This window comes from Aquirufa sp., assembly GCF_964796385.1.
The window spans coordinates 1-81,368 of sequence record NZ_CBAUBA010000008.1; the positions used below are offsets into that span (position 1 = coordinate 1).

The window sequence follows — 81,368 nt, forward strand, 5'->3', positions numbered from 1 at the left end:
CATCCCATTGCGTATCTGGGCGTAAATTGTCCCCTTCAAATAATAATTCTCCCCAACGGTTAAATATTTTCACATTTAGAATTCTTGTCCGAGCCGCATTTAACGGCTGTGGTACAAAACGATCATTCACTCCATCGCCATTGGGCGTGAAAATATTGGGTGCCAAAACGACGGGTAGGCATTTATCTTTAACCTCATATGGTTTATCGTAAATACAACCGTAACTATCACGCACACGCAAATCGTATGTTGTCGCATAGGTGACGTTCAAGGAAGGATTTGTTCCTAAGGGGAATCCTTTTTCTGTCCATAAAAATTCTAAGCTTGCGGGATTTGCAATGGGCCTAAGTTCTAGCAAACGCGTCGGATTATCCATACAAACGCTTGGATCAACTTTAGGAATAAAATTCTCTTTTGTGTAATAACGTAGGTCAATATCGCCTTTAACTTCACAACCCGTCGCATCATCACTAATTTTGACAGCATACGTTCCTTCTGTATTTACTGTGATGGTAGACGTATTTGCCCCAGTACTCCATTCATAGGTAAGGCCAGACAAACCGGGGACCTTATCTAGGATAGCATCCGGAAAGGTAATGTTTCGATTAACGCAAGAAGGTGTTGCGGATGTAGATATAAATAATTTATCCACCCGGCTGCGTAAGGAGAATGGCTTTAAATTTCGAATGTCAAATTCCTCAGCATCGAGAAAATAGCTTCCACAAAGTGTGAGTACTTCGACAACGATAACATACTTTTTAGGGTTTGGTGACTTATCGGGGTAGGAATAATTGATCGATTTTCGGTTTGAAAAATAGGCCTCACGAACAAGCGTTGGGTCTTGCTTGGTAATTCCTAAAATCGGATCGTATACCAAATTCGGCGAGGTTCTTCCCGAATAGGCATTACCAACATAAATAGACCAGTTGGCCCCCGTAATCTCCTTGTCCTTATCCTTGCACTTAGGGGGCTCAGGTAATTTGTAACTATAGGTTGTACCAGAGCAAGATTGCTGTAGTCCGCCACCTCCCGATGGCGTGGGTAGTTGAACAGTAGTAAAACCTCGACCCAAATTTCCCGAACCTGTAAATGTGGTGATATCAAAATTACTAGTAGGCCCAGGAATCGCCAGGCTGGTAAACAACACATTTGGCCGACGAATAAATGCAAACTTAGTCGTGTTTTCAATCGCGATGTAAAGTCGGGCTGAGTTATCAGGGTCCAATTTCAAATCCCCGAGGAGGTCAGTCGTTTCGTAGACAACGAATTTAGTTGCTTCAACATTCGCTGCAGTTAGGTCAAATTGCAAAATTTGGGATTTGATGGTTGATCCATCTCCACGTGTCGTAACATAGAGCACTTTACCGTCAGGTGAAAACGCAACACCATATACTTTTGCAGGCAGCGCACCCAGTTGGATTCGTTTTATAATCCGATTATCAAATTCTCCCGTTAACGTATCAAAGGGCATAATTAAGATTTGGCTTAAACCAAGGGAATCGTTTGCAATGGCCAGCCGATCATTTTTAGGCGAAAAAATAAGTGTTGAATTTGAAGAAAATGAAACATTGTAGGTTAGATTAAATTTGTTTGGCTTAGACAAACCTAAACTATCCAACTTATATCGGTAGATATTTTTGGTGCCTTCTTCGAAGGCATTGATCCAAAAGGCTTTCTCTCCAGCGCTTGTGATTACCAACTTATCCGTTGCCCCGAATGAGCTGATAGGAGTTGCCATTGAAGCTGAGGTAAATGGTACAACTACTGATCCCAAACCGCCGTTTCCAGAGATATCAAAAACACTGTAAAACAGTTGGTTTTTACCACCTACCCGTTTCATCCCAAAAATATAGTATTCAGAATCACATCCAGAGCAAGATTGCTTGGGCAAAATGGCCGTTGCTTGACTCAAATTTGTATCCCCACCTAAATTAGTAATTACGTTTCCGGAAAAAGACTTAACCATATCACCATTGGTATAAATCCCGCCTAAGGAATTATTTGCAGCTTTGATGGGAGCAAATATTAAAGAGGATGATCCTGCGGGGGCATTAAAACCAGGGTCAGGACTAACTGTGGGTGTACCACTCGTAAAGTTAATTTTGTTCCCACTTCCCATACTCCAAAAAGGGCTTCCGGAACCAGAGGAAGGACCGTTGTTTGTTTGGCAATACATCACGCGCAAGCGAGCTTCAGAATAACAGCCGGAAACAATATCTTTAATTTTAACTGAATAGCAACCTTCTTTGTCGACGGTCAATTGGTCTGTAGTTTCGCCATTCGGAAACCAGGTCACACTCAGATTCGATGGATTTGGAAAGCTAGACCTAGGTAAATTTTTGAATGCATTAATCACCGTAGTACCAGAACAAAGCTCTAAGGTGTCTTTGCAGCTGTCATTTCCTAAAAATGTACGAGGCATCTGAGTTATATAAACTTGCTTCGTATGTGGAATGGGAGACCCGACCGTGGGTCTAATCGTCACGCGCACCGTCCGCACACCGGGTCCTGTATAGGTATGAACTGCTGTGGGGGTAGAATACCTCGCACCATCACCCATATCCCAATCAAAAACAGTTCCTGTGGGGTAAATTCCTTCGACATCGCAGACCGTTTCGAGACCTTCTTGTTTTCCTTTACAATCTTGGCATGTCTTTAGGCAGGTATTTCTACATTGAATTTGTCCAAAGGCTGAGCTGAGGCTAGCCAAACAAAAGACAAGAAACAGGTAAAAACGAAACATGGTAAGGCGAAGTATAACGCGAAACAATCACAAAATAAGCCTTTAAATTGGTTTTTGAAAAACGAATCCACTAAATTGCGGGGCTACGCGGTAGACAATGAACAAAAAGAGGCATTTTGCGATCGTATTCTTCATCTGGTTGACTCAAGTTTTCTTGGTTCGAGCGCAGGATCCGCAATTGTCTCAAATGTACGCCGCGCCTTTATTGATCAATCCGGCATTCGCGGGAATTGATAATCAATCGAATGTACATTTTACGCATCGGAATCAGTGGCCTGGGTTAAATGCCAACTATCAATTTTCGGCTATTAGTGCCAATATTGCCTTGGGTAACCAAAAGAGTGGATTGGGGATTATCATGACATCGGATAAGCAATTCATGAATTTGCAAACCACGCAATTGGGGCTTCAATATGGCCACCACATTGACTTAGGAGAAGATATAAGGTTGTCGGCCGGCATCCAAACCGACCTATATATGCGGAGTTTAGATGCTTCCCAATTAGTGTTTGCGGATCAATTTCGATCCATCAATTATGGATTCATGCCCTCCTCGAACGACCCTATACAAACGCAGTTTCGTTCAAAGCATCAGTTTATTGATTTCTCATCTGGCGCCTTATTAAATCTCCGTAATTCGTGGATTAGTTTGACGGCGCATCACATTAATCGGCCGGACAAATCTATTTTTAATGGTACAGATGATCCGTTAAATACCAAATTTGGTATACAGATGGGAACGAAAATTATTTTTGAAGATCCATATTTGAACCGAACGACAAGTAATCCGTGGGCGAATAAAGAGGTGAGTATCAGTCCGGTGGTTCATTATAAAAAACAAGGAAAATTTGACCAGTTGGACATGGGAGCCTATTTAACTGTGTCGCCGTTGGTGGCAGGAGTTTGGTACCGAGGTATTCCTATTTCAAAAACAAATTACAATCGGGAATCCTTAATTTTTCTCTTAGGCTATAGGTTAGATTCTTTTTCGGTTGGTTATTCATTTGACATGACGATTTCGAAATTAGGGTCATCTGCGGGTGGCGCACATGAATTATCAATTGCGTATTTGTTGGATTTAGATTTATCGCGAAGTAAACGAACGAAACTATTAAACAGTAAATTGGCTTGTCCGAAATTTTAGCGAATAACTGACCATTCCCTAAACGAAGCGGTTTGAGACCAAAAAAATTAATAAATTGCATAAATTTTACGTTGACCATATGAAGTTTTTCCAAAAGGCAAACAAATCCCTTTTCCTTGTACTCAGTTTAGTATGCTTGTTGGCCGCTCACCTAGCCACTGCCCAGCAGGTAACTCAGCCCAAACGTAGTGTAGATGAATTATCTGATGAGGAGATTGCCTTGTTTATGGAGCGGGCACAGGCGAGTGGAATGTCTGAATTGCAGATTGAGCAAATGGCAAAGACACAGGGATATACGGCTTCTGATATTTCTAAAATGCGGGAAAGAATGGCCACGGTTGAATCTTCATCAACAGTCACCCCTACTTCAAAATCATCTATGCTTGATCCAATGAATGGGTCTTCTATGCAAGGAATGCAGGGTCTCAACTCGATGTATCAAAACAGTGCATTTGATTTGGATAACCAGCGCATGGCTCCTACAAACTTAAATCGAAAGCGGAGTACGATTGTTCAACCTTCAAAAACCTATTTAGAAAATCCGCTAACTATAGAAGAGCGGAAATTATTAGCCAAGCCATTGGATATCTATAACGATAGTTTAGTAGCGAGCTACAAGAATGTTCAAAAGAAATTGAGTAACGTACTTGATAAAAAAGTATTTGGGGCGACTTTATTTCAAACTGAATTACTAACCTTCGAACCGGACATGCGCATTGCAACGCCCAAAAACTATCAATTGGGTCCAGATGATGAATTAAATATTGCCATTTTTGGAGATGTGTTAGATAACTTTAAAGTCAAAGTAAGCCCAGAAGGAACGGTCAAAATATTAAATATTGCACCCATCTACGTAAATGGATTAACCATTGAGGTAGCTTCTGAAAGAATTATCAGTCGGCTTAGACAATTATACCAAGGCCTCAACAAACCGGGTAGCGGCTCTTCTGCTCAAGTGACATTGGGGAATGTACGCAGTATCAAAGTTACCCTTACGGGAGAGGTTACCTATCCAGGAACGTATACTGTATCTTCTTTAGCCACGGTATTTAATGCTCTTTACGTTGCAGGAGGACCAAGTAAAAATGGATCTTTCCGTAGCATTCGTGTTGTACGGGGAAACAAAGTTGTTCGCACCTTAGACTTATATGACTTTTTATTACGTGCCGATCAGACTAACAATATCCACTTGAATGATCAGGATGTCATCCGTGTAGGAGATTATGAAAATCGGGTTGAGTTAACCGGTGAGGTAAAAAGGCCGATGATTTATGAAATGGTCAAAGGAGAAACATTTAAGGATTTATTACGTTTTGCGGGTGGGTTTACAGAAAAAGCATATACCTATACAATCAATGTACGCAGAAACACCTCGCGCGAGATTCGTTTAATGAATATTACACAAGATAAAGTAGACTCATTTTTGCCAAATAACGGAGACATTTACACGATTGGAACTATTATCGAGCGCTTTGAAAATAAAGTGGAAGTGGAAGGTGCTATTTTCCGACCGGGAATTTATGCCATCGAACCTGGGCTGACAACTGTGAAAGATTTAGTCAAAAAATCGGAAGGCCTACGCGAAGATGCTTTTTTAAGTCGGGCTACCTTAGTACGACGCAAAGAGAATTACGATCCAGAAATTATGTCGATTGATTTAGGGAAAATTTTACGTGGTGAAGCAGCCGACATCCAATTACAGCGCGAAGATGTGTTGAAGGTTTATTCTATTACAAATTTACGTGAGAAGCGGTATGTCAACATTCTTGGTGAAGTGAATCAGCCGGGTGAATTTGAGTACAAAGAAGGAATGCGCGTGGGAGATTTAATTTTGATGTCGAAAGGCTTAAAAGAATCTGCAAGTTTTGCGAATTTAGAAGTGGCTCGTCGGATTATTAATCATGGCGATTCAAACAAAAATGCTGAAAAAATCGAAATCATCAGTTTAACTATTGATGGTAGTTTACAAGTTTCGAATGAAGGAAGCCAAATGGTTTTACAGCCATTTGACATTGTTTCTATTCGTAAAGCTCCAAACTATGAAGAGCAGCGTTCAGTACTCGTTGTTGGTATGGTCAATTATCCAGGAAGCTATGCCATTCAAAATAACAAACAGAAAATTTCAGATATCATCACGCGAGCTGGAGGACTACGTCCCGAAGGCTATTTGGAGGGGGCGAAATTAGTTCGTGGAACAATAACCGTGGGTGTCAACTTAAAAGAGATTTTATCAAATCCTGCCTCTCAAGAAAATCTTCAATTAATGGCTGGAGATGAATTGATGATACCACGCTTATTACAAACTGTTAAACTAAATGGAGCCGTGCAAAACCCATTAGCTGTATCATACAAAGAGAGTTTTACCCTAAAAGATTACGTAGCAGAGGCTGGAGGATATTCCATATTGGCAAACAAAAAACAAATTTATGTTACTTATGCAAATGGAGTTTCGAATCAGATTCGTAAGTTCTTAATTTTCAAAAAGAATCCGAGAATTGAGCCAGGTGCAGAAATCACAATCCCCGCTCTTCCTGAGAGTTCTAAGAAGGGATTGACAGCTGCTGAAGCAATTGGTTTAACTTCAAGTTTTATCTCAGTTGCACTAACCTTGATTACGTTAATTAATAATTTACCTAAATAATCGTATGTCTACAGAAAATAATATCCAAGAAACTGGAGAGATTTCGATCAATTTTGGTGAAATCTTTAAGTCTTTAAAAAATAATAGCCTATTAATTTTATTGATATCAGTCATATTTACAAGTATTGGAGGTCTCTATTCATTTACTCTTGATAACGAGTATGAATCAGTAGCAAAAGTACTCCCTGAAAGTACAGCAAATTCAGGATTATCAGGAAATCTTGGTGGATTATCATCACTTGCTGGACTAGCAGGAATTAGTCTAGGGAATGGACAAAGTAATGGAGATCTATTAACTCCAGGCCTTTATCCGAATATTATACAAAGTAGCCCATTTTTAAGAGAGTTAATCGTACAAAAATTATACAATCCAAAGACGAAATCTTGGGGTACAGTAAAAGATTATTTAAACCAAGACAATTCCAATGCTCCTATACTTTTCTTTAAAGAGAAAAAATCAACAAAGGTGTTGGATAAAGTAATACCATTGCGCGGAATGTCATCTGATTTATTGGCATTAAGTCCAGCAGAAACTAACGCTATGGGAATATTAAAAACTGCTATAAAAATTGAAACTGATAAAAAATCTCCGGCAATTTTAATCTCGGCTAAATTCAATGACCCATTAGTAGCAGCTAATATGACAAGTTTGATTCAGAATCAATTAACAAAATACATAATTAGCTATCGTACGGAAAAGTCGCGTAAAGAGATGCAATTTCTTCAAGCAAGACAAAACGACGCGAGAAAACGGTATGATTTAGCGCTATTTTCACTATCAAATTACAAAGACCAAAATAGAAATGTGTTTAAATTTGTAGCCAGGGACCAAGAAAAGAAACTACAATATGAAGTTGACCTGGCATTTAATATTTATTCAACACTCTCAAGCCAACTAACTGAAGCTAAAATAAAGATTCAAAAAGATACTCCATTGTTTAAAATATTAGAACCTGCCCAAGTTAATCCATCAAAAGTAAGCCCAAACCGAACATTGATAACACTAGGAGCCATGTTCTTTGGATTATTCATTTCACTCATTATCGTATTCTTCAAATCCGTAAACCTCAAAGAACTTCTAAGCTAATCCCTTCCGGAAAGCCCATAAAAAAAGCCGAATCTCTCGATTCGGCTTTTTTGTTATTTCAAGGTTCGTTTCACCTCTTTCATTTCGTAGCATTCTAAAAGGTCACCCACCTCAAGGTCATTAAACCCTTTGATCGACATACCACATTCATACCCAAATTTAACTTCCGCTACATCATCTTTGAAACGCTTCAAAGCTGAAATCTCCCCATCGTGAATCACGACAAAGTCACGAATCACACGAATCTTATGCGCACGTTTAACGGTACCATCTAACACGTAGCAACCCGCCACCGTACCAATCTTCGTAATTTTAAACACATCACGAACCTCAATATTGGCTGTATTAACCTCCTCAAATGCTGGGGCCAACATACCCTCCATCGCGGCCTTTATCTCATCAATCGCCTGATAGATAATCGAGTAATTGCGAATTTCAATTTGCTCGGTTTCTGCCAACTTACGCGCATTTTGGGACGGACGAACCTGGAACGCAATAATTACCGCATCGGAAGTTGACGCAAGCGCCACATCCGACTCAGAAACCTGACCCACACCTTTGTGAATAATTCGAACCTGAACTTCTTCCGTAGATAACTTTAATAAGGAATCCGAAAGCGCTTCCACAGAACCATCCACGTCACCTTTGACAATCACATTCAACTCGCGGAAGGTACCTATCGCCTTCCGACGACCAATCTCCTCCAAGGTAATGTGCTTGCGGGTACGCAACGATTGCTCCCGTATAATTTGCTCACGCTTATTCGCGATTTCGCGCGCTTCACGCTCATTCTCCAAACAAATCAACTTATCCCCCGCCTGTGGCGCGCCATTTAATCCCAATACTTGTACCGGAGATGATGGGCCTGCCTTTTTGATTTTATTTCCATGGTGATCAAACATTGCCTTCACACGACCATAATTGTCGCCGGCCAACATCATATCGCCCACATGTAACGTACCGTCTTGAACCATCATCGTCGTTACATACCCACGACCCTTATCCAATTCAGCCTCAATAACGGAACCAATTGCTTTCTTGTTTGGATTAGCGGTTAATTCAAGCATTTCTGCTTCTAATAAGACCTTCTCCAACAAGTCATTGATACCTAAACCGGATTTAGATGAGATTTCTTGGCATTGGTATTTACCACCCCAATCCTCCACTAACATATTCATGGCAGCTAACTCCTCACGTACTTTGTCGGTGTTCGCCCCATCCTTATCCACTTTCGAGAACGCAAAGACGATCGGCGCACCGGCAACCATCGCGTGATTGATAGCCTCCTTTGTTTGTGGCATGACCGAATCATCCGCCGCAATTACAATAATAACAATATCCGTCACCTTCGCACCACGCGCACGCATCGCCGTAAAGGCTTCGTGACCCGGTGTATCTAAAAACGTAACTTTCTTTCCAGATTCAGTCTCAACCGAATAAGCACCTATGTGCTGCGTAATTCCTCCCGCTTCACCCGCAGTAACCTTCGACTTACGGATATAATCCAATAAGGAAGTCTTACCATGGTCAACGTGTCCCATAATCGTGACGATCGGAGCACGCGGCAATAAATCGGCTGGATCATCAGGAATATCCAATTCAACCGCATCAATTTCTTCCTCAGCTGAAATAAATTGAACCTCATATGCAAACTCATCCGCAATAATCGTAATCGCTTCAGCATCCAAACGCTGGTTAATCGAAACGAACATACCCAAACTCATACATGTTGAGATAACCTCATTCACTGAAACATCCATCAAGGATGCCAAGTCACTCGCAGAAACGAATTCCGTAACACGCAAAACTTTTGCCTCCTCATCCTCAGCCATTTGACGTGCTTCCTCCGCATCCGCACGCTCACGACGCTTCACGCGACGCTTATCAGCACCAAAACTTTGCTTATTCGTTGCTCCTTGCAAACGAGCCATCGTAGCCTTAATCTGCTCTTGAATATCTTTATCCGATAACTCTTCCTTTACACCCGGTTTTGCCCCCGGCGCTGGCTTCTTACCAAAATCTTTACGGGCATTATTATTGTTGGCATTATTTTGAGCCCCCGGTGCAGGACGTGTTTGATCATTCGCTACTGGCTTCTTCTCTTCCTTAATGATACGCTTACGCTTATGCTTACTTCCTCCGCGGTCATTGTCAACCGGCAACTCAATCTTACCTAAAACAGTTAAACCCTTTAATGTTTCCCCTCTAGCTTCAATCAACTCAATTACCTCAGGTGGAAGGGATGCTAAATCCATTTCAGCCAATAGTTCTGCCGGAATAACCATTTCCTCCACCACTTTTGGTGCCTCTACGATCGGCTCAGGAGCCTTCTCCTTAGGGACAGGCTTAGCAACTGGTTTCACGGCAACAGGATTTCCTTTCTTATCTAAATCAATTTTACCTACTACCTTTAAACCAAATGGCTTTTCTTCAGCAACAGGCTCAAGCTTAGGCACTTCAACCACCACTTCCTTAACAGGTTCTGGTGCAGGCGCCTCCGCGACTGGTGCCGGTACTTCTTCAACCACTGGCGTAGGCTTCACCTCAATAGGAGCAGCAACCACAACAACCTCCTCCTCCATTTTTTTGGGCGCTTCCGTCTGCTCTAAAATTTGGCTGACGCCATATTCCTTCGCCACTAAAGTCAATTGCTCAAAATTTAGCTTCGCATTTGGATTATTGTCGACCTTATGACCTTTAGCAGAAAGAAACTGAAGGATCGTAGACGTTCCAACGTTTATTTGTTTTGCTACAAGGCTCAATCGCATTGTTTTCTCTTCTGCCATATAAATAATTACAAAATACTAATTCGTCAATGTTACATCTTACTCAAACTCTGAACGCAATACAGCCAACACATCCTCAATCGTTCCCTCTTCCAATTCCGTTCTACGCTCCAATTCCTCTTTTGATAAAGCCAAAACTTGTTTCGCCGTATCCAATCCAATCTTATGAAGTTCAGCTAATATCCAAGCCTCAATCTCATTAGAGAATTCTGTTAATTCTACATCCTCATCATCCAACTCATCCTTAGGGACATCACGGAAAACATCAATTTCATAACCCACTAACTTACCAGCTAACTTAATGTTTTGACCCCCACGACCGATCGCCATCGACACTTGATCCGAATTCAAATAAACCGAAATACGGCGACGCTCCTTGTCTATCGCCATCGAATTTAACTTCGCTGGACTCAACGTACGTGCCACCAATAACTCCAAATTATCCGTGAAGTTAATCACGTCAATATTTTCATTTTGTAATTCACGCACAATGCCGTGAATACGAGACCCCTTCATTCCCACACATGCTCCTACTGGATCAATGCGGTCATCAAACGACTCAACAGCCACCTTCGCACGTTCACCTGGTTCACGAACAATCTTGCGAATCGATATCGTTCCATCATAAATTTCCGGAATCTCCTGCTCAAATAATCGCTCTAAAAATACCGGGGAAATACGTGACAAAACGATGCGCGGTGTTCCATTCGACATCTCTACCTTGTGAATAATCGCACGAATCGTCTCACCTTTCTTAAAGCGGTCCTTCGAAATCATTTCTGATTTTGGCAAAATCAATTCATTGTCCTCATTGTCCAATAAAATCAACTCACGACCTAAAATTTGATATACTTCAGACGTGACTAATTCGCCAACTAAATCTTTATACTTATCAAAAAGACCTTCTTTCTCAATGTCTTTGATACGTTGGATCAATGTCTGACGCGCAGTTTGTACGACACGCCGACCGAAGTCCTCCAACTTAATCAATTCAGCCACCTCTTCACCAATCTCAAAATCTGGCTCAATCAACTTGGCATCCGCCAAAGGTATTTTATCAAAATCCCAAATATCCTCGGAATTGTCATCTACGATCTCGCGCGTACGCCACATCTCTAGGTCACCACTTTCGGGGTTAATAATGACATTAAAATTCTCATCAGAACCGAATTTCTTACGAATCATCGTACGAAATACTTCTTCCAATACCGCGATCATGGTCGGCTTATCAATGTTCTTTTCCCGAGCAAAATCTGAAAATGACGAAATTAATTCAACACTATTCATTGCTATCCTTACGTTTTTTTATTGAAATGATACTTGAACTCTTATTTTATCAACTGCCTGCAACGGAAACCATGTAGGCTCTTTTGCCACAACAGCACGATGTTTAACTGTTTTTTCGGTCAAAACCTGAATCGCATCAGCCGTATGCCCTTGCAACTCGCCCACCACCGGATCTCCCTCCTTCAACCAAACTTTCACTTTACGACCCGCATTTTTCTCAAACTGCCAGCCCTGTGTCAACGGAAAATCCAATCCCGGCGATGATACCTCTAAATTATACGCTTCCTCAATCCACGCTTCCTCCTCAATATGATGACCCAATTTCCGACTCAATAAAGCACATGCTTCAATCGTCACCCCCTCCATCGTATCCACCAAAATGGTCACCAAAGAACGCCTAGCACCAATCGTAACTTGTAGGTCCACCAAAAAAATGGGGCCCGCTCCGATATACTCCTGAATCCACGCGTTAATCTTTGTCTTTAAGTCTACCATCAATGCATTGAAAACAAAAAGAGGGATTAAAAACCCCTCTTCTTTCTTAAATTTCCGATGCAAAGATAAATAAATATTTCAATAAACCAAGAAATAGATCTGTTTCGCACATAAAACAGCCTTATCTAGGGCAAGTATCTTTACTAAAATTCGTTACTTGCGTTCCCATTTTATTTGATTACTAGTGTCAAAAAGTCTTTTCCTTTATTTCTTATTTTTCACTTGCACAGCTTATGCCCGCTCTGACCGCTTTCCCATACCCCCCAATTCAAGCATAAGACTCTTTTACATCCAACGAAGCTCCAATGCAAATACCGTTATTTATGATGCAAATCTACTCCCAAACAAAACACTAAATCCCAAAGATCCCGTATATACTTACTGGATTCGCTATGCTGAAAAGGGCCAAAAAGAAGAATTAAGCACCATTCAACGCACGTTAGCCTACGGCCTATACACTAACCCAATCTCCACCGAATCCAACACCTACGAAGGATATTTTCTAGCTTACCGAAAACGTAAATTTGTTGTCAAACTAGATACCAAAGGAAGTCCCATCGCACTGTTTCCAATCAACAATAAACTTCAAATCCTTAAACGCGTTTATGTGCACGTCAATGAATCTAATTTGATGCCAAGCGTGAACTACATTGAACTTTTTGGCAAAGATCCCGTTACAGGAAAAGACGTCTACGAACGCTTTATCCCTTAAAATCGAAAAATCAAACTCGACTGCACATTCGTGGGCTGACCAGCATATCCCACTAACTCTACGATTCGCTGGTTTAACACATTCTTCGCCATGACTTGTACCTTCCACCGACTAGAAAACGCGTACGAAGCCTGTAATTCCATCCATACATAACTAGGCAAATCCACCCCACGCGTGGTGTAGGTTTCATCATCAAAATAATAATCACGGCGTTCGCCAACGTATTGCGCGAATAAACTAACATTCAACTTAGTTGAAATTTGATAAGCTAAACGTGTGGAAAACTGGTGTTTGGGCCGACGAATCAACGAGGAATAGGTCGAATCTGTGGTTCCTACGATACTTTGAATATTACCACGGAGATAGGTATACGATCCTGTGGCAGAAAATTTAGCAGACGTATATTTAAATTCGGCTTCGATGCCTCGTGTTTGTTGTTTGGCAAAATTCGCATAGCGACCATAAGGCTCTACCGTCAATGATCGGAAAACGATCCCATCGCGAACGTTATTTTGAAAGGCCACAATACGACCTGACCATTGGCCCGCCGACTGCTCTAAACCCAACTCCCAAGTTTCGCCATACTCAGGCTTTAATGATTTGTTTCCATATGGGGAATACAATTGATACAAGGAGGGAGCTTTAAAACTCGTGGCATAATTGGCAAAAACCTTTGATTTAGAATTTGGAAGCCAATACGGGTTTACATTATAAGTAAGCGATTGGCCAAATAACGAATGCGAATTCCAACGAAAACCTGCCTCAAACCCAGCTTTTTCGCTCTGCTTTTGTAACGTAAAATAACTACCCCAAAGTTGGATTTTGGCTAAATTCGATTGGATCTCAGGCGAATCATACCGACCATAAGCACTGATTGAAAAATCGGCCTGATCTGTGGACTGTTGGCGCAACTCCGAACCAACCAGCCCAATCAACCCATAAGGCAAACGCCATTTGGCATATATTTCAGCCCCCTGATTCGTGCCCGAGTAGGTCGATTCATTGTAATTAGAATAGGCGTTCTCGGGGATATACAAGGAATCATTCCGAAAATTACGTCGGGTGATATCATGAAAAACACGTAAAAATATATCCCCAGTCGTAAACTGCGTATGCCATTGACCTCGGACGGCGTGATTTGAAGCAGTGGAGGTATAGTCCAAATCATCGCTAAATGGACCGGCATCTAAATTTCCTTTGTATTTTTCACCTTGGTAACTAAGGTCCCAATCACTTCGTTTACGCACCATACTACTTAATCGAACCCGTACATTTTGCTGATTAAAACCATCTTTTTCGGCTTGATCCGCAGCGGCCGAAAACCCATTGGTTGATGTATTTTGAGCGCTTACACCTACCTGTACTTGACCTACTTTTCGTTGCAATTGCACGGACTGAGCATGCGTACCAAGTCCACCACCTTGCAATGTAATGGCATTGCTCGATCGATCTGTGACTAAATTAATGACGGCTGCCATCGCATCCGAGCCATATAATGTCGACTGCCCACCTTTCATGATTTCAATACGTTCCAGATTTGCCAAATTAATTAAATTCCAATCCATCACCGATGAAATATGGGAAGGGTCATTTGCTGGAAATCCATCAATTAATAATAAAACATGGCCCGTATTTGCCCCACGAACATAAATTTCTTGATTTGTACCTGGAGCACTTCGTGAACCCACAACTGAAATACCTACCGTCTCTTGTAAAAGTTCCCCCAACCCTTTTCCTAGGCTTGCCTGGATTTGCTGACGCGAAATGATGGACACGACTTTCCCTGTCTGCGCAAGTTTTGCTGGGAATTTACTGGCTGATACTTGAACTTCGGCTAATGTGGAATCAGTGAAGTATTTTGTTTGCCCATGCATGGAATGATACCCACACAGGAATAGCGTAGCGATTGCAATCGCTGATTGTAATTTTAACATGTTTTTGCCCAAAGGGCGTGAAAATAAAAAGGTAATCGAACGCTCGACCCCAGCTCATCCACCGTAAAACAGGGTCAAGGATCATTTAAGGCAGGTCTCCTGACTCACTTTCGATTCTTTTCCGTCTTCCCAGCCGAAGCCAGTGACATGAGGTAGAAAAGCATTTTGAAAGTTTACAGTTGCGGGGACAGTTCCAGCATTTCACTGAATTCCCTATTAAGCAGCAAATCACGGATGATTTGGTACACCTTAAACTGATGCAAACTTAGTATATTTTATCTAGAAATTGATTTTTATTCCAACTTATCAACTTTGTACTCTGTCAATTCCCAAATAATTAACTTCTTTGTACCCTAAACCTACCCACATGGAAACAGTGACCCGATGCCTTTGGCCCGGAAATGACCCGCTTTACCAATCCTATCATGACCAAGAATGGGGAAAGCCATTGCATGATGACTATGCACTTTTTGAATTACTCATTTTAGAGGGTTTTCAATCCGGCTTATCTTGGATCACCATTCTGCGCAAAAGAGAATACTTTCGAGAGGCATTTGAAAATTTTGATTTTCAAACCTTGGCTAACTGGTCTGAAGAAGCACTCGAAAAGCAAATGCAAAATCCATTGATTATCCGAAACCGACAAAAAATCTGGTCTGTCCGGACGAATGCGCAAGCATATATTCGAATTCAGGAAAAATTTGGTAGCTTTGACCGATTTATATGGGCTTTCGTGAACGACAATCCCATTCAAAATCATTTCACTATACATGAGGCTTTGCCAGCAAGCACCGAATTATCGGAGCGATTAAGCAAAGAGTTGAAGAAATTGGGATTCAAGTTTGTGGGGCCCACCATCTGCTACGCATTTATGCAAGCGGCCGGTTTAGTGAATGACCATGTAAAAAGCTGTTTCTGTTACTCGAATAGATAATATGAATTCAAGGATCGTTATCATACCGACCTACAATGAGATCGAAAACATCCAAGCCATCATCGAAAAGGTGTTGAGCCTGAAGCCTGTTTTTGATTTATTGATCGTAGATGATGGATCCCCCGATGGAACTGCTGCAGAAGTCAAGCGATTACAAGCATTGCACCCGGACCGCATACATTTAGTGGCACGTAAAGGAAAACTAGGATTAGGTACCGCCTATATTGCCGGATTTAAATATGCATTGGATCAGGGTTATGCATATATTTTTGAGATGGATGCCGACTTCTCGCATAATCCAGATGATTTGGTTCGTTTACATCATGCTTGTCACGAAGAAGGAGCATATATGTCAATAGGATCACGGTATATCAAAGGCGTAAATGTGGTCAATTGGCCTATGGGACGCGTTCTGATGTCATATTTTGCAGGTTATTACGTACGATTCATTACCGGCATGCCTATTCAAGATGCTACAGCGGGGTTTGTTTGTTACCGCAGAAACGTATTAGAGACAATCCCGTTAGACCAAATCAAATTCATTGGGTATGCATTTCAAGTTGAAATGAAATTCACGACCTGGAAATATGGATTTAAAATGATTGAGGTTCCCATCATTTTCACCGACCGGACAAAGGGTACGAGTAAGATGTCGGCGAATATATTCAAAGAGGCAATTTTTGGGGTTATTCAGTTAAAAATTAGCAGTTTGTTTAAGCGTTACCAAGCATCGTAATGGACTACTCAATCTTAAAATCACTGCATATTATATTTGTTGTCAGCTGGTTTGCTGGCCTATTTTACCTTCCCCGCTTACTCGTTTATCATGCGGAGGCTCAAAGCAAAGAGCCAAACGAGAAAGCTATTTTATCAGCTCAGTTTTCCAAAATGGAGAAACTGCTATTTAACGCCATCATGATTCCGGCGATGTTTTTGACTTGGATAACGGGATTGATTTTAATTTACCTAGCATGGTGGGATTCATTCGCCTCGCACACCTGGTTACATCTCAAATTGAGTTTCGTTGTGGGCATTACAATCTTCCACTTTGTTTGTCGGCATTTCATTCGCCAATTCCAACAAGGAAATTTTATCATTTCTGGGCCTCAATTGCGAATGTTCAATGAAATTGCAACGATACTTCTTGTGGCCGTGGTGTTTCTTGTGGTCGCGAAAAATACCTTGGATATGATTTATGGGTTGGTGGGGTTTGTCATTTTTGCCATTGTAATTATGGCGGCCGTAAAAATCGTTCGGAAATATCGGACTAACGCATAGCGCGATCCATATCTCGTTTCACATCCTTCTCTTTAATATCATCTCGTTTATCGAATGTTTTCTTTCCTTTGGCTAAGGCAATATTCAATTTGGCATAACCCTTATCTGATATAAATAGGCGTGTAGGAATAATCGTCAAACCTACATTTTTCAGTTCCTTTTGCAGCTTGGCTAATTCGCGTTTGGACAATAAAAGTTTGCGATCACGTAAAGGATCATGGTTGTAATGTGTCCCTTCATCGTAGGCTGAAATATGCATATTGCGCACAAACAATTCCTCTTGAAAGAAAACACAATAGCCATCGGTTAGATTCGCTTTGCCTTGTCGGATCGATTTAATCTCTGTGCCAGTCAATACCAAGCCTGCCGTAAACGTATCCAAGAATGCATATTCGAAGGATGCGCGTCGGTTTTTAATTTCGACTTGTTTTTGAATTTTTTCTTTGGCCATGTTAAAACAAAAAGGCCACACAGCACAAACTGCGTGGCCTTCAAAACAAATAATTGATTACTTATTCCCTTTCTTAGCTGCGTATTCTTTGTTAAGACCGTCTACTAATTTTTGGGTTACATCTACTGAGGCATCAGCGAATAAAATACCGCCACCTACTTTCGAATAGCCCAAAACGAATTCATATTTATTTTCCTTGTTAACTTTTAAGACATATTCACGAATGTTGTTGTATAACTCTTCGTTTTTCTTCGCTTGCTCTTGTCCTAATTCCGCTTGCTTTTCTTGTGAATATTGCTGCAATTCTGCTCCTTTCTTCTTCAAGGTCATATCAGCAGCTTGTAATTGTGCTTGTGTCATTGCCGAAGCACGCTGTTGGATCGCTTGCAATTCAGCTTGCAGCGCACGCTCTTTTTGACCTAGGTCAACTTGCAAACGGTAGCCCTTATTTTCAAATTCTTTTTGTGCGTCTTTGTAAAACTGATAATTCGTTAATAACGAGTCGGAGTTAACAAACACGATGCGCTTTCCATCTGCTGTCGTTGCGCTAGCACTTCCACTTGTGCTTGGCTTAAATAATGAATAGCCTACTGCTATTGTCAAAATGGCTAACCAAACGTAAGCGATACTTGGATTTTTCACGAGATTAAATTTTTATTTTAAAAGAATGGTAAATATACAATGTCAAAATTGATTGTCCTAAAATTTTATTATTTCTGTCTTAAACGAGCGCCTGCCCAAACCCACAGTCCGGTTGTTAAACCACCTATGATTCCGGTCACCACATATAAAAGAGAAACTTGGCCCTTCAATGGTAGCAACTCCGCCATGCGCCCAGGTAGGGTACTCGGATGTCCCAATACCGTATAATAGGCCGTAATTACCCACAAAATAAACCCTGCCAAGAAGCCAACGATAAAAGAACCTTTTGTTTTCATGCCAACGATATACGCGATAACAGCCGCAGAAATACCCATGGCATACCAAGGTAAATACATACCAATTAAGGCACCCACAACAACAAAGACTAGAATTAATCCAAGCGAATATTTCATACTATTGAACAGATAAAGTTAATTTTTTACGAATTCTATTTGTTGGCTCTGTTGGCTTATCTAAATAAAGCAACGGCTTTAATTCCCCTTTGGCCCATGTATCTATTAAGTCATCATAATGCGCACTACCTGGATTCCCAGATTGTCCACCTGGGTAAATTCCAAAGGCCTTTGGGGTGCCTTTCTTTGACAATTCAACAATAAAACGCCATGATGGCCCTGTTTTGGTCGTTGTAGCATTGACCATTGTACCTCCACCTCCCACTGGAATATGTAGGCGACTTAGCGCATCCATTCCTGGTATTAAATGCCGCACACCTGTTTCTTTGTGTTTATTCCAAGCCCACTCATTACCCATGGGACCGTGGTGTTTAGTTAAGGAATCCAATGCTGCTTGAAATGAACTTGAGATAATATCCTGCATTGTTTCTTTTTTGCCCTTTGTCAAAACATTATCCCACCAGCGGGCCGTTCCTTCTTGTTCAATCAAATGAATCGTGCGATCCATATCAGGCCGATTCATTGGCGCTTTTTCATTTGAAGCAAATTCATCATCCCAAAGGAATGATTGCAAAGTGATTACCCAGGTTTCAAAAATAGTAGCTCCAATCGACTCAGCAGAATTTTGCAAATTCCATCGCTTTAATTCATCGATAGCTTTGCTATTGGAGCTAACCTGTGCAAGCAAAAGTGGCAATAGTTTTCTTGCCCGAATGTTAAAGTTGTCATTTTGTAAACCGCGCAATGAGTCAATGGTGATTTTACTCATGGCCGTAAGACGCTCATTGATGCGCCTTCCGCGCTCAGAAGGGGCATATTGCCAACCCATGTAATAGGGATAAGAGGCATCTGTAGAAAATTGATTTGCTGAACTTACGAAACCGCGTGCAGGATTTTTAACATGTGGATTGTGCGCATGCGGGATGAATCCTTGCCAGTCGGCAGCGGGATCAGTTCCATCCATCAAATATTTTCCATGCAACTTCGACTTCAACGGAAACTTCCCGTTTACCCACAGCGCGATATCACCTTCATTACTCGCAAAAACAAAGTTTTGTGCGGGGGCTGAATAATAACTGAGGGCCTGGGTGTAATCGGTGTAATTTTTAGCCCGATTAAGTTGATAGAAAGTAGTTAATTCTTGAGATTTTTCATGTGCAATCCAGCGTAAGGCATGGCCAACAGGGATGTTGGATTTGAACGCTTTTTCATGACTCAAGTAAACGACTGGGCCGTGGTGTGTAAAGAAAACCGTGTCCACAAAATCCTTTTTGCCTTTAATCTTGAATGTTTCAATCCGAAGTTTTGTTTTTTTCCATTGACCGCCGTGCCAGTACTCGAGTTTGGAAGCGTCTTTGAATTTAACTTGATACCAATCAAGCACATCTGAGCCTACATTGGTTACGCCCCATGCGATGTCCTTGTTGAAACCTGTAATCACATTCGGTGTTCCGGGCATAGTCGATCCATATACATTCACACCTGGGGCAACTAATTGAACTTGATACCAAATCGAAGGAAGTGATAAAGTTAGATGTGGATCATTAGCCAAAATTGGCATACCAGAAACCGTTTTATTTCCGGAAACAGCCCAGTTATTCGAGCCAATGTTCGGGTCTTTTTCGGGTGTTTGCATAGCACTTGCTAAACCCATAAAATCTTTGGGAGCTGCTGGAACGGGAACGGGTTTGAAATCAAGCGGGGTGCCGCTCGGAATAATCGGACTTTCTTCAAAGGGATAATTTGGGAATAAATTCTCTGCAACTTCACGACCGTATTGGCGTAAAATCTTAGTCATTTTTAAGTCATCCGTACCAGATGCTAATACAAAAGACATATTCTTTAGAAACAAAGCACTTTTAATGGGGGTCCAAGGTTCTGGTTGGTAGTTTAACAACTTGTATTCAAGGGGGAAATCTCGCTCCGATAAGCTCGAAATATAGGCATTGATTCCATCCGAATAAGCTTCTAAAGCGACCTTTGAAAGTGGATCTGCTTTCATTCCCTCAAAAGATTGCTCGGCACCATAAACGGAACCCATGCGGCGCTGAAATTGGTCAGACGCTAAACCTTTTTCTCCTACAATTTCAGAAATACGTCCCCCCGCAAAATGCGTTTGAAATTCCATTTGCCACAAACGGTCTTTGGCGGTCAAATAACCTTGAGCTAAAAATAAATCGTGATCATTTTCGGCAAAAATATGCGGGATTCCCATTTCATCGTAGACCACCTTAACAGGTTTTTGCAAACCCGGAATTTGCAAATTTTCTTCTGTTGGCTCCCCCGACTCAGGCGCTTCCGCATTGACCCAAAAACCATGAAATGGACTGAGAAATTTACCGAATGGCGGGATGGTACCCCAAGAATTTGACAAAACGTATGTTACACAAAGGGTGATCAGCAACGGGAATACCTTTTTAACTAAGTTCATAGAAACGATTGATGATGAACGATAAATTTTCTAAGATTTTTTTTACTTTTAGAAAGGCAATTTTACGCAATTGTCGAACAACCAACAAATAAATTACTTTTAATTACATTTCGCCAACAACGTTACTACATGAAAAGAAGACAATTTCTGCAATCAGCGGGCCTTATGGGGGCTGCTAGTACAATTTCCACGGGTCAAAGCTTAGAACCAATCATCATTGCAACCTGGAAAAATGAGGCAGGAACAAAAGCTGGTTGGGACAAAATTATGCAAACTGGAAAGGCGTTAGATGGCGTTGAAGCAGGTGCGTGGGTACCTGAGGCGAATCCGGAGGAGACAACGGTTGGTTACGGGGGTTATCCAGACCGAGATGGGCATGTGACTTTAGATGCGTGCATTATGGATCACTTGGGAAATGCGGGATCAGTTACCTTTTTGGAAGGAATCATGCACCCGATTTCGGTTGCAAGGGCTGTCATGGAAAAAACTCCGCACGTTATGCTTTCGGGTGCAGGTGCTTTGCAATTCGCCTTATCACAGGGATTTAAGCAACAAAACTTATTGACCGAAAAATCTAAAAAAGCGTGGGAGGCGTGGAAAAAAGAATCAAAATACGAAACGAAAGTAAATATTGAGCGACATGATACGATAGGCTTATTAGCCCTCGGAAAATCAGGCGAAATCGCGGGGGCTTGTTCTACGAGTGGCATGGCATTTAAAATGCATGGTCGCGTGGGTGATTCGCCGATTATTGGTGGAGCGGTTTTTTGCGATGATGAAGTTGGTGGTGCTTGTGCCACAGGATTAGGAGAATTTGTGATGAAGACGCTAGGTTCCTTTTTGATTGTGGAGTTTATGCGGCAAGGTATGTCGCCCCAACAAGCCTGCGAGGCGGCTATTATGCGGATTGTGAAGCGTTATAAATATCAAGAATTCCAGGTGGGCTATCTTGCCCTAAACAAAAAAGGGGAATATGGCGCTTATTCTATTCAAAAAGGGTTTAATTTCACAATTACGAAAAATAACGTCACGCAAGTAATTGAAAGTGGCTATTACATGTCCTAGACTTATGGAAAAAAAAGCGACCAATAAGAAAAAGTTTTTGGTAGAAGTTGCCTGGGAAACGTGTAATCAAGTAGGTGGAATTTATACCGTCATTCGTACCAAAGTACCTGCCATGGTGGAGAAATGGGAACAAGACTATTTGCTTTTGGGACCCTATTTTACGCAAACTGCTGCAGCAGAATTTGAGCCCTTAGCCATCGACGAAGAAACTGCGGTTGGCCAAACCATTAGCTGGATGCGCAACTTAGGGTTGGAGGTTCATTATGGCAATTGGCTCATCACCGGTAAACCGAAAATTGTGCTTTTTGACATTGCTTCGCTCATGAAAGACGTGGACGAAATCAAAGGACGCATTTGGGAAAATCATAAAATTTCGACCTTGGGTGTTGAGGACTTGGTCAATCAAACAGTTGTTTTTGGTGAGATGATTCGACTTTTCTTAAGTCAATTAGCGACTGAAAATAAGGCCAAAAAAGACATTATCGTTCATTTTCATGAATGGATGGCCTCCACGTGTATTCCTGATTTACGTAAAGAAAAAGTAAAAATAGCGACGGTTTTTACCACCCACGCGACCATGTTGGGGCGCTACCTGGCCGGAAACGTTCCCAATTTCTACGATGTTTTGGACAAGTTTGATTGGCTTAAAGAGGCCAAACATTATGGAATTGAGGCGCAAGCTTCCTTCGAACGTGCAGCGGCTCAAAAAGCGGATGTATTGACGACCGTTTCGGATATTACTGCGAAAGAATGTGTTGCATTCTTGGGTAGAATTCCTGAATTAATTTTGCCAAACGGCTTAAACATTCAGCGTTTTGCGGCGCTCCACGAGCACCAAAACCTGCATTCCCTTTACAAAAAACGTATTTCGGATTTTGTTATGGGCCACTTCTTTCAAAACCAACCATTTGATTTAGAACAAACCTTGTATTTGTTTACTTCGGGGCGCTTTGAATATTCGAATAAAGGATATGATTTGACACTGGATGCGTTAGAGATTTTGAATCGGAAAATGAAAGAATCTGGTTCTCGTAAGACGGTGATTATGTTTTTTATCACCAAACAACCTTACCATTCGATCGACCCAGAAGTTTTGCATTCCCGAGCGGTCTTAGACGAAATTCGCGAAAACTGCCAGGCTATTGAAAAGGAAGTTGGCGAGAAATTATTCCAAGCCTCCGCTGCCTCTAAAGATTTATCATTACCTGATTTAAATGATTTTGTAAACGAATACTGGCGATTACGTTTACGAAGGACCGTTCAAACATGGAAAACAAATGCGCGGCCCAAAGTGGTCACGCATTTACTCAAGCAAGAGGACGATATTATTCGAAATTTGCATCGGACAAATTTGTTGAATAATGAAGAGGATAAAGTGAAAGTGGTTTACCATCCCGATTTCATTGTCTCGACCAATCCGTTGTTTGGTCTTGATTATGGCCAATTTGTACGTGGTTGCCATTTGGGTGTTTTCCCTTCCTATTATGAACCTTGGGGCTATACGCCGCTCGAATGTATGGCACGCGGTGTGCCTACGGTTACGTCTGACTTATCGGGTTTCGGGGATTACATGATGCAAATTATGCGCGATTATGAACAATGGGGTGTGAGTGTGGTGAATCGAAAAACGCAGAACTACCAAGAATCTGCAGAGCAATTGGCGAATTTACTTTTCAAATTCGTCCAACAAAGTCAGCGGGATCGCATCACGCAGCGTAATCGAGTAGAGAGTATTGCGGACACATTTGATTGGTCAAATCTGCGGGGTTATTACGACACAGCACATGAACTTGCGGTATTGAAAAAGCGCAAATAAATTATCAGTTTTTGAGGTTCAAAAATCCTCAGATCCCCTTACCTTTGGCAATCCTCCAAGGTTTGCCAAAGGTAGGTGGGAAATGTGCTTCAGGGCCTCGCGTTTCGACAAAGGCATCAACTCATTTTCTTCGACAAATTCGTGCACCCAGTCGGCATCTGTCCGCGCATATTGCCGTAAAATCCAACCAATTGCTTTTTGAATAAAAAATTCTTTAGAAGAATTCAAGGCTAGAATCACCTGAGCTAAAAGCACCAAATCAGTTTTTGATTTATAGCCCAACTGAAATAAAATACAGAGTCGTTGGTGCCAAAAAACGGGCGAAGCCATCCAACGCGCAATCCAAGCATCTCGCTCTCCAGGAAAATGCAAAAAATAATCACCCAGCACTTTGGGACCCAAAATATCCACCACGTCCCACCACGATTGGGCATCTACCCAACGATCAATCAAATCGGGCAAGCGCTTGTCCCAACATTTTTGAGACATCATTAAATAGTCCATCGCGGCATATTGAAATTCGCGCTCCGGCATAGCAAATAATTCAGAACAGACCTCAAACCAATCTTCACACTGGCCATGTGCTTTATAAATAGCCTTAAATACGACTGTTCGTTCCGGTTTTTTAATCCCAATAAACGGATATTGATCCCGCATATACCCACGCATCCAATAGGCATTTTCCGGATGATCCAATGCGTAAAATGCAGCCGTTAACTCCTTGACAAAACTCATCGATTTGAAAAATACAAATTACCCTGTAACCCACTTTCAGTTACATCCCAACTGGATGCATCGAAAGGCTTGTATTGAATATCAACGAAATTGATCTCATAGAAATTCTTCCAATTTACCCGTTCGCGGTCGAGCTTACGGATGCGATTTGCAGATACATTCGTTACTGTTAATTCGATATGATTTGACGTCTTTAATACACCAGCCGGAACTTGAATCTGATACGGAAGTGACCAACTAATTCCCAAATCAACCCCATTAATTTTCACGCGTACCCAATCCCTTACCTGATCCAAATGCAAAATTTTCGCCTGTGGCAATTGTTCCGCAGTCAATTCAAAATCAAAGGCATACGTCCCTTTCCCCCAATAATCGTGCGTCAATGAATCACGAGTCCAATAATCCAAGTCGTCCAAAACCAACGATTTTAACTGCTTATCCGGAAAACTGACTGAGACTTGACCCAACGGCTCAATCGGACTAATTACCTTATCCCCAATCACCTGAACCTTTGACTTCAAGGGCACCTGACTGACCAAAAGACTTTGGCCAGGCGCCAAATTCAAGAAAAATTCCTTGTCTTTATTTGCGTGAACCACCGATTTTACCCCAGTCATCGGATCGAGCAATTCCATATCCATCGTTCCCTTCGCGAGACGAACCATCCCTTCCGAAAAACGATTGGACAAATTCGTAATGAAATACCGAGCTCCCTGAGGCGAACGCTTACGAATAAATGAAATTCCTTGGTCGGCAATCGATTCCCGACTAATCCGATAGCGTTCCAGGATGTTGGTGGGGTCAGAAACCCACCGCATCACCATGGTTTCACGAGCAGCGTGCCAACGGTCCTTTTGTTCATCCGTTAGGCCAAACGAATTTGGCTGAAGAGGCATGTGTTCCAAAAAGTAAACAGGTAAACCTTGTTTCACCCATTTGGCCCACAATTCCATCGTTTCAAGTGAAACAAAATGTGGGGCAGGAATCAACAACATCTTATACTCGGCGCCAGAAGCCGTTCTAAATGTCCTTTTAGCGGTTGGTTGCAAGCCTTTCATGAGCAAATCAGACACATAATCAACTTGGTAACCCTTGGTTTGCATGTGCTCCGACCAGTGTCCAAAAGACGTATTTTTCATCCAATCCCGACTATTGGCATGTAAATCAAGCGGATGTGTTTTCCCCTTACCATTTCGTTCATGCCAAATATCCTCCATCGGGAAATACATCAGCACATCCGCATCTGTGGGATGCGCCTGCAACATTTTTTGGCAATTATCCACATACCGATTTAACTCAGGCAAGGCTTCCCAAAAATGACTTTGCGGATTGAAGTTGGTGCTCGCATAAAACAACCAACCGGGCCAAGCGACCTCTGGGGGCGAATAGGTTGCCCCATGGTAAAAAATATGATTCACTCCGCCGATAAAAACCTGATCGACGACAGGCTTCACCTGAGCCAATGAAACTTTAAAGTGATTTCCTAGCCAAGTTGTTGTCTCGGAGGAGACCAATTTCTTCCCGGTCAGGTTAGCTGCCGATGAAGCTAATTTCAAGTTTCGCACATCCGGAATACCAAAGCGAACCGAATCATAATCCGGATCGACGCGGTACCCCGGAATATCGAACGGTTTACTGCCAAAAAACTCCGTTTCTGGAATATCAACCGCAGCATATAAATCCAATAAGTTGCCGGGAGAACCATGCGCCTGATCCCGACTCACAAAGCCCATTTGCTTAATCCATGAGGCGAAAGGTTGCGTAAACTCGGTTAATAATAAATGAGCTAAGGTTCGATGATAATCTGCCCAAATAGCGTTTTCAGCATCAGATTCAGCTTTTGATTTGGCCATAACATCCAGATAGACGCGCAAATCATAGCCATTCATTCGTTGGAATTCTGCAAATAAATCAGGCGTGTAATTCGCCCCATAAGCCTCATACGAATCATTATATAAAGCCCTTAATGGCGCATTCGATTTCTTTAACAAGGGGACAAATAATTCCCGGTACTGGGTAAATGCAGCTTTACTAAAGTGATCCATCACCAATCCTTCCGCCCCTGGAGCTGCCCGCTTGACTTGTTGGTTCGTCAGACTCTCCTTAAACACATACACCTGCGCTCCCTCCAACCCCGCTTGAAAACTTGCTTTTTTCAAGGACACTAAATCCTCCACAAATACCTTGTTCACATAAACTGAAGCAGCTTTTATGTCGGGAGTTGGCACCCAATTTTGACCTGGTGCTAACGAAATGAGCTCTATTTTATACGATTTGGCGGCGTCTTGTTTTCGAATTTGTGGGCCACCTAAAGGCCAACCGGTTCCAAGCGTCATGTCAATACCCAAATGTAACCGCTTGGCCTCCTTTAGTACAAAAGCAAACTTCTGATTCCAGCCGTCACTTAGATAAGGCTGAAATTTTGACTCATAACCTTTGGCGCCATAAATGGGGATAATGTGCAAACCACCAAAACCGGCTTTGGAAAAAGCCTCCAGGTTATGGGTAATTCCATTTTCGGTCACCGCACTTCCCGGCCACCACCAATACGCCCAAGGTTTAGACGTAGAAAAAGCAGCAGGTATTTGAGCTCCCACTGCTTTTGCTATTAGTATGAAAAATAAAAGGTATCTGAATTTGATCATACCCCGAATGTCGTTTTTTTAGACAAAACGACCTAACAAATTCTCCAAAAATTCTTGCTTCCCAGAGATCATAGCTGGCTCGCCAATCTCTACCGCAATTTGGTACAAATCTTCTAATTTAAGCTTTCCAGCCTCAAAATCTGCACCTTTACCCGAATTGAAACTAGCATAGCGCGCTGCTTTCAAGCGATCCATTTCGCCATGAGAAGCTAATTTATCGGCAATAATTAAAGAACGTGCAATCGTGTCCATGCCACCAATGTGCGCATAGAATAAATCTGCAGCATCTGTTGAATTACGGCGACGCTTGGCATCAAAATTGATACCGCCACCCGCTAATCCACCTTGCTTTAAGATGATTGACATAGCTTCAGCCCATTCGTAAATATCGGTTGGGAACTGATCCGTATCCCATCCATTTTGATTATCACCGCGATTTGCATCGATCGAGGCCAACATCCCCGCATCGGAAGCAACTTGGCACTCATGCGCAAATGTATGACCCGCTAAAGTCGCGTGGTTCACTTCTAAGTTTAATCCAAATTCCGACAACAAGTCAAACTCGCGCAAGAAACCGATAACCGTTGCCGCATCGTAATCGTACTGATGCTTAGTAGGCTCACATGGTTTTGGCTCAATAAAGAACTTTCCTTTAAATCCATTCCGTCGTGCATACTCCACGCATGTATGCAACATGCGCGCAAAATGTTCCCGCTCACGCTTCATGTCAGTGTTCAATAAGGTCATGTAGCCTTCGCGACCTCCCCAGAATACGTATCCGCCGCCACCTAATTTGATCGTTGCGTCAATCGCTCCTTTTAGTTGGGCCCCTGCATGAGCGACTACCTCAAAATTCGGATTCGTGGACGCACCGTTCATGTAACGCTCATTCGAAAACAAGTTGGCCGTACCCCACAATAACTTAACCCCACTTTCCGCTTGTTTTTTCTCGAAAATATCCGTGATGAATTTCACTCGATCTGTGAATTCTTTCGGATCATTATGTCCTTCAATCGCATCCACATCATGAAAACAATAAAATGGCGCACCGATTTTAGTTATAAATTCAAACGCCGCATCTGCTTTATCGGCAGCACGCTGACGCGCATCAGACGCAACATCCCAAGGGTAATGATGCGTACCTGGACCAAAAGGATCAGCACCATCGCCGCAGAAAGAATGCCAATAAGCAATGGCGAAGCGCAAATGCTCCTTCATGGATTTACCAGCAATAATTCGATTTTCATCGTAATAGCGAAATGCTAAGGGATTATCAGATTCGGGACCTTCAAATTTAATTTGATTAATTCCTTTGAAATATTCTTTTTGTCCAATTAATACGCTCATGTGTGTAGTTGAAAAATACGTTGATTTGCTTCTAAAGCATCAAAAATACAAATTATACGCTTGAAACCAAATGGGTACTGTGATAATTTTAGCATAGTGTAGCACAGATGTGTTTGTATATTAACATTATGTTTTCAATAAGTTTTTTCTATTTTTGAAAAATACTATTTCATCATATGAACAAATTATACAAGTTCGGAATTCTATTCCTGATCACATTTCCCACTTTCGCGCAAACGAAATACAATGCCAACGGTCGTTTTGAGCAACTTGAGTCTACACTTCCTACGCCCAATACCTATCGAACGGCGAGTGGATCTCCTGGAAAAGATTATTGGCAGCAACGTGCTGACTACGACATCAAGGTGGAATTGGACGATATCAATCGAAAAATTACAGGGACTGAAACGATTACCTATTTCAATAATTCACCGGATGAATTGTCTTATTTATGGATTCAATTAGACCAAAATTTGTTTGAGAAAAATTCGGCAAGCAAAACAACGGAGACTGGCGAAATAAAAAATGGTATTCCTGCGTCTGCTTTCAAAGATTTGACAAACCCCAAGGATTTTGGGTATAAAATTACAGCTGTAAAAGATGCCAAAGGTAATCCTTTGCGCCATACCATTAATCAAACAATGATGCGCATTGATTTGCCAACTGCGGTGAAGTCGGGGGGCTCAGTGATTTTTAATATCGATTGGAATTATCTGATTACAGAATATTATGGCCGTTCAGGGTATGAATTATTTACCAAAGATGGTAATTCAAACTATTTCATTGCACACTGGTTCCCACGAATGGCTGTTTATAACGACGTATACGGCTGGCAGCATAAGCAGTTTTTGGGCCAAGGTGAGTTTACCTTAAATTTTGGCAACTATAAAGTAGCAATCACGGCACCAAACGACTTGGTTGTTGGCGCCGGCGGAGAACTTCTTAACCCGAATCAAGTCATGACGGCAACGCAACTGAAGCGTTGGGAAAAAGCAAAAACAGCCACACGTCCGGTGGAAATCGTGACGCAAGCTGAAGCGGAAGTTGCAGAAAAAGGTAAGCCAACAGGCAAAAAAACATGGTTGTTTAAGGCTGATAATGTACGTGATTTTGCATTTACGGCATCGCGTAAATTTATTTGGGATGCTTTGCAGGTGGACGTGGAAGGGAAAAAAGTTTGGGCGATGTCGTATTATTCGAAAGAAGCGAATCCACTTTGGGGAAAATATTCGACGATGGTCGTAGCGCATACCTTGCGATCGTATTCAAAAAGAACGATTGCTTATCCGTATCCAGTCGCAATTTCATGTCATGCGACGTTAGGTGGTGGTATGGAATATCCAATGATTTCGTTTAATGGCGGTCGGCCTGAGGCGGATGGTACCTATACAGAAAATGTCAAAAACGGTATGATTGGTGTAATCATTCACGAGGTAGGTCATAACTTCTTTCCGATGATTGTAAACTCAGATGAGCGTCAGTGGTCCTGGATGGATGAAGGCTTAAATACGTTTTGCCAATATTTAGCGGAACAAGAATGGGATCGCAATTTCCCAGCGCGTCGTGGGGAACCACAAAGCATTGTGCCTTACATGCGGTTGGATTCGAAGAATCAAGTACCAATTATGGCCAATTCGGAAAACATTATGGACTTCGGAAACAATGCATACGCTAAACCAGCTGCTGCTTTAAATATCTTGCGCGAAACGGTTATGGGGCGCGAATTATTTGATTATGCATTTAAAGAATATGCGCGCCGTTGGGCCTTTAAACAACCTTATCCGGCCGATTTCTTCCGTACGTTGGAGGATGCATCGGGTGTTGATTTAGATTGGTTTTGGCGTGGATGGTTCTACGGAACGGAGCCCGTAAATCAGTCCATTGAGACGGTTGAATGGTTTGGCGTGGACAATATGGATCCAGTAGCTAAAAAGTCATCAGAAAAAGCCAAAGCTGACGCGAAGCGCCAAACAATGTCGAATATTCGTAACAAAACGGATATTAAATCTACGGTGGTTGAAGAAAATCCGGACTTAACGGATTTTTACAATACCTATGATCGCTTTGCAACATCAGATGCAGAGAAGAAAAAATACCAAGATTACTTGGGAGGTTTGTCGGAGGAGGAACGCAAATTGGTTTCAGAGGGTAAAAACTTCTACGTCGTTAATTTCAAAAATAAGGGGGGATTACCAATGCCGGTAATTATCAAGTTGAATTATGAGGATGGAACGGATGAGATTTTACGCTTCCCTGCCGAGGTGTGGCGTTTGAACGATGTCGAGGCGAAGAAAATCATACCAACGTCGAAAAAAGTCGTTAAATGGACGCTAGACCCATTTTTTGAAATTGCGGATATCGATACAGATGACAATGCATTTCCACGTGAGCCCGCTCAGCCGACCCGCGTGCAACTATTTAAAGCGCAACCGCGCAGCTATGGTGGAGGCCTAAATCCTATGCAGGAGGCTCAAAACGCCAAAAAAGCAGGGGCCGTAACTGGCTCGAAAAACTAAGGAGGGTAAACGCTGCCGGGGTTGAAGACCCCGGCAGCGTTAGCAAAAAACCGGTTTTAGATGCAACTCACCTAGAAAAAAACTGATAATTTACGCCTAGAAACTGATAAAATATCGAATGGACAACTATTCGATTTATACAAACCAAAGTTTCACTGATGCAATAATAAGCACCAAAGCTAATACCCATTTTACGTTCGAATTTGATGCTACACCAGCACCCCACCTCGCACCTAAAAAACCCCCGATTAATGAGGCCGCCAACCAATAGATAAGCGAGGTGTTATCTAAGGGAATCCATGTTTTTAATCCAGCTAAACCTGCAATCGAATTAACAAAAATAAACAGCGCGGAAACCGCCGCCGCCTCTTTTAAATTTGCCCATCGAAACAATAATAAGACCGGACTCAAAATAATTCCACCCCCGATTCCAATCATACCCGAAAGCAAACCGATCAAGGACCCAGCAGTTAAACCTGCCCACAAAGGAAGTGGCTTAGCCGACGATTCGCGTAAGCTAACTAGCATACGAAGTACTGCAATCAATAAGCAAACGCCCAAAATTTGTTTATAGCTTGAATCACTCAGTGGAACGCGCGCACCTAAAAAAGCAGCCGGAATAGATCCCAAGGCAAAAGGCCAAAACAAACGCCACTTAAAAAACCCTTGTTGGTAAAATGCGATAAAAGACATCAACGAAACACCCAAGTTCAACAAAAGAGCCGATTGCTTCATCACCACAGGTGCCACACTAAATAGAGCTAAAACGGCTAGATAGCCAGATGCTCCACCATGTCCTACTGAGGCATATAAAAATGCCATGGTGCCTAGTAAAACAAGGAGAAGCCAAAAATCCATATTACACGCGGAGGTAAATCAACAATTTTTCCCAATCTGGCACTCGAATACGCTCTTCCTTAACTCGAGATGCAGGAAGTGCCTTGATCTTTTCAAACAATCGAATGTAATATTCGTATGCGAGTAGGACACCTTTTCGAGCAGGTTTTGGCAAATTCTTAATACCCCGCAAACCAGCATCAAAATCCAATTGAATATCAGCCTCAATCTCCTTCTTCTCCTTATCTGAGAACGTTTCAAAATTAACTCCCGGAAAATACACACGTCCACGCTCATCAAAATCTGAACGTATATCCCGTAAAAAATTAATTTTTTGAAAAGCTGAACCCAAAGCACAAGCATCCGCACGTAAAAAATCATATTCCTCCGAATTCCCTAAACAGAAAACACGTAAACACATAAGGCCAACAACCTCTGCGGAACCATATATATACGTTTTGTACGTCGCAACATCATAAACCCGATCCGTCAAATCCATTTCCATGGAAACTAGAAAAGCATCAATCAAATCATGCCCAATTTGAAATGTATTCACCACCCATTGAAATGAATGCAAAATAGGATTCAAGCTAATTTTTTCTTCAATTGCCTGAAAGGTGGCAGCGCGGAATCGCGCTAAAAGCGCTTGCTTATCCTGGTCGTGAAACGTATCTACAATTTCATCCGCCAAACGCACAAAACCATAAATCGCATAAATCGCTTCATGATATTGTTTATCCAAAGTACGAATCCCAGATGAAAAAGAGGTTGAATAAGCTTGTGTCAACAACTTACTCGAATCGAGCGATACCTTTAAATATAAATCCATTTGACTAGTTAAATGATTTGTCAACTTCCTTAGCAACGACTAAACCTGATATAAGTGAAGGAGGAACACCCGGTCCCGGAACGGTTAGTTGGCCCGTGTAAAACAAATTAGCCACCCGTTTATTTTTTAAACTAGGCTTCAAAATAGCCGTTTGCATCAATGTGTTCGCTAACCCATACGCGTTCCCCTTGAACGCATGATAGTCTCCGATGAAATCTCGGTGCGCAAACGAACGCTTATAAACAATCGAATCCCGAATCGAAACACCACAATATGCCTCCAAACGATCCATCAATTGCGCAAAATATTTTTCGCGTACCTCCTCGGTATCAACCAAATTTGGCGCCACCGGAATCAGTAAAAATACATTTTCACAACCTTCAGGAGCCACAGATGGATCCGTCACAGAAGGTGCTGAAGCATAAAAAAGCGGGTCAGTTGGCCAAGAAGCCTCCGTATAAATTTCATGCGAATGCACGGAGAAATCACGATCAAAAAATAAATTATGATGCTTCAAGCGCGGCAAACGCTTATTTATGCCTAAATAAAATAATAACGAAGACGGAGCCATGACACGTTTATCCCAATACGACTCATCGTAATTTCGATAGGCATCTCCTAAAAGCTCTTCTACATGGTGGTAATCTGCACTGGCAACTACCGCATCAGCCTCCCACGTTCCAGAAGTTGTTTTGACAGATTGCACACGGCCATTCGTTATGCCAAAACCCGTAACCTCCATGTTGGTCCGAATCTTAACACCCTTTTCCTCCGCTAGGGCAACCATCCCTTTGACAATATTGTGCATACCGCCCATCGGATACCAAGTGCCCAATTTAATTTCTGCATAATTCATTAAACTATACATGGCAGGCGTATTTTGCGAAATAGCTCCCAAAAATAAAATGGGAAATTCCATTAATTTCAAGAGCGTTGGCGATTTAAAATACTTCCGAACATGGCTATAAAAAGATTGAAAAACATCCATGCGGAGTGCATCAATCAAAACGCGAAGACTTAAAAATTCGGTGATTTTAGTGGATGGTTTCCAAACAAATTCTTGAATCCCCACCTTGTATTTATAGGCCGCTTGTTCCAAAAATCGATCTAATGCATTTCCAGCACCCGGCTCAATGGAATCAAACAAGTTTTTTAGTGCAGTGTAATTTGCAGGCATATCGATGATTTGCTGCTCATCCAAGATAACTGTGTACGACGGGTCTAAACGAACTAAATTGTAATAATCCGATGGCTTTTTACCAAACCTGCCGAAGTAATCTTCAAAAATATCAGGCATCCAATACCAACTAGGGCCCATGTCAAAGACAAATCCCTTTTCCGAGAACACACGTGCGCGACCACCCGCTTGGTCATTTTTTTCAAAAATTTCAACCTCATATCCTTGATCAGCAAGCGCTGTCGCAGTTGACAAGCCTGAAAATCCTGCACCAATTACAATTATCTTCTTCATATTCGAAACAAATATAGGAATTCTATGCGTTATCCGGACAAAGAAAAAGTCAGATAAAATCTGACTTTTTACTTCCTCCTCTGTTAACCAAAAAACGTATTATATGTTATGCATACATTTGCAAATGCTGCTTTAATGACTTCCGAGCGATATGAATTCGGTTTTTAACTGTGCCAATTGGCAAGTCTAGCTCGTCTGCTATTTCATGATATTTGAATCCCTCAAAATACATGAGAAAAGGAACTCGGTACATCTCTTCTGTATGACTTAATGCCAAATTTATATCTTCACGCATGAAAGTAGATTCAGCGGAATTGATTTGAACAGTTTCTGATGAATTGATAAAATGTAAATTTTCTGTCGTGTCAATGAATGTGTTCCTACGAACCATCCGTTGGTACTGAGTAATGAACGTATTCTTCATGATGGTAAATAACCATGCCTTCAAGTTCGTTCCATCCATATACTTATCGCGATTTGTATATGCCTTAACTAAAGTGTCTTGTACCAAATCGTTTGCATCGTCTCCATCACGCGTTAAGCGTAACGCAAATGGCTTCAAAAATTTGGAAAAATTGCCTACTTGATAAGAAAATTCTAACGCCGTCATCTTTTTTCTGTTGATTTTGTTTAACAAATTTATAAAAAGAATAAACAAAACAAATATTTGTTTAACAAATTTCAAAATAAATTAAACAAAATTTTATCGACAAGATATTGGTGTTCATCGGCGAGTTAGTTGAAATAATCAATTAGTAGGCTTTTCAGCCTATTTTACCGTATATTTACCACCCCTTTTAAGCATTCATGTTTCGTAAAATATTTTTTCTCTTATTGCTTCTTGCACCAGCAAGCATGCTATTCGGGCAGGCCAATTGTTCATGTACCTTAGAAGGAAATGTGACTTCAAAAGAAACCAAAGAGACCATTTCTGGGGCCTATATTTACATAAAAGGAACAAATAAAATCGCTCTATCCGACCGAAATGGTCATTTCAAAATCCAATCCCTTTGTCCTGGCGACTATACATTGATCTGCAAAATGAGCAGTTTTGATGCGATAGAAATTCCAATATCCATCCAAGATGAGGCAAATCACAACGAAAATTTCACGCTAGAAAGCCATGACGAGCACCTCCAAGAAGTTGTAGTAAGCGGGAAAAAAAGTGAGAGTAGTGCCCAACTTCGCGGCAAATTAAGCGAAACCGAACGAGCCGAACGAGACGGTTTAAGTTTAGGAGAAATGTTACGTGGAATCAGCGGCGTACAAAGTTTACAAACAGGTAGCACCATCTCAAAACCCGTCATTCACGGAATGCACTCAGCCCGAGTAATCATTTTAAACCATGGTATCCGACAAGAAGGTCAGCAATGGGGCAGCGAACACGCACCAGAGGTTGACCCATTTGTCTCCAAAAATATTCAAGTAATCAAAGGCCCCGGCGGGTTACGGTATGGAGGAGATGCCATCGGTGGTATGGTCATGATGGAACCCGATGCTCTACCAGATAGCGCTGGATTGAAAGGAGAAATGCAATCGATTTATTTTACGAATGGCCGACAAGCCGTTTTGGCCGGCATGCTGGAAGGTGGATTTAACCGCGCAAATGGATGGGGCTGGCGTTTGCAAGGAACGCTGAAAAATGGGGGGAATATACGTACGGCCGACTATTTTTTGGCAAATACAGGTGTTCGAGAAGAGAATTTTTCAGCAGCCATTGGCTACAAAAAAAATAACTGGTCTAATGATTTATTTTACAGTCACTTTCACTCAGATATAGGTATCTATTTAGGCTCACACATTGGCAATGTAAATGATCTTGAAAAATCGATTGCCCGTTCAAGACCTTTTGAGGCATTTACTCCCCTTGAATTTAGTAGAGAAATATCTCGTCCATATCAAGATATAAACCATCGCCTCGGTAAATTTAAATCTCAATTTAAATTCGCATCAGGTCAAACCCTACGCGGAACTATCGCATTACAAAATAATGAAAGGCTCGAACTCGACGTATTGCGCGCCGGTAGAGGCATAAATAATTTGCGCTTTTTACTAAATACCCTCACAACAGAACTAATTTGGGATGAGTCCAACACAGCTAAAAAGTGGAAAGGGCAATTTGGCTTTAACTTACAAATGCAAGGAAATTTAACCTCGGGCAAAAATGTAACCATACCCACATTAACATCTAGCCTACTCCCCAATTACCTCCAAAATTCCTTAGGTGTTTTTGCGATTGAGCGCCTGGTAAAAGAAAAATTTGAAGTTGAAGTTGGCCTACGTGTCGACCAAAAAACAATCGACGTATATCGGCCAAAAATCAATTATTCAACCATAATTAACCGTAGTAAGAACGATTTCATGGGCCTTTCAGGAAGCGTCGGCCTTAAATACCATTGGTCAGAAAAATGGACAAATCACCTGATCCTAGCTCGTGCATTCCGTGCGCCTGGCGTGAATGAATTATTCTCATATGGCGTCCATCATGGTGCCGCTGCATTTGAAATTGGAGATCCTAATTTGACAGGGGAAACGGCCTACAATGCCAGCTTAAACACCTTAATTGATGCCAATAAATTACAAATTGAACTTGGCGTCTTCCACAATTACATTCAAAACTTTATCTATTTAAAGCCCATGGTTACGCGTGGCGTGGCCGAATACTTCACCACCGTACGTGGCGCGTTTCCGGTTTTTACCTACGAACAAATCAATGCCATTTTTAGCGGTATCGATGCGCAAGCCACCTACCAGTTGACACCCAATCTCGCGCTCCAACACAAAACAAGTATCGTCCAAGCAGTTGACAACTCGTCGGCCAACAAACGTTACCTCGTTAATATTCCAGCAAATCGCTTTGAGTATACCTTGACCTACCGTTGGATGCAGGAAAAGCAATATGTAAGTGTTGGCCTCATTCAAGTAAGCCGACAAACACGCGTGGAACCAGGATCTGATTACTCGGAACCACCTAAAGGCTACCAATTAGTACAAGCGAATTGGGGAATCAACCTCAAGAAAATAGATGTGGGTATTCGCATTAATAACGCCCTGAATACATCGTACCGCGATTATCTTAATCGCTTCCGATATTTTACAGACGACCAAGGTCGAAACATCAGCCTACGCATCTTGTATAAAATTTAACGACGCAACCAGACTTCAGGGTTTTGGCGAACCGTATTTTTCCAAACCTGGAAATTAATCTCCGACGTACCATCCTCATCCGAAGCAACCGATCCGATTCGTTGGCCCGTTTTCACTTTTTGACCCGTACTGACAGATACGCCGGCCAACTTACTATATACGGTAAAATAATCTCCGTGCTGGATCGCTACCACCATATTGATTCCCGGTATGTTCACCACCGACTGCACAACGCCGTCATATACGGTATGCACAGGGGAGCCCGGTGAAGTTTGAATATCAATTCCATTATTATTGATCATCACTCCCTTCAAAATAGGGTGTTTATGTACACCAAAGTGATCCGAGATAAATCCAGAGGGAACCGGGAACGGCATCCGTCCGCGCAAGGCGCTAAATGAACTAGCTAATTTCGCCTCCTCCGCATTCATATAATACGTATTTGAATTCAACGCTGGCTCGGCAACTTTTTCAGCCACAACAGCTTTCACTTTCACAACTTCTTTCTTCTCAGCCTTCGCTTCTAGTTTAGTTTCGGCCTTTGGCTGTTCCTCTACGCCCAATTTCTCCGATCTCTTCACCACTCCTTCTTCCAATTTTACTTTCGGTAAAGTTGGCTTACTTACTTCTAATTTACGCGCTTGGGCTGCTTCACGTAACTTACGTTCCCGCTCCATCGACTTTTGAATTTCGCGCTGTACGATTCCTGCAATTAAATTATCCAACTTCCGAATGGCTAATTTCTTACGCTCCAATTCCGTGCGCAACTTTTTTTCCTGCTGCGTTAAGACCGTAACCACCTTATTTTCCTTGGTCTTTAATACCTCAAGCGTTTTGGTTTCTTTTTCCTTTTCGACAATCACCTTCTTCTCTTCATTCTTCTTGAAAATAACTTGCTGCTTCTTGGTCATTAAATCCTGACGCGTCTCAAAAATTTTATTCGCCTGATCTTTTCGATTCTTCGTAAACTGACGTAAAAAATCCATGCGTCGCGTGAATTGACCAAAATCATTCGATAAAATCAAGAAACTGATTTTATTGGAAACTGTTGAAACCTTCTGTGACTCAAACAACATCAGCGCGTAATTCTTTTTTAAGCGCTCTAATTTGGCCGCAAGGATGTCACTTTCGCGGGCCAACTTCGTTGCTTCTGCCGCTAAGAGTTGTTGGTTTTCATTCAATATAGTAATCTGCTTTTTCTGCACCCCGATCTGCTGCTTCAACACATTCAGTTTACCTATGGATGCCTTCTTCTTTTTAGAGGTCCTAGAAATAATGGAATTCAACTCCTTGATTTTAGCCAAATTGTCCTTTTTCTGTTGTTCCAATTGCGTCTTCTTATCTACCTGCGCACTGGTTGAAAAACTCCAAATCAAACTAACTAAAACAAAAATATATCTCATGGTTTTGAATTCAATAATTTAACCGGAACACGAAACGGAAATTCCAATGGTGTGTCCAATAATTCTACTTTGGAATATTTGATGCTAATCACCGTCGACACTTGCTTGTTCTCCTTATTCTTAACATCCAACGTAATCAAACTCGAAAACGGAAAAACAACCTGATTTAAACTAGTGAATTCCTCAAAATCCATCGTCAATTTGTTTGCCGTAGGCTCATCGTTCACTAATAATTTTTTTAATTTTCGGTTTGGGCCAACCATATTATCGATCTTAATCCGCCCCGAATCTTGCTTGATAATAATATTTTCATTCTCCCGGATAACCCGTGAATTTTTACGCTTGAACGGCTGGTTACCTACAACCAAAGACTGTAACATCCGAAAGTCAATTCGAAAACCCATCATGACACTTAAACTGTCATAAGACATGTCAAAATATTGACCACTGATTTTTTGATAAAAACGCAAATGCTGTTGGTCAAAAATACCCGTCGCCCCCGTAATGCCCGTCTGACCAACATTCACCCAGATGATACTGTCACGCTTCATGCGTATGTCAACGGTATAATTGTCTTGATTATTGCCTGACTTCCAAACAACACGTGATTTTGCTTTTAGGTAGTTGAACCGTAAATCCTCCACCGCCTCACGTCGATCCGCCTCCGGAAGGAGCGGAACTTCTACTTTCTTAACCTCCGCCACCACCGCATCACGAACTAATGTATCCTGATGTATAGCTTGCACGATGACTACCGACTGCTTTCGCTGGCACGCGCCCACAACCACAAAGCAAAGGAGTATAATTACGTAGCGCATAGTTACCGGTAGGCATTAAAAAGTATACAAAAATATCTCAATTTTCGATAATTCGTAACATCTCAATCTTTTTATCAAGTAATTGATTTTCGCCAACTAATTTTTTGGCCTGTTTCCAGGCAACCACTGCATCATCTAAACGTCGCAATCGATAATAGGTGTCACCTAAATGCTCCCAAACAGTGGCACTCGTGGATTCCTTATCTGCAACCGCCAATTCTAAAAAAACCAGCGCCTCCGTAAACAAACCCTGCTGATATAATACCCACGCATGCGTATCCAAATAGGTCCCGTTCGTGGGAAATTTTTGAACTAATTTTTGTGACATCGTAGCCGCCTCCACCAATCGCTCCTTCCGCATAGACAAATAATAACTATAATTATTCAGCACATGCTCATCTTCTGGTTGCTTACGTAACACATAATCAAAAGCCTTCTCCGAATCCCGATACCTTTTTTGGGCCTGATACACATCGCCCAAAATTGAGTATAATTGAACATCCCATCCATCCTCTGGCTGTAAATGGGTCTTTGCTAATTCCAATGAAATCAAAGAACCGGCCACATTGCCTTTGATGTATTGCCCAAAACCCTTTTGAAAATGGAAAAAACCATGCGTAGGCCACAGCACCAAAGCCTCCTGCGCATGCACAATCGCACTATCAATCGCGCTTAACTCAAAGTCCAATTGGATGATACGCGCCCAAACTTCAATCTTACTTTTACCCAAGCGAGCAGCTTGTAAATAAAGCGCCAATCCCGATGCAAAGTCCTGAGAACTCACATACAAATCGCCTTGAATCGCTAAAAATCGAGGTTCCTGGGGATACATTTGAATAAAATGTTGCGTGACATCCAGTGCTGCAGCCCACTTTTCCTTCGTATCTATCAGCTCAAAAACCTTCAACGCAACCTGTGAAATCATTTCCGGATTTAACGAACGATCTTCCGAAGCCGCATGTAATCGACCTAAAGCAGCGCCAAAATCCTTTTCCTGAACATACACATGTGTGAGTAAAAGCGGAATCTGACCCTCTGTAGGAAATTGCTCCGCCAAACGCATGTATGCATTGCGCACGGAATCCCCCTTGCTTAACTCCCAAGCCACATCCATCTGATCCCAGGCAACTAAATTTTCACCTTCCTCCTGCGCAACTAATTGCGCTCCTAGCGCCAAAGCATCTAATAAACGTTGCTTTTTCAATAAAATAAATTGCTTCGTCCGAATGATTTCAGGATACTCCCCGATCCAACGGTTTGCCTTTTCCAAGGCCTCTAAAGCCAAATCGCCCTGCTCACTCCATAAATAAGCCTGCGCTAAAAGTAAATTTACATCTGGCTGCGATTCATCGTATTGAGATAAATGACGCAAACACACAATCATTTCATCAAATCGCCGCTCGCGCAATAGTAATTCACTATAAAACAAACCATAATCCAACGAGTAGGGCGACAGTTCATGCGCTTTTTTTGCGGCCATTAGCGCAAGCGCCGGTTTTGCCAGCGCCGCATACGATTTAGCAGCATAAAAATATAAAGCAGGCTCCTCTTTCATATGAGGAAGCATGCTTTCCCAAACTAAAATCGCCTCCTCGTAATCTCCTTTCGTATAATAACGCATTCCCTCCGCCATCAACTCTTCTTCCTTAGCCGGAGACAATACCCCTTTTTTTTGCGCATCCACGAAAGGTATGTTGGCCAAAAAACAGAAAAGAATCAAATAGACTGCGCGCATATTATTTTTGAACACTTCGAAGTACCTCATTCAATTGATCTAGCCAAACACGCGCCCCGCGTTGATTCCAATGAGAATCAGACTGATAAAAATAATGACTTGCATTTAACTTTAATCGTTCGGATGGATCAATAATCATTAATTTCCCAGCCCCAGCAACCTGAATACGGGACAAAAACTCATTGCCTTTTTCCGCTTCTAACAAGGAAACCGGATTCGGCATAAAGGAGAATAAGACCAAATCAAATCCTTTCGAAAGATAAAACGCTTGAATCTCCTCCATTTTTCGTAAGGTACCCACCACCTCATCATCCGAAATTTCACGGTACGAACTACCTTTTTCGTGCACATCCACCGTTTCATGCATATATAAATGATCCCCCGATTTAGAGCGGTGGACCTCGTGCGCAAGCCGACCGAATACGCGGTCATTCCAAGTGGCTTTCAGTTCTTTAATTGGCGAAAAGAGTGCCAGGTTAAATAGCGTAAATTCCAAATTCGCCTCTAAGTTTGGATGATATAATGCCGACTTGATTGTCTCATTCCATTGCTCCCACCACGGCAAAACCGGAGGGGGTGTCGGCTCAAAAACGGCCCTAATACGCTCTAAAAGAATCACATTAGCTATATTTCGCTCCACAGACTCAATCAACAACACCTTTTTTCGCCCCGAAGTAAATCCCTCTGCTCGGACTGGTACATGTTCCCAACGTCTAAAATCTAGCTTATTAACGCGAGCATAATAATCCGGTACCGTGTCCAAATAACTATACAAATAACTATCGCCTACGACATACAAATCAAGATCCTTTTCGGCTGGAAGCCCAGCAGGAACTTCAGTAAATTTCTCTTGTTTCGCAATCCGAAACTCCGGCAAATAAGATAACCCATACAAATCTCCAAAGGCATATTTATCCGAATGCAGAATTCCAGTGCCGGCATAACGCTCTTTGGTCAACTTCCGCATACCCTCATCCGAACTACTTAGGACGAGCGCCAGCAGACAGATGATAAACACGAAAAGGGCAACTATTTTTTTCATGCTAGAATTGGAAATAGATAAACTGTTTCAAACTGAAAACACCAAAGAAATAAATGCACGCGATGAATAAAGGCATGAGCCACATAAAGTATTTTGAGCGTAGCTTACCGTGAACATCATAAATCAACAATCCGATAATTAATAGCGCACTAAAGCCTATTTCGGCAGGTTTTAAACCGAGCGTACCTACACCCACAGGCTCCGATAACCCTCGGAAAAACAAACGGATATCTGAAAAATGAGGCAAACGGAAAAATACCCACGCCAGCGTCACCAAACTAAAAGTCCACAAACGATACATCCATAAGCTGATACCCGATTGTGCATCAGCTGCCAACGAAGGAAATAGGCGATTTATGGTTAAGCCGGCCAATTGAAATCCGCCATGCAAGGCACCCCAGATGACAAAATTCCAACTAGCCCCATGCCAAAATCCTGACAACACAAACACAATCATGATGTTCAGATACCAGCGGGGAACAGAAACACGATTACCACCCAATGAAAAATATACGTAATCCTTGAACCAGGTTGAAAGTGAAATATGCCAGCGACGCCAGAATTCAGGGATGGATTTGGCGCTGTATGGTGCATTGAAATTCTCCATTAAGTTGAACCCCATCACACGCGCCGCACCGATGGCGATATCAGAATACCCCGAGAAATCGCAATAAATCTGAAACGAATAAAAGATCGCAGCTAAAATTAGTGAGCCCCCAGATTGCGAACCTAAATCTCCATAAATCGTGTCAACTAACAGCGCCAAGCGATCTGCGATGACCACTTTCTTGAAAAATCCTTGAGCCATCTGCAGCAAACCGAGCTTCACCCGATCGGTATCCCAGGTGTGTTTCTCGTAAAATTGATGAATCAAATTTTGGGGACGTTCAATCGGCCCAGCTACCAGCTGCGGATAAAACATCACATATAAGGAGTAAATCCCAAAATTCCGTTCGGCTTTTTGATGCCCTCGATACACCTCGATCGTATAACTCATCGCCTGAAACGTGTGAAACGAAAGTCCGATGGGAAGTAAAATTTTCAACGCAGGAAAATTGAATTCCATCCCAAACAAATGCCCCACCCCAGTCAGATTATCGGTGAGAAAACCATAATATTTAAAGATGGCCAGCACGCCCACATTGGCTACAAGACTTAAAGCGAGACACCATTTTTTAGTAGCGCCCTCAAAACGTTCCAGGTAAATCCCAGCGAAATAATCGACGACAATCGTGAACCCCAAAATACCCAAATAGATGGGCATAAACGCCATGTAAAAATAGCAGGAAGCAAAAAGTAAAAGGGCCCACCGAAAACGGTGAGCCACTAAATAATAGGCACTGGTCACAATCCCAAAAAACACCAAAAATTGCAGGGAATTGAAAACCATGATAGATTTAGTTGAAAATCGCCACGTGAACGTGTAAGCTAGAATCATCAAAAGTCAATTCAGACGAAGTTCCTGGCAAAGTTGGCACAATCTCCAACGTCACCGCCTGAACTTCCTGCTGAATATAGCTCGCAAAATCCGTGATACTCGCATTCCATTCCGCCGAACTTGACTGCACTAAAATACTGATCTTGTCCACGACATCAAAACCCGAATCCTTCCGCAAATTCTGAATCCGATTCACAAATTCACGCGCCATTCCTTCGCGGACTAATTCCGGTGTCAAGGTATTATCCAAGGCAATCGTCATCCCAGCTTCCGAAGCTGTCAAATAACCTGGCATATCTTCCGTCAGGATTTCGATATCAGCTATCGCAATCTCAAATCCCTGAAGATTTGCCGCACCCGCCGCTTCAATTGTTGCTAAATCCGATGCCGACATACCCGTGATTACATCAGCTACCGCCTTCATATCTTTCCCGAATTTTGGCCCTAAAGCCTTGAAATTTGGCTTTACTTTTTTGCTTAAAACACCCGAGGCGTCATCTAGGTAATTGACCATTTTGACATTCACCTCCGACTTGATTAAATCTTCCACGCGGCGAATTTGCTCACGCACAGATTCTTGCAAAACAGGAACTAAAACTTGCGCCAAAGGCTGACGCACTTTCAATTTATGCACCTTCCGCAACGAGTGTACGAGCGAACAAATGCGTTGCGCCATGTCCATCGAAGCTTCCAAATCTGGATTTCTCCACGAGTCATTGACGGTGGTAAAGTTGGTCAAATGCACCGACTCTTCTCCCGTCAAATTCTTGTATAACCAATCCCCGTAAAACGGCGCGATCGGCGACATGAGTTGGGCTGCAGTCGCTAAACACGTATATAACGTTTGATAAGCTGCTGCCTTATCCGGCGAAATTCCTTGGTTGGTATCCTCCGGATTCCAGAAGCGACGTCTCGATAAACGCACATACCAGTTGGACAAATGATCACACACAAAATCCTGCACCGCACGACCTGCTTTCGTAGGCTCGTAAGCGGCAAAAGCTTCGTCAACTTCAGCCACTAAACTGCTCAATTTCGATAAAATCCAGCGGTCTAACTCGGTCAAATTAGGAGACGTTACCCCGTGAACTTTTGGAGAAAAACCATCCAAATTCGCATAGAGTGCAAAGAAATTATAGGTATTGGTTAACGTTCCAAAGAACTTGTTACGAACCTCTGTAATCCCAGCTAAGTCAAATTTCAAGTTGTCCCATGGCTGCGCATTGGTAATCATATACCAGCGCGTCGGGTCCGCTCCATATTTCGAAAGCGTATCAAAAGGATCAATGGCGTTGCCCAAACGTTTGGACATTTTGTTGCCATTTTTATCTAGCACTAATCCAGTAGAAACGACATTTTTAAATGCTACTGACTCTTCCACCATGGCCGAAATAGCGTGCAAGGTGAAGAACCAACCGCGCGTTTGGTCCACCCCTTCCGAGATGAAATCCGCTGGATAAGACTGCTTAAATATATCTTGATTTTCAAATGGATAATGCCATTGTGCAAAAGGCATCGCACCTGAATCAAACCACACATCGATCAAATCTAATTCCCGCCCCATCACGATTCCAGAGGCACTTAACACAAAAATAGTATCCACATAGGGACGATGTAAATCCGCTTCTCCCGCCTTCGCAGCGGCGATAAATGCTTCGTTTCCTGTGATTTGTTCCGCGTTTAATTTTCCTGAATTCAGCGCTGCTTGTAAGGCCTGAACTAAATCTTCAACCGAACCAAAACATAGTTCTTCCGAACCATCTTCCGTCCGCCAGATCGGCAAAGGCGTTCCCCAATAGCGAGAGCGAGACAAATTCCAATCCACTAAATTTTCCAACCAGTTTCCGAAACGACCCGTTCCGGTTGATTCAGGTTTCCAATTGATGGTATTATTCAATTCAATCAATTTGTCTTTTACCGCGGTCGTTTTGATGAACCAGGAATCTAATGGGTAGTAAAGGACGGGCTTGTCGGTGCGCCAACAATGCGGATAGGGGTGATCAAATTTCTGTACGTTGAACGCTTTATTTTCGGTTTTTAATTGGATCGCGATGCGCTCATCCACCGATAAATATTTATCTCTTCCTTGTTTGATTTTAGCCGCTTCTCTCTCCTCTTCCGTCAAATATGCCTCTTTTACAGGCTCAAGGGCATAATCTGTTACTTCTTGCACAAAACATCCTTGTCGGTTCACCAGCGGGACATCCTTCCCATTTTCATCCGTCACCATAATGGCCGGAATATTGTTTTGTTGGGACACCCGAAAGTCATCCGCACCAAACGTTGGCGCTGTATGCACAATTCCCGTTCCATCTTCCGTCGTCACAAAATCACCTAGTATGACACGAAAAGCAGGTGTTTTCGGCTGTACGTAGGGCATTAATTGCAGGTATTCCACTCCGTCTATATCAGCGCCCTTGAAAGTATCTACAATGCTGTAAGGTATAGTGGCTGGTTTTTTTTCAGCGGCTTGATAAGCCTCAAAATCTCCATTTTCAGCCGCAGCTTGGAAATAGTTCTTTACCAAATCCTTCGCTAATACAACATGAACAGGCAGGTAAGTATATGGATTAAATGTCTTGACTAAAACGTAAGCAATATTTTTTCCAGCAGTCAGTGCAGCGTTGGAAGGCAAAGTCCACGGAGTCGTCGTCCAGGCTAAAATATAAACGGGAGCACCCGCTGATTTTTCGAAAAGGAATGTGGATTTCGCTGTTTTTGAAACCTCAAATTGAGCGGTCAACGACGTGTCTTTCACATCCCGATAACAGCCCGGTTGGTTTAATTCATGCGACGACAAACCGGTTCCGGCTGCCGGTGAATAGGGCTGAATTGTATATCCTTTATAGAGTAATCCTTTGTCGTAAAGTCGCTTTAACAAGTTCCAAACACTCTCGATGTAGGGAGTTTGGTAGGTGACATAGGGATTATCGAGATCCACCCAATAGCCCATTTTTTGCGTCAAATCATTCCACTGATCTGTGAATTTCATGACCGTTTCGCGGCATTTTTGGTTGTATTCTTCGACGGAAATTGACTTTCCGATGTCTTCTTTGGTGATGCCTAATTCTTTTTCAACTTGTAGTTCGACAGGAAGGCCGTGGGTATCCCAACCGCCTTTTCGTTTTACTTGTTTTCCTTTGAGGGTTTGGTAACGGCAAAAAATATCTTTGATGGTACGCGCCATCACGTGGTGAATCCCGGGTGTACCGTTTGCAGAAGGTGGACCTTCGAAAAAGGTAAACGTAGGCTTCCCCTCGCGAGAAGAAATAGACTTCTCAAAAATATCATTCTCATTCCAGAAATTTAGAACCTCGTCTGCCACGGCAGCATAATCCAAATTTTTGTATTCCTTAAAGGCCACAGTCTTGTTGTTTTTTATGAAATAATCGGCAAAATTGAGGCAAAAATAAGAAAAAATAACCAATAGTTAAGGCTCTATCTATGAACAAATCACGCCTCCGTCAACTTGCATTAGCCCGACGCAAAAATGTGTCGGAGCATGTGTTTGGTTTGTTGAATGAGTCGCTCCAACAAGAGTTTATGGATTTCATTACGAGCTTTCAGCTGCCGCATCGCATCATGAGTTTCCAGCCGATTGTGGAGCGCCGGGAAGTTCACATGTCATTTATCCATGAAACATTGGAGTCATTGGGGCATCAGCTTTGTTTTCCGAGAGTCGAAAATGAACATGATATGGTTGCTTATCAGGTGCAATCAAACGATTCTTTGCTGACTTCAGCTTTGGGAATTCAGGAACCTGATCCGGAATTATGCCAAAAAGTTAACATGGCAGACATTGACCTCGTGATTATTCCCCTATTGGCCTTTGATGCTAACGGAAATCGCGTCGGGTACGGCAAAGGATTTTACGACCGATTTTTGCAGGATTGTCGGCCTGACACCCTAAAAATTGGCGTCTGTTTAGATGAACCTGTGCAGCGTATTGATGATGTAGAGGCGCATGATATCCCGTTAGACTTGTGTATTTCGCCTACGGGCCTACATCTTTTCGACGGATTTTATCGCAAAAATCCTTTTGATTCAACGAGATAAGCCCTAATTTTGCAGGCTACAAAAACGCGTTGGTTAGTGAAAATTAGGCATTTATTTATCGTTCTTTTCGTGCTCATGTCGGTCCAAGTGATTGCGCAGGGGGAAGGAAATGAACGTTTGTACTCAATTGAGCCGATCCAACAAGGTTTTAGGAAAAAGTATGTCTACAAGCGTCAGGTAATTGATAATCCGTTGGCCTTGCAAATTCCCTTACTTGAATCGAAAGACCCCGAGGTGAGTTTAGAGTTTTACCGGTTTAAATCGAAGCGAAATCTAATGAATTGGATTTCAAGCGCGGGGGCTGGTATATCCATTTATTCCTGGCTTTATCCGGGAAAAGTATCCAACGGATTTTCGTTGTCGACCGTGGGAGCGGCGGCCTTAATTAATTTTTATTTAGGAACAGTAAGTATGCGGCATTTAAATAAGGCTTTATCTCGATATAACTCGTTGGCTAAAACAAGTCCGCAATTGAGTTTGGAATTTACGCCGACTACCCCGACCTCCGGGTCGTCGTTGGCATTACAATGGAAGTATAATTTTTAATAAAATAAACATGAAAGTTGCTGTTGTAGGCGCCACGGGATTGGTTGGCGGCGAAATCTTAAAAGTATTAGCAGAGCGTAATTTCCCAGTCTCTGAAATCATTCCAGTTGCCTCTGAGCGCTCGATTGGTAAAAAGATTTCCTTTAAGGGAAAAGAGTACGCGGTTGTAGGCTATGAGACAGCGATTGCCATGAAACCCAATGTAGCGATTTTTTCTGCAGGGGGGAGCTCTTCCTTGGAAATGGCCCCTAAATTTGCGGCAGCAGGCATTACTGTGGTGGATAATTCATCGGCGTGGCGGATGGACCCAACGAAGAAATTAGTGGTTCCAGAAATCAACGCGAATACCTTAACGCCAGCAGATAAGATTATTGCTAACCCGAATTGTTCGACGATTCAAATGGTGGTGGTGTTAAATCCATTGCACAAAAAATATAAAATTAAGCGCGTGGTTGTGTCGACATATCAGTCGGTGACCGGCACCGGAAAAGCGGCGGTTGACCAGCTGTTCGATGAGCGGGCGGGCAAAGAAGGTCCAAAAGTATATCCCCATAAAATTGACTTGAACGTATTACCACATATCGACGTGTTTTTGGAGAATGGCTATACGAAGGAGGAGATGAAGATGATTTTGGAAACGAAAAAAATCATGATGGATGAGTCGATTCAGGTAACGGCGACGACGGTGCGTATCCCTACGATTGGGGGACACTCGGAGGCGGTGAACATTGAATTTGAGAATGATTTTGATTTAGCGGAGGTGCGTGCGATTTTGGAAAAAGAGGAAGGCATTATCGTTCAAGATGATCCAAAGAATTTCGTGTATCCGATGCCGATTACCGCACATGGAAAAGATGAAGTATTTGTGGGACGTATTCGTCGGGATGAGTCGCAGAAAAATACGTTGAACGTCTGGATTGTCGCCGACAATCTACGTAAGGGTGCGGCGACGAATGCCGTACAGATTGCGGAGTATTTAGCGGCACACAACTTGATTTAAACAGAAAGGCCGGTTACATCGGCCTTTTTTTAGCTATGACTAGACTTAGTGTAAATATCAATAAGATTGCGACGCTGCGCAATGCGCGGGGGGGCAATAACCCGGATGTCATTCAGGTGGCCTTGGATTGTGAGCGCTTTGGGGCGGAGGGCATTACGGTGCATCCGCGTCCGGATGAACGCCACATTCGCTATGCGGATGTTCGTGCGCTAAAGGAAGTTGTGACAACTGAATTCAATATAGAGGGCAACCCGATGGAACAGTCATTTATTGACTTAGTTTTAGAGGTCAGACCTGAACAAGTCACTTTAGTTCCGGACGTGTTAGGCCAAATCACCTCGAATCATGGTTGGGACACTATTCAGCACCAAAGCTTGTTGCAGTCATTAATCGCGAAATTTAAGTCGGCAGGCATTCGAACCTCGATTTTTGTGGATCCGGTGATAGAGATGATAGAAGCGGCGGCGACTACTGGTACGGATCGCATTGAATTGTACACGGAACCGTATGCGGAAATGTTTGGTGAGAATCCGACACAAGCTGTTTCGGCTTATCGAAAAGCTGCTTTTCGCGCGGCGCAGTTGGGCCTAGGAATTAATGCGGGACACGATTTGAGTTTGGAGAATTTGGCCTTTTTTAAAGCCAATGTGACACCTTTAGATGAGGTTTCAATTGGGCATGCGTTGATTTGCGATGCCTTGTACTTTGGATTGGAAAATACGATTCAGTTGTATAAACGATCGTTAAAATAAAATCCAGGCGCGGGATGACCCGGCGCCTGGATTGAAAAATAATTACTCACGATCGCCTGTTAGAACAACTTGACCGCCAGCAACGGATAATTTGATGTTAGCTACTTTTCCAGATGCCCGTGAAAAGATGATATCTGCATCGTATCCCTGAATTGTAGTCGTAAATACATCGGCTGTTTTCCCTGCTTTTAATACGGCTCCCTCGGTTGGATTTGCATCCGAGCTCAACTGCAAAGAACCATCTTTAATCTCAATAATAATTTTCTTCACATATTCATTATCGGCCATTTTAAACGTAGCTGCATAATCAGCTAAACTCGCTCCACCTTCTTTTTTTCCAGCAAGTACTTGACCTTGCGCTTCGATTTTGATCCCTTTTACAACACCTGCATCGCGGACAAAAGTAATTGTAGCGTTCATGCTAGCTAAATCATATTGATCTGCTTGCTTGCCTGGAGTCAATTCTGCTTCGGGATATCCTTCGGCTGCCAACATAACTTTTCCTTCTTTAATTGAAATGGCAAATGATTTTACGTACGGATTTTCGTCTAATTTAAAAACTCCGGTATAATCTGCGGAAGTTCCTGTTTGAGCCAAACCTGCGAATGAACCCGCTAGCATTAGGCCTAGGAAGAATAATTTTTTCATATGTTATTTTAAGTTAAATTTTGACAAAAATAATGATTTATTGGAAATTGTGATACGCCACTTGGCATAAAATCATTTTCAAAATTTTGTTTTACAAAAGATTTATCTACTTTTGGCGGGCCCAAGAGGTAACAATCAAAAAATTCGTTCAAATAATCAATAGGAGATACAATATGAGATAAAGTTCTACGTTAACAATTTTGAAATTTTATGATTAAAATTCAGGTTAGCGATGCGGCTTTATTATCAGCTTACATCCAAGGGGACGATAAAGCGTTTGAGACATTAGTGAAACGTAGTAAATCCAAAGTGTACACAACTATTTACCTGATCGTCAAGGACCGCTATGTAGCGGAAGACCTAATGCAGGAAGCCTATATTAAGGCCATCGACGTGATGAAGTCTGGGCGATACAATGAAGAAGGGAAATTTTTACCTTGGATTCTGCGTATTGCGCACAACATGGCGATCGATTATTTCCGGAAGGAGAAACGTTATCCAACAATTGTGCTGGAGGACGGGTCGAAATTGTTTAACAGTTTTCAATTTGCAGAGGACTCGGTTGAGGACATACAATTGAAGGCAGATCAAGTCGCAAATGTGCGGGAATTGATCAAAAAATTACCTGATGAACAACGCGAAGTGTTGATCATGCGGCATTATGAAGACTTAAGTTTTCAAGAAATCGCGGATCAAACGGGTGTGAGCATCAATACGGCCTTGGGAAGAATGCGCTATGCGCTTATCAACTTGAGGAAAATGCTAACAAAACAAGAGATTGCCTATGACGCAAAGCTTTACCCCAAATGACCTCATTAAAAATTTGTATGAGCCTGAATCGGGCTTCACCCAAAATTTATCTGCCAAAGAACGCTCGGAGTTAGCGTCCTTTAACCAGGTCAAAAACGCATTAGATCAAGCGGCTTACGAGCCCGCTGATCGTGTCGTCGATCGAATCCTCGCGTATTCAAAACACAAAGAGTCGATTAAATCCTAATCTTGAAATTGTTTCTTAATTTGCATGAAATTCAACACATGCAGAAGAAGGAACGATTTCAAGCTTTTATCGCGCATTTTTCCACCTCTTTTCCCGAGGCGGAGACGGAATTGCATTATCGTAATCCTTTTGAGTTGTTGGTGGCCGTGGTACTTTCCGCACAGTGCACCGATAAACGTATCAACCAGATCACGCCGGCTCTTTTTAATCGATTTCCGGATCCACAAGCGCTTGCGGATTCCAGCGTGGATGAAATTTTTTCGTATATCCGTTCGGTTTCCTATCCGAATAATAAAGCAAAACATTTGTTGGGCCTAGGCCAAAAATTAGTTGACCAATTTCAGGGTTCCATTCCCGTGACAATTGATGATTTACAAACTTTACCGGGCGTGGGGCGTAAAACGGCTAATGTGATTGCATCGGTTGTGTATAACCAACCGGCCATGGCGGTAGACACGCATGTGTATCGTGTTTCTCGCCGATTGGGCTTAGTTCCACAGACGGCAAAAACACCCTTATTGGTTGAAAAAGCACTGATTCGGCATTTGCCAAACGACATAATTCCTCGGGCGCATCATTGGCTCATATTACATGGGCGCTATGTTTGTGTGGCGCGCAAGCCACATTGTTTGGCTTGTGACATCAGTCATTTTTGTTCCTATTTTGCTAAAAATACCCCCAAATGATTGAGTTAATAGGTGTGTCAACGGCCCTACTGGGCGTATTTTTTTCCATGCGCCGCCATTGGATAGCTTGGGTGTGGAACATCATTTCTTCCGGGGTATATCTCTATGTCTTTTATACTAATCAGCTTTATGCGGATATGGAGTTGCAGGGATTGTTTATCGTTTTAGGATGTATCGGTTTATTTACATGGAATCGATCGGAACAAAACTGGCGTGCGGAGCGATCTGGTGTTACGCATATATGCATAGGCGTTATTTTTTCGTTGGCCATGGGACTTGGATTAGGCTATTTACATGCTAGGTATTTACCGGATGCATCTTATCCATTTTTGGATGGGGCGCTGGCCGGGTTTAGTGTCTGGGCAACTTGGTTAGCGACACAGAAAAAAATAGTGAATTGGATTATCTGGATTGGGGTGGACGTACTGTATGTAGGCCTATACATTCAGAAAGAAATGTGGGGGACAGCATGTTTGTACGCGGTGTTTATTGCACTGGCTATTCAAGGCTACCGAGATTGGTCAAATACCTTAAAATCAATTGATTAAAAAATAATAGACGGAACCTGTCGATTTCAATTATATAAATTTATCTTTGCATAAGCGAACAAATTTGTATTTGCAAGTGCTTGACTATTAGTCACTTACACCTTAATTTAATTTTTTTTATTATGGCGAACGAAGAAAAACTACGTTATTCAGCTGACGAATTAAAAGAGTTCGAAGCGATCATTCAAGGGAAATTGGCCGAGACCAATGCCGAGCTTAAGTATTTACGCGAAACGTTGCGAAAAAAGAATGATCCAGGTACAGATGATACATCGGGAAACTCGAAGGTCATGGAAGATGGTGCTAATACGCAAGAGAAAGAAAGTTTAAATCAGTTGGCGGTACGTCAACAAAAATTTGCGACTAGCCTTGAAAATGCCATGATGCGTATCAAAAACGGCACATATGGTGTTTGCATTGAGTCGGGCAAATTAATTTCAAAAGAACGTTTACGTTTAGTTCCGCACACACAGCATTCAATTGAGGCAAAGTTAAAACAACGGTAAATGGGATTTTTCGAAAACAATAGGCTGGTCGAACTAGTAACAAACTACTTGAAGACGCAGTTTGAGATCATCAAACTGGATATTCAGGAGCGTTTGGAAGCCTTATTGGAACGAATTTTCAAGTTCATTGTTATTGCTTTTGCCTTTGGCATCGCGGGAATATTTGCCTTGATGGGCCTCGCGAATGCAATCAACCAATGGCTTTCTAGCGCATTTTGGGGCTATTTAATCGTAGCTGGAATAAGTTTAGTGGTGGGACTTTTATTAGTCGCTAGCTTTCGGGCTCCCCAACCAGAAAAAATTAGTGAAGAAGTAATCGAAGATGAGTCAGATAACTGAACAAAAAGCGGTGTTAGAAGCGCAGGCTTCTGCATACCAGCAGGAATTAGTAGAAGAAATTGCTGATATCAAGCAAATTGCGAAAGAGCGTGGCGGCCAAATCCTCATTGCAGGTGGCGTTCTTGCCGGAGCGTACTTATTATATTCCTTGTTTTCCGATTCTTCAAAAAAATCGGATAAAAACGAATCTTCTTTTATTGGGAATGCATTAACCTCGTATGCGGTAGGTATCGCGCTTTCGTTAGCGAAAGATCAGTTAGTTGATTATTTGAAAAAGCTCGAATCAGAGTCCTCCAAATAACCTACCTTTGGCAATCCTCCAAGGTTTGCCAAAGGTAAGGGGGTATTAATTTTCCATTAAATACGCCTTAATAAAATCATTTATTTCACCGTCAAGTACGGCATCCGTGTTGGACGTCTGATGGTTTGTTCGGTGGTCTTTTACACGGCGATCATCTAATACATACGACCGGATCTGCGACCCCCATTCAATTTTCTTTTTACCTGCTTCCACTTCCGCTCGTGCTGCATTGCGCTTGTCGATTTCGATTTGGTATAATTTAGATTTCAAGAGACGTAGAGCTACTTCTTTATTCATCAACTGCGAACGTTCTTGTTGGCACGCAATAATAATCCCCGAAGGCTTATGCGTCAAGCGCACTGCAGTCTCAACTTTATTGACATTCTGTCCTCCAGCACCACCTGAACGGAACGTATCCCAATCAATGTCGGCCGGATTAATTTCAATTTCAATCGTATCATCTGCTAGCGGGCAAATGTAGACGGAGGCGAAAGATGTGTGCCGACGGGCATTCGAGTCAAACGGCGAGATACGCACTAAGCGGTGAACGCCGTTCTCCGACTTTAAATTACCATAGGCAAATTCGCCATCGACTTCGATGGTGACAGATTTAATTCCGGCCACGTCGCCTTGGTTTTCGTCTACTAAACGCACTTTAAAGCCATTTTTCTCGGCCCACATGTGGTACATGCGTAGCAGCATGGCGGCCCAATCTTGTGATTCGGTACCACCGGCGCCGGCGTTGATTTCAAGTACAGCGCTCATGTTGTCGCCTTCTTCCGACATCATTTTTCGGAATTCGAGGGATTCGAGTAAGGCTTCGAGTTTGGCACCTTCCGAATCTACTTCGGGTTCTGAGGCCTCCCCCATTTCATAAAATTCCCAAATAGTCTCTAGATCGTCTTGTGCGCGGGATAATTGGTCAAATCCATCTGTCCAAAATTTCAGCCCACGCATTTCGCGCATGGTACTTTCCGCTTTGTCGGGATTATTCCAAAATTCGGGATCTAACGTAACCGTCTCCAGTTCGGAGATTAAATATTTCTTGTGATCGTAGTCAAAGATACCTCCTTAAAGCCTCTATTCTGGCTTTCAGGTCATTGAACCTGTCTCTAGTCATGTGTTTTTCTTCTTTATAAAGTGCAAATATACCCGATTTTGTGCTAAATTGCGGCCTCATTCATTTAAATCAAGCAATAAAATGGCGCAACAATACGATTTGATCGTGGTAGGCACAGGCCCTGGAGGTTATGTAGCAGCTATCCGAGCTTCTCAATTAGGTTTAAAATGTGCAGTCGTGGAGAAAGAATCTTTGGGGGGCATTTGCCTGAACTGGGGATGTATTCCTACTAAAGCCTTATTAAAATCTGCCAGTGTCTTTGAATACATCAAACATGCAGCTGATTACGGAATTAAAGTAAAAGGAGCCGAGGCCGACTTCCCAGCGGTGATTGCGCGTTCACGTGGTGTGGCGGATAGCATGAGCAAGGGGGTTCAGTTTTTGATGAAGAAAAACAAGATCGACGTGATCATGGGATTCGGAAAAATCCAACCGGGCAAAAAGGTGGAGGTAACGGATGCAGATGGTAAAGCGACGATTTACGAAGGAAAAAATATCATGATTGCGACGGGAACTCGGGCGCGTGCATTACCGAATATCCCAATTGACGGTGAAAAAGTGATTGAATACCGGAAGGCGATGACTTTGGAAAAGCGACCGGATTCGATGGTGATCATCGGTTCAGGTGCGATCGGTGTAGAATTTGCATATGTATATGCAGCGATGGGAACTAAAGTAACGATCGTAGAATTTATGCCAAACATCGTTCCCGTAGAGGATGAAGATGTATCCAAAGAATTGGCGAAGCAGTACAAGAAAATGGGTATCGACATTTTGACATCGTCAAGTGTTGAGTCTGTGGATAGCAAAGGAAAAGGTTGCAAAGTGAGTGTTAAAACGCCAACCGGCAATCAAGATATCGTATGTGATATCGTGTTATCTGCGGCGGGTGTGATTTGCAATTTGGAAAATATTGGTTTGGAGGAAGTGGGTATCATTGTGGACAAGGGACGTATTCCTGTAAACTCTTGGTATGAAACGAATATCCCTGGTTACTATGCGATTGGGGATATAACTCCGGGTCCAGCTTTGGCACACGTGGCATCGGCAGAAGCCATTATTTGTGTGGAAAAAATGGCTGGTCACAAGACGGAGGCATTGGATTATACAAACATTCCAGGCTGTACGTATTGTACGCCAGAAATTTCTTCGGTGGGTATGACTGAGAAAAAAGCAATTGAAGCTGGTTATGATATTAAAGTAGGTAAGTTTCCATTCGTGGCTTCTGGAAAAGCGACAGCTGCCGGAGCGCGTGATGGTTTTGTGAAAGTCATTTACGATGCCAAATACGGTGAGTTATTAGGCGCACACATGATCGGTTACAATGTAACTGAGCTGATTGCGGAAGCGGTTGTCGTACGTAAATTAGAAAGTACGGCTTACGAGATTATGAAATCGATTCATCCACACCCGACCATGTCAGAAGCCTTTAAGGGCGCGACGGAAGCGGCTTATGGAGAAGCGGTAGATTTATAAAATGGAAGAGGAGCTCAAAAAGGCTCCTCTTTTTTTTATCCAAAATAGGCTTCCGTGCCTCCCTCAAGCCAGTCGGCGCCGGGAATCATTGCAGCGGCATCTGCTGAGCGGCCTCCGCCTTTGCCACAAACGGTGATGATCGGTTTATCGGTTGGCAATTCGTGTAATCTCTGCGCGAGTTCTTTGAGCGGAATGTTTTTCGACCAAGGAATATGTCCTTCTTCGAATTCGTTCGCATAGCGCACATCGAGCACAAAGACTTTCCCGTGTTTTAATAGTGGCTTAAAGTCGGCTTGGGTCATTACTTGATTTCCCGCACTTGAATTTGTTGGTACGCCACCTTGCTTTTAGGATCGTGTGCTTGAATCGCAATGGTTCCTGGTTGAAGTTTACGCGGATCGGTGCCGTTGGCACGTTCAGCGGTTTCAGTATAATCGATCACGGTTTGGCCGTTGATTTTCGTTGTGATTTTATTTCCTAGAACGATTACATTCAGGTCAAACCACTCGCCGTCTTTGGCGTAGGTTTCTTTGGCATCTTGAATGCCATAGACAGAAGCCGTACGTCGCCAGTCGGTGTGCGAATTATTCACCTGAATTTCATAGCCTTGTTTTGGCCAGTCTTTTTCTAGGAAAGCGGTACATACATATAAGCCAGAATTAGCACCTGGATAGGTTTTCACGCGGGCGTGTACTTCGAAATTTCTAAGATTAAGGCCTTCGTAGAAGAGGTGAGCGCGGGGGCCTTCGATGATGAGTTCACCGTTTTCGACGCGGAAGGAAGTGGGGTTTTCGCTGGTTTTCCAGGCTTTGAGGTCTTTGCCATTAAAAAGGTCTTTCCATTGGGCGTTGGAGGTGAAGCTTACGAGGAGTAGGAGTAGTAAGAGGTTTTTCATAAGAAATGAGGTTTAGATTAGAAATTTGTTTGCAAGTTATTTTATAAAAAGGTAAGACCTATTCTTTTATTCAATCCAACTTCAAAAATCTTAATTAGCGTCGAGAGTTGTATATTTCCTTTGGCATTCTCAATTTTTGAAATGTAGCTTTTTTTTGTCCCCGTTTTCTCGGCCAATTGTTCTTGCGTCAGGTTAGCTTCTTTTCTCGCTTCTTTAAGCATTTCACTTACGATAAACATATGCGCGTTTTTCTCAAATTCGGTTCTAGATTGGGAGCCAATTTCTCCGTGCTCTAAGTTAATTAATTCTTCAAAATTTTGAACTCCAGCGTATGTATTCATGAACTTATTTTTTTAGCTTGAAGTAGTCCTCCATTAATTTTAATCCTTTTTCAAGTTCTGATTTAGGAGTCTTTTGAGTTTTCTTTTGAAAAACATTTAAAAGTACGATAATAGAACCTTCATCAAAACAACAAAATATTATATAAATATTCGATTTATACTCAACTCGAATTTCATAAAGTCCATTTGTTCCTGTTAAATGTTTAAAAAATTTCTAGGGAACTTGGTTTGTTTGTCTAATTAATTGAAACACATATTTGATTTTCGTCTTCAGTTTTTCATCTTGGATGGAGTAAAACTCAATAAAGTAATTTCCATAAAAGAGTATGGTTCTTTGCATTTAGCAAAGTTATCTCGAAAGATAACATTTTAAAATTTAAAAACTGATAATTAGTTGGCATAATGAAGATTATCAATTCATTGATAACGCCTACAAATCAAGTATTACCCGCAAATTAATTTTAAGTTTTACTTGTTGCACCTGCGTCAATCGACCTAATTTTGATATCAATCGCGTATTATCGATGGCCCGAATTTGGTCTACCAACACATCACTCAATTCATCTAATTGACCTTTTGCCAAATGTATTCGCAGGTATTCTAATTCCGGCTGGACATTGGTTGTTACTGGACAGATAAGCGTGGACAAATGTATGGTATTCAATAGATCTGTCTGAACAATAACAACTGGCCTTGTTTTGCCAGCCTCTGTGCCTTTGCTCGGATTTAAATTCGCCAACCAGATATCATATTGCTTAATTTCCATCGAACAGCTGATCAAACTCCCGCAAAATTTCCATGGATTCAATGGCAGCCACGGCTGATTCCTTAGCTAAAGCCTTTTTCAATAATCTTCTTTTTTGTACCAGATTATACATATTGACCGCTTCGTTGATATACCGATTCCGCGCCAAGCGCAATTGTGCCGTTATTTCTTCCGTTTCGTTAAAAATATCGTCGTCCAACTTAAGCGATAAAATTTTCATCTGTTTGATTTTTTTCAAAGGTATATATTAATAGTATATACCGCAAGTCTGTAGACAGATTATCAATTCATTGATATGACAAATAACTTAGCATCAATAAAATTCAAAGCCGGAATCTTTACGTTCCAATCAAAAATTAGATTAACCTGCTCTCATAAACAAAAAAGCCTCCCAGCTCACGCTGGAAGGCTTCGTAGAGGGGAAGGGATTCGAACCCTCGGTAAGCTTGAGACCTACACACGCTTTCCAAGCGTGCTCCTTAAACCACTCGGACACCCCTCTAATTGGGATGGCAAAGTTATCAATTTATTTTGACGAATCGAAAAAGCCATCCATATCCTTTTTGAACTGAATCAAAGAAGGTTTGTGGATGTAATACATGTGGCCCGACTCATACATTTTGATGTCCACCCGGCTGCGTTGCTCCGGACGTAAAAACATGTGCTCAATATCATATAAAGCCGTAAAATACGGGGTCGCAAAGTCATAATACCCACAACCCAAATACACCTTCAAGGCCGGATTTTTCGCCATCGCATCACGCAAACTCTCCGCTACATTCAAATACTTATTCTGCACATTCTTGTACGACCACGGATACACATCCCCAAACACATTATAGCCCTTTTCCTCCTTAAACTTTAATTCCTTCTGCATATACGCGTTGATCGTCGACGTAAACGGCCCGTCTATGTTGGCAAAAGACGGATCAAAATCCACATATTCCCCCCCATCATCCAAGTTCCTTCCGGTAAAGCGAGCATCCAAACGACCCACGGACAAACCATCCGCCCGACGTAATGATTTATAAAAACGATTCTCGTCTACCCGTAGATTGGACTGCAAACACAACTCTTTGGAAAGTCCCGTCCAGTAGGCCAACTTACCAGCAATCGCGTCCTTTTCCGCGGCCGACATCCATCCGCCCTTAATCAATGCCGAGGCATATTCACCAATCGACCAAGCCTCAGATTCTTTTAAAATATCTGCCAAAGGGCGTGACTGCAAGGCTGGAGCTAATTTCTTATGGTACCATGCCGCCGCCGTATAAGACGGAACATATAAAGCACGAGGCAAATCATTCCCAACCGCGTAATCATTCGTTCCAAAATTCAAGACAGCCGAAATCAAAATCACACCATTGATGTAAATCCGATGGCGATCCTGCAAGTGCTTCGCTAATCCCGCCGCACGTGTTGTTCCATAACTCTCACCTGCTAAGAATTTCGGCGATGCCCAGCGCTCATAGCGACTCAAAAAGTTGCGTACAAACGCACCAATTGATTCGATATCTTCTACATATCCGTGGTATTTGCTGGCATCCTGGCCAACCGCACGTGAATAACCCGTTGACACAGGATCGATGAAAACTAAATCCGTTTTGTCCAACCATCCATATTCATTGTCGACATACGTATACGGTGGAGCGGTCGCAGTTCCGTCATCCTTCAACAGCACACGCTTGGGACCGACACCCCCCATGTGCAACCACAAAGAAGCTGAACCCGGACCACCATTAAAGGTAAAGGTCACGGGACGCTTGCCAGCATCCTCGCCATCCTTTTGATAATAGGTAAAAAAGATCTTCGCTAACACCTTGCCGGTATCGGCCTTCATGTGCATATAACCGGTATAGGCTGTGTAATTCAGCGGCTTTCCGGCCAGATTCAACACATGCGTTGTCTTAACTACCTCCACACCTTGAATGTCCATGGTAGGCTTTTGAGCCAGTAGACCAAAGAAGCTCAAACAAATAATTCCAGTAAATATTGATTTCATGTAAATAAATTTAAAAACGAATATAAAAATTCTTTGGCAATAAAAACGTTTTGACTTACTTTTGCCTAATACTCTATATATCATATAGACTTAATACGTTTAACTTACCCAATATGCAAAGTTTCCGCTCTGAGATAGAAAACCCGATCGTCGAAAAAGACATCCTAGATTTGGCCAAAAAGATCGCCCAATTCAAGGCTGGCGAGATTCACGAGGAGAAGTTCCGTAGTCTGCGTTTGGCGCGTGGGGTGTATGGACAGCGCCAACAAGGTGTTCAGATGATCCGTATTAAATTGCCCTACGGCAAGATACAATTCCATCAATGGAAGCGCATCGCGGATATTTCAGACAAATATTCAACGGGAAACTTGCACTTAACGACCCGACAAGACATTCAAATCCACTTCGTTTCGTTAGACCGCACGCCGGAACTTTGGGCGAAATTGGAACAAGACGATATCACACTGCGCGAAGCCTGCGGAAACACGGTCCGTAACATCACCGCCTCCCCTACTTCCGGCATTGACCCGAACGAACTTTTCGACGTAAGCCCGCATGCAGATGCTGCTTTTCGTTATTTTCTGCGCAATCCCATCTGCCAAGAAATGGGGCGCAAAATTAAAATCTCCTTCTCAAACACCGAAGAAGACACATCACTCGCGTATCTACATGACGTAGGTTTCGTTCCCAAAATCCAAAATGGCACCCGCGGCTTTAAAGTCGTAGTGGGTGGTGGACTAGGGGCCCAACCTATGTTGGCACACACCGCTTACGAATTCCTACCAGAAAATGAAATCATCCCATTCATGGAGGCCATCTTGCGCGTTTTCGATCGCCATGGCGAACGTAATTCCCGCCACAAGGCCCGCATGAAGTTCTTGATTCAGAAAATTGGCTTTGAGGAATTTATGAATTTGGTGAACACAGAAACCAAAGCTTTGAAAAATCACAGCTTCGCGATTGCAGATGCGTCCGCTTGGGAGGTATCAGAGCCAACCCTAACAGCTGAGATCGCAGCACCGTCAACCACTGAATACCAAACGTGGATCGACACAAATACTTTTGAACAAAAGCAAAAAGGATTCCACGCGGTATACGTGCGGATATTGAATGGCAATATTTCCAGCGATACGTCGCGTTCATTAATCGAGGCGCTAACAGGCTACATCGGGGATGATGTTCGAATCACGATCAACCAAGGATTGATGTTGAAGTTTGTGCCTACGGCGAATCTACCTTACGTATTCCAAGTATTGAATGCGCATGGTTTAGCAGCACCGGGCGCGAATTCGATTGCCAACATAACCGCATGCCCGGGAACGGACACGTGTAATTTGGCGATTTCAGATTCAACGAACATCACCTCAAAATTAGAGGAAGTGATCAACGACGAATTCCCATCCTTGATTCACGACAGCGCGATGAAAATCAAGATTTCGGGTTGTATGAATGCCTGTGGCCAACATAGCATGGCATCCATCGGATTTCACGGATCGTCGTTGAAAGCGGCGGACAAACGCGTTTTGCCTGCCTTGCAGGTGTTAATCGGCGGAGCAACCTTAGGAAATGGTGACGGCCGCATCGCGGATAAAGTAATCAAAGTTCCTTCCAAAAGAGGTCCTCAAGTCCTACGTGTTCTATTGAATAACTTTGAAGAAAATGCTACTAGTGACGAATATTTCCACGAATATTACGATCGTCAAGGCGAGAAATACTTCTATAATTTATTGAAACCAATAGCGGATTTGACAACATTGGTTGACTCCGACTTTGTTGATTGGGGTGCAACGGACAACTTCGCAACGGAAATCGGCGTAGGTGAATGTGCCGGAGTGATGATCGATTTGGTAGCAACCTTGTTGTTCGAATCGGAAGAAAAATACGAATGGACAGAGGCGGCTTTGGAAGACAAGCGCTGGGCGGATGCCATCTACCATGCCTACTCGGTCTTCATTTCAGCGTCAAAAGCGTTGTTGTTAGATAAGTCGGTGACGGTTGCGAATCAAAGTGCGGTCATCAATAAGTTTGAGGAGCATTTTGTGGCAACAGGTGAATTTGCAATAGAGGCTGGGACCTTCCCGGAATTGGTTTTGCAGATCAACCAAAACGAACCATCAGAGGCTTTTGCAATTCAGTATGCCGCGCAAGCACAGACCTTTTTATCAGCAGCCACATCATTCCGCCAAGCCATCGCATGAAAAATTTAAGTCACTTCAGAAAATTAGAACCACAACCCCGCTTAACAGTGGTGGGTGCAGGGCCTGGTGATCCGGAATTGATCACGTTGAAAGCGATCAAGTCGATTGCATCTGCGCAGGCAGTATTATATGATGCGTTGGTGGATGTCAGTTTATTGGAGCATTGTTCACCTGTTTGCGAAAAAATATTCGTTGGCAAAAAGCCAGGCGAGAGCCATTCGCAAGCAGGAATCAACGAACTAATCGTTGAAAAAGCCTATGCGTTGGGACACGTCGTTCGCTTGAAAGGTGGTGATCCATTTGTTTTCGGACGAGGTCAGGAAGAGATTGAATTCGCGAAATCTTATGGACTTATTACCGGATATATTCCCGGTATCAGTTCTTCTTATGCAGCGGCAGGCGCGGCCGATATTCCCTTGACGGTACGTGGAGTGAATGAAAGTTTTTGGGTAATGACCGGTACCAAATCGGACGGTTCATTGACCGAAGATTTAAAACTTGGTTTACAATCCACAGCAACCTTGGTGATTTTGATGGGGATGAATAAATTGGGGAAAATTGCGTCCTTATGCCAAACCTTCGGCAAAGGTGACATCTCAGCCGCCATCATTCAAAACGGAACTTTAGCGAATCAGCGCGTTGGAATTTCTACCGCAGCAGAGCTTGAAAATTTGGCTAAAAAAGAAGACCTTCGTAACCCTGCAATTATCGTGATCGGCGAAGTAGTTCGCCACGCGAAGCCTGAATTGTGGGAGAAAATTTTAAAAAATTCACTGAATCGCTAAGCTTTGGCAAACCTTAAAGGTTTGCCAAAGCTAAACGAGGAAATCAACCTTTTCGTATGTCACAAAGAATTAACATATCCTCTGGATCCCCATTTGAAGACGTTTTCGGCTATTGCCGTGCCGTAAAAACAGGAAACTTAGTAGAAATATCAGGTACTGTTGCCCTCATTGATGGTGAAAAAGTAACCGCAGATGATTTATATGCGCAAACGTATAACATCATTGAGCGCATTGCAGTCGTATTAGAAGAAGCAGGATCGTCGATTAAAGATGTGGTTCGTACCAGAATTTTCACCACCGACATCTCTCAAAATTTAGAAATCGCCCGCGCCCATGCACACTTCTTTGGTGAGGTAAAACCCACTACAGGGATCTACGAAATCTCCGCTTTGATTGCCCCTCAATATAAAGTGGAGATTGAATTCACGGCATGGGTGGGGTAGTTTCCTTTGGCAAAGCTCCTGGCTTTGCCAAAGTTATAAGTATGCTAGCGCAAGAAAATCAATAAATACCATGCATGGGCCAAATAGGGCAATGCTGTAAGCTTTGCTAAAGAAAAAGCCAACGTCTAGCGTCTAACGTCCGGTGTCTAAGCCTGCCGCCTCCCTCTTCAACAACTCCGCCTCGATCGGCACCACACCTAATAACTCACACACTAAGCCTCCGCCCAAATTCGCAAGTTCCGCGATTTGTGCTGGCGTTGCACCGGCCGCTAATGCGCAAGCCGCAATCGAGATCACGGTATCGCCGGCACCCGACACATCGGCGATTTGACGAATGTGCGCTGGGATAACAAACTGCTCCGACGCGTAATCCATATACACCCCGCGCTCAGAAAGCGTCACAAATACACCTCCAAAATTTTGAGATTCTTTGAATTTCTTAACAGTCGCAGGCAAGGCCAAAGCGCTCAAATCCGAAGATTCCAAGCCCAAACCATCCCGCAATTCATGCAAGTTTGGCTTAAACAATGTCGCTCCCCCGTAGGCAAAAAAGTTCTTCTTCTTCGGATCTACGACCGTTGGGATACCCGCCGCCTTCGCCAATCCAATCACCTCTTGAATCAATCCCTCACTCAAAACACCCTTATCGTAATCTTCAAAAATAATCACATCTACTTGTGAAATGGACGCTTTGATAGCGGCCAATAAAGCTGCAGAAGACGCCTGCAAAATCTGCGCCTCAGTCTCCGAATCCACCCGAATGAGTTGTTGGGACCCCGCGATTACACGCTCCTTCACGGTAGTAGGCCGACCGGCCTCCTGGATGATTCCGTCTACCGACAAACCTGCATCTACTAAAATTTGTAACAACGAAGAACCGGTCGCATCATCCCCGATCACAGAAAAAACCAAAGGTTTGGCTCCCAAACTCGCCACATTCAACACTACATTTCCCGCACCACCCAAACGCGATTCCCGCTTCACCACATTCACCACTTGCACCGGTGCCTCAGGCGAAATCCGACTCACTTTTCCCCACGTATAGGCATCGACCATCAGATCCCCGATCACCATCACTCGAAGCTTCGAAAAGCCCTCAATAACTTTAGCTAATGCGCTCATAAATTAACCTCCTATCGTCGTCATCGATTCATTAATAACGCTCTTTCTATTTTTTTCAGCCTCAAAACCATCAAGAGGCCGCTTTTGATACAATCCCACGAGTACATCACGTAGCTCCTCATCCGAAATTCCAGAGCGAAGATACGCCTTCAAATCAAAAACGCCATCATCATATAAACAGGTTTTTACTTGCCCTTTGGCAGTCAATCGCACGCGATTGCAACTTCCACAAAAAGTTCGCGAAAACGCAGCAATAATGCCCACATCCCCCGCATGACCAGGAATTTCATACCTATTTGCCGTCTCTCCACCACGCATTAATACAGGTTTCATATCCGCATAAACCGTTTTCAACTCCGCCAAAATTCGGCCATGATTCCAAAACAAAGTACCCTCCACCAATCCCGAACCATTAAATGGCATCTCCTCAATATACCGAACCGAAATCGGCAAGTTTTTAGTCAACGCAGCCAATGCCAATATATCTTGCTCATTCTGCCCCTTCATCACCACCGCATTGATTTTTACCTCAAAACCAGCCTCCACTAAACGCAGTAAATTTTGATATACAACCTCATAATCATCCCGACGGGTTATCTGCTTAAAGCGGTTACGATCCAAGGCATCCAAACTTAAATTCACAGAACGAATACCCATGACCTTTAATTGGTCTATATAATCCCCAATCAACACGCCATTACTCGTCAAACAAATTTCCAAGCCAGGTAGCGACGAAATTTCCGTCAGAAAATCCATTAATCCATTGCGCACAAATGGCTCACCGCCCGTAATCCGAACTTTCTCGATTCCCATACCATGCATCACCCGAACCACACGCACCATCTCCGGCCAAGTCAACAATTCCCGCTCCGGCATGTACACAATCCCCTCCGCAGGCATGCAATACGAACAACGTAAATTACATCGATCGGTCACCGCAAGACGTAAATACGTCATCGGCCGACCGTGATTATCCAAGAGTTGATTATCTTTACCCATTCGACGCGCAAATTACAAAAAATATGGCCACCTATACCCTGCTTCTATTCGGCATTTGCCGAGATCTTCTAAAAAAAGATCAAATAACAATCGAAACCCAGGGGCCAATCGAAGCTTATGCACTTTTGGAAATCACCAAAAACACCTATCCAGCCTTACGAACTTTACCCTCACTTCGCCTCGCGGCCGACCACCATTTTCCAAAAACAGATTTTATCGTCGAAGAACACATGGAAATTGCCTTAATTCCACCCGTTAGTGGCGGATAATTGCCCATGATTCCCTACGAAATCAGTAGATTATTTTATCTTTGCAGATTCGAATGATGTAACGCATGCCTGTACCGAGTATTTTTCTGGCACTCCTCACAATTCCTTGGCTTTCCGCCCTGGTAATCGCGCTGATTCCAAAAAATATCCAGGCCAACACATCCATCATTTTAGCCGGAATCTTTACCTCCCTTGCCTTTAAAATAGGCCATATTCCTGAGCAAATCATCGCCTATCCCTGGTTTACACTCGGCGGCAAATCCATCGAAGCAAGTTTTTGGATCAACGCCCACGCCCAATTAGTGCTACTTCTCGTCAGCATTGTCGCCATTTTTGTACAGATTTTTTCTAAATCCTACCTAGCCAAAGACCCGAATATCGGTCGGTACTACAGCTATTTACACCTGTTTATCGGCTCCATGACACTATTGATTTTAACCGATCAAATCTATCTGTTCTACGGTAGCTGGGAACTCGTGGGCGCTTGCTCGTATTTATTAATCGGCTTTTGGCATGAAAAACCAACAGCCATCAAAGCGGCGAAAAAAGCATTTTTGCTCAACCGAATCGGAGATATTGCACTCCTATTCGGGATTATAGGACTCAGCAATTATTTCGGAACGACTAGCTTTTCCAATATTCATGGAACGGCCCCTGCGTTTATCGGAATCGCAATCATCATCGGCGGAATCGGTAAATCCGCGCAATTTCCACTCATGTCCTGGCTGCCGGATGCGATGGAAGGACCGACGCCGGCATCGGCTTTAATTCACGCAGCGACCATGGTAGCCGCAGGCGTATTCGTGGGGATTCGGATTTTCCCATTCGTAGGCGAAGAAACCCATCTTTTCATGGGAGCTATCGGAGCAATTTCCCTAGTTGCTGGTGCCTTTTTCGCCCTATTCCAAAACGACATTAAAAAGGCACTCGCTTATTCAACCATCTCGCAACTCGGCCTCATGTGGCTCGGGATGGGTTCTGGCGCTTCCCTTTTTCATCTATATGTGCACGGCATCTTCAAGGCTGGCCTTTTTCTAACAGCCGGCTCTGTCATCCATTACCTGCATAACCAAAAAGCCACGCATCACCTAGACGCACAAAGCCTCACGCACATGGGAGGACTACGCAAACAAATGCCTATTAGCTTTATCGCCTACGTGATTTTCGGTGCAGGCCTGATGGGGATTCCATTAACGAGTGGTTTTTACAGCAAAGAAAACATCGCCGGTTTCTTATGGGTGTCGGCCCAAAACAGTGCCTTTTCGAGTTATTACTATGTTTTACTGGGTGCTTTGGCGCTAGGGATGGCGCTGACGGCAACGTATATATGCCGACAAACCTACTTGATCTTTTTAGGCCAAAATAGGGGCGGACACAAATTAGAAAAGTCGGAAACACATTGGTTTCAAGTTATACCAATCTGTTTACTGATTTTCTTTAGCTTATTTTTCTGGATTTCAAATAATCCGATAGATGTAGAGAACTCGCTTTTCATAACCTACTTCCGTGTGGGAAGTTATCCCATTCCTTCTTTTTGGTTGGCAATTACAGCAAGCACTTGGGTACTTGGGATCTTAGCCACAGCATTAACTCGCCACTGGATCCCCGCGAAAAATTACCAGTTTGCTGGTTTTCTTTGGCCTAAAACCTACCAAATAGCCCTGTGGATAGGCCTTAAAACACATGTTTTTGACGTCCGAGTACTTGACAGAATCGTAGTCAAATTAACAGAATTGCAAGTTATCATCGCACACCTTTCCGCCTGGATTGACCGTCACATCGTCGATGGGATCGTGGAAGGAATCGCATCATTTAGTCAAGCCTTGGGCGCGCGCGTGCGCACTTGGCAATCCGCTCAAGTTCAAAAATATTGGATTTGGGTTGTTATCACATTGATTTTCATCCTACTTTACCTGCTGTATTAATGGGAAATATATCATTACTTATTGTTCTGCCTTTAGTTGCCGCACTCATCGCGGGTTTCGGAAAATTAGGTGCGACCTACACCCGCCTACTTGCTTTAGGTGTTATAGGGATTCAAATCCTTGTTTTGGCAAAAATTGCACTCGTTTTTGACCCATTACAGGTAAGTTACCAGCAAAGTGAATCCATAAGCTGGATTCATTTAAATCTGGGTAATCTAGGCCAATTCGTTTCGCATTATGCCGTAGGAATAGACGGACTCAGCATAGGATTAGTCCTTTTAACAGGCCTAATCAGTTTTGTCGCGCTCTGGAATTCAAACGAAATTAATACCAAAATTGAAGCCTATTATGCACTCGTATTACTGCTAAATGCATCGCTTATGGGCTGTTTTGTCGCACGAGACATGTTCCTATTCTACGTATTTTTTGAGTTTATGTTGTTGCCCATGTATTTTTTAATCGGAATTTGGGGAGGACCACGTCGAAATTATGCCTCCTTAAAATTCTTCATTTATACGTTAGTTGGCTCAATATTCATCCTCATTGTGATGCTAGGCATTTCCTTAGCTTACATGGATCCCTACGAAACGGCCTTGGCAATGCAGAAAATTGGGCCTAACCAATCTTTTGGTCTAGAAGCCTTACAATCCATGCAAACGGCCTTAGCCGCCCATGAAATTACACCGAACCAAGTCGTGCATAGCTTTGATTTCCAAGCATTAAGTGATCCGTTGAACTGCCAACCAAATAATCTATTCAGTCCACAATCCGGATTTTTGTTGGGCGGACTATCGGGTCGGACATGGGGATTCTGGTTATTGTTCATTGGTTTTGCCATCAAATTACCACTCGTTCCTTTACACACTTGGCTTCCCGATGCACACGTGGAAGCTCCCACGCCCATTTCAGTATTATTGGCAGGTATCTTATTAAAAATCGGTGCGTATGGTTGGATGCGTATGGCGATCCCTTTCTTCCCTAATGAGGCCTTGGATTCTGCTAGAGTCATGGCTGGCTTAGGTGTTTTGTCCATAATTTATGGCGCGTACAATGCACTGGCAATGAGTGATTTAAAGAGATTAGTGGCCTATTCATCTGTTTCGCACATGGGTTTCGTGCTTTTGGGAATCGCCTCATTTACAGCGGAAGGCTGGCAGGGGGCCATTTTTCAGCTACTTTCGCACGGGATACTTTCGTCCTTATTATTCTTAATTGTGGGCGTTCTATACAGTCGGACCGGCAATCGTCAAATAGATAATTTCGCTGGTCTCGCCACGAAAATGCCTTGGTTCACGGTTGTTTCGGGTATTGCCATTTTCGCATCCCTGGGCTTACCGGGATTCTCTGGGTTCATCGGTGAATTTTTCAGTTTGATGGGCGCTTTCACGAGTCCGTATTTAATGCCCATCTATGCAATTTTAGGTGGATTGGGAATTCTCTTAGGTGCAGGATATTTGCTTTGGACATTTCAAAAAATATATTTGGGTAACTATTTTGTGCGTGACAGCACGTGGGAAATGCCCGACTTGACATTGCTTGAAAAAGTAAGTCTTTTCGGCTTAGGTATCTTGAGCATCATTTTCGGAATTTTCCCGGGAATCATTTTTGAGCTAAGTGAAATTTTCGTAACTAACAGCCTGAATTTGATTTTTCACTAATGAAGGTGTATATCCTTTAAAATTTTAATTAAACCTATCAAACAAAGACTATGAAAAATAATGTTAGTCGGAGAGAAATCCTGAAAAGCTCAGCTGGATTAGCGGGCTTGGGGGTATTCGGTTCATCTATGGAGGAGCGTTTCAAGAAAGCGGACCTCGCTGTGGGTGCAGACCTAAAAGGAAAAGTACAGCATTCGGCTTGTCGGTGGTGCTATGACAAAATTCCATTTGAGGAATTAATTGTAAATGCCAAACGCATTGGCTTATCTTCCATCGAACTTACCGGTCCAGATGATTGGGAAATTTTGAAAAAATACGATATGACTGCGGCGATTGGTTGGGGCAAATACCCTACCGGCATGAACATTCCGAACTTCTTCAATAAAGTAAAAAACCACGATGGTTTGGTTGGTTTTTATGAAGACATCATCCCAAAAGCTGCCAAAGCAGGTGTAAAAAACATTATTGCTTTTTCGGGAAACCGCGATGGCATGAGTGATGAAGACGGTTTGATCAATTGCAAAAAAGGATTGCAACGTGTTATGAAGACCGCGGAACGTTACGATGTAACGATCTCCATGGAATTATTGAACTCCAAAGTAAATCACAAAGACTATCAGGCAGACACCACGGAATGGGGTGCCGCACTTTGTGAGATGGTAGGTTCCGATAAATTCAAATTACTTTACGACATCTACCACATGCAAATCATGGAAGGGGACGTAATTGCGACGATTAAGAAATACTACCCATATATTTCCCACTACCATACAGGTGGGGTTCCAGGACGTAATGAAATCGATGATACGCAAGAATTAAATTATGCGGCAATCATTCGCGCGATATACAATACGGGCTACAAAGGGTATATTGGCCAAGAGTTTATTCCAGCGCGCGCCGATAAAATGGCGTCGTTAGAACAAGCCGTTAAAATCTGCGATATCTAACATGGCTTAGTAAATTTTTGAACCAGCTTCTGATCAACAGGAGCTGGTTTTTTTATGCCAATAAATTGATAATCTGGCGTGTCATTCAAATTTCGAATGAGGGCGTGGACTTGTGTCAATTACCTTGCGGGTGTAATCCGCTTTGATCGAGAAAATCCTTGTTCTATGAAAAATTTGATACTATTTTTAGCTTTCCCTTGGGGTTTATTGGCCCAATGCCCGGTGATTAGCCAACAGCCCAGTAATCAAACCGACTGCGAAACAAACTCTATTCGCATGATCGTTGGCAGCAACGCCACGCAATTTCAATGGGAAAAGAAACGACCAACTGACGCTACATTTACGAACATTTCAGGTGCAACGCAAGCAAGCTACCAAATCTATCCATCTGGAGGAGCAGTGCACCCTAGCGGTACACAATATCGAGTAAAATTAAATGCGACATCGTGCTTGGTGATTTCAGAGGCCGCTTCAATTACGCTCCACACCATTACAAACATCATCAATCCCGAAATTTGTGAACGAGGAAATGGGCGTTTGGAGGCACGAATTCCAACCGTCAATCAAGCGTCCAATTTTCAATGGGCACTATCTGTAAAAAACGGCCCATTTGAGGATTTGGTTGATAATGGAACCTACTCGGGGACAAAAACCCCTAGTTTAACGATCAATAACGCGCTTGCGCCAATGGATGCATATCGCTACAAAATTCGAATGACATTTGAAATCACCCCAAACAATGATAACGAAGGATCGCTGACTAATCAAAATCAAGTAAGTACCTGCCCGCGAAGTTCAAACGATGTCTTATTGCAGGTAAAAGTTAGCCCTATACCAAATCATGCGGCGAGTTTATATAAAGGCTGCTTAGATCAGCCCATCACCCTTAATTCCACCGGTTGTTTCCCCTATACCACGCAATGGTATGACCGTAATGGAATTCCAATGACACAAGGAGCGAAGGCGACTGTAATCCTCCCGGATCCCAACCCTCGGATCTATACGGCCACCTGTTTAAAACTAGGCTGCGAAAGTCTTCCCTCCCGCGGCACGAGCGCACAAGCTTTTAGTCGGCCTAGCGCCCCCACAAATACGGGAACACCCGAATCAATCTGTGCGAATCTACCCATCATATTCAAGGCATCAGGTGGTACAAACAATATTTGGTATCAAACTGCGACCACTAGTACGGCCGTATCCACTGCAACGCAAATAACCGTCAACGGTCCGACACCAGAATCAATCGTAACACGATTTGTGAGTCAGTCGGTGAATAACTGTGAGAGCGCACGAACAGCCATCAGTGTTCGCATTAAATCAAATGTGGAGTGTGGGGTAATCACGGATACGCCAACTCCACCGACTATTCCACCGACTACACCGATGATCCCTACTACTCCGCCTACCACACCGACTACTCCGCCGATCCCGACTATGCCACCTTTACCGGAAACTCCACCATCCACACCAGACCCTGTGGTTGAAGTACCACCCATAAAAGAACCGGAAATCCCACGAATCACTTTTACGCTTTCTCCGAATTGCGGAAAAGAGACGTACCAACTAACCGTCATTGGATGCCCAAATACACCTCAAATTTTCAATCAATATGGCCCCGAAAAGCTACTCGGCCTAGGCGAATCTACCGCCATTTCCGCAAGCTTTGAAACCTTTGTACAAATTAGATGCCCAGGAACAGCAGCACCACCCATTCAAGTTACTTTGCCCGAAATGCAGAGACCAATCATATCTATTGAAACTAGCTATGCAAATTTTGCATGTAGTGGAGATGACATTAAACTTCAGGCAATTCTTCCCGCTCATACGGGAATTATCGGCTGGGAATTAAATGGACATCTATTGGTCGAACAACCGATTATTTCGGGTCAGCTCCGACCTGGATTTTACCAACCAGTCGTTCAGAAAAACGGCTGTATCCATCGAGGAGATGGTATGTATATTGAGGTACACCAAAGACCTATACCACCAATAGTCTCACTTTCAGCATCAAAAATATGCCTCGGGGATACGGTTCAAATTCAAACAAATACGCCTGCCATCAAATGGATAAATCATGCGCCTACAAACCAAGAATTTATCGGACGGAACGTGGGCTCCTACACTTTCTCTGCCCAAACAGCTACCGACGGAGTTTGTTGGTCCACACCTAGTAGCCCAATTTCACTATACGTCCAATCAGTACCTCAACCTGCTATCATCATTTTCCAACGGCAAGCAGGTTTCTGCAAAGGTGATTCGACTAAACTACAAGCAGATATCCCTAGCCAGAAATATACATGGAATTCAGGTGACAGTACCCAAACACGGTATAGCAAAACGCCAGAAATAAATCATGTAAAATACCAAGACCCCAACGGCTGCTGGTCAGCATGGAGCGCCCCCATCACCTCGTTCCATTTCCCAGCTGAACCACAGCCTTTTATCCGGGCGAATCCAAACCGACAGTTTTGCCATGGTGCCTACGCAACGATTCTTGCAACACCTGCTTTTCGCTATGCCTGGAATACGGGTAGTACAGAAGATAGCTTGGTGATTAGAAACTCAGAAAAAATAACATTGAAAACCCAAAACGAATATGGCTGTTGGTCCATCCCAAGTCCATCCCTAACCATTGAAGCAAGACAAAATCCAAGGATACCATTACTTGAAAAAATGGGCTCCTACTTTTTGCAGGCGCGTAATGTAATCGACCAACCAGATCGCTATGTTTGGGAATTCAATCAAGGAAACTTAAAAGATTCGCTTAGTCAGATCAAGTTATTCAAATCAGGGATCTACGGTGTAAGCGCACTAAAATATTATAGATTGGATGGGGCTTCATCCATCACGTGCAGATCCGAATTAAAATTTTATTCCTACACACTTCCGACGGAATTAGCAGGTATTTCAATCTATCCAAATCCGACTCAAAGCACCTTACTTTCAATCGAAATTCTTACCAATACATTAGAAAGCAACATTGAAATAATTGACTTTAAGGGACATATCATACAACGCTGGGAACTTGGCTCCTCCGCTTTTAGGCATCGAATTAGGCTGGCAGAAAATTTACCTAATGGAAATTATATTTTGCGTTTTGAAACAGATGAAGGAATAAAAACAAGAATTCTATCTGTGCTAAGAAACTAGTACATTATTCATAAATACCTTTAGCGATCTTCTCACTAATCGATTTAGGGGATACCCATGCAAGAAATGCCCCGATTTTATTAACCAAACCAGTAATCACTTCAACCTTACCCGCAAGCATTCCGGCAACTGCAAGTTTGGCAACTGCTTCAGGAGTCATCGTAACTTTCTCGGCTGCCCTACGTGCCTTCGTTGGTAAGTTAGCTCGATCGTTGAAATTAGTCGTTGTTGCACCCGGGCTTACGACAGTGACAATAACCCCTTTTGATTTCCATTCATGATGTAAACCTCGAGAAAAATTCAAAACAAAAACTTTCGTTGCTGCATACAAAGTCATGTTTGGAATCGCCTGATAAGCGGAAGAACTAGCTATATTAAGCACGTGGGCTTTTCCTTTCCCCGCTAGGTAGGGAAAAAACTTTTGACACATCTCAACCAAAGAATGCATATTGACTTGCATCATCTTTTGATTTTCCTCGAACGAATACGAGTCGAATTGACCCACCACACCAAATCCAGCATTATTTACTAAAATGCGCAAATCGATTTGTTTGGCTTCGACCCAATCGACGATACGGTCAACTGCCCCTTGCTCACTTAAATCACTAACCAGGTAATCCACCTGAACAGGGTATTTTTTCTCCAACTCTTCCTTAACCATTTGTAACTCGTACGAATTGCGAGCAACAAGCACCACATCATAGCCATTCATGGCCAATTGATGCGCAATTTCTTTTCCGATTCCTTTACTTGCTCCGGTAATTATTGCGTACGACATAAGATATAGATTTAATAAAAAAAGCCCATTGCTGGGCTTTTTTTAGAATTAATTACTTCTTCGGTGCAGCAGGAGCAGCGGGGGCCACTGCGGCTGGAGCTGGAGTTGGATTGAAGTAAGCCTTGATATCTGGATCTTCTGGCTTAATTTCTTGTGCTTTGGTGAATAATTCTCTCACTTTAGCTTCATCTTTGGTCACCGACAATTGATATCCACCTAAGAATTTATATGCTTCAAACAATTGATTTTTATCTTCTTTATATTGAGAGCTCTTCTCCGCTTTTTGTGTTTCCACAGCAGCGATAAACTTCTCATACCAAGGAGCTCCTAACCATTTTGTCCCTGTAAAATCAATAAAATTATTTGCGCGCGCGCGATTGATATAAAATGGAGGCCACTTATCATTGACCTCAATTGCCTTCGCAAACATTGAATCTGCACGCATAGCCATTGCAGGACGGCCAACAGTATCCGCCTTATTAATGTAAGCAGCAGTTAAATAGTAATCCATGGCAACTTTAAAGTAATCACCAGAACCTACAGTCTGTGCTTTTTTGACTTTCCATTGGATAGAATTCAACCCCGCAACCGCAGCATCGCTGTAACGTTTTTGCTTGTAACGAACATCATGAATGATCGAGTAAACGTTGTTATTTGTGTCTAAAGGTGCCGCTTTTTCCAAGTACATCAGTGCGATTGAATCCTTTCCTAATCCTTGATACCCTTTTCCAAAATACAAATCATCCATAAAGAAAGGCTTCACCCCACGCTTCACCATACCGTCTAGGTTATCAATACCTTGTTGGAAATTACCCATCTCAACATTTGAATACCCACGCATACGGAAAATATCATTATCCTTAACCCCTTTTTTATCCGCCTCATCTGTGAACTTCATTGCACCTTCATAGTCCTTAGATAAGAACAACAATTTGGCAGTCTCCAAGGTGACTTCTGGCGTAGCTTCTGCTTTCTCCAAATAACGACGGAAATAACGCGATGCATTTTTATATTGACCTCCGATAATTAAATACTCACCATATTTCCGTTGAGCTGGCGCATAATTTGAATCTAAATCAATTGCCTCTTTGTAACGAGCTTGCGTCTCTTTGTAATTCTTTCCACGCAAATAAACCGTTCCAATCTTAACCTTAGCCTTAATGTTTCGTGGGTCTTGCATCAAACCTGTCTCATAAGCTGTCACCGCATTTCCTCCATCATTCTTAATCAAATACGCGTCCCCCTTGACAATGTAATGCTCGACAGTTGGAAATTTCTTATCCTTCACCAACCGCTCCTGAATCAAATCAATTAAGCGAATAGCCTCCCCCGGATCGTTATTGTTGGCATTAAAACTCTCCTCCTTACCTAAAATATAGTACATCGCATACGCCTCAGCGATACGATACATGACATCAATATTTTTATTTTTTGTATCCGCTAGAATTCGGTCGAATTCTACTTTAGCTGCAGATACGTTGTTTTGGCCAACTAGAATAGAACCCAAACCAACTTGATTTAAATAATTCTTTGGATCAGCTGCTTTACCTTTTTCGAATGTGGCTTTAGCGTTATCCCAATCACGTTGTGTCAGGTAATAATACCCTAAATAAAAATAATTTTCACCCGTAGGAGCTGCAGAAACTAACCCCTCAAATACTTGTTTCGCCCGACTTGGCTGATGGCGGTCTATTAAATGTAGACCATCCTTAATCGTTTGCCCGAAAGTTAAATTGGTCAATAAAAGACCTATTCCCAAAAGCCATGATTTCATTTTCATCATTCGTATTTTAATTTTTTGTGTAACGTAATTTTCTTAGGCGTAACATTGAAAAGTTCAATAAATTACTAGTAAAGTTTAATAAAATTAAAGAGTGGTAAATTTAAGCATAAATCTTGAAAACTTACAAACAACAGCTCCTAAAAATGTGCTTATTGATTGATTTGATACTGACGAATCGTGATAGGGCGGGTCAAAGGAATCAACCCCGCTTTCAAAACGATTAATTGTCCCATGTCTCCGCACACGTAATTTACAAATCCAGTTCCTAAACCTGAATGCGATTCTTTCAAAATCATTTTAATCTCCCGACGCAATGGATATTTCTTAAGAGCTAAATTGTATCCAAATGGTTGATAATAATCCTTCCCATTCGCTGATACTGATAAGACATGGATTGAACGAATAAATCCCAACGATGTAGGATTTTCGCCATCACTAATCCAATTAGATCCAATAATTCCCAACGCATTTTTATGGGAGTGTACGTATTCAATCACAGCCTTGTTGGAACCAACCTCAGCCACCGCCAAACCAGAATTACCTAAACTAAATTGGTCAACCAAAAACTTGATGTTACTAGAATTGGCTTTGTCCACAACCAATTCAATGTCCTTTCCATTTTTCGCAGTACCATTCAGCAATGACTTCAAGCGATCGAGCGTTATCAGGGTATCTTGATTTGATTTATTAACAATAAGTGCGATACCATCAGCTGCAAACTTAAAACTACGATATGTAATTTTCTTCCGTGCGAAAATACCTTTTTCTGCTTCCGTCAATTCACGCGAAACCACAACAGATCGAACTTTATCATTGAGCAAGTCGGCAATAGCCTCATTCTCCGGTTTAAAAACCAGATTCAATTTGGCAAAATGATAATTTTCCTCAAATGCTGCTTTCTCTGCCTTAATCAGTGGCAAAAAAGATTCATCTACGCCAATCTGAATAGAACCTGTAGCGGGTCCATCTTTGGGCACATCATTCGCAGCGCCTCCGCATGCGGAAACTCCGATTAAGGCCAACAGAAATAATAATAGCTTACTCTTCATAATGCCCGTAATTTTGATCACTCATTTCCTTATAATATAGGTAAGCTCTCCAAAGTCTAAAAAGACCGTAGATAAAAAATAATATTCCAAGCATCTTGACGATAGGTATACCCACAAAATCACCTAATTGAAATTCGGATAACAACGCTACGTAAGCCCCAAGCAAACTATAAGCTAAGGCGACGACCACGCGGAATAAAATATTTATACTAACAGCTATGGGTAGTTTCATATCATGTTTAAACAATCAGACCTGCCAAATGAACATTTAGCAGGTCTGATAAAATCTAATAATCGAGATTATTCAGATAGTACGAACGTGATCGGTTGCGTAAAACGTGAACGCACTGCGCGTCCAGATTGCTTACCAGGAGTCCATCTTGGTACCGATTTAATTACACGAACTGCTTCCTCATCGCAACCAAAACCTACAGACTTTAACACTGTCACGTCTTGGATAGTTCCGTCCGTATTTACTACGAATTGAACATAAACCTTACCACCTACATTGGCACGCTGTGCCGCAGATGGGTAACGCAAGTTACGCTGTAAGAAAGCTCCGAAAGCACGAGGACCACCAGGGAACTCGGCATTTTGCTCAACCGCTGTAAAGATTTCATCTTCAGCAGGTTTAGGCGGTTCTACTGGCTCAGCGCCTTTAGCATCTGGGTCGACTGGCGGCTCATATGCTTCAGACTCTCCTTTAACCGTTTCGGAAGCAGTGTTACCCTTAACCTCCTCGGGAGGTGGCTCTGGCTTTGTTACTTCCTCATCAGGCTTAATTTCTGGAGGTAAGAACTTCGTAGTAGTCACCTTAGGAATTTCTTTGGGTGGTGGCGGTGGGGGCGGTGGGGGCAACTCGACCTTCTTAGGAGGAGCTGGCTTATCCAATTTCATTACTTCAGCAGTCACCTCAGTCTTATCTTCGGAAGCCGCAGTCAACTGTTTCCAGAAAGCTGCGATTAACAAAGCACCAACAAAAAGTGCAGAGCCTAGTAATACCGACCGCTTCATTACTTTAGGATATGTCTTACGGAGATCAAAAGCACCGAATTCACGGTTTTTATCTCTGAAGATAATATCGTCCAAAGTAGCATCTTGGCTTATTACTTGTGACATAATATTCGTTTAATTTAAAATTAATTAATAGGTCTTATTTACCTGATCGCTTAATCAAGGCCTCCGTGTCCGGATCAATTTCCAATAATGCATACCGCTTATTATTGGTAATCGCACACTCATCAAGCATATCGATCAAATTCCGATATTTTGCTTTCTTCGTAGGCTTAATTACGATTGTAAAGTTAGTACCAACCTTCGCTTTCAAATCCGCAATAACCTTACGAATTCCTGTAGCCGAATAATTGGTTACTTGCATTACTGTACCTGCTTCCGTAGGAATACCTTGGTAATAATACACCTTGTCAGCATCCGGACACACGGTTAGTGTTTCCGATAATTTAACAGGTGATGTCTCTTTGGTATCCGTTTTATCAGGCATGTTTAATTGCATAGTAACGGGCTTTGCTAACGTAGTTGTTAACATAAAGAAAGTGATCAATAAGAAGCCTAAGTCCACCATAGGTGTCATGTCGATTTTGGTCGACATTTTTTTACTTCGCTTCTTCCCACCATCTTTCTTCCCACCACCGGAGCTATCTATTTCTGCCATTTCTGTATCTAATTAATAATGAAAACTTATTTCGGTTTATTTTCCGGACCAGTTACTAATTGAAAGATGTTTATATTTTGCGCTTGCAAAGTAGCTACTATATCAGCAAATACTTTGTAGTTAGCATTTTGATCTCCCTTAATAGCAACCTTTAATTCAGGATTAGACAATTTCGCGTAACCCACCCAATACGAAAATTCGTTATTGGTTGAGTCAATTGGAATTCCCTTGGTCAATCCCTTATCCTTTGCTTCAGATGGTTTCATACTTAATATTTGACGCATAGCACCCAGGGGATAACCAACGATTTCAGAAGACATGAAATTCTTCTTCATCTCAGCCGTTACAGCGATGCCATAGCGATTAGCCATGCGCTCTAACATAAATTCCCTAGCCATTTGATCGTCTGTTGCTAAGTAAACACCTCCTTCTGGTGACACACTAACCATCAGCAATCCTTCTTTTGAATTCAAAGGTTTCTCTGAAATAGAAGATGGTGGTGTAATCGTAACTGCCTCTTCGGGACGAAACTTCGCGGTTAACATGAAGAACGTCAAAAGAAGGAAAGCCACATCACACATCGCCGTCATGTCGAGTGAGACACTTTGTCGTTTAGCTTTAACTTTTGGCATAACAATTATTTTTTTGAACAGTGAATAAAATTGAATGAAAGGGCTGAGCCCCTATATCAGTCCAAATATTAATTGTGATGCGTAGCGTAGTTTTGGCTTAAACTCAAACCAATCTCATCAATGCTGTAAGTTAATTCGTCAATGCGCGACGTAAACAAGTTGTATGCAATGATACATATCGCAGAGGTACCAATACCTAAAGCTGTATTAACCAAGGCCTCAGAGATACCATTTGCTAATGCTGTTGAGTCAGTTGATCCTCCTGAGTTTCCTAGAGCAGAAAAGGCCTTGATCATACCAATTACAGTACCTAAAAGACCAATCAATGTAGCCACTGAAGCTAAAGTTGCAATGATAGTCAAGTTTTTCTCCAACATTGGTAATTCCAATGAAGTAGCTTCTTCAACTTCCTTACTCAAAGCAGCTAATTTTTGCTCCTTATCCAAAGCTGCATCTGTAATTAGCGCTTTATATTTTTTTACAGCTGACAAAGTTACATTTCCAACAGAACCTTTTTGCTTTTCGCAAGCCTTTAGAGCTCCTTCAACATCATCCTTATCTAAAGCCGCTTGAATAGAACGAACAAATGCGTTTACATCACCTGTACCTTTAGCTTTACCAATCGTAAACAAACGCTCAATCGAGAATGTCAATGCCGTTAAGAAACAAGTCATTAAAACGGGTACAATTACCCCACCTTTGTACACGATACCAAAGTAATCGCCGGGAATTGGATGGCCTTCATTTGTGCCACCTTCAAAGTGAGAGCCATCACCCATAACGAAATTATAAATCGCTATAGCAATGACAAATAAGATAATTAGAATTACACCTGCAGAAAGTCCGCCAGATTTTTTTTCGGTTGCAGCTGGCTTGGCAGCTGGCTTTGGTTGTTGTGTACTCATTAGTTTGGTAATTTGGGGTTAAAGAATTATTTTTTGCTACTAAAACTTGTTGAAAAAAGGCGGAGTAGTTTTCATAGTTTTTACTACCGTTGTATTTTTCAGTACAAGCAAAAGTAATGCAATTCTAATTTATTTTTTACATGCCACAAACCACCCACCACCTAAAATATACTAACCAATCAAATGTCTATTGTATTATCTTAATATTTTAACCAAAAATAGGCCCTTTATAGGGTACTTTTTTGAGAATTAAAT

General features: G+C 42.5%; 71 protein-coding genes, 1 tRNA gene, 1 pseudogene and 1 riboswitch. Of the genes and pseudogenes, 31 read left to right on the forward strand and 42 right to left on the reverse strand.

All coding sequences use genetic code 11. The annotated features are described in order from the left end of the window. Positions 1-2,743 (reverse strand): T9SS type B sorting domain-containing protein (locus AC1W6K_RS04175; RefSeq protein ID WP_481946557.1); only part of this gene is annotated, 2,743 nt, incomplete at its 3' end. Between the two features lie 97 nt (positions 2,744-2,840). On the opposite strand from AC1W6K_RS04175, the gene AC1W6K_RS04180 reads away from it, so the two are divergent. From AC1W6K_RS04180 to AC1W6K_RS04190, 3 genes are all read left to right on the forward strand, one after another. Continuing rightward, on the forward strand, positions 2,841-3,887 hold the full coding sequence (locus tag AC1W6K_RS04180) for a PorP/SprF family type IX secretion system membrane protein (RefSeq protein WP_481721842.1): 1,047 nt from the start codon (positions 2,841-2,843) through the stop codon (positions 3,885-3,887). Between the two features lie 79 nt (positions 3,888-3,966). Next, positions 3,967-6,528 (forward strand): SLBB domain-containing protein, encoded by a 2,562-nt coding sequence (locus AC1W6K_RS04185; protein WP_481946558.1) that lies wholly within the window; start codon positions 3,967-3,969, stop codon positions 6,526-6,528. 4 nt (positions 6,529-6,532) lie between these two features. After that, on the forward strand, positions 6,533-7,615 hold the full coding sequence (locus tag AC1W6K_RS04190) for a Wzz/FepE/Etk N-terminal domain-containing protein (RefSeq protein ID WP_481946559.1): 1,083 nt from the start codon (positions 6,533-6,535) through the stop codon (positions 7,613-7,615). 53 nt (positions 7,616-7,668) lie between these two features. Here AC1W6K_RS04190 and infB read toward each other — a convergent pair whose 3' ends face one another. Genes infB through AC1W6K_RS04205 form a run of 3 tightly spaced genes read right to left on the reverse strand, consistent with a single transcriptional unit; the run spans position 7,669 to position 12,246 of the window. After that, positions 7,669-10,401 (reverse strand): translation initiation factor IF-2, encoded by a 2,733-nt coding sequence (infB, locus tag AC1W6K_RS04195; protein WP_481946560.1) that lies wholly within the window; start codon positions 10,399-10,401, stop codon positions 7,669-7,671. 39 nt (positions 10,402-10,440) lie between these two features. Then, a complete protein-coding gene (gene nusA / locus AC1W6K_RS04200; RefSeq protein WP_481721834.1) occupies positions 10,441-11,688 on the reverse strand; it encodes a transcription termination factor NusA in 1,248 nt (415 codons plus the stop codon). 18 nt (positions 11,689-11,706) lie between these two features. Beyond that, complete coding sequence (locus AC1W6K_RS04205) at positions 11,707-12,246, reverse strand: ribosome maturation factor RimP (protein WP_481946561.1); 540 nt, start codon at positions 12,244-12,246, stop codon at positions 11,707-11,709. A 121-nt stretch (positions 12,247-12,367) separates the two neighbouring features. On the opposite strand from AC1W6K_RS04205, the gene AC1W6K_RS04210 reads away from it, so the two are divergent. Then, the gene (locus AC1W6K_RS04210) at positions 12,368-12,895 is read left to right on the forward strand and encodes a DUF4833 domain-containing protein (protein ID WP_481721830.1); all 528 of its coding nucleotides are present in this window, start codon (positions 12,368-12,370) and stop codon (positions 12,893-12,895) included. On the opposite strand, the gene AC1W6K_RS04215 is transcribed toward AC1W6K_RS04210, so the two are convergent. Further along, on the reverse strand, positions 12,892-14,829 hold the full coding sequence (locus AC1W6K_RS04215) for a TonB-dependent receptor plug domain-containing protein (RefSeq protein ID WP_481946562.1): 1,938 nt from the start codon (positions 14,827-14,829) through the stop codon (positions 12,892-12,894). The two genes, AC1W6K_RS04210 and AC1W6K_RS04215, sit on opposite strands and share 4 nt — an antisense overlap. Positions 14,830-14,902: 73 nt before the next feature. After that, a riboswitch (cobalamin riboswitch) is annotated at positions 14,903-15,096 on the reverse strand. 100 nt (positions 15,097-15,196) lie between these two features. On the opposite strand from AC1W6K_RS04215, the gene AC1W6K_RS04220 reads away from it, so the two are divergent. The 3 genes from AC1W6K_RS04220 to AC1W6K_RS04230 are packed head-to-tail and all read left to right on the forward strand — an operon-like array spanning position 15,197 to position 17,041. Beyond that, the gene (locus AC1W6K_RS04220; RefSeq protein ID WP_481946563.1) at positions 15,197-15,763 is read left to right on the forward strand and encodes a DNA-3-methyladenine glycosylase I; all 567 of its coding nucleotides are present in this window, start codon (positions 15,197-15,199) and stop codon (positions 15,761-15,763) included. A 1-nt stretch (position 15,764) separates the two neighbouring features. Further along, positions 15,765-16,499: a polyprenol monophosphomannose synthase gene (locus tag AC1W6K_RS04225; protein ID WP_481946564.1), complete on the forward strand. Its 735-nt coding sequence runs from the start codon at positions 15,765-15,767 to the stop codon at positions 16,497-16,499. Beyond that, a complete protein-coding gene (locus tag AC1W6K_RS04230; protein WP_481946565.1) occupies positions 16,499-17,041 on the forward strand; it encodes a CopD family protein in 543 nt (180 codons plus the stop codon). Before AC1W6K_RS04225 ends, AC1W6K_RS04230 begins: the two co-directional genes overlap by 1 nt. Here the strand turns inward: AC1W6K_RS04230 and smpB are convergent. The 4 genes from smpB to AC1W6K_RS04250 all read right to left on the reverse strand — a co-directional run bounded on the left by smpB (position 17,031) and on the right by AC1W6K_RS04250 (position 20,978). Continuing rightward, the gene (smpB, locus tag AC1W6K_RS04235) at positions 17,031-17,492 is read right to left on the reverse strand and encodes an SsrA-binding protein SmpB (RefSeq protein ID WP_395784867.1); all 462 of its coding nucleotides are present in this window, start codon (positions 17,490-17,492) and stop codon (positions 17,031-17,033) included. The genes AC1W6K_RS04230 and smpB overlap by 11 nt on opposite strands. A gap of 57 nt (positions 17,493-17,549) precedes the next feature. After that, positions 17,550-18,134, reverse strand: coding sequence for an OmpH/Skp family outer membrane protein (locus AC1W6K_RS04240; RefSeq protein ID WP_481720256.1), 585 nt, complete (start codon positions 18,132-18,134; stop codon positions 17,550-17,552). A 68-nt stretch (positions 18,135-18,202) separates the two neighbouring features. Beyond that, on the reverse strand, positions 18,203-18,547 hold the full coding sequence (locus AC1W6K_RS04245) for a hypothetical protein (protein WP_481720254.1): 345 nt from the start codon (positions 18,545-18,547) through the stop codon (positions 18,203-18,205). A gap of 1 nt (position 18,548) precedes the next feature. Then, positions 18,549-20,978 (reverse strand): penicillin acylase family protein, encoded by a 2,430-nt coding sequence (locus tag AC1W6K_RS04250; RefSeq protein WP_481946566.1) that lies wholly within the window; start codon positions 20,976-20,978, stop codon positions 18,549-18,551. Positions 20,979-21,107: 129 nt separating this feature from the next. Between AC1W6K_RS04250 and AC1W6K_RS04255 the strand changes: the two genes are divergently transcribed. After that, positions 21,108-22,043 carry a glycosylasparaginase gene (locus AC1W6K_RS04255; protein ID WP_481720250.1) on the forward strand — a complete coding sequence of 312 codons (936 nt, stop codon included), beginning with the start codon at positions 21,108-21,110 and terminating at the stop codon, positions 22,041-22,043. Between the two features lie 4 nt (positions 22,044-22,047). Beyond that, positions 22,048-23,859, forward strand: coding sequence for a glycosyltransferase (locus AC1W6K_RS04260; protein ID WP_481946567.1), 1,812 nt, complete (start codon positions 22,048-22,050; stop codon positions 23,857-23,859). Positions 23,860-23,877: 18 nt separating this feature from the next. On the opposite strand, the gene AC1W6K_RS04265 is transcribed toward AC1W6K_RS04260, so the two are convergent. From AC1W6K_RS04265 to xylA, 3 genes are read right to left on the reverse strand one after another with little or no spacing between them, the layout of a single operon-like run. Continuing rightward, on the reverse strand, positions 23,878-24,594 hold the full coding sequence (locus tag AC1W6K_RS04265; protein ID WP_481946568.1) for a DNA alkylation repair protein: 717 nt from the start codon (positions 24,592-24,594) through the stop codon (positions 23,878-23,880). Beyond that, a complete protein-coding gene (locus tag AC1W6K_RS04270) occupies positions 24,591-27,239 on the reverse strand; it encodes a glycosyl hydrolase (protein WP_481946569.1) in 2,649 nt (882 codons plus the stop codon). Before AC1W6K_RS04270 ends, AC1W6K_RS04265 begins: the two co-directional genes overlap by 4 nt. Before the next feature lie 18 nt (positions 27,240-27,257). Beyond that, a complete protein-coding gene (xylA, locus tag AC1W6K_RS04275) occupies positions 27,258-28,586 on the reverse strand; it encodes a xylose isomerase (protein WP_481946570.1) in 1,329 nt (442 codons plus the stop codon). A 176-nt stretch (positions 28,587-28,762) separates the two neighbouring features. On the opposite strand from xylA, the gene AC1W6K_RS04280 reads away from it, so the two are divergent. Then, positions 28,763-31,102, forward strand: coding sequence for a M1 family metallopeptidase (locus AC1W6K_RS04280; protein ID WP_481946571.1), 2,340 nt, complete (start codon positions 28,763-28,765; stop codon positions 31,100-31,102). 135 nt (positions 31,103-31,237) lie between these two features. Here the strand turns inward: AC1W6K_RS04280 and AC1W6K_RS04285 are convergent, their stop codons facing one another. The 4 genes from AC1W6K_RS04285 to AC1W6K_RS04300 all read right to left on the reverse strand — a co-directional run bounded on the left by AC1W6K_RS04285 (position 31,238) and on the right by AC1W6K_RS04300 (position 34,849). After that, on the reverse strand, positions 31,238-31,960 hold the full coding sequence (locus tag AC1W6K_RS04285) for a sulfite exporter TauE/SafE family protein (RefSeq protein WP_481946572.1): 723 nt from the start codon (positions 31,958-31,960) through the stop codon (positions 31,238-31,240). A 1-nt stretch (position 31,961) separates the two neighbouring features. Beyond that, positions 31,962-32,768, reverse strand: coding sequence for a phytoene/squalene synthase family protein (locus AC1W6K_RS04290; protein ID WP_481946573.1), 807 nt, complete (start codon positions 32,766-32,768; stop codon positions 31,962-31,964). Positions 32,769-32,772: 4 nt separating this feature from the next. Next, positions 32,773-34,239, reverse strand: coding sequence for a phytoene desaturase family protein (locus AC1W6K_RS04295; RefSeq protein ID WP_481946574.1), 1,467 nt, complete (start codon positions 34,237-34,239; stop codon positions 32,773-32,775). Positions 34,240-34,345: 106 nt separating this feature from the next. Then, positions 34,346-34,849, reverse strand: a complete 504-nt coding sequence (locus AC1W6K_RS04300) for an RNA polymerase sigma factor (protein ID WP_395784853.1) — start codon at positions 34,847-34,849, stop codon at positions 34,346-34,348. Positions 34,850-35,046: 197 nt separating this feature from the next. Here AC1W6K_RS04300 and AC1W6K_RS04305 point away from each other — a divergent pair, with 197 nt between their 5' ends. Continuing rightward, positions 35,047-37,386, forward strand: coding sequence for a TonB-dependent receptor (locus tag AC1W6K_RS04305; protein WP_481946575.1), 2,340 nt, complete (start codon positions 35,047-35,049; stop codon positions 37,384-37,386). Here AC1W6K_RS04305 and AC1W6K_RS04310 read toward each other — a convergent pair. Genes AC1W6K_RS04310 through ileS form a run of 6 tightly spaced genes read right to left on the reverse strand, consistent with a single transcriptional unit; the run spans position 37,383 to position 47,186 of the window. Next, entirely contained in the window at positions 37,383-38,789 is a 1,407-nt protein-coding gene (locus AC1W6K_RS04310; protein WP_481946576.1) for a murein hydrolase activator EnvC family protein, read from the reverse strand. The genes AC1W6K_RS04305 and AC1W6K_RS04310 overlap by 4 nt on opposite strands. After that, positions 38,786-39,607: a lipoprotein insertase outer membrane protein LolB1 gene (gene lolB1 / locus AC1W6K_RS04315; protein WP_481946577.1), complete on the reverse strand. Its 822-nt coding sequence runs from the start codon at positions 39,605-39,607 to the stop codon at positions 38,786-38,788. Before lolB1 ends, AC1W6K_RS04310 begins: the two co-directional genes overlap by 4 nt. A gap of 37 nt (positions 39,608-39,644) precedes the next feature. Further along, a complete protein-coding gene (locus AC1W6K_RS04320; protein WP_481946578.1) occupies positions 39,645-41,342 on the reverse strand; it encodes a tetratricopeptide repeat protein in 1,698 nt (565 codons plus the stop codon). 1 nt (position 41,343) lies between these two features. Beyond that, a complete protein-coding gene (locus AC1W6K_RS04325) occupies positions 41,344-42,384 on the reverse strand; it encodes a hypothetical protein (RefSeq protein WP_481946579.1) in 1,041 nt (346 codons plus the stop codon). A gap of 1 nt (position 42,385) precedes the next feature. Next, positions 42,386-43,774: an MBOAT family O-acyltransferase gene (locus tag AC1W6K_RS04330; RefSeq protein ID WP_481946580.1), complete on the reverse strand. Its 1,389-nt coding sequence runs from the start codon at positions 43,772-43,774 to the stop codon at positions 42,386-42,388. Positions 43,775-43,781: 7 nt separating this feature from the next. Further along, positions 43,782-47,186 carry an isoleucine--tRNA ligase gene (ileS, locus tag AC1W6K_RS04335; RefSeq protein WP_481946581.1) on the reverse strand — a complete coding sequence of 1,135 codons (3,405 nt, stop codon included), beginning with the start codon at positions 47,184-47,186 and terminating at the stop codon, positions 43,782-43,784. An 80-nt stretch (positions 47,187-47,266) separates the two neighbouring features. On the opposite strand from ileS, the gene AC1W6K_RS04340 reads away from it, so the two are divergent. Genes AC1W6K_RS04340 through AC1W6K_RS04355 form a run of 4 tightly spaced genes read left to right on the forward strand, consistent with a single transcriptional unit; the run spans position 47,267 to position 50,176 of the window. Further along, the gene (locus AC1W6K_RS04340) at positions 47,267-47,878 is read left to right on the forward strand and encodes a 5-formyltetrahydrofolate cyclo-ligase (protein ID WP_481720216.1); all 612 of its coding nucleotides are present in this window, start codon (positions 47,267-47,269) and stop codon (positions 47,876-47,878) included. Between the two features lie 36 nt (positions 47,879-47,914). Then, positions 47,915-48,424 (forward strand): hypothetical protein, encoded by a 510-nt coding sequence (locus AC1W6K_RS04345; protein WP_481946582.1) that lies wholly within the window; start codon positions 47,915-47,917, stop codon positions 48,422-48,424. A gap of 10 nt (positions 48,425-48,434) precedes the next feature. Further along, on the forward strand, positions 48,435-49,424 hold the full coding sequence (locus tag AC1W6K_RS04350; RefSeq protein WP_481946583.1) for an aspartate-semialdehyde dehydrogenase: 990 nt from the start codon (positions 48,435-48,437) through the stop codon (positions 49,422-49,424). A 35-nt stretch (positions 49,425-49,459) separates the two neighbouring features. Beyond that, positions 49,460-50,176 (forward strand): pyridoxine 5'-phosphate synthase, encoded by a 717-nt coding sequence (locus tag AC1W6K_RS04355; RefSeq protein WP_481720211.1) that lies wholly within the window; start codon positions 49,460-49,462, stop codon positions 50,174-50,176. A 42-nt stretch (positions 50,177-50,218) separates the two neighbouring features. On the opposite strand, the gene AC1W6K_RS04360 is transcribed toward AC1W6K_RS04355, so the two are convergent. Beyond that, positions 50,219-50,824, reverse strand: coding sequence for a hypothetical protein (locus AC1W6K_RS04360; RefSeq protein WP_481720209.1), 606 nt, complete (start codon positions 50,822-50,824; stop codon positions 50,219-50,221). A gap of 210 nt (positions 50,825-51,034) precedes the next feature. On the opposite strand from AC1W6K_RS04360, the gene AC1W6K_RS04365 reads away from it, so the two are divergent. From AC1W6K_RS04365 to AC1W6K_RS04395, 7 genes are all read left to right on the forward strand, one after another. Further along, positions 51,035-51,634 carry an RNA polymerase sigma factor gene (locus AC1W6K_RS04365; RefSeq protein ID WP_481720207.1) on the forward strand — a complete coding sequence of 200 codons (600 nt, stop codon included), beginning with the start codon at positions 51,035-51,037 and terminating at the stop codon, positions 51,632-51,634. Further along, a complete protein-coding gene (locus AC1W6K_RS04370) occupies positions 51,609-51,821 on the forward strand; it encodes a hypothetical protein (protein ID WP_481720205.1) in 213 nt (70 codons plus the stop codon). The genes AC1W6K_RS04365 and AC1W6K_RS04370 overlap by 26 nt, the downstream gene beginning before the upstream one ends. 38 nt (positions 51,822-51,859) lie before the next feature. Next, positions 51,860-52,507: an endonuclease III gene (gene nth, locus AC1W6K_RS04375; RefSeq protein ID WP_481720203.1), complete on the forward strand. Its 648-nt coding sequence runs from the start codon at positions 51,860-51,862 to the stop codon at positions 52,505-52,507. Continuing rightward, entirely contained in the window at positions 52,504-53,055 is a 552-nt protein-coding gene (pnuC, locus tag AC1W6K_RS04380; RefSeq protein ID WP_481720201.1) for a nicotinamide riboside transporter PnuC, read from the forward strand. The genes nth and pnuC overlap by 4 nt, the downstream gene beginning before the upstream one ends. 122 nt (positions 53,056-53,177) lie before the next feature. Beyond that, complete coding sequence (locus AC1W6K_RS04385; RefSeq protein WP_481720199.1) at positions 53,178-53,561, forward strand: TraR/DksA family transcriptional regulator; 384 nt, start codon at positions 53,178-53,180, stop codon at positions 53,559-53,561. Further along, a complete protein-coding gene (locus AC1W6K_RS04390) occupies positions 53,562-53,900 on the forward strand; it encodes a phage holin family protein (protein WP_481946584.1) in 339 nt (112 codons plus the stop codon). It abuts the gene before it with no gap. Continuing rightward, a complete protein-coding gene (locus AC1W6K_RS04395; protein WP_481720195.1) occupies positions 53,884-54,201 on the forward strand; it encodes a hypothetical protein in 318 nt (105 codons plus the stop codon). Before AC1W6K_RS04390 ends, AC1W6K_RS04395 begins: the two co-directional genes overlap by 17 nt. A gap of 45 nt (positions 54,202-54,246) precedes the next feature. Here AC1W6K_RS04395 and prfB read toward each other — a convergent pair. After that, a protein-coding gene (prfB, locus tag AC1W6K_RS04400) for a peptide chain release factor 2 (RefSeq protein ID WP_481720193.1) occupies positions 54,247-55,321 on the reverse strand; the annotation gives its coding sequence in 2 pieces (ribosomal slippage) (positions 54,247-55,269 and positions 55,271-55,321; 1,074 coding nt in all). An 81-nt stretch (positions 55,322-55,402) separates the two neighbouring features. Between prfB and lpdA the strand changes: the two genes are divergently transcribed. Next, complete coding sequence (gene lpdA / locus AC1W6K_RS04405) at positions 55,403-56,797, forward strand: dihydrolipoyl dehydrogenase (RefSeq protein WP_481720191.1); 1,395 nt, start codon at positions 55,403-55,405, stop codon at positions 56,795-56,797. A 35-nt stretch (positions 56,798-56,832) separates the two neighbouring features. On the opposite strand, the gene AC1W6K_RS04410 is transcribed toward lpdA, so the two are convergent. The 8 genes and pseudogenes from AC1W6K_RS04410 to AC1W6K_RS04445 all read right to left on the reverse strand — a co-directional run bounded on the left by AC1W6K_RS04410 (position 56,833) and on the right by AC1W6K_RS04445 (position 60,798). After that, entirely contained in the window at positions 56,833-57,099 is a 267-nt protein-coding gene (locus AC1W6K_RS04410) for a rhodanese-like domain-containing protein (protein ID WP_481946585.1), read from the reverse strand. Next, on the reverse strand, positions 57,099-57,692 hold the full coding sequence (locus AC1W6K_RS04415; RefSeq protein ID WP_481946586.1) for a 3-keto-disaccharide hydrolase: 594 nt from the start codon (positions 57,690-57,692) through the stop codon (positions 57,099-57,101). The genes AC1W6K_RS04410 and AC1W6K_RS04415 overlap by 1 nt, the downstream gene beginning before the upstream one ends. A gap of 41 nt (positions 57,693-57,733) precedes the next feature. Then, positions 57,734-58,033 (reverse strand): helix-turn-helix domain-containing protein, encoded by a 300-nt coding sequence (locus AC1W6K_RS04420; RefSeq protein WP_481720185.1) that lies wholly within the window; start codon positions 58,031-58,033, stop codon positions 57,734-57,736. 4 nt (positions 58,034-58,037) lie between these two features. Continuing rightward, positions 58,038-58,223 (reverse strand): annotated as a pseudogene (locus tag AC1W6K_RS04425) (type II toxin-antitoxin system RelE/ParE family toxin); the annotation flags it as partial. A gap of 240 nt (positions 58,224-58,463) precedes the next feature. Next, positions 58,464-58,799, reverse strand: a complete 336-nt coding sequence (locus tag AC1W6K_RS04430; protein WP_481946587.1) for a type II toxin-antitoxin system PemK/MazF family toxin — start codon at positions 58,797-58,799, stop codon at positions 58,464-58,466. Then, positions 58,789-59,019, reverse strand: coding sequence for a hypothetical protein (locus tag AC1W6K_RS04435; RefSeq protein ID WP_481946588.1), 231 nt, complete (start codon positions 59,017-59,019; stop codon positions 58,789-58,791). Before AC1W6K_RS04435 ends, AC1W6K_RS04430 begins: the two co-directional genes overlap by 11 nt. 194 nt (positions 59,020-59,213) lie before the next feature. Next, positions 59,214-59,301 (reverse strand) — tRNA-Ser (locus tag AC1W6K_RS04440). Between the two features lie 24 nt (positions 59,302-59,325). Beyond that, on the reverse strand, positions 59,326-60,798 hold the full coding sequence (locus tag AC1W6K_RS04445; RefSeq protein ID WP_481720177.1) for a S10 family peptidase: 1,473 nt from the start codon (positions 60,796-60,798) through the stop codon (positions 59,326-59,328). A 113-nt stretch (positions 60,799-60,911) separates the two neighbouring features. Here AC1W6K_RS04445 and AC1W6K_RS04450 point away from each other — a divergent pair, with 113 nt between their 5' ends. From AC1W6K_RS04450 to AC1W6K_RS04460, 3 genes are read left to right on the forward strand one after another with little or no spacing between them, the layout of a single operon-like run. Continuing rightward, positions 60,912-62,996: a nitrite reductase gene (locus AC1W6K_RS04450; protein WP_481946589.1), complete on the forward strand. Its 2,085-nt coding sequence runs from the start codon at positions 60,912-60,914 to the stop codon at positions 62,994-62,996. Next, positions 62,993-63,781 carry a uroporphyrinogen-III C-methyltransferase gene (cobA, locus tag AC1W6K_RS04455; RefSeq protein WP_481720173.1) on the forward strand — a complete coding sequence of 263 codons (789 nt, stop codon included), beginning with the start codon at positions 62,993-62,995 and terminating at the stop codon, positions 63,779-63,781. The genes AC1W6K_RS04450 and cobA overlap by 4 nt, the downstream gene beginning before the upstream one ends. 56 nt (positions 63,782-63,837) lie before the next feature. After that, the gene (locus tag AC1W6K_RS04460) at positions 63,838-64,224 is read left to right on the forward strand and encodes a RidA family protein (RefSeq protein ID WP_481720171.1); all 387 of its coding nucleotides are present in this window, start codon (positions 63,838-63,840) and stop codon (positions 64,222-64,224) included. A 132-nt stretch (positions 64,225-64,356) separates the two neighbouring features. On the opposite strand, the gene AC1W6K_RS04465 is transcribed toward AC1W6K_RS04460, so the two are convergent. Both AC1W6K_RS04465 and moaA read right to left on the reverse strand, forming a co-directional pair. Then, positions 64,357-65,346 carry a bifunctional heptose 7-phosphate kinase/heptose 1-phosphate adenyltransferase gene (locus tag AC1W6K_RS04465; protein ID WP_481946590.1) on the reverse strand — a complete coding sequence of 330 codons (990 nt, stop codon included), beginning with the start codon at positions 65,344-65,346 and terminating at the stop codon, positions 64,357-64,359. Positions 65,347-65,349: 3 nt separating this feature from the next. After that, the gene (moaA, locus tag AC1W6K_RS04470) at positions 65,350-66,345 is read right to left on the reverse strand and encodes a GTP 3',8-cyclase MoaA (RefSeq protein WP_481946591.1); all 996 of its coding nucleotides are present in this window, start codon (positions 66,343-66,345) and stop codon (positions 65,350-65,352) included. A 23-nt stretch (positions 66,346-66,368) separates the two neighbouring features. Here moaA and AC1W6K_RS04475 point away from each other — a divergent pair, with 23 nt between their 5' ends. From AC1W6K_RS04475 to AC1W6K_RS04495, 5 genes are all read left to right on the forward strand, one after another. Then, entirely contained in the window at positions 66,369-66,614 is a 246-nt protein-coding gene (locus AC1W6K_RS04475; protein ID WP_395786040.1) for a MoaD/ThiS family protein, read from the forward strand. A gap of 65 nt (positions 66,615-66,679) precedes the next feature. Next, on the forward strand, positions 66,680-68,539 hold the full coding sequence (locus AC1W6K_RS04480) for an NADH-quinone oxidoreductase subunit 5 family protein (RefSeq protein ID WP_481946592.1): 1,860 nt from the start codon (positions 66,680-66,682) through the stop codon (positions 68,537-68,539). Beyond that, positions 68,539-70,197, forward strand: a complete 1,659-nt coding sequence (locus AC1W6K_RS04485; protein ID WP_481946593.1) for a complex I subunit 4 family protein — start codon at positions 68,539-68,541, stop codon at positions 70,195-70,197. Before AC1W6K_RS04480 ends, AC1W6K_RS04485 begins: the two co-directional genes overlap by 1 nt. 50 nt (positions 70,198-70,247) lie before the next feature. Continuing rightward, positions 70,248-71,144 carry a hydroxypyruvate isomerase family protein gene (locus AC1W6K_RS04490; RefSeq protein ID WP_481946594.1) on the forward strand — a complete coding sequence of 299 codons (897 nt, stop codon included), beginning with the start codon at positions 70,248-70,250 and terminating at the stop codon, positions 71,142-71,144. Between the two features lie 165 nt (positions 71,145-71,309). After that, positions 71,310-74,294, forward strand: a complete 2,985-nt coding sequence (locus AC1W6K_RS04495; RefSeq protein ID WP_481946595.1) for a T9SS type A sorting domain-containing protein — start codon at positions 71,310-71,312, stop codon at positions 74,292-74,294. Between the two features lie 4 nt (positions 74,295-74,298). On the opposite strand, the gene AC1W6K_RS04500 is transcribed toward AC1W6K_RS04495, so the two are convergent. The 8 genes from AC1W6K_RS04500 to AC1W6K_RS04535 form a co-directional block, all read right to left on the reverse strand. Continuing rightward, positions 74,299-75,072 (reverse strand): SDR family NAD(P)-dependent oxidoreductase, encoded by a 774-nt coding sequence (locus tag AC1W6K_RS04500; RefSeq protein ID WP_481946596.1) that lies wholly within the window; start codon positions 75,070-75,072, stop codon positions 74,299-74,301. A gap of 52 nt (positions 75,073-75,124) precedes the next feature. Beyond that, positions 75,125-76,855 (reverse strand): tetratricopeptide repeat protein, encoded by a 1,731-nt coding sequence (locus AC1W6K_RS04505; RefSeq protein ID WP_481946597.1) that lies wholly within the window; start codon positions 76,853-76,855, stop codon positions 75,125-75,127. 149 nt (positions 76,856-77,004) lie between these two features. After that, the gene (locus AC1W6K_RS04510) at positions 77,005-77,904 is read right to left on the reverse strand and encodes a PstS family phosphate ABC transporter substrate-binding protein (RefSeq protein ID WP_481946598.1); all 900 of its coding nucleotides are present in this window, start codon (positions 77,902-77,904) and stop codon (positions 77,005-77,007) included. After that, complete coding sequence (locus AC1W6K_RS04515) at positions 77,894-78,136, reverse strand: hypothetical protein (RefSeq protein WP_481722315.1); 243 nt, start codon at positions 78,134-78,136, stop codon at positions 77,894-77,896. Before AC1W6K_RS04515 ends, AC1W6K_RS04510 begins: the two co-directional genes overlap by 11 nt. Positions 78,137-78,204: 68 nt before the next feature. Then, positions 78,205-79,023, reverse strand: coding sequence for an energy transducer TonB (locus AC1W6K_RS04520; RefSeq protein WP_481722317.1), 819 nt, complete (start codon positions 79,021-79,023; stop codon positions 78,205-78,207). Positions 79,024-79,057: 34 nt separating this feature from the next. Continuing rightward, complete coding sequence (locus AC1W6K_RS04525; protein ID WP_481722319.1) at positions 79,058-79,576, reverse strand: ExbD/TolR family protein; 519 nt, start codon at positions 79,574-79,576, stop codon at positions 79,058-79,060. Between the two features lie 26 nt (positions 79,577-79,602). Then, on the reverse strand, positions 79,603-80,208 hold the full coding sequence (locus AC1W6K_RS04530) for an ExbD/TolR family protein (protein WP_481946599.1): 606 nt from the start codon (positions 80,206-80,208) through the stop codon (positions 79,603-79,605). Positions 80,209-80,276: 68 nt separating this feature from the next. Continuing rightward, positions 80,277-81,113, reverse strand: a complete 837-nt coding sequence (locus AC1W6K_RS04535) for a MotA/TolQ/ExbB proton channel family protein (RefSeq protein WP_481722323.1) — start codon at positions 81,111-81,113, stop codon at positions 80,277-80,279. Between the last annotated feature and the right edge of the window lie 255 nt (positions 81,114-81,368).

What these genes read in the sequence shown, in the direction of transcription:
- AC1W6K_RS04180 (WP_481721842.1), top strand. Translation starts at nt 2,841, where the DNA reads ATGAACAAAAAGAGGCATTTTGCGATCGTATTCTTCATCTGGTTGACT.
- AC1W6K_RS04185 (WP_481946558.1), top strand. Translation starts at nt 3,967, where the DNA reads ATGAAGTTTTTCCAAAAGGCAAACAAATCCCTTTTCCTTGTACTCAGT.
- AC1W6K_RS04190 (WP_481946559.1), top strand. Translation starts at nt 6,533, where the DNA reads ATGTCTACAGAAAATAATATCCAAGAAACTGGAGAGATTTCGATCAAT.
- infB (WP_481946560.1), bottom strand. Translation starts at nt 10,401, where the DNA reads ATGGCAGAAGAGAAAACAATGCGATTGAGCCTTGTAGCAAAACAAATA.
- nusA (WP_481721834.1), bottom strand. Translation starts at nt 11,688, where the DNA reads ATGAATAGTGTTGAATTAATTTCGTCATTTTCAGATTTTGCTCGGGAA.
- AC1W6K_RS04215 (WP_481946562.1), bottom strand. Translation starts at nt 14,829, where the DNA reads ATGTTAAAATTACAATCAGCGATTGCAATCGCTACGCTATTCCTGTGT.
- AC1W6K_RS04220 (WP_481946563.1), top strand. Translation starts at nt 15,197, where the DNA reads ATGGAAACAGTGACCCGATGCCTTTGGCCCGGAAATGACCCGCTTTAC.
- AC1W6K_RS04225 (WP_481946564.1), top strand. Translation starts at nt 15,765, where the DNA reads ATGAATTCAAGGATCGTTATCATACCGACCTACAATGAGATCGAAAAC.
- AC1W6K_RS04230 (WP_481946565.1), top strand. Translation starts at nt 16,499, where the DNA reads ATGGACTACTCAATCTTAAAATCACTGCATATTATATTTGTTGTCAGC.
- smpB (WP_395784867.1), bottom strand. Translation starts at nt 17,492, where the DNA reads ATGGCCAAAGAAAAAATTCAAAAACAAGTCGAAATTAAAAACCGACGC.
- AC1W6K_RS04245 (WP_481720254.1), bottom strand. Translation starts at nt 18,547, where the DNA reads ATGAAATATTCGCTTGGATTAATTCTAGTCTTTGTTGTTGTGGGTGCC.
- AC1W6K_RS04250 (WP_481946566.1), bottom strand. Translation starts at nt 20,978, where the DNA reads ATGAACTTAGTTAAAAAGGTATTCCCGTTGCTGATCACCCTTTGTGTA.
- AC1W6K_RS04255 (WP_481720250.1), top strand. Translation starts at nt 21,108, where the DNA reads ATGAAAAGAAGACAATTTCTGCAATCAGCGGGCCTTATGGGGGCTGCT.
- AC1W6K_RS04260 (WP_481946567.1), top strand. Translation starts at nt 22,048, where the DNA reads ATGGAAAAAAAAGCGACCAATAAGAAAAAGTTTTTGGTAGAAGTTGCC.
- AC1W6K_RS04265 (WP_481946568.1), bottom strand. Translation starts at nt 24,594, where the DNA reads ATGAGTTTTGTCAAGGAGTTAACGGCTGCATTTTACGCATTGGATCAT.
- AC1W6K_RS04270 (WP_481946569.1), bottom strand. Translation starts at nt 27,239, where the DNA reads ATGATCAAATTCAGATACCTTTTATTTTTCATACTAATAGCAAAAGCA.
- xylA (WP_481946570.1), bottom strand. Translation starts at nt 28,586, where the DNA reads ATGAGCGTATTAATTGGACAAAAAGAATATTTCAAAGGAATTAATCAA.
- AC1W6K_RS04280 (WP_481946571.1), top strand. Translation starts at nt 28,763, where the DNA reads ATGAACAAATTATACAAGTTCGGAATTCTATTCCTGATCACATTTCCC.
- AC1W6K_RS04285 (WP_481946572.1), bottom strand. Translation starts at nt 31,960, where the DNA reads ATGGATTTTTGGCTTCTCCTTGTTTTACTAGGCACCATGGCATTTTTA.
- AC1W6K_RS04290 (WP_481946573.1), bottom strand. Translation starts at nt 32,768, where the DNA reads ATGGATTTATATTTAAAGGTATCGCTCGATTCGAGTAAGTTGTTGACA.
- AC1W6K_RS04295 (WP_481946574.1), bottom strand. Translation starts at nt 34,239, where the DNA reads ATGAAGAAGATAATTGTAATTGGTGCAGGATTTTCAGGCTTGTCAACT.
- AC1W6K_RS04300 (WP_395784853.1), bottom strand. Translation starts at nt 34,849, where the DNA reads ATGACGGCGTTAGAATTTTCTTATCAAGTAGGCAATTTTTCCAAATTT.
- AC1W6K_RS04305 (WP_481946575.1), top strand. Translation starts at nt 35,047, where the DNA reads ATGTTTCGTAAAATATTTTTTCTCTTATTGCTTCTTGCACCAGCAAGC.
- AC1W6K_RS04310 (WP_481946576.1), bottom strand. Translation starts at nt 38,789, where the DNA reads ATGAGATATATTTTTGTTTTAGTTAGTTTGATTTGGAGTTTTTCAACC.
- lolB1 (WP_481946577.1), bottom strand. Translation starts at nt 39,607, where the DNA reads ATGCGCTACGTAATTATACTCCTTTGCTTTGTGGTTGTGGGCGCGTGC.
- AC1W6K_RS04320 (WP_481946578.1), bottom strand. Translation starts at nt 41,342, where the DNA reads ATGCGCGCAGTCTATTTGATTCTTTTCTGTTTTTTGGCCAACATACCT.
- AC1W6K_RS04325 (WP_481946579.1), bottom strand. Translation starts at nt 42,384, where the DNA reads ATGAAAAAAATAGTTGCCCTTTTCGTGTTTATCATCTGTCTGCTGGCG.
- AC1W6K_RS04330 (WP_481946580.1), bottom strand. Translation starts at nt 43,774, where the DNA reads ATGGTTTTCAATTCCCTGCAATTTTTGGTGTTTTTTGGGATTGTGACC.
- AC1W6K_RS04340 (WP_481720216.1), top strand. Translation starts at nt 47,267, where the DNA reads ATGAACAAATCACGCCTCCGTCAACTTGCATTAGCCCGACGCAAAAAT.
- AC1W6K_RS04350 (WP_481946583.1), top strand. Translation starts at nt 48,435, where the DNA reads ATGAAAGTTGCTGTTGTAGGCGCCACGGGATTGGTTGGCGGCGAAATC.
- AC1W6K_RS04355 (WP_481720211.1), top strand. Translation starts at nt 49,460, where the DNA reads ATGACTAGACTTAGTGTAAATATCAATAAGATTGCGACGCTGCGCAAT.
- AC1W6K_RS04360 (WP_481720209.1), bottom strand. Translation starts at nt 50,824, where the DNA reads ATGAAAAAATTATTCTTCCTAGGCCTAATGCTAGCGGGTTCATTCGCA.
- AC1W6K_RS04365 (WP_481720207.1), top strand. Translation starts at nt 51,035, where the DNA reads ATGATTAAAATTCAGGTTAGCGATGCGGCTTTATTATCAGCTTACATC.
- AC1W6K_RS04370 (WP_481720205.1), top strand. Translation starts at nt 51,609, where the DNA reads ATGACGCAAAGCTTTACCCCAAATGACCTCATTAAAAATTTGTATGAG.
- nth (WP_481720203.1), top strand. Translation starts at nt 51,860, where the DNA reads ATGCAGAAGAAGGAACGATTTCAAGCTTTTATCGCGCATTTTTCCACC.
- pnuC (WP_481720201.1), top strand. Translation starts at nt 52,504, where the DNA reads ATGATTGAGTTAATAGGTGTGTCAACGGCCCTACTGGGCGTATTTTTT.
- AC1W6K_RS04385 (WP_481720199.1), top strand. Translation starts at nt 53,178, where the DNA reads ATGGCGAACGAAGAAAAACTACGTTATTCAGCTGACGAATTAAAAGAG.
- AC1W6K_RS04390 (WP_481946584.1), top strand. Translation starts at nt 53,562, where the DNA reads ATGGGATTTTTCGAAAACAATAGGCTGGTCGAACTAGTAACAAACTAC.
- AC1W6K_RS04395 (WP_481720195.1), top strand. Translation starts at nt 53,884, where the DNA reads ATGAGTCAGATAACTGAACAAAAAGCGGTGTTAGAAGCGCAGGCTTCT.
- lpdA (WP_481720191.1), top strand. Translation starts at nt 55,403, where the DNA reads ATGGCGCAACAATACGATTTGATCGTGGTAGGCACAGGCCCTGGAGGT.
- AC1W6K_RS04410 (WP_481946585.1), bottom strand. Translation starts at nt 57,099, where the DNA reads ATGACCCAAGCCGACTTTAAGCCACTATTAAAACACGGGAAAGTCTTT.
- AC1W6K_RS04415 (WP_481946586.1), bottom strand. Translation starts at nt 57,692, where the DNA reads ATGAAAAACCTCTTACTACTCCTACTCCTCGTAAGCTTCACCTCCAAC.
- AC1W6K_RS04420 (WP_481720185.1), bottom strand. Translation starts at nt 58,033, where the DNA reads ATGAATACATACGCTGGAGTTCAAAATTTTGAAGAATTAATTAACTTA.
- AC1W6K_RS04430 (WP_481946587.1), bottom strand. Translation starts at nt 58,799, where the DNA reads ATGGAAATTAAGCAATATGATATCTGGTTGGCGAATTTAAATCCGAGC.
- AC1W6K_RS04435 (WP_481946588.1), bottom strand. Translation starts at nt 59,019, where the DNA reads ATGAAAATTTTATCGCTTAAGTTGGACGACGATATTTTTAACGAAACG.
- AC1W6K_RS04445 (WP_481720177.1), bottom strand. Translation starts at nt 60,798, where the DNA reads ATGAAATCAATATTTACTGGAATTATTTGTTTGAGCTTCTTTGGTCTA.
- AC1W6K_RS04450 (WP_481946589.1), top strand. Translation starts at nt 60,912, where the DNA reads ATGCAAAGTTTCCGCTCTGAGATAGAAAACCCGATCGTCGAAAAAGAC.
- cobA (WP_481720173.1), top strand. Translation starts at nt 62,993, where the DNA reads ATGAAAAATTTAAGTCACTTCAGAAAATTAGAACCACAACCCCGCTTA.
- AC1W6K_RS04460 (WP_481720171.1), top strand. Translation starts at nt 63,838, where the DNA reads ATGTCACAAAGAATTAACATATCCTCTGGATCCCCATTTGAAGACGTT.
- AC1W6K_RS04465 (WP_481946590.1), bottom strand. Translation starts at nt 65,346, where the DNA reads ATGAGCGCATTAGCTAAAGTTATTGAGGGCTTTTCGAAGCTTCGAGTG.
- moaA (WP_481946591.1), bottom strand. Translation starts at nt 66,345, where the DNA reads ATGGGTAAAGATAATCAACTCTTGGATAATCACGGTCGGCCGATGACG.
- AC1W6K_RS04475 (WP_395786040.1), top strand. Translation starts at nt 66,369, where the DNA reads ATGGCCACCTATACCCTGCTTCTATTCGGCATTTGCCGAGATCTTCTA.
- AC1W6K_RS04480 (WP_481946592.1), top strand. Translation starts at nt 66,680, where the DNA reads ATGCCTGTACCGAGTATTTTTCTGGCACTCCTCACAATTCCTTGGCTT.
- AC1W6K_RS04485 (WP_481946593.1), top strand. Translation starts at nt 68,539, where the DNA reads ATGGGAAATATATCATTACTTATTGTTCTGCCTTTAGTTGCCGCACTC.
- AC1W6K_RS04490 (WP_481946594.1), top strand. Translation starts at nt 70,248, where the DNA reads ATGAAAAATAATGTTAGTCGGAGAGAAATCCTGAAAAGCTCAGCTGGA.
- AC1W6K_RS04495 (WP_481946595.1), top strand. Translation starts at nt 71,310, where the DNA reads ATGAAAAATTTGATACTATTTTTAGCTTTCCCTTGGGGTTTATTGGCC.
- AC1W6K_RS04500 (WP_481946596.1), bottom strand. Translation starts at nt 75,072, where the DNA reads ATGTCGTACGCAATAATTACCGGAGCAAGTAAAGGAATCGGAAAAGAA.
- AC1W6K_RS04505 (WP_481946597.1), bottom strand. Translation starts at nt 76,855, where the DNA reads ATGATGAAAATGAAATCATGGCTTTTGGGAATAGGTCTTTTATTGACC.
- AC1W6K_RS04510 (WP_481946598.1), bottom strand. Translation starts at nt 77,904, where the DNA reads ATGAAGAGTAAGCTATTATTATTTCTGTTGGCCTTAATCGGAGTTTCC.
- AC1W6K_RS04515 (WP_481722315.1), bottom strand. Translation starts at nt 78,136, where the DNA reads ATGAAACTACCCATAGCTGTTAGTATAAATATTTTATTCCGCGTGGTC.
- AC1W6K_RS04520 (WP_481722317.1), bottom strand. Translation starts at nt 79,023, where the DNA reads ATGTCACAAGTAATAAGCCAAGATGCTACTTTGGACGATATTATCTTC.
- AC1W6K_RS04525 (WP_481722319.1), bottom strand. Translation starts at nt 79,576, where the DNA reads ATGGCAGAAATAGATAGCTCCGGTGGTGGGAAGAAAGATGGTGGGAAG.
- AC1W6K_RS04530 (WP_481946599.1), bottom strand. Translation starts at nt 80,208, where the DNA reads ATGCCAAAAGTTAAAGCTAAACGACAAAGTGTCTCACTCGACATGACG.
- AC1W6K_RS04535 (WP_481722323.1), bottom strand. Translation starts at nt 81,113, where the DNA reads ATGAGTACACAACAACCAAAGCCAGCTGCCAAGCCAGCTGCAACCGAA.